This window comes from Streptomyces sp. NPDC002232 (assembly GCF_042890295.1).
In the GTDB taxonomy this organism is placed as follows: Bacteria; Actinomycetota; Actinomycetes; order Streptomycetales; family Streptomycetaceae; genus Streptomyces.
On the sequence record NZ_JBIARV010000002.1, the window covers coordinates 961,014 to 1,075,075 of the forward strand.

Sequence of the window (114,062 nt, forward strand, 5' to 3'; positions counted from 1 at the left end):
GGCGCGCGGCGGCGGGTTCCAGCCGCCGGTGGTGGGGGTGGGGACGGCGGTCGACGGGCTCGCCGAGATCGTGGGCCGGGCGTGGGACGCGGCCGGCGGCGCCGGGCTCTCTCCCGCGTTCGCGCACGTCACGGCCTGTCTCGCCAACGCCGACCTGCCCGTGGAGGAGACCGCGCTCCAGGAGGAGGTGCTCGGCCGGGGCTGGAGCCGGTCCGTACGGGTCCACAACGACACCTTCGCGATCCTCCGGGCCGGGCTCGACGAGCCGCGGGGCGTCGCCGTGGTGTGCGGGGCCGGGATCAACTGCGTCGGGATGACGCCGGACGGGCGGACCGCGCGCTTCCCCGCGATCGGGAAGATCTCCGGGGACTGGGGCGGCGGCGGCGGACTCGCCGACGAGGCCCTGTGGTGCGCGGCGCGGGCGGAGGACGGGCGGGGCCTGCCGACGGCCCTCGCCGACGCGCTGCCCGCACACTTCGGCCTGGGGTCGATGTACGCGCTGATCGAGGCGCTGCACCTGGGCCGGATCGCGGTGGGGCGGCGGCACGAGCTGGCGCCGGTGCTCTTCGCGGTCGCGGCCGGGGGCGACCCGATCGCGCTGTCTCTGGTGCACCGGCTCGCCGAGGAGGTCGTCGTCATGGCGGCGGTCGCGCTGCGCCGGCTGGGGCTGCACGAGGAGGAGGCCCCGGTGATGCTGGGCGGCAGCGTGCTCGCCGCCCGCCACCCGCAGTTGGAGGACCGGATCCGCGAACTCCTGGCGGAGCGGGCGCCGAAGGCCACGATCGGCTTCGTGACCGCGCCGCCGGTCCTCGGGGCGGGACTGCTCGCCCTGGACGAGGCGGCCGCGGGCCCTGCGGCGAAGGCCCGGCTGCGGGAGCGGTACGCGGACTGAGCGTGCGGCGGGTGCGGGGTGTCCGGTCGGAGCGACGGGACGCCCCGCACGCATGTTCACCTGTTCGAGCGAGCTGCGGAGGGGAACCGATTCCGGCCCGAAGGCGTATTCAAGGTGAGGGGGTTCGCCTACTGGGACACGGGAGGCATGGGGCACGATAGGCACAAGATCCAGTCAATCCCGGTGTGCGGACGGCCCCCTGAGGCCATACTGCTGGCCGGGTGCTCCTCCACCGGAACCGGTCCCGCCGGCCGCCGGCCGGACGGGCCGACGTCAGCGACCGAGGGGGAGGTCCAGTGACACACCCGCCGAACGCGCCCGCTCCGGCGGCGCGGGGCACGGCGCCGGCACCCGCGCGCCCGGGATCGGTGCCCGCGCAGCCGTCGCCCGCGCCCGCCGCCGCGCCGCCCGCCGGCCGGGGTGCCTGGGCCGTGGGCCGGGAGCGGCTGCGGGAGGCCGCGACCACCGAGCCCGGCCGGCTGCGGATCCTCGGGGCCGTACTGGCGCTGCTCGTCGTCGCGTTCGGGGCGGTCACCGCCCTGGAGGTCACCGACCGGGCCGCCGCGGCCGACGACGTGGTCGGCCGCAGCCAGCCGCTGAGCGCCGACGCGGCCGCCGTCTACCGCTCGCTCGCCGACGCCGACACCACCGCCGCCAGTGGCTTCCTCGCGGGCACCCTGGAGCCCGCGGAGTCCCGCGCGCGGTACACCCGCGACATCACCACCGCCTCCCGGCTCCTCGTCAAGGCCGCGGCGAACACGGACGGTTCGTCGGCCTCGGCCCGCGAGATCGCCACCCTCAACGAACAGCTCCCGCGCTACACGGGCCTGATCGAGCGCGCCCGGGCCGCCAACCGGCAGGGCCTGCCGCTCGGCGGCGCCTACCTCCGGTACGCCAACCAGCAGATGTCCACCTCGCTGCTGCCGGCCGCCGAGCGGCTGTACGCGGCGGAGACCGAGCGGCTGCGGCGGGACGACGACGCGGCCCGCACCCGGCCCCTCCTGTCGCTCGCGCTCGGACTGCTCGCCCTCGGCGCCCTGCTCTGGGCCCAGCGCCGGACGTACGTCCGCACCCACCGGGTCTTCAACCACGGGCTGCTCGCCGCCACCGCCGCCACCGTGGTCGTCCTGCTGTGGCTCGCCGCCGCGCACACCGTGACGCGGAGCGGGCTCGACAGCGCCCGGGCGCACGGGCAGGAGTCCCTCCAGGTGCTCAACACGGCCCGGATCAGCTCCCTCACCGCCCGCGCCAACGAGAACCTGACCCTGGTCGCCCGGGGCGCCGTCCTCGCCGAGGACGGCAAGAGCGACAAGTACGAGACGGACTACACCGCGAGCATGGGCTCCCTGACGGCGGCGCTCGCCCGGGCCCGCGAGCTCGCCGACGACGACGCCGGGCGCGGCCCGGTCGACGAGTCCTCCGCGCACGCCGCCGAGTGGCGGGAGCGCCACAAGGACGCCCGGGCCAAGGACGAGGCCGGCGACTACGAGGGCGCCCTCGGCCGGGTCGTGGGCGCCAAGGACTCCACGGGCCGTTCCTTCGACGAGGTCGACGCGGCCCTGGAGAAGGCCCTCGCGCACGAGCAGCGGGAGTTCACCCGCTCCGCCGGGGAGGCCCGGGACGCGCTGACCGCGCTCCCGCTGGGCGCGGCGGCCCTCGGGATCCTGGGCGCGGCGGGCGCCGTGCTCGGCATCAACCGCAGACTGTCGGAGTACCGGTGAGAGGGGGCGGGATGCCGAAGGGCACGGACCCGCTGGTGCGGCGGACGGCGAGCGGCACGGCCCCGCACGGACCGGGGGCGGCGCGCGGCGGCGACCCGCACGCGTCGGGGGCGGCGCGCGGCACCGGCTCCCGGGCGCGGCGGGCGGCCGGGCGGCTGCGGGGCTGGGGCGGGGTGGCCGCGATGGCCGTGGCCTGCGGGCTCACCGCCTCGCTCACCCTGCTGCCGCTCGCCCAGGACGGCGGCGCGGCGGCGGCCGCGCCGCGCACGGGCGGCACCGGCGTCGGGACGGGCGTCCAGGTCAAGGCCGACACCTGCGCGCACCCCGAGGCCTCCCTGACGCCCTCGTCGGCGGACGGCCCGTCGGTCCGGGCGATCAAGGAGCGCGGGAAGCTGATCGTCGGCGTCGACCAGTCCAGCTACCGCTGGGGCTACCGGAATCCGGAGAAGGGCGTCCTGGAGGGCTTCGACATCGACCTCGCCAAGGCCATCGCCAAGGACCTCCTCGGCGACCCGGACGCGATCATCTTCCGGACGATCCCCACCAACCAGCGGATCGCCGCCCTGGACAGCGGCAAGGTCGACCTCGTCGTGCGCACCATGACGATCAACTGCAAGCGGATCGAGCAGGTCGCCTTCTCCACCGCCTACTTCCGGGCCGGGCAGCAGGTGCTGGCGCCGAAGCTCGACCGGAGCATCACCGGCTACGACTCCTCGCTGCGCGGCAAGCGGGTCTGCACCGCCGAGGGCTCCACGGCCTACGACGCCCTGGAGGAGAAGTCCTTCGGCGCGGTCTTCAAGGACGAGGGCGACGGCACCAAGGCCGACCCGGACCTGCTGACCGTCCCCAACCAGCTGGACTGTCTGGCCAGGCTCCAGATGGGCGAGGTCGACGCCGTCGTCACGGACAACGCCCTGGCGGCCGGGCAGGCCGCGCAGGACCCGGCGGTCGAGCTCAAGGGCAGGCCGTTCACCGAGGAGTACTACGGGGTGGCGGCCAAGCTGGGGAACGACGACCTGGTCCGCCGGGTGAACCAGGTGCTGGTGGGCTACCGGCAGGGCCCCTGGCAGAAGGCGTACCGGGACTGGCTGGAGAAGGACCTGCCGGGGATACCGGGGCCGCCCGCCCCGCTGTACAAGTGACCGGCACGCGCCCCGAAGGAACCACCCCGAACACGAAGCGGAAGGACGGACCGATGGGCGTCACGGGACCCCCCGGGCCGGTGATGGACCGGGACGAGGCGGACCGTGCGCTGGCGCGGCTCGGCGCCGAGCACAAGGCGGTCGAGGACTCCCTCCTCGCGCTCCAGGACCACGCGGGCCGCAGGCTGCTCGAAGGGGCGGAGCTGACCGGCACGACGCGGGACCGCTGGGCGGCCGCGGAGCGGACCATCACCTTGCTCTGGACCTGCTTCGACGTGTACACCGGCGCCCTGCGGGAGGCACGGGAGGTGCGGGCGCGGCGCCGCTGGCCCGGCCGGGAGGAGCTCGTCGAGCTGACCGACCGGCTGCGCGGCGACACCGTGATCGTCCCGGGCGGGGCCGCCGAAGGTGCCCTGCTCACCGAGCGGTTCAGCCTGGAGGGCCTCGTCCGGCGGATGAACGAGCTGTACGCCTCCTCGCTCGACCTGGTCGTCACCGCGGACGCCGTCTGGTCGGCGCTGCCCGCGCGGATAGACCTGCTCGCCGCCGAGCTGGGCCGGACGCGTTCGCTGGCGCACTCGGTCGGCGTGCGCCCCGGGGAGCACCCGGCGGGGGACGAGCTGGAGGCGATCACGGCCGAGCTGACCGCGCTGCGCTCGCAGGTCGTGACCGATCCGCTGGCGTTCTGGCGTCCGGCGGCGGGGAGTTCGGCGCCCGGCGGCGGGCGGCCCGACACCGAGCGGTACGACCGGGCCGCGCGGGCCCTGGAGGAGATCCGGCGCGAGATCGAGGCGGTCCTCGCGGTCCGGCAGGACTCCGAGGACCGGCTGCTGCGGCTGCGGGACGTGCTCTCGCGGGCGGACCGGACGCTCGCCGAGGCGCGGTCGGCGCGCGGCGAGGTCCTGGCGAAGATCGCCGCCTCCGAGGTGCCGGCGGTCAGCGGGCCGCCGATCGTGCTCCAGGAGCGGCTCGCGGCGGCCGCCGAGTACCGCCGGCACGCCCAGTGGCACCGGCTCTCCCCGCTCCTGGAGTCCCTGGAGCGGGAGGCGGAGGACGAACTGCTGCGGGCCCGCGAGTCGCTGACGGCGGTCACCGCGCCGCTCGCCGTGCGGGCCGAGCTGCGCGGCCGGCTGGACGCGTACAAGGCGAAGGTGGCGCGGCTCGGCGCGGCGGAGGACCCGCTGCTCGTCGAGCGGTACGACGCGGCGCGCCGGATGCTGTGGAGCGCGCCCTGCGACCTGCGGGTCGCGGAGCAGGCGGTGCTGCGCTACCAGCAGGCGGCGGCGGACGTGCTGTCCGGGCCGAGGGACACGCGGGGCGCGGGAGACGCGGGAGGACGACAGTGGTGAGCGGGGAGACGGGCGTGGGGAGCTGTCAGCGTCCTTCGTGCGAGGGCGCGTACGAGGACATGGGGGGCGGCGAGCTGTACTGCGACACCTGCGGGCTCGCGCCGGTCGTCGCGCCCGGGGGCCTGATCGGGTCGACGCCGACCGGGATGGCCGTGCCCGGACGGGGGACGGGAGGCGTCGGGGGGCCGGACTCCGGTTCCTCGCGCAGCGGTTCCCGTGCCTCCTCGCGCGCCTCGTCCCGCTCGTCGACCTCGCGGCGCTCGGTCTCCGGACGGCTGTCGCGCTCGGTCTCCGGCACCTCCACGGGCCGCTCGGTGTCGGTGCGCAGCTCGGGTACGTCGACCGGGCAGTCCGCCCGGAACCGGCTGGGCGCGGGTCTTGTGACGATCCCCGAGGTGCCTCGGCCGGACCCGCGGGGCGCGGTCATGGAGAACGCCGAGGTGCCCGAGCGGAAGCGTTTCTGCTCCCGTTCGGACTGCGGTGCTCCGGTGGGCCGTTCGCGGGGGGACCGGCCGGGCCGCACGGAGGGCTTCTGCACCACGTGCGGGCACCCGTACTCGTTCGTGCCCAAGCTCAGGGCCGGGGACATCGTGCACGGCCAGTACGAGGTCGCGGGCTGCCTCGCGCACGGCGGGCTCGGCTGGGTCTACCTCGCCGTGGACCGTGCCGTCTCCGACCGGTGGGTGGTCCTCAAGGGCCTGCTGGACACCGGCGACCAGGACGCCATGGCCGCCGCGATCTCCGAGCGCCGCTTCCTCGCCGAGATCGAGCACTCGAACATCGTCCGCATCTACAACTTCGTCGAGCACCTCGACCAGCGCACCGGCTCGCTCGACGGCTACATCGTCATGGAGTACGTCGGCGGGAAGTCGCTCAAGGAGATCGCCAACGACCGGCGCACCCCGGACGGCCGGCGCGACCCGCTGCCGGTGGAGCAGGCCTGCGCGTACGGCATCGAGGCCCTGGAGGCGCTGGGACACCTCCACAGCAGGAACCTGCTGTACTGCGACTTCAAGGTCGACAACGCCATCCAGACCGAGGACCAGCTGAAGCTCATCGACATGGGCGCGGTCCGGCGGATGGACGACGACGAGTCCGCGATCTACGGCACGGTGGGCTACCAGGCGCCCGAGGTCGCGGAGGTCGGCCCCTCGGTCGCGAGCGACCTGTACACGGTGGCCCGCACGCTCGCCGTGATGACCTTCGACTTCCAGGGCTACACGAACGTCTTCGTGGACTCGCTGCCCGACCCCGAGCACATCGCGGTCTTCCGGACGTACGAGTCGTACTACCGCTTCCTGGTCCGCGCGACCGACCCGGACCCGGCCCGCAGGTTCGCCTCCGCGCAGGAGATGGCGGAGCAGCTGACGGGGGTGCTGCGCGAGGTCGTGGCCCTCCAGTCGGGGCGTCCGCGTCCGGCCCTTTCGACGCTGTTCGGCACGGAGGTGCGGGTCACGGACACCACGCTGTTCGCCGAGCTGACGGGGGACGTGTCGCTGCTCGGCGCCGCTCGCCGGGGGCGCGGGCGGTCGGGCACGACGCCGGGCGGACCGCCGCCGGGTGGGGTGCCGGGCGCGGTGCCGGGGCAGGTGGCGCCCGGTGGGGTGCCGGGGCAGGCGGCGGTCGGCGCGGTGCCGGGGCAGGTGGGGCCCGGCGTGGCCGCGCTGCCCGGTCCCGGGCTCGGCGGGCTGCTCGCGCCGGTCGACGCGCCCGCCACCGCGCTCGCGCTGCCCGTGCCGCGCGTCGACGCCGCCGACCCCAACGCCGGTTTCCTGGCCGGTCTCGCGGCCGCCGCCCCCGGCGAGCTCCTCGGGGCGCTCCAGGGCGCGCCCGCCCCCTCCGTCGAGCTGCGGCTGCGCACCCTGCGGGCCGAGCTGGAGCTGCGGGACCTGCCCTCGGCCGCGCGGACCCTGGCCGGTCTGGAGGAGCGGGACCCGGACGACTGGCGGGTCGTCTGGTACCGGGGCGTCGCCTCCCTGGTGACCGGGGACCACGAGCACGCCGCGCTCGCGTTCGACGCGGTGTACGACGCCTTCCCGGGCGAGCCGGCGCCGAAGCTGGCCCTCGGGATCTGCGCCGAGGTCCTCGGGCAGCTGGACAACGCCGCCGAGTACTACCGCCTGGTGTGGGCGACGGACCCGAGCTTCGTCAGCGCGGCCTTCGGGCTCGCCCGGGTGCGGCTCGCGGCGGGCGACCGCACCGGAGCCGTGCGGGCCCTGGAGTCCGTGCCGGAGGCGTCGATCCACTACACGGCGGCGCGGGTCGCGGCCGTGCGGGCGCGGCTGCGCAGGCGCCCGGCGCGGGAGCCGCTCGGCGCCGATCTGACGGCGGCCGCCGCGCAGGTCTCCGCGCTCCAGGGCTTCGGTCTGGACGCGGTGCGCCGGGAGAGGTTGTCGACGGAGGTCCTCGGGACGGCCCTCGACTGGGTACTCTCCGGTAGTCCCGGTGCGGCACCGGACGGCGGCGCGCTGCTGCTCGGCAGTGAACTGGACGAGCGCGGACTGCGCTTCGGCCTGGAACGCTCGTACCGGGTGCTGGCCCGGCTCGCCCAGCAGGGCGAGGAGAGGATCGAACTGGTGGAGCGGGCCAACCGCTTCCGCCCCCGGACGTGGGTGTGAGGATGTCCCAGAAGCCGAAGCCGTCGCACGGACTCGCCGCCTGCCCGGGCTGCGCGGAGCCGCTGGATTCGGGTGACCGGTTCTGCGGGGCGTGCGGCTACGACCTGTCGGCCGCACCGGCCGCCGAGTCCGGTGCCGATCGCCCCACGGTGGCGATCGGCACGCCGGTGGCCTGGCCGGCCGCGCCGTCGCGCGACCCCGGTTCGCTCTCGACGGCGACCCAGCACCCGGGCGACCTCCCGGGCACCGACTCCGGCGGCCACGACCTCCCGGCCACGGAGGTCCGCACGGACGTCCCGGTGCCGGCACCGGCGGAGACCGGAGCACCCGGTGCGCCGGGCGCACCGACCGGGACCACGCCCGCACCCGCCGCCACCCCGGGGACTCCCGCGCCCGGGGCTCCCGTGTCGGGGACTCCCGCGCCCGGGGCCCCCGTCGCCGCCCCCGGCGGGGACTTCGAGCTGGCCGCGCCCGATCCGCGTACCGCCGTGCGCGCGGATCCCGCTCCGGCTCCGGTCCCGGTCCCGGCCGCCGCACCGGTCGCGCCCGCCCAGGGCACGCCCGCCGCGGGCGGACCCTCGCTCTGCGTGGCCTGCCGGGCCGGGCGGGTGGACTCCGACGGGTACTGCGAGAACTGCGGGCACGCCCAGCCGCGCGAGCGCGACCACATGGAGCGGGAGGTCACCGGCGTGGCCGCCGTCAGCGACCGCGGGCTGCGCCACCACCGCAACGAGGACGCCTTCGCCGTCTCCTCGACCACCCTGCCCGACGGCTCCCCCGCCGTCGTCGCGATCGTCTGTGACGGCGTCTCCTCCGCGACCCGTCCCGACGAGGCCTCCGCCGCCGCCGCCGAGGCCGCCGGAGCCTCGCTGCTCGCCGCGCTCCCCCGGGGCACGCATCCGCAGCAGGCGATGCACGAGGCGATCGTGGCCGCCGCCGAGGCCGTCAACTCCCTGGCGGAGGAGCCCGGGCAGGAGGGCGCGGAGCACGATCCGCACCGCCACCGCAACGCGCCGGCGTGCACCCTCGTCGGCTCCGTCGCCGCCGCCGGCCTGCTGGTCGTGGGCTGGGTCGGCGACAGCCGCGCCTACTGGGTGCCGGACGACCGCAGCGCCCCGCCCGCCCGGCTCACCGAGGACGACTCGTGGGCCGCGCAGATGGTGGCGGCGGGCCTGATGAACGAGGCCGAGGCGTACGCGGACGAGCGCGCCCACGCGATCACCGGCTGGCTCGGCGCCGACTCCTACGAACTGGACCCGCACACGGCCGCGTTCAAGCCGGACCGGTCCGGTGTGGTGGTGGTCTGCACGGACGGCCTGTGGAACTACGCCGAGGGCGCCGACGACATGGCCCGGATCGTCCCGGCCGACGCGGCCGACCGCCCGCTGCACGGCGCCCAGGTCCTCGTCGGCCACGCCCTGGACGGCGGCGGCCACGACAACATCACGGTCGCGCTGGTCCCGTTCACCGTCACTCCCCGAGGGGCAGGATCCGCCTGAGAGCGGTCGCCGATCCCCGCCCCCTTCACCGTCGTTGCCCGAGGAGCCCGAAACAGATGGCGAACTTCTCCAAGCCGACCGCGCCCCGGTTCTCGGTGGACGTCTACCAGAACGAGTTCCTGCCCGAGGGCGGCCGGGACGTCAGCGCGATCGTCACCGTCACCTCGACCGGGGGCGGCACCACCGGGGGCTTCGCGAGCGGCGGCCCGGCCGCCGCCGGCGTCGTCCTGATGGTCGACTGCTCCGGTTCGATGGACTACCCCGCCACCAAGATGCGCGGCGCGCGCGAAGCGACAGCCGCCGCCGTCGACACCCTGCGCGACGGCACCCGCTTCGCCGTCGTCGCCGGGACGCACCTGGCGAAGGAGGTCTACCCGGGGAACGGCGGCCTCGCCGTCGCCGACGCCCGCACCCGCGCCGAGGCCAAGGAGTCGCTGCGCCGGCTCTCGGCCGGCGGCGGCACCGCGATCGGCACCTGGCTGCGGCTCGCGGACCGGCTGCTCTCCTCCGCCGAGCTCACCATCCGGCACGGCATCCTGCTCACCGACGGCCGCAACGAGCACGAGACGCCGGAGGAGCTGCGCGCCGCGCTCGACGCCTGCGCGGGCCGCTTCACCTGCGACGCGCGCGGGGTCGGCACGGACTGGGAGGTCAAGGAGGTCACCGGGATCGCCTCGGCGCTCCTCGGCACCGCCGACATCGTCGCGGACCCGGCCGGGCTCGCGGCCGACTTCACGGCGATGATGGAGCACGCGATGGGCAAGGGCGTCGCGGACGTCGCCCTGCGGCTGTGGACCCCGGTCGGGGTCGAGATCCTCTTCGTGAAGCAGGTCGCGCCGACCGTCGAGGACCTCACCGGCCGGCGCACCGAGGCCGGGCCGCGCGCCGGGGACTACCCGACCGGCTCGTGGGGCGACGAGTCCCGCGACTACCACGTGAGCGTCCGGGTCCCGCAGGCGGCGGTCGGCCAGGAGATGCTCGCCGCCCGGGTCTCCCTGATCGCCCCGGACCCGGCGGGCGGCGACCCGCGCCCGCTGTCTCAAGGGCTGGTACGGGCGGTGTGGACGGACGACCTCGCGATGTCGACGTCGATCAACCCGCAGGTCGCGCACTACACGGGCCAGGCGGAGCTGGCGGATGTCATCCAGCAGGGTCTCGATGCCCGCAAATCGGGCGATCGTGACGGAGCGACGGCCAAACTGGGCCGTGCCGTGCAGCTCGCGGCGGCCTCGGGCAACGCGGATACGGCGAAACTGCTTTCGAAGGTGGTCGACGTGGTCGACGCGGCGACCGGTACTGTGCGTTTGAAGGCGAAGGTCGCGGAAGCGGACGAGATGACACTCGAGACCCGCTCCACCAAGACCGTTCGTGTGAAGAGGTAGCCCGGTCACCGGGCCGGACGACGAGAGGGGGAAGCACCGACATGCCTACCTGCCCGAACGGACACCAGTCGGTCTCCGACGACTGGTGCGAGGTCTGCGGCCACCGCATGGCCGGGGCGGGTGCGCCGACGGGTGCCGTACCGCCGCCTCCCCCGCCGCCGCCCCCCGCGTACGGATACCCCGGCCCCGACGCGGCCCCGGCCGGCCCGCCCCCGCCGCCCGCGTACGGATACCCCGGCGGTCCCGACCGGAGCCCGGCAGGCCCGCCGCCGCCCCCCGCGTATGGCTACCCCGGCCCCGACAGCCCCGACCGGAGCCCCGCGGGCCCGCCGCCCGCGTATGGCTACCCCGGTCCCGACGGTCCGGACCGGAGCCCGGCCGGACCGCCGCCTCCTGCGTACGGATACCCCGGCCCCGACGGTCCCGGCCGGTCCCCGGCGGGTCCGCCGCCGGGTGCGCCCGGCGGTCCGGGCGGTTACGGCGCGGGTGCTCCCGGCGGCTTCCGCCCCGGTGGCGACCCGAACGCGACGGCCCAGGCGGAGCTCTGCCCGCAGTGCCGCACGCCCCGCGAGCCGATGGCGCCCTTCTGCGAGGAGTGCCGCTGGAACTTCCTCACGAACACGGCGACCTCGTACACGCCGGTGGCTCCGCACAACGCGCCGCCGAGCACCCCGCCGCAGCAGCCCGGGCCGCCGCCCGGCATGAACCTGCCGCCGGGCTTCCAGTCCTCGCCGCCCTCCCCCGGGCAGCAGCCGCCGCAGCAGCCCGATCCGTTCGGCTACCAGGGCTCGCGGCCCTCGCAGGTGAACCGCCCGGCCGAGCCGCTGGGCGCCGAGCCCACGCACCACCAGGCCCCGCCGCAGCGCCCGCAGGCGCAGCAGCCGCAGGGCCCGCCCGCGTACCTCCAGGCCCCGGCCCAGGCTCCGGCACCGCCCGCGCCGCCGCAGCCGCGCGCGGACGACGACTGGGTCCTGTCGCCGCCCTCGCAGCACCCGGCGCCCCAGGCGCCCCCGCAGCATCCGGGCCCGCAGGGACAGCCGCCCCACCAGGCGCCGCAGCCGCCCCCGCACCAGGGGCCCCCGTCGCACATGGGTCCCCCGTCGCATCAGGGGCCTCCGTCGCACCAGGGGCAGCAGCCTCCGCAGCAGTTCCAGCCGCCGCAGCCGCCCCCGCAGCCGCAGCGGCCCCAGAGCTGGACGGCGGTCATCGGTCCCGACCGCGAGTACTTCATGGCGATGATGCAGCGCAGCGGCCCGGAGGCCACGGGCCTCAACCTGCCCGCGTACTCGCCGGACAAGCACCTGCCGCTCCAGGGCAACCAGGTCTCCATCGGCCGCCGCCGGCACTCCACCGGCGAGTCCCCCGACATCGACCTGTCGGTGCCGCCGGAGGACCCGGGCGTCTCGCACCAGCACGCGGTGCTCGTGCAGCAGCCGGACGGCTCGTGGGCGGTGGTGGACCAGAACTCCACCAACGGCACCACGGTCAACGGCGGCGAGGAGCCGATCCAGCCCTACGTCCCCGTCCAGCTCGAGGACGGCGACCGGGTGCACGTCGGCGCCTGGACCACGATCACGATCCGCGCCTCCTGACCGGACGGTCTCAGCCCAGGGGCCAGGCGTACGGCCCCGCCGGGTCGTCCAGCCAGGCCCACTGGCGTCCGCCGTCGACCGTCACCCCGAAGCGCTCCCGCTCCGGCCGCCCCTCGCGCAGCCAGAGCGAGAGCGCTTCGCGCCGGTCGAGGGTCCCGGCGACGAGCCCCCACAGGAAGAGGAAGCGCTCGTCCCCGGCCGGGCCGTGGCGCGGCGGGGGCCGCCCCGGCCCCCGCGCGGCCGTGCCCCGGAGCGCCACGAAGTAGGCGGAGGTCGCGAGGAAGCGCCCCTCCGCGTGTCCGGCGTCGCGCACCCGCAGCAGGATCAGCCCGGTGGACAGCGGGGCAAGGACCAGCGCCCCGGGGCGGCACTGGGCGAGCCAGGGGTACGGCACCGAGGGCACCGCGCAGGTCGCCACGATCCGGTCGTACGGGGCGTGCTCGGGGCAGCCGCGGGCGCCGTCGGCGGCGAGCACCGCGGGCCGGTGGCCGACCGCGGCCAGATGGGTCCGGGCGGTCTCGGCGATCTCCTCGTCCAGGTCGACGGTGGTGACGTGCTCCGCGCCGAGCCGGTGGCAGAGCAGGGCCGCGTGGTAGCCGCTGCCCGCGCCGATCTCCAGGACGTCGTGCCCGTCGCGCACGTCCAGGGCGTCGAGCATCAGCGCCATCAGCGAGGGCTGGCTGGCGGAGGAGACCAGCTCGCCGTCGCGGACCCGGGTGGCGACGGCGGTGTCCGCGTACGCCCCGCGCAGCCAGCGGTCCCGCCGGGCCGGCTCGGGGGCGCCGGACCAGAGCCGCTCGTAACCGCCGGGCGCGGAGACGTAGTAGTAGGGGACGAAGAGGTGCCGGGGCACCTCGGCGAAGGCCGCGCGCCAGGCGGGGTCGGTCAGCAGCCCCTCGGCCTCGATCTCCCGCACGAGCGCGTGCCGCCGCCGCGCGCCGGCCTCCTCGTACTCGTCCCGCAGCGCACCCATGCCCCTACTCTCCCGCCGTCCGGCGCCGCGGGCGAGCCCCCGTACGGGGGTTCCGGGTCTCCGGTCCCCCGGGCGCGGGCCCCGTCCGGAGAGTCCTGAGCCTCCAGTCCTAGGACCGGGCATCTGAGACGATGGAACGGTGAACGAGATTCCCGGGGAAACAGTGCAGGAGCAGACCTTCTACGAGCAGGTCGGCGGCGAGGACACGTTCCGCCGGCTGGTCCACCGCTTCTACGAGGGCGTCGCGGCGGACCCGCTGCTGCGGCCGATGTACCCCGAGGAGGACCTCGGTCCGGCCGAGGAGCGCCTCGCGCTCTTCCTGATGCAGTACTGGGGCGGTCCCCGCACCTACAGCGACCACCGCGGCCACCCCCGGCTGCGCATGCGGCACGCCCCCTTCACCGTGGACCGGGCGGCGCACGACGCCTGGCTCCGGCACATGCGCGACGCCCTGGACTCGCTCGGTCTCGCGCCGGAGCACGAGAGCGAGCTGTGGCGTTATCTGACGTACGCGGCGGCGTCGATGGTGAACACCGCCGGCTAGCCGCCCGGCCCCACAGCGGCAGCGGCAGCACGGACGGAAACGTTCCGGACACGGAACGCCGAATAACGGTCACGATCCCATCAAGGTCCGCCAGGAAGCGGTTTCCAGCGGCGCGTGCCCTCTGAAAGCATCCGAGAAACTTCAGCGGGTCCAGGGGGATGGGTGACGGGGTTCGTATTTCTGCGCGTCAGGGCGCACCGGCTGCTGCTCGCCGCGGCGCTGCTGGCGGTGCTCCTGACGACCTCGGTGCTCGCGACCCTCGCCGCCTTCTCCGGTGCGATCGGGGACGCCGCGCTCCAGGCCGGGCTCCGGGGCCGGTCCGCGGCCGCCGCCTCCCTGCTCGTGAGCGGACAGGTCCCGGCGCAGAAGCGGGACAGCGCCGAGGCGGCCGTCGAGGACGGCATGCGGCGGACCTTCGACGGGCTCCCGGTGACCGTGCGACGGCTCGAACGCTCGGGGCCGTACGCGCTGCCCCGCACCCTCCAGCCACCCGCCGCCCGGAAGGGCGACCCTGACCTGACACAGTTCGCCGCGCTCGACCGCTCCAGGCTGACCCTGGTGAAGGGCGCGTGGCCCTCGTCCGCCAGGACCGGCGGCGTGGTCGAGGCGGCGCTGCCCGAGGAGGCCGCCCGGCGGCTCAAGGTCGCCCCCGGCACCGTGCTCGACCTCACCGACCGGCTGGAGAACCGCGTCCTGAAGGCCCGGATCACCGGCGTCTACCGGCCCGTCGACACCTCCGACCTGTACTGGCAGCTGGACCTCGCGGGCGGCCGGGGCGTGCGGACCGTCGCCTTCACCACGTACGGACCGCTCCACGTCGACCCGGCCGTCCTGGCCGCCGGCGCGCTCAGCTCCGGCGACACCTCCTGGCTCGGGTCCGCCGACTACACCGGCTTCACCACCGACCGGATGGACGCCCTGCGCGCCGCGGCCACCGAGGGCCCGAAGCAGCTGGCCGCGTCCACGGACGCCTTCGGCACGACGATCTCCGCCACGACCGCGCTCCCCACCGTCCTCGACCAGACCCGGCGGGCGCTGCTCGTCTCCCGCTCCACCCTCCTGATCGTCGCCGTCCAGCTGGTGCTGCTGGCCGCGTACGCGCTGCTGCTCGTCGCCCGGCTGCTCAGCACCGAGCGCTCCGGCGAGACGGCCCTGCTGCGGGCCCGCGGCGGCTCCCGGCGCCGCATCGCCGGACTCGCCGCCGTCGAAGCCCTGCTGCTCGCCCTGCCCGCCGCGCTCGCCGCCCCGCTCCTCTCCGGGCCGCTGACCGGGCTCTTCGCCGCGCGGTCGGCGCTCTCCGAGCTGGGGGTCCACCTCGACACCTCGCCCTCGCCCCAGGTGTGGCTGGTCGCCGCCGCCGTCGCCCTGTGCTGCGCGGCGGCCGTCGTCGCCCCCGCGCTGGCCGCCGGGGACGGCTCCGTCGTCTCGCTGCGCAAGGCCCGCGCGGCGGCGCTGCCCGCGCCGGTACGGGCCGGGGCCGACCTCGGCCTCCTGGTCGTCGCGGCCGTCGCCTACTGGCAGCTCCAGCGTCCCGCCGCCGCGGGCGGCACCCTCGGCGCGGACGAGGCGGGCGGCGGCTCCGTCGACCCGGTGCTCGTCGCGGCGCCCGCGCTCGCCCTCCTCGCCGGCACCGTCCTGACGCTGCGCCTGCTGCCCCCCGCCGCCAAGCTGGCCGAGCGGCGCGCGGCCGCCGGACGCGGGCTCTCCGCGGCCCTCGCCGGCTGGCAGTTCAGCCGCCGGCCGCTGCGCGGCGCGGGCCCCGTCCTCCTCCTCGTCCTCGCCGTGGCCATGGGCATGCTCGCGATCGGGCAGAGCGGCTCCTGGCAGCGCTCGCAGCGCGACCAGGCCGACTTCCGGATCGGCACGGACATCCGCGTCCTCGGCGCGGGCCCCGGCGAGCCGACGCAGACCGAGCGGCTCGCCGCCGTGCCGGGCGTCGAGGCCGCCGCCCCGGTCCACCGCACCTCCCTGGACGTCGCCGGAAAGAACGCCACCGTCCTGGCCGTCGACACCCGCAACGCGCGCGGCCTGCGGCTGCGCTCCGACCTCTCCGGCGTCCCGGCCCCGGCCCTGCTCGCCCCGCTGACGCCCGGGGCCGCCGCCCGCCCCGGGCTGCCGCTGCCCGCGGGCACCCGCACGCTCGCCGCCGACCTGCGGCTGTCCCGGGCCGCCGACATGGCCGAGACGCGGGTCACGGCCGTCCTGGAGGACCCGACCGGCATCCCGTACCGGCAGGCCCTGGGCCAGCTGCCCCCGGACGACCGCACCCACCGGCTGACCATCGACCTCGGCGCGCTCACCGCCGCGCCCGGCGCCGACGGCAGCCGCGGCTCGGACGGTCTGCTCACCCTCACCGGCCTGGAGCTCACCGGCACCGTCCCCGACGGCCTCAAGACCACCCAGACCCTCCGCCTGGAGCGGCTCACCACGGTGAGGGCCGACGGCACCGCCACGGACCACGCGCCCGGCCGGATCCTCGGGAGCTGGGCCTCCGGGTTCGAGCAGTCCAACGGTGACGTCGGTGCCTCCGTCGCCCGCACCGGCTCCGCCGGAGCCGTCGGCCGCCCGGCCCCGTACTCCGTCGCGTACCCGCTCGTCGGCATCCCGCCGAACGTCTTCGACAGCCCGCCGGACTTCACCCTGCGGATGGACGCGCCCGCCCCGAAGGCGCCGAAGCGGCTCACGGCCGTCGCCACCGACGCCTTCATGCGGGCGAGCGGCGCCGCGCCCGGCGACCAGGTCGAGGTCGGCGTCGCCGGCCGCCGGCTCGCCGTCACCGTCGAGCGGGTCGTCGAGGAGCTGCCGACCACCGGCCCCGGCGCCGTGACCGACTCCGTCGCCGCAGCCTCCGCCACCCCCGAGGACGGCGGCGCGATCCTCCTCGACCTGGCCGCGGTCAACCAGTTCCTCGCCGCCGACTCCGGCGGGACCGCGACCCTGCCGCCCACCGAGTGGTGGCTCACCACCGCCCCCGGCCGCGCGGACGAGGTCGCCGGCGCGCTGCGCGCCCGCTCCGACACCGACCCGTCCCAGGTCCTCGTACGCGACGAGGTCGCCGACGAACTCCTCGGCGACCCGCTCGGAGCCGGCCCGAACGCCGCCCTGATGGCGGTCGCCGCGGCCGCCGCCGCGCTCGCCGCCGTCGGCTTCGCCGTCGGCTCGGCCGGCGCGATGCGGGAGCGGTCCGCCGAGTTCGGCGTGCTGCGCGCGCTCGGCGCGCCGCGCCGCAGGCTCGCCCGGCTCGTCGCCGCCGAACAGGGCCTCCTCATCGGCATCGGCCTGCTCGTCGGCATCGGCCTCGGCACCGTCCTGGCCCGGGCCGTCGTCCCGCTCGTCGTCCTCACCGGCCAGGCCGCCCGGCCCGTCCCGCCGGTCCTCGTCGAACTGCCCCTCGGCCACGTGGCCCTGCTCGTCGCCGGCGTCGCCGCACTGCCCCTGGTCATCGTCGCCGGGATCGCCCTGCGCCGCACCGATCCCGCCGTGACCCTGCGCCACCAGGGGGACCACTGATGCCGCCGACCGTCCCCGCCGGCGACAGCCACGACGACGGCACCGACCCGCACGCCGTCGCCAGGAAGGCCCCCGACATGCCCCGGTCCGACAAGCCCGCCCGCGCGGTGGCGCCCTGGGTGCGGACCCGGCTGCGGACCGCGCCCTGGGCCGCCGCCGCGCTCGCCCTGCTCGTCCTGGTCACCGCGTACCTCGCGGCCGCGCTGCCCCGCGCCGTCGACCGCTACGAGACGGAGGGGCTCCAGCACGACATCCGCGCCGCCGCCCCGCGCAACGCCGTCCTCGAACTGACCACCCCGATCCCCGTCGGCGAGCGCGGCCACGGACTGGCCCCCGCGGTCCTCCAGGGCCAGGAGGACCGGGCGCGCGAACTGCTGCCCGAGCCGATCCGCACCGACCCCCGGCAGACCGTGCACGGCGTCCGCACGGTCAAGCGCGTCGAGGGCACCGACGCGTGGCTGCCCCGGCCCGACGGGATCTCCCCCGAGTTCGTGCTCTCCTCCCCGTCCCGCCTCACCGAGCACGCCACCCTCCGCGCCGGCCGACTCGCCGCGGGCAGCGCCGCCGCCCCCGAGGCCGTCGTCACCACGCGGACCGCCGCCTCCCTGCACCTGAAGCCCGGCTCCGTCGTGCACGTGCCGAGCAAGTCCAGCGCGACACCGATCGCCGTGACCGTCACCGGCGTCGTGGAGCCCCGCGGCCTCACGACCCCGTACTGGGCGGTCGAACCGCTCCTCGGCACCCCGGCGCTCGCCCCGCTGGTCGGCGACGAGGTCAAGTACTACTGGCAGGGGGCCCTGCTCCTCTCCCCCTCCTCCGCGGCCGCCGTGCTCTCCACCAGCAGCGAGCTGGAGGTCTTCTTCCGCTTCATGCCGACCGCCGGCCACCTCACCGGCCGGGACACCGACCGGCTCGGCGCCGCCCTCGACTCGGCGGCCGGCGGCCCCGACCTGGTCAAGCTCCGCAAGGCCGTGGGCGGCGGCAACGCCGCCCTCACCACCGAGCTCGACTCGATCACCGACGCGTACCTCTCCATGCGCGGGGCGATCGACCCGGTCGTCGCCGTCGCCGTCTTCGGGATCGGCGCGGTCGCCGCCGTCGTCCTCGCCATGACCGGCGGCCTCTTCGTCGCCCGCCGCGACAGCGAACTCGCCCTGATCCGCTCCCGCGGCGCCTCCCTCACCGGCATCGGCCTGCGGCTGCTCGGCGAGACCTCGGCCGTCACCGTGCCGGCCGCCGCCCTCGCCCTCGGCCTCGCGGTGCTGACCGTCCGCCCGCCCGGCGGCTCCGGCGAGATCCCGCTCACCCCCTCCGTGCTCGCCGTCCTGACCGTCGCCCTGCTCGCGACGCTCGTCCTGCCCGCCCGGGCGGTCGTCGCGCACCGGCGGCCGCGCCTGCACGGCGGCCGCGACGACGTGCTCACCGCGCGCCCCTCCCGGCGCCGCACCGTCGTCGAACTCACCCTGCTGGTCCTCGCCGTGGGCGCGGTCGCCTCGCTGCGGCTGCGCGGCACCGGCGACTCCGGCGACCACCTGGTGAGCGCCGCGCCCGTGCTCGTCGGCCTGATCGCCGCCTCCGTGCTCGTACGGATCTACCCGCTGCCGCTGCGCTGGCTCGGCCGCCCGGCCCGCCGGCTGCGCGGGGTCGTCGGACCGCTGGCCCTGGCCCGCGCCGGACGCTCCTCGTCCTCCGGCACCCTCCCGCTGCTCGCCCTGGTGCTCGCGCTGTCCACGGCCGCCTTCGGCGGTTCCGTCCTCGCGGGCGTCGCCGACGCCCGCGACCGCGCGGCGCTCCTGGCGACCGGCGCCGACGCCCGCGTCGGCGGCTCCGTCGAATGGACCCCGCTGCCCGCCGGACTCACCGAGGAGGTGCGCGGCCTGCGCGGGGTGCGGGACGTGGCCCCGGTGCAGATCGAGTACGGCGTCGCCCTGCCGTCCTCCCAGGGGACGTCCGCCCAGCCGATGAGCGCGCCGATCGTGGGCGTCGACCCCGACTCGTACACCCGGCTCGCGGGGCGGACCGGCTTCGGGCCCTTCTCCGCCGGGCTGCTCGCCTCGACCGGGCGCGGCGGCGAGGACGCCGTGGCCGACACCGGGCGGGTGCTGCCCGCGATCGCCTCCCCGTCGGTCGCCGAACGGCTCGGCGACGCGCCGCAGGAGATCGTCTCGGCGGCCGGGGTGTTCAAGGTGAAGGTCGTCGCGGTCCGCTCGACGACCCCGGCCCTGGACGAGGCGGACTTCCTCCTCGTCAACGGCGCCGACCTCACCCACCGGGCGGACACCTCGCTGCTCGTCACCGGGTCCGTGGACGGCGCCGCGCTGCGCGCCGCCGTGCGGGCGAAGGCGGGCGACGCGGGCCCGGGCTCCCTCGTCGTGGCGTTGCGCTCCGAGGCGCGGGCCACGTACGTGGACTCGCCGCTCCAGTCCGGTGCGGAGCGGATCTACCTGGGCGCGATCGGGGCGGGCGCCGCCCTCGCCGTGGTCGCCGTGCTCCTGTCGCTGCTCCAGAGCGCGCCCGAGCGCACCACCTTCCTCGCGCGGCTGCGGACCATGGGGCTCACCCGGAAGCAGTCGCGGCGCCTCCTCGGCCTGGAGGCGCTGCCGCAGGCGGTCCTCGCGGCGCTCGGCGGCATGCTGGTCGGCTGGGCGACGGTGCCCCTGCTCGCCCCAGGCATCGACCTGGTCCGGCTGGCGCTCGCGGCGGCACCCGGCTTCGCTCCGCTGGACAGCGCCCCGCTGCGGGCCGACCCGTGGTCCCTGCTGCTGCCCGCCCTCGCCGTCGTCGTCCTCACCGGACTCGCGGCGGTCGCACAGGCGTGGTGGGCGGCGCGCAGGGGCTCGATCAAGGAACTCAGGGCAGGAGACGCACGATGACGAAGACCGGCACGGCCCCGACCGACACGACCCTGGAGGAGCTGGAGCGGCGGGCCACGGCGCACCGCGACCGCCCCTCGTACGGTCATGACGCGCTCATCGCCTGCGACCGGCTCGTCCGCATCTTCACCACGGACGGCGTCGAGGTGCAGGCGCTCCAGGGGCTCGACCTCCTCGTGAAGGAGGGCGAGCTGATGGCCCTCGTCGGCGCCTCGGGTTCCGGCAAGTCCACGCTGATGAACATCCTGGCGGGCCTGGACGTGCCGACCGCCGGGGCGGCCCGCGTCGCCGGCTGCGACCTGCTCGGCATGGACGGCAAGGCACGGCTGCGCTACCGCCGCGAGGTCGTCGGCTTCGTCTGGCAGCAGACCGCCCGGAACCTCCTGCCGTACCTGACGGCCGCCCAGAACGTGGCGCTGCCCATGCAGTTGCGGGGCCGCTCCCGGCAGAGGGCGCAGCGGGCCGAGGAGCTGCTCGCCATGCTGGGGATCGCGGAGATCCGGGACCGGCGGCCGCACCAGCTCTCCGGCGGCCAGCAGCAGCGCGTGGCCATCGCGGTCGCCCTGGCCAACCACCCCTCGGTGCTCCTCGCCGACGAGCCGACGGGCGAGCTGGACTCGGCCACCGGCGAGCAGGTCTTCGCGGCCTTCCGCCGCGCCAACGAGGAGCTGGGCACGACGATCGTGATCGTCACCCACGACCAGGCGGTCGCGTCCGAGGTGCGCCGCACGGTCGCCATCCGCGACGGCCGCACCTCCTCGGAGGTCCTGCGCCGCACTCAGGTCGACGCGCAGGGCCAGGAGTCGCTGGTGGCGCGGGAGTACGCGATGCTCGACCGCGCGGGCCGGCTCCAGCTCCCGGCGGAGTACACCCAGGCCCTGGGCATGGAGCACCGGGTGGCGCTGGAGCTGGAGCAGGACCACATCGGGGTCTGGCCGGACGACGCGGAGGGCTGAGCGGGGCGGCTTCGGGGGGGCGTGCGGGGCGGGGGTGAGCGTTCGTCGTGCGCCGGGTCAGCGCCTGTGAGGTCGCCGTTCGTCGTCCGCCGGGGCGCTGCCTGCCAGGCCGACGTCCGTCGGGTCGCCGCTCGCCGGTCAGTCGTCCGCCGGGGCGTCGAGCGCCATGAGCCCGGCGGCCGTGGGGCGGAAGCCGCACCGCTCGTGGAAGGCGGTGAGGTGCGGCTCGTGGTCCACGTGCAGCCAGTGCGCGCCGCGCTCCCGGGCGGCCCCGGCGGCGGCCCGTACGAGGGTGACGCCGAGGCCCCGGCGGCGCTCGTCGGGGTGGACGGTGGTGTCGAGCAGGAAGGCGTGCACCCCGCCGTCCCCGGCGACGTTCACGTACCCGACGAGCCGTCCGGCCCTGCGGGCCGTCACCCGGAGCAGGCTGCGGGCCAGGACGGGGCCGAAGTCGGTGTCCCGGTGCCCGGGCCAGGCGGCGTGGAAGAGCGCGTTGAGCTCCTCCCCGGTGAGGGGCCCGTCGACCTCGACGACGACGGTCACCGGGGGGCGACGCCCAGCGCGATCGGCACCGTGCGCAGCGCGATCGAGCCGTAGGGGGTACGCAGCCGCAGCCACGGCCCGGAGGCGAAGAGCGCCACGGGGGCGTCCCCCGGCGGCAGGAAGCCGAGCGACTGGGCGGCGTGCACGGCGCGCAGCGGCAGCCCGGTGGCGCCGAGGGTCCGGGACCAGATCGCGCGGCCGAGGGCCTCGCGCTCGGTCCGGGTCCGCCGCTCCTCCGGGAGCTCCTCGTCGCGCGCGCGGAACTCGGTCACTGCGGCGGCGACGGCGCCCCGCATCCCGGCGGCGTCGGGAAGGCCCGGCACCGGCTCCCAGCCGCCGCGCGGCGGGAGCACCCCGGCCCACGGGGGGCCGGTCACGGCGTCCGGGACGACCGCCTTGCCCGCGGACTCCTCGATGCCGTCGAGGAGTTCACCGGCGGAGACGGTGACGTCGAGGTCCACGGCGTCGACGAGGCGGGCCGTGCGGATCGCGAGCACCTCGAAGGACGGCGGCCGCCCGAAGACGGCCAGCGCCCCGCCGCCCGCCTGGAGGCGGACGGCGGCGGCCCGGTCGTAGTGCACGAGCCGGGTGAGGAAGGCCGCGAGGGCCGCCGCCTCCCGGGCGTCGGCGAAGTGCAGCGGAGCGAGCACGGTCATGCGGCCGACGACATCCCGTCGTCGACGTACTCCTGGAGGAACTCGCGCTCCTCCTCGGTGATCCGCCGCGGCCGCTGCGCCTCCAGGTCGAAGGGCACGACGACCGTGGACGCCCTGACGTACACGACGTCGGCGTCCTTGACCTCGTAGGCGATCGTCAGCGACGCGGCGCCTATCTTCGTGACCCACGACTCGATGGTCACCGGCTCGTGCCGGTGGACCAGCGGCCGCTTGTAGTCGATCTCGTGCCGGGCCACGACGGACCCGCCGGAGAACGAGGGGGAACCGTCCCCCGGCGCCAGCCGGAACATGAAGTCGATCCGCGCCTCTTCCAGGTACCGCAGGAAGACGACGTTGTTGACGTGCCCGAAGGCGTCCATGTCCGACCAGCGCAGGGGACAGCTGTAGATGTGCCTGGTCACTGACCTCAGCCTCGGGTCAGCTTCTTGTAGGTGGCGCGGTGCGGACGGGCGGCGTCCGGGCCGAGGCGCTCGATCTTGTTCTTCTCGTACGACTCGAAGTTGCCCTCGAACCAGAACCACTTCGACTCGCCCTCGTAGGCGAGGATGTGGGTGGCGACCCGGTCCAGGAACCAGCGGTCGTGGGAGATGACCACGGCCGCGCCGGGGAACTCCAGGAGCGCGTTCTCCAGGGAGGACAGGGTCTCGACGTCGAGGTCGTTGGTCGGCTCGTCGAGGAGCAGCAGGTTGCCGCCCTGCTTGAGGGTGAGCGCGAGGTTCAGGCGGTTGCGCTCACCACCGGAGAGCACACCGGCCGGCTTCTGCTGGTCCGGGCCCTTGAAGCCGAACGCGGAGACGTAGGCGCGGGAGGGCATCTCGACGTGGCCGACGTTGATGTAGTCCAGCTCGTCGGAGACGACGGCCCACAGCGTCTTCTTGGGGTCGATGTTGGCGCGGCTCTGGTCGACGTACGAGATCTTGACGGTGTCGCCGACCTTGACGGAGCCGGAGTCCGGGGTCTCCAGACCCTGGAGCATCTTGAAGAGGGTGGTCTTGCCGGCGCCGTTCGGGCCGATGACGCCGACGATGCCGTTGCGCGGCAGCGTGAACGACAGGTCGTCGATGAGGACCTTGTCGCCGAAGGCCTTCGACAGGTTCTCGACCTCGACGACGATGGAGCCCAGACGCGGGCCCGGCGGGATCTGGATCTCCTCGAAGTCCAGCTTCCGCATCTTGTCGGCCTCGGCCGCCATCTCCTCGTAGCGGGCGAGACGGGCCTTGGACTTGGCCTGACGCCCCTTGGCGTTGGACCGCACCCACTCCAGCTCTTCCCTGAGCCGCTTGGCGCGCTTGGCGTCCTTCTGGCCCTCGACCTTGAGCCGCTCGGACTTCTTGGTCAGGTAGGTGGAGTAGTTGCCCTCGTAGGGGTGGGCGCGACCGCGGTCGAGCTCCAGGATCCACTCGGCCACGTTGTCGAGGAAGTACCGGTCGTGGGTGATGGCCACGACGGTGCCCTTGTACTGCGCGAGGTGCTGCTCCAGCCAGTTCACCGACTCGGCGTCGAGGTGGTTGGTGGGCTCGTCGAGGAGCAGCAGGTCGGGGGCCTCGAGGAGGAGCTTGCAGAGCGCCACGCGGCGCTTCTCGCCACCGGAGAGGTTGTTCACCGGCCAGTCGCCGGGCGGGCAGCCGAGGGCGTCCATGGCCTGCTCCAGCTGGGCGTCGAGGTCCCAGGCGTTGGAGTGGTCCAGGTCGTCCTGGAGCTTGCCCATCTCCGCCATGAGCTCGTCGGTGTAGTTGGTCGCCATCTCCTCGGCGATCGCGTTGAACCGGTCGAGCTTGCCCTTGATCTCGGCGACGCCGTCCTCGACGTTCTCCAGGACGGTCTTGGTCTCGTCGAGCTTGGGCTCCTGCATGAGGATGCCGACGGAGAACCCGGGCGACAGGAACGCGTCACCGTTGGACGGCTGCTCCAGGCCCGCCATGATCTTCAGAACGGTGGACTTACCGGCACCGTTCGGGCCGACCACACCGATCTTCGCGCCCGGCAGGAAGCTCAGCGTCACGTCATCGAGGATGACCTTGTCGCCGTGCGCCTTGCGCGCCTTGCGCATCGTGTAGATGTACTCAGCCAAGAGAAACCGTCCGGCAAAGAGTGAGTGGGCAGATACACCCCATCTTGCCTGACCGCCACCCCCGGGAGCCAACCAGTGGGCGGGGCAGCCCCTGACCTGGGCGTTCCCGGGTCAGCCTCGTAGCCGACCTGTCACTGTTGGTCGCCCCCGGTCGTCCTTGGGCCACTCGCACGGCCCGGAGACGGCCTGAGGCCGGCCGCATTCGCCTCGATGTCGGGGACACACACCCTGGAGGGCAGTGCGCCCATGGCTCACACCGGGGGCTGTTGGAGCGCGCTCCTCGTATCCCGCGCTTGCCGTGATTGATTGACGGCGTCAATGACGCGCTCGGGCGGATTGATCTGCCGAAGGAGCTCTTCGTGCTCGGTATTCAAAATATCGAACAGTCGGGAAACGGATTCCCTGGTCACCTCCAGGGCTTTCGACTCCCTGTCGGGTGCGGCAGAGAAATGTAAATCCAGCAGACTCAACTCCCATTCGCTGATCTCTCGCCGAATCGCCACTTTCTGGGCGCGATAGGTCCACCATCCTTCATGCCACCCCCAGAACAGCTTCAGGGAGGTGGACAGGGAGATGGCCACGCTGACGGTCGCCAGGAGCCAAGTCTTCGTCTGAGTCTCTTGGTAGATGAAGAGCAGGGGGAGCACGACACTGAGGCACACCTCTACGGTCCCGAAGAGGCGGAACCAGATCCCGGAAGTCCGAGCCAGGAAGTGAGATCTGCCGTAATGCGTCGTCAACAACCGGTGCACGACATCCGAGCATTCCTTGAATTCATCAGAGACTGTCTGATGCCAGATATAGACAGGCTCACGCTCTCCGAAAATTCTCACTGCTCCCCCTCGTTTCGGCGGGTGAATGACAGCGCCCTTGCCCGCTGCCTGACCGGCCGACCCCGTGTTCTTGGCCCACCCTCACCTGCTGGCTCGAGCAGCATGAGGAGGCCGGTCCCGGCCGCACCCGGAATTCGACTGCGTCACGACGCCCCCTGAGTCCGGCCGGCACCAACCCGCCCGAGCCTGTCAGCACCACCCGTGCCCGGGAAGGCGCAGACCCAGCGGAAGGAAGCACGCCCACGCACACAGCTACCGGAGGGCGCGTGTGGCCCTGCCGCGCCTTCACCCTCTCTGGGCGTTCCCGGACCGCGTGCGGAGTGGGCCGGTCATGTCCGGGCGCGTTGCGCGGCGGGAGGGCTCTCCGCGGGGTCCGCCGCCCCGGTAATGGCCTGGCGGCCCGGCCGCTCACGCGCCTAGCCTGCCCTCATGAGCCACGGCAGAACCTCCTACGTGTGCCTGCCGTGTCGGGCCTCGTACAAGCAGTTCCACGGTCCCGATCGTGAACGGCGCTGTCCGCGCTGCGCGCGGGTGATGATCCACGCCGGTTCGGCGTTCGCGGCGCCCCGGCGTCGCGACAAGGACGCCTGGCGCGTGCTGTCGGTCCTCCTCGGGGCGGGGATCGGCTTCCACAAGAGCTGCTGCGGAGGTCCCGGCTGGCGGCCCACCACGGTGCGCGAGGTCAGGGCCCGCACCGCGTACGCGCGGCGCACCGGCGAGCCCCTCGCGAAGGCCCTGGAGCGCTACGTCGTCTAGCCGCCGCACCAGGCGACAAGACGGACGAGCCGTCCGTCCCGGATCCGCGCCTCGCGGTTCCTGAGAGACGGGGGCGATCCGGGCGCGGACATGCGACGACCCCGGCCGCTGGTGCGGTCCGGGGTCGTGCGGGGTCATGGGGTGGGGCGCGCGTGGCGCGGATCGCTCCGCGGGGTCAGCGGTTCACTCCATGGGCCCGGGTGCCCGGCGCGAGGCCGGCACCCGGGCGTCGGCTCACTGGCCGGCGGCCTTCTTCTTGCGGAGGAAGAACACCGCGCCGCCACCGACCACGACGAGCGCGGCGGCGATGCCGGCGATCATCGGGGTGGCGTTGGAGCTGCCGGTCTCGGCGAGGTCGCCGCCACCGGTCGTAGTGCCGGTGGTGCCGGTCGAGCCGCCCGTGGTGTCACCGGTGGTGCCACCGGTGGTCGCCGGGGTGGAAGGCGTGGTCGAGGGGGTGGTGGAGGGGGTCTCCGACGGCTTCGGGCCGGGAGGGGCCGTCTTGCAGTCCAGGACGCCCTCGAAGGTCTCCTCGAAGCCGTTCGGGCCGGTGATGGTGAACTTGTACGCCTCGTCCTCGGCGACCGGGACCGTGATGGTCTTGGTCTCACCGGCGGCGACCGTGTACGAGGTGCCCTTCAGGTCGAAGGTCCAGGGCTCGTCACCGGCGTTGGAGGCGATGACCTCCAGGCCGCCCTTGGCGCAGTCCTTGGCGACCGTGACGGCCGGGACGGCACCCTTCTTCGCCCAGGAGGCGGAGGCCTTGGCCGTGACGGTGGAGTCGCTGGAGCCGGCCAGGATCAGGGTCTGCGACGGGCCGTCGACGGAGACGAAGGCGCGGCCGAGCGAGACCTTGGTGGTGGCCTCGGCGGTCAGCTCGGCGGTGCCGTCGGGGGTGCCGGCGGGGACGTCGAAGAAGACCTGGTCGCCGTTCTTGGCGTCGGAGACGGGCTTGCCGTCCTTGTCGACGATCTTCACGCCGGCGGGGGCGCCGGCGGCGGGCTGGAGCTTGGCCTTCTCCGCGTTGGTGGTGACGGTGATCGGGCCGAGCTTGTCACCGGCCTTGCCCGCCACGTTGGCCAGCGAGAGGTCGAGGGAGGGCTTGGGCTCCTCGAGCTTCACGGCCTCCTTGAGGAGGTAGTCCGTCAGCTTCGCCGCGTCGGAGCTCTTCGGCTTCGCCTTGACGTCGTCCGAGAGGGTCCAGATCGCGGCCTGGGTGCCGGCGGCGGCCTCCTGCTTGGAGAGGTCCACACCGAGCTTCGCGCCGAGGGACTCGGCCGAGTTCTTCGGGTACGCGTTCTGCAGGATCCAGAGGATCTTGCCAGCGTCGTCGTTGTTGTGCAGGGAGGACTCGGCCCAGCCGACTTCCTTGTAGGTGTAGTCGCGCTTCGCCCCCGTGCGGAGGTCGATGCAGTAGGTCTGCAGCGTGCCGCCGCCGTCGACCTGCATCGTGAAGAGGCCGCCGGAGACCGACCAGCTCTCGCCGTCCTTCTCGCCGTCCTTCTCCGTGATGACGACGCTGTCGGCCTCGGTGAGGCCGCCGAGCTTCGCCGTGACACCGCCACCGCCGGCGCCGTCATCGGCCAGCGCCGGACCGGCGGTGGCTATCGCACCGGCGGCGACCAGGCCGGAGACCAGGATCGTGGCGGCCGCACGGGCAACGCCACGCCCACGAACAGAAAACATTGGATTCCCCTCCGGGCGCGCCGCTCCGCGAACATCGTCGTTTCGCGTGGGGGGAGCGCACGCCAGCAGAACTCACAGACTCGATGGGCTCACGTGCCACATGAGTATCCGGGAATCCTAGGGACGCGAAACCCCCCGGTGCCCTGCCTTCCGGTCAGATAACCATTCCGACTCGGAATCGTTATCGCGTAGGCCAGTTGGTCGACAAATCACCACAACGCAAGGTCAGGGCACGGTTACCAGTTGGGGTGTCACGGCCTCTCCCTCCTCCGCCGCGACCGCCCAGGGGTCCTCCTCGGGCTGCCGCAGAGGATCCGGCCGAGGTGGGGACTCCACCCGCGCCGCGCGCCGGAACGCCGCCGTCCCCCGGCTCAGGTCGTGTCCCGCGGCCACCGCGTCCACGTCGACGAAGGTCCTGCGCTGCCCGTCGCGCTCCTCCTCACGGACCCTCAGCCGACCCTGCACCACCAGCGGTTCCCCGACGGAGACCGAGGCGGCGAGGTTGGCCCCGAGCGAGCGCCAGGCCGACACCGTGTAGAAGCTGGTGTTCCCGTCGGACCAGAGCCCGCTCTCCCGGTCTCGGCGGCGCGCCGTCACCGCGAACCGGAAGCGGGCCACCCCGCCGGACGCGGTGTCCCGGTACTCCACCGCCGTCGCCACGTTGCCGACGAGCGTCACGGTCGTGTCGTTCATGCTTCCGCCCCCTGTGTCCCGGCGCCCCGCGGTGGGGCCGCCCCGTGGGAACCATGCTCCGCTGGTCGGCCGAACCCCGCTCGGGCCTGTGGACAGCTCCGTACCGGTGGACAACTCCCCCACCCACACAGGTGAAACCACCCCGTACCGGGACGCCTCGAAGGTCCCAGCCACCCGCCCAGTCGGCTGTTCTGTTCCGCCCTGCTCTCCCGCCAGCCGCCCCGTCGACTGCCCTGCCCTCCCGCCGGACGGCCAGCCGCCCCGCCGCCCCGTCGCGCCCGCCCTCCCGCTACCTCCCCCGCGCTCCCGCCCTCGTCGCGCCGAGGCGTGCCGAATCGGAGCGGTGACCGCCGCCCACGACCCGGGCCGCCGCCGAGGGCCGCGCGCCCACCACCGTCGCGTACTGCTCGCGCACCTCCCGGTAGCGCATCAGCTCCGCCGCCACCGGGTCGAGGACCCGGGCCCTGCCGCAGGCCGCGGTCGCCTCCCGCAGGCGGCGTTCGGCCTCCTGTCCGTACCGGCGCGCCGGGCCCTTCACGGCGCCCTCGCAGGCCCATTCGACGAGCGGGCCGCCGATGATGCCGCCCAGCATGACGAGGACCGGAGGCAACAGGCCCGGCTGCACGACGCCGACGATCTGCGCCACCAGCCACAGCGCGCCGAAGATCTGCAGGAGCGTCATCACCGCCTGGGCCAGGACGGCGGCGGGCCACCACGCGGGGCGGGGCGGCCGGGCCGCCGGGTCGCCCAGGGAGACCGTCAGCTCGTCCAGGGCCTCCGGCAGGCCCTCCGCACCGCGCGCCGCCGCCTCGCGCACCGCCTGCGCCCAGGGCACCGGGAGCCCCCGCGAGGCCTCGTCGGCGACGATCCGCACCGCCTGCTCGACGCGCTGGCGCGCCGTCAGCTCGTCCTCGACGGGGGGTTCGAGGCGGGGGTCGGTGACGCCGTGCGCGCGGGTCCGCTCGTACCAGCGGTAGAGCCGCAGCCAGGGCGTACCGCAGGCGCGGATGGCGCCCCGGCGCCAGACCCGTTCGGCGGCCTCCCCCGCGGCGTGGGCGCCCACGGCGACGGCGAGGCGGTCCGTGAAGGCGTCCCGGGCGCGCTCGTCGAGGCCGGTCCGGCCTTCGGCGACGTACGCCTGCCGGAGCCGGCCCGCGGCGGCGTCGACGTCGGCGGCGAGGCGGCGTTCGGGAGCGGTGCGTTCCTGGACGAACCGGGCGATGAGTTCGCGCAGTTCGGGGATGCCGTCGCCGGTCAGGGCGGAGACGGCGAGGACGGTCGCGCCGGGCTCGCCGTGCTCGCCGAGGGCGACGCCGTCCTCGTCGAGGAGGCGGCGCAGGTCGTCGAGGACGAGGTCGGCGGCCTCGGTGCCGAGCCGGTCGATCTGGTTGAGGACGACGAAGGTGACCTCGGCGTGTCCGGCGAGGGGCCGCAGGTAGCGCTCGTGGAGGGCGGCGTCCGCGTACTTCTCGGGGTCGACGACCCAGATCACGGCGTCGACGAGGCCGAGGACCCGGTCGACCTGGTCGCGGTGGGCGGTGACCGCCGAGTCGTGGTCGGGCAGGTCGACGAGGACGAGGCCCTGGAGTCCGGTGTCGGCGGCGCCGCCCGCGAGGGGGCGGCGGCGGAGCCTGCTGGGCACCGCGAGCCGGTCGAGCAGCCCGGCGGCGCCCTCGGACCAGCTGAGCGCGATGGGCGCGGAGGTGGTGGGGCGGCGCAGTCCGGTCTCGGAGACGGGGACGCCGGCGAGGGCGTTGAAGAGGGTGGACTTGCCGCTTCCGGTGGCTCCGGCGAGGGCGATCACGGTGTGCCGGGAGGAGAGCCGCTGCCGGGCGGCGGCCTCGTCGAGGACGCGTCCGGCCTCGGCGAGGGCCTCGCTCTCGACGCGGGTGCGGGAGAGCCCGACGAGCTCGTGGAGGGCGTCGAGGCGGCTGCGGAGGGCCCTGCCGTAGGTGCCGCCGAAGGACGGCAGCACGTCCTCCTCCGGTGTCTCCGGGGCTTCGGGGGCCGGCTCGGCCGTCCCGTCCGCGCCGGGGGCGGCCCGGTCGCCCGCCCGCCGTGCGATCAGGCCGTCGTCCCAGCTCTCGCGGGCGTGCTCCCGCTCGTCGTCCAGCACGTCACTTCTCCTTCTGCAGTACGGAGAGCGCGGCGATCAGCTCCGCCTGCGGCTCGGGGGTCACGTCGAGCGCGTCGAGGGGGGCGAGACGCCGGTCGCGCTCGGCGTGCAGGACCCGGTCGACGTACGAGAGGACGAGGTCGCCGCCCTTGTCGCGCAGCCGCAGGGCGGTCTGGGCGCCGAGGAGTTCGGCGAGGCGTTCGCCCGCGGCGCGGGCGCGCCGGCCGCCGAGGAGGGAGGCGGCGAGGAGCGCGGCGACGGTGTCGGGTTCGGGGACGGCGGCGCGGGCCGCGCGCGCGCCCGGGGGCCGCTCGACGTCGCGCACCTCCTCCTCGGCCAGCTCCTCCAGCACGCGGCGCCAGCGGCGCACCTCGACGCCGATCCGTTCCACCGCCTCGCGGTCGCCGCCGGTCCGGGGTGGGCCGACGGCCTCGGAGGCGGGTTCGCGGCGCCAGGCGTCCCGGACGCGCTCCTCTGCGGCGGAGACCGCGCAGTGGAGGAGGGCGGCGAGAGACTCGGCGAGGGCGTCGAGGAGCTCGTCCGCGGTGCTGTCGCGGGGGTAGCCGCGCCAGCGGGTGCGGGCGTCGCCGGCGAGGACGGCGCCCCGGCCGAGCTCCTTGCGGACGCGCTTGCCCTGCTCCTCGTAGGCGGACCGTACGGCGCCGCCGAGGCGGACGGCGGTGGCGTACTGCGCGGCGACGGCGGCGGCGAGTTCGGGCAGTCGGGCGTCGAGCGAGTCGATGACCCCGGAGGCGGTCCGGTCGGCGGCCTGCTGGCGGGCGGCCGGGTCCTGGGCGCGGTGGGCGAGCCAGCCGCGGAGGGCGGCGACGGCGGTGTCGGGCAGGAGTCCGCTGGCGCCGTCGGCGGACTCGGGCAGTTCGGGGATGGTGAAGCGCGGGACGTCGCAGAGGCCGGCCTTGTCGAGGAGGGCCTCGTACTGGCGGGAGACCTCGCCGATGACCTGGTGCGGGACCCGGTCGAGGACGATGACGAGGGTGGCGTCGTACTCCTTGGCGGTACGGAGCAGGTGCCAGGGGACGGCGTCGGCGTACCGGGACGCGGTGGTGACCATCACCCAGATGTCGGCGGCGCAGATCAACTCGGCCGCGAGGAGCCTGTTCTCGACGACGAGGGAGTCGATGTCGGGCGCGTCGAGCAGGGCGAGCCCGCGGGGCAGTGAAGCGGCCGTCTCGACGCGCAGGGCGTTCTCCTCGGGGGCGGGCTCCTCGACGAGGTGGTCCTCGTCCGCCTGCGGCAGCCAGACGCGGGTGAGCTGCGGGAGGACCCGCATGCCGGCGAACCAGTGGTGGTCCTCGGGGTGGCAGACCAGCACGGGGGTGCGGGTCGTGGGTCTGAGCACGCCGGACTCGCTGACGCGGCGCCCGACAAGGGAGTTCACGAGGGTGGACTTCCCGGCCCCGGTGGAGCCGCCGACGACGGCGAGGAGCGGGGCGTCGGGATCCTTCAGTCGCGGCACCAGATAGTCGTCGAGCTGGGCGAGCAGCTCGGCCCGGGTCTGGCGGGCGCGGGGCGTGTCGGGAAGGGGCAGGGGGAGACGCACGGCGGCGACACGGTCGCGCAGGGCGGAGAGTGCGTCGATCAGCTGAGGCCGTTCGTCCAAGGTCACCACATGCGAAGAATGCCCAATTTATGAGTGTTTTTGAAGCCTATTGCTACCCTGCGCGCCGAAGAGAAGGGTGGTGGCCGGACGGTCGGGCATAACGAGTGCACAACACCCGCCCCGAGCAGTGCGAAAAGCGCTGCGCGAATCGCACCTGCCTGCGATTATCGGTTCGCTTCACCGAACCTCCACATCGTGCCACGCAGGTGAAGCAACCAGGCCAAGGCGATCGGAGCCCTATCCTTGTCCCGGCTGGCACACCCCACCCACCAGGGGCTCAAGGCCACACAGCCACCACCCGGCCCCCGTAGCTCAGTGGATAGAGCAGGTGCCTTCTAAGCACTTGGCCGCAGGTTCGAGTCCTGCCGGGGGCGCACAGGCGAAGACCCTCCTTCGGGAGGGTCTTTTTGCTGGTCAGGGGTTTTCTCGGCCGGTACGGCGGGGGCGGGAAGGGTACGTCCGTGGCCGGATCCGTCCCGCCGGCTCCGGCCACGGGCGCAGTCCGGCGGCCGGTCGGCTCGGCGGTGGCCCGAGGGCTCGGAGTGGTCTCCTGGTCAGGTCGAGAGGGGACAAATCGGCATTCGGGTTGAAGACGTGATCGGCCCCGGATCATCCTTACCGTCATGTCTCTCGCCGCCGCGCTCGACGTGTCACACCTGCCGGACTACGCGTACGACTGGGCCCTGGTCGACGTCGAGACATCCGGACTGATCGCACGACGCGACCGGATCCTCTCGATCGCGGTGCTGACCTTCGGGCCCGACGGGGCCCAGACCGGCGAGTACTCCACTCTCCTGAACCCGGGCTGCGACCCCGGCCCCGTGCACGTCCACGGCCTGACCGAGGAACGGCTGAGCGGTGCCCCGACCTTCGAGCAGGTGGCCGGACGGATCGGAGCGCTTCTGCGGGACCGCGTCATGGTGGCCCACAACGCACAGTTCGACTACGACTTCCTGGCCCATGAGTTCGCCCGCGCCCGGCTGCACCTCCCCGTCACCCAGCGCCTGTGCACCCTGGCCCTGAACCGGCGCGTGGAGCCGCCCTCCGTCGGCCTCAGCCTGGCCTCGCTCGCCGCTCACTACGGAGTGCCCCAGACCAGGGCTCATGACGCGCTTGACGACACGCGTGTCCTGGCCGGGATCTTCCGGTCCTCCCTCGCCGAAGCCGCGCGGCTGGACGTCCCGTTGCCGCTGGTGCCGTGTCCTCCCCGGCAGGATCCGCAGTTCGCCCCGAACCCGCCCAAGACCCCCTGCGCCTACCGGAACCCGGGCCGCCTCGCACTCGGCGGTCCGCTCGTCCAGGGCATGAAGGTCGCCATCACGGGCGAGACGGCGACCTCACGGGCCGAGCTGGTGGCCCGGTCCGTCGCCGCCGGCCTGAACATCATGTCGTCGGTGAGTCGGCACACCAGCGCTCTCGTCACCAACGACTCGGCTTCGGGCTCGGCCAAGGCACGGCGCGCGATCACCGAGGGCGTCACGGTCATCGACGAGCAGACGTTCCTGAAGTTGCTGGGAGACGTGCGGTCCGGAACCTCGCACGAGAACCAGGCGCTGAAGAAGACCCCGGAAGCGGTAGCCCCGGCCGCGCCGCCCGTCACGCAGCCCGCCGCGTCGCCCGTCATGCCGACGCCCTCCCCCGCTGCGACCGTGACCGTCGCGGACATCGCGGATGCCGTGGAAATCGCGGATGCCGTGGAAATCGCGGATGTCGCGGATGTCGCGGAGATGGCAGCGGTAGCGGCGGTAGCGGACGTGCCGGCGCCCAGGAGAGCCGAGACCCGCCGGTCCGTCCGGCCGTTCGGGCGTCGGCGGGTCCTCGTGCTGGGCGGCACCCACGAGGAGGCGTCCGCCGCCCGGGTCAGGGTCGTCGAACTCGGTGGGGCCGCCGCCATCAACCTCTCGGCGAGTGTCACCGACGTCGTCCTTCTCCCCGGGGGCGAACACGACCGCCGCATGACCCGCATCACCGCGCTGGAGCTCCCGGTCCACGCGCGCGGATGGCTCGAAGCCCCCGCCACCGAGCCGGGCGACGTCCCCGCCCAGAGCGGTACGGCCACCGACGTCCTGCCGCGCGGCGGAGTCGCCGACCTCCCCACCCCTGTCACCACCGGTCCCTGGCACGTGAGTGCCTCCTGGGCGCAGCAGACACACTGCGAGATCGATGTCGTCACCTTCGTCCTCGACGAGGATGAGCAGGTCTCCTGCGACGGGGACTTCGTCTTCTACGGTGCCCCGGAAAGCCCGGACGGCGCCGTCCGTCTCCTCTGCGACGGCCCCACCGAGCAGAGCGTCGCCGTCGACCTCGCGGCGCTCCCGCCCTCGGTCCGCCGGATCGCGATCGCCGCCGCCATCGACGGTGCCGCGACCTTCGGGGACATCGGCGCCGTCCGGGTGACCCTCGCGCCGGGCATCGACGCACCGGCCACGGTCCAGGCCACGCTCGACGCCGCCACCAGTGAACGCACCCTGCTCCTCGCCGAGATATACCGCCGGGGACCTCGGTGGCGTTTCCGCGCTGTCGGCCAGGGTTACGACCATGGCCTGGAGGCCCTGGTGCGTGGATACGGAGTCGACGTGGAATGACCCTCGCGCCTCGCGCCCTCAGTGGTCGAATGCCTCAAGGTGCCGACGCAGCAGAGCAGTGATGTCGTCGCCACCCCCTTCGGCCGGAAGCGGCGAGGGGGTGTCCTCGCCGTTCGCCATGGCGAGGCTGCTGGTGAAGCGTACGAGGTCGGGGGCCGGAGCGAAGTCGTCGCGCAGCCATACCGCGAAGGGGCCGGCCTCGTCGGCGGTCACGTCGGTGAGGGCGATGGACGCGTAGTCGGGTTCGGTGAGGGCGCGTCGAGCCGGGCGTGCTCCTCATCGCCAGCGTGGCCTGTCAGTGGACGACGTCGCCCTCGCCATCAACCTGTCTCCGGCGGATGTCATCGTCCGGGCGGTGTCAGCCGCGTGGCTCATCGCTGTCCGCGACGAGGCGGAAACCGAGCAGTGGCACCACGTCCGGCTCGACGTCCTCGGGTGCGGGTGTGCCTTCCAGGAGGAAGCCGAAGAAGGCGCGCAGGGCCTCGTTGCCCAGTTCCAAGGGGTGGAAGGGCAGCGCGTAGGGCTCCTCGTTCCACTCCGGGTCGACCTCCACGGGATGGTGACCTGCCCAGTACGCCGTCTCGAAGGGGAGCGGGTCGCCGATGTTCTCGCCGATGCCACCGTCCGGGGAGAGGCTCAGCGAGCGGACCAGACGGCCGTCTTCCCAGACCGCGAAGGCCAGCCAGTCCGAGACGCTGTGCATCGCGTGCACGATCACGCGGCGTCCCGCCGCCGCCTCCAACAGGTGCGTCGGCAGTTCCGACGGTCGGTCGAACATCAGACGCCGGTCGCAGACCAGGTCCACGCCCGTGAAGCGTGCCGCGTACGTGAGTCCGTCCTGCGGGTACGTCGCCTTCCCCAGCACCTCGCCCTCCGTCGGCTCTGCCCGACAGCCCGGAAAGACCCGGGCGATCAGCGCCGCCGTGCCCTCGGCCACCGGATCACCCGCCGCCTTCAGCGCCGAGGCCGCGTCGCCACCTACGTACGCCAGAACCGCCGTCTTCGCTCCCAATGTTCCAGACGCTAGCCCCAGCCACTGACAGAGCCACCGTCCCAAAGCATGCCGAAGCCTTGGACAGCGACCGCCCGCCGGCGCCGACTTCGCCGAGGCCGAGGTCGTCAGGCTGAGCGACGGGCAGAAGGCGTCGGGCGCCCTCGGCTCCTCCCACCACCACCGTCGAGGGCCGAATTTCATTGAACGGGAATCTACTTCGCGGTACGTGGCTACAGTCGTCGCCCTGACATCACCTGCCCCGTGAACTGTGCGACTCGGCTCGCGAACGGTGGCAGGGCGTGCGCGCAGGGGAGCGCGCATCGCTGAGGAGCAAGGGGGAACCCAGACATGACCCACAGCCCGAGACCCCGGCCGAGCGCGGAGGACAGGAAGAACTTCCGCGTCGGGTGCGGCTTCCTCGTGGCTCTGCTTCTCGCCGTCGGCGGTTGCGGTGCCCTGCTCAACGACGACAACGACACATCGTCCGCCCCACCGTCCGACTCACGGCCCGTATCGACCTCGTCGTCCGTCGACGACGGCGCGGCGGCGACCGTGACCGTCGGGGACTTCGTCGGCATGAAGCTCCAGGCGGCTCAGGACGCGGCGCAGGCCGACGGCGTCCACCACCTCGACTCGACCGACGCCACCGGCCAGGGCCGCCAACAGTTCCTGGACAGCAACTGGACCGTCTGCTCCCAGGACCCCGCGGCCGGCGCGACGATGAGCGTCGACGACACGCTCACCTTCGGCACCGTCAAGTCCAGCGCGGGCGAGACCTGCGAGGACCCCACGGGTGCCGAAAGCACCGACGTTCCCGGAACTGATGACACCTCCACCGTCTCGGGCACGGGCGACGACTCCGGTGACGGCGGCTCGTCCGCCGATTCCGGCACCGGGAGTGACGCAGGTGCCGACTCGTCGAGCAGCGCGTCCGGTTCGTCGACCAGTTCGTCGAACGGTTCGTCCTCGGCGGGGAGTGACTCCGGCTCTTCCTCGTCAGGGAGTGACTCCGGTTCGTCCTCGTCCTCGGACGACTCGCCGCAGGCGCCCGCGGGGGCCACCGCCCAGTGCAACGACGGCAGTTTCAGCTACTCCGCGCACCGGCGGGGCACCTGCTCGCACCACGGTGGCGTGGCCGTCTGGCTCGCCGGCGCGCCCTCCTAGAGCGGAAGGCGTCTCACTCGCCCGCGCCCTCGGCCCGCGTGTGGGCGACGAGGGCGTTGGCGTGGCCGTGGCCCAGGCCGTGCTCGGACTTGAGCCAGTTGACGAGCTCCATGTGCCCGGTGAGCGGGGAGGTGCGGATGAGTTCCTTCCACTCCCCGATCGGACGGCCGTACTTCTTCTCGATGGAGGGGAAGTAGCTGGCGGGACCCTTCACCGCGTCCGTCATGGCGATACCTCGTTCTCGTTCCGATGGGTGATCTTGGTGGTGTCGGTGATGTCGGTGATCTTGGTCAGTCGATGATGCGGGTGTCTTCGGCGATCGTCCAGCGGTCGGCCGGTGTGGCCGTCAGCCGCACCGTCACCGCCGTCAGCCACAGCAGCCCGAGGCCCGCACCGGCGGTGAAGGCGAGGACCGAGGCGGCCGAGGCGGCGAACCCGGCGAGGACGGCCACGGGCACGATCCGGGAGGCGACGGCCCAGCCCCGGTGGCCCCGGGCGGCGAGCGGCCCGGCCAGGATCACGAACGCGGCGCACAGGGACAGATAGCCCACCATCCCCGCCAGCACGTGCGCGGAGCCGTGGCCGGTCATCACGGTCGCCTCGGGCGCGCCCACGGGGAAGCCCGCGCCCGCGTCCGCGGGGAAGACCGCCGCCGCCCAGAACGAGGCCCCCAAGACCCCGATCAGGGCCGGGCCCCAGGTCCCGCCCGCGCCTCCGCCCAGGAGGCGGCGCAGCCCGGCCGCACCCGCGAGCAACAGGGCGCCCGCGAGCAGGAAGTTCACGGTCTGCGTCCAGCCCGCCTCGCCGAGCGCGAGCTGACTGAGGGCGTGCCGGCGGAAGTCGAAGCCGTCACGGGTCACCCCCTGGACCACGCCCGCCCCGAGGAACAGCGGCCCCGCGACGACCGCTCCGATCACCGCGCCACGCCCCGCCGACCGCGAAGGGGAGGAGGTGCGGACGCCGTGGGCACGGGCGCTGAGCGTCTGGGTCATGGCGGGCCTTCCTGGTGCGGATCCTGTCGCAGGTTTGACCGGGGCCGGGCGGCGAAGTCATCGGCGGGGTGTGAGTGACCTGCGCCACACGAACGGGCGGATCATCGCTTCGCACCCTCCCCCCTTCTTGCGTTCACCTTCACCCATTGCAATGGAACTTCTCTTGAAGTTGCGTTAGCCGCAGAGTCATTGCAATGAATTTCTTGCCATCACCTGCAAAAATAGCAAATGGACGCAACGAGCTTGTTGCCCCATCCGTGAATGCAACGTAGCTTTTCCTTCATCGGAAACGACGAGCCCAAGGAGAAGCACCATGCAGAAGTTCGCCACCACCACCCCCGTCTCCGCCGTCCTCGACGTCCCCGCCGGGCGCATCCTGTTCATCGCCGCCGACCGGGCCGACACCACCGTCGAGGTCCTGCCCGCCGACGCCTCCAGGAGCCGCGACGTGAAGGCCGCCCAGCAGACCGGGGTCTCCTTCGGGGACGGCGTGCTGCGGATCGAGGCCCCCTCGGGCAGGAACCAGCTCTTCGGCCCGTCCGGGGCCGTGGAGGTCACCGTCCAGCTGCCCGCCGGGTCCCGCGTCGAGGCGAAGACCGCCGCCGCCGAACTCCGTGGCGTGGGGCGCCTCGGCGACGTGACCTTCGAGAGCGCGCAGGCCACCGTCAAGCTCGACGAGGCCGCGAGCGCCCGCCTCACCCTCCAGGCCGGCGACGTCACGGTCGGGCGCCTCGGCGGCGACGCCGAGATCAGGACCCGTCAGGGCGACCTGCGGATCGGCGAGGCCGTGCGCGGCACCGTCGTGCTCCGCACCGATTCCGGCGAGATCAACGTCGCGGCCGCCCGCGGCGTCTCCGCCTCCCTCGACGCCGGCACCGCCTTCGGCCGCGTCACCAACTCCCTCCTGAACACCGAGGGCGCCGGTGCCGGGCTCAGCATCCACGCCACCACCTCGTACGGCGACATCAACGCCCGCAGCCTCTGAGCCCGCGGCCCGACTCCCGGGCACGATCAGGGCCGTCCGTGGGTACGGATGCCGTGTGGTGATCTTCGGAGGGGCGTCCGTGAGCGTCGTCCGGGCGTGCGTACGGGACGGCGATGGGGGCAGCCCCACGGCCGTACTGGAGGACGGGCCGTACGACGACGAGGAGCGGCGGCGGGTGCCGGAGGCCGCCGGGACCTCCCACGCCGTCTTCGTCTCACCGGTCCCCGGACCGGACGGCCCTCCCGTCTTCTCGCTCCGGTTCTTCACCTCCGAGGGGGAGTTGCCGTCCTGCGGGCACGGGACCGTGGCCGCCCTCGGGTATCTCGCCGCGCGGGCCGGCACCACCGGCACGCACCGGGTGGCCCTGCGGGTCGCGGGCCGTACCTTTCCCCGGCCGGGCCGTACGGAAGGGGGCGTACGGCGAGGTCGACTTCGCCTACGGGCCCGTGGAGCTCCGCCGACCGGATCCGGCCGGGTCCGCGCTCGTCCTGCCCGCCCTCGGCCTCGACCGGCCCGCACTCGGGGCCGAGCCCCGGGTCGCCTCCGTCGGACGGCCCCGGCTGCTGGTGCCGGTGGATTCGCAGGCCGCGCTCGCCGGCCTCTCCCCCGACATGGACCGGCTCCGTGCCGCCTGCGACCGCCTCGGACTCCTGGGCTGTTACGTGTACGCGGCGCCGTCGCCCTCCGGGAGGGTTGCCGCCCGGATGTTCGCCCCGTCGATCGGCGTCCCCGAGGACATCGCCAACGCCAACAGCACCGCCTGCCTCGCCGCACACCTCGGGGAGCTGGGCATCCGTGAGATCCGCGTCGACATGGGGGACTCCCTCGGCAGTCCCGCCACCATCAGGGCCTGGTCGTCCGGTCCGGAGGTCCGGCTGGGCGGCGACGTCCTGGTCCCACCTCCCGGCCCGCTCACGTAACCCCATCCGCTCATCCATCCCCCGGCCCGCTCACGTAATTTCGTCCGTCTCCCGGCCCGCTCCTCAGCCTCCGTCCGTCTCCCGGTCCGCGCCACCGCCCCCGTGCGTCTCGCGTGCCCAGCGGTCGCTCCAGGCCTCCAACGGGGCCAGCGCCTTGACCAGTTCGGCGCCCAGCGGGGTGAGCCGGTACTCCTCGTCGACGCGGGCGAGCAGTCCGGCCGCCGTGAGCTCGTCCAGGCGCGTGGTGAGCACACTGGAGGACATCCGCTCGCAGCGCCGCTGGAGCGCGCGGAAACCGGCCGGGGCCAGGCTCAGTTCCCACAGGACGCGCAGGGCCCAACGGCGCCCGAGCAGGTCGAGCGCGGCCATGACCGGGCGTCCGGACTCCGATCCCCGTACGGGCCGCCCGGGCCGTGGCGCCTCCGCGCCCTCCCCCGGGCCTTCGGAGAACCTCCCTCCGGGTCCCTCGATAGGTCCCTCGATGGGTTCCTCGATAGGTCCCTCGATGGGTTCCTCGATGGGTTCGTCGATCCGTTCCTCCACTCGTCCCTCCCGCTCCCCGCTCCTTGTGCTTCGTTTTCAGAAGCAGCATAGTGGTGCTTCTGAAAACGAAGCAGGAGGTGCAGCCGATGCCGCGCATCGAACCGCTCGTCCCCCCGTACGCCCCCGACGTCGACCGGGCCCTGCGCCGCTGGATGCCGCCCGGCGTCCCCCACGAACCGCTCGCGCTCTTCCGCCTCCTCCACCGCAGCCCCGGCCTGGCGTCGCGCATGTTCGCCCTCGGCGCCGGGCTCCTCGGCCACGGGCTCCTGCCCGCCGCCGACCGCGAGCTCGTCATCGCCCGGGTCACCGCGCGCGCCGGCTGCGCCTACGAGTGGGGCGTCCACGCAGCCACCCTCGCCCCGGCGGCCGGGCTCGGTCCCGACCTGCTCCGCGCGACCGCGGACCCCGACCCCTCGGCGACGGTCCCGCTGACCGCGCACCAGACCGCCCTCCTGGCCGCCGTCGACGAGCTCCACGACACCGCCCGGCTCTCGGAGCCCGCCTGGGACGCCCTGCGCGTCCACTACGGGGACGAACAGCTCCTCGAACTCCTCGTCCTGGCCGGCTGGTACCGGACCATCGGCTACCTCGCCGACGGACTGCTCCTGGAGACGGAACCCTGGGCCGCGCCCTTCCCCACGGGGTGACCCACCCAGGACGGCCTCGCCTCACCCGACCGCGCGCAGCGCCCTCAGCAGGTGCCGCAGGGCCGGGCCCGGCGGGCCCGGGCGCACCGCCAGCGAGGTGGTGACCGCGAGGCCCGCGAGCGGGCGCACCGCCACCCTGGGGCCCTCCGGCAGTCCGCGTACCTCGTAGAAGAGGGTCCACGAGGGCTCCCGGTCCGTGCCGATCGCGGTCAGCGTCGCCCGGAGGTCCGTGAACGCCGGGCCCTCCACCGGGCGGACCCCCGCCGCCCGGAACGCCCCCGCGACCAGGGCGTGGAAGGGCGGGTTCCGATCCTGTGGGGCGAGCCGCAGCGGGAGGCGCGCCAGGAGGTCCAGGCGCGGCTCCGGTTCGGCCGCGAGCGGGTGGTCGCCGGGCAGGGCGGCGTACAGCGGATCGTTCCAGAGCGGAAGCGCCTCAAGACCGCGGACCGCCCCCGGCTCGTCCGGCAGCGCCCGCACGAGGGCCGCGTCCAGTTCCCCTTCGCGTACCGCCTCCAGCCGGCGGGTGACGGGCATCCGGTGCAGGCTGACCCGCAGCCCGGGCGCTCCGGAGGAGAGTGCGGCCAGGACCCGGTCGATCCGGTCCCCCGGGCCGTGGATGCCGCCGAGCCGCAGGATCCCGTCGTCGCCCGCCGTGATGTCGGCGGCCACGCGTGCGGTGCGGTCGGCCGCGGAGAGCACGGCGCGCGCCTCGGGCAGCAGCCGCTCACCGGCACCGGTGAGGAGCACGCGCCGGGTGGTGCGCTCGAAGAGCCTTACGCCCCAGGCACGTTCGAGGCGTCCAACCTGCTGGCTGACCGCCGACTGGACGACGCCGAGCCGCTCGGCGGCCCGTCCGAAACCGCCTTCCTCGGCCACCGTCACGAAGTACCGCAGCTGCCGCAGTTCCACCCCGGCCCCTTCCCGCATCCATCACGAACGGTGATCTCCGCCGTCTGCAACCGCCTGTGGTGCGGCCTCTCTTCCCCGGATCGAATGGGGAGCGCGGGGAATCCGAACCCCCCCGGAAGGGACCGTGAACGATGTCCGAGAACCAGCAGGCGCTGATCGTGCGGGCCGAGGAGGCCGAGCGGATCGGCCTCCCCCACGGCGGCGGGTTCCACCTGCTCGCCGACGCCCGGCACACCGGCGGCGCCCTCGGTGCCAACCGGCTCTCCCTCGGCGAGGGCGCGCAGGGGGCCCGGCCGCACTTCCACGCGCGGTCGACCGAGCTCTTCTACGTCCTGGAGGGGGCCATGCGCTTCACCCTGGACGGCGGGACGACGACCGTGGCGGCCGGGGGTCTCGTCTCCGTGCCGCCCGGGACGCCCCACTCCTTCGGCGCGGCCCCCGGCTCCGCCGCGGAGCTGCTCGTGGTGCTGACCCCCGGGGTCGACCGCTTCGGCTACTTCCGGTCGCTCGGCCGCGTCCAGCACGGTCTGGAGACCTTCGACGGGCTCCTCGCCGCACAGGACCGCTACGACGTGCACTTCCTGTGAGGCGAGGCACCGGCCAGGGGGTTGGGCACCGGGATCCACGCGTCGTGGTCCGCGCCCCGCAGCCGCATGAGGGTGAGGGCCTTCACCCTCAGCTCCGGGGCGAGGAGGGCCGCCCGGTCGGCCCGGTTGTCCGGGGTCGCCGGGAGGGCGTCGTAGGCGCGGTGGACCGCGGCGGCGACGAGCCCCCAGAGCCGGTCCCCGGCGGTCCGGTCCCGGTCGGCGAGGGCGGACACCAGGGTGCCGAAGGTGGTGCCGAAGAGGTGGCCGAACAGCATCGTGCGGAGCACCTCCGGGTCGTCGTCGATCACCCGGCCGCCGACCGGAGCGGCGTCGAGGCCGTGCCGGGCGAGGCGGTCCGGGCTCAGCCGGACGTCGGCGAGGTCGCGGTAGACGAGCCGGCGAGGGCGGGCGTGCGCGTCCAGCACGACCAGCAGGTTCTGTCCGTGGGCGGCGGGCGCGACGCCCCGGCCGAGGAGGCGCAGGAGCGGCGGGACCGCGAGGTCCGCGAAGGCGGCCAGCCAGTGGGGGCCGGCGTCCGGGGCGCCCGCGTTGGCGAGGAGCGCGCGGATCAGGGACGGTCCGTCGTCGGCGGGGCGAGCCGCGAGCCCGGCCACCGGAAGGATGGTCTCCCCCTCCCGCAGGCCGGCTGCGGCCGCCGGCGACTCGCGGAGCAGGACGGCGAGGTCGGCGCTGGGCCCGCCCCGCACGAGCGCGGAGGCGCCGGCGAGGTTGCGGGTGATCCGGAAGGTGTCGGCCAGGTCGGCCGCGGCCTGGCCGAGCAGGGCCGAGAGGGGCGCGCTGTTCTCGACGCCGCTCGGCGAGATGTCGCGGACGGCGCTGGTCATGCGCGTGGTCAGCGCCGTCTTCAGGTGCGGTCCGCCGTCGAGCGGGGCGAGGGTCCGCACGCTCATCAGCGGCAGGGCGGGGATCGCCCCGGTGGCGTACGGCCGGTGCCCGAGGTCGGGCAGGACGTGCTCGCTCTGCCAGGGGTGCACGGGCAGCAGCAGCCGGTCGCCGTCCCGCAGCCGCGCGGGCCACTCCCCCGCGACCCGGCACCGGTCGGCCGGGACCGCCACCAGGTCGAGGCGGACGACGGGGCGGTGCTCGGGCGCGTACGCGAGCTGCTCGGCGACGGAGAGACCGGGGCGGCTGCGGCAGCAGGGGTGGTACGGGTGCCCGTCGACGATGCCCTGCTCGACGGAGGCGAGGGGGTCGTCGGGCGCCGCGTGCGCGCGGGGGCGCGCGAGGGGGGCGTGGGGAGCGTGGGGGGCTCCGCCCGGGCGCTGGTGGGGGTCGTCGGGGGCTCCGCCCGTGCGCGGGTGCGTTCGCGCCGCTCCCGCCCTGGACAGCGCCAGGGAGGCGACGCTGTGGGCGAGTTCGGCGGCGAGGGGCGTCGCGCCCGGCAGGTCCAGCGCGGCGAGGAGCACGGCGGGGTGGCCGTACGGGCGGCCGTCGAGCCGTAGGGCCAGGTCCTCGCCGGGGAGCACCAGGTCGTACGGGAGCCGGGGCGGCCCGGTCAGGACCCGGCCGTCGGCGAGCACCACCCGCCCGGCGGCGGCGTCCCGCGCGGCGACCCCGGGCAGGGGTTCGTGGAGCAGGGCCCGCCACAGCCGGGCGAGGACCGCGGCCCGCGCCGGGGGCAGCTCACGGTGGTAGGCGGCGAGGAGCCGGGGGGCCGCAGCGGCCAGCTGGTCGGCGAAGCCCTGCTCCGTACCCGTACCACCGCCGGCGTGCGCCGGGGCGCGGACCGCCGACGAGGGCGCGCAGCCCGTACCACCGGCATCCGCCGACGCACGGTCCGTACCACCGGCGCCCTCCAGGGAGCGGCCCGCCGCCGAGTCAGGGCCACGGCCCGTACCGCCGGGATCCGCCGAGGTGCGGGCCGCCGCCGGGCCCAGGGCGCCGTCCGTACCACCGGCGTGCGCCGGGGCGTGGGCCGTCGCCGGGTCGGGGGCGCGCGGCGTGGGGCGGGCGCTCGTATCGTGATCCGGAGCGGGGTGCATGAAGGTTCACTACCCTGCGCAGGATGTCCCTACCGGCGGACGACCCGCCGGGGCTCCGGTGGAAGGCGCTGTCGTGAGTGAAGCCAGAGGCCGGGCCGACGCCCTGTCGGCCACCGCCCTCCTCAACTGTCTGATCCGGGAGGTGGCCGAGAGCGCACCGCGCCCGGACGCGGACCACGTCGTCCACCGGCTCCCGGCGACCGGCCGGCTGCTGCGGGTGCGGGCCGGGCGCCGGCCCACCGAGCCCTGCGTCCGGACCGACGGCGGGTGGCTCCCGCTGACCTTCGACGCCCTGGTGGCGCTGACCGCCGACGAGCTCACCCGCCGCACCGGCGTCGCCAACAGGACCGTCGTCGGCGAGATGACCGACAGCCGGGACGTCGTCGCGGCCCTCCAGGACGCGCGCGCGTCCGCGAGCCCGCCGGAGGACCCCTACCTGCGGTCGGAGCAGGCGCTGCTCGCCGGGCACCGGTACCACCCGGCGCCCAAGGCGCGCGGGGCGGGCGCGCCGGAGACCTGGCTGCCGTACGCGCCGGAGGCGTACGCCCGGTTCCCGCTGGAGCTCCTCGGGGTCCGGGCCGACGTCGTCGCGGAGGACGGCGACCTCTCCCCGTTCGACGCGCTCGACACCGGCGCCGCGCCCGACGGGTACGTGCTCCTCCCGATCCACCCCTGGGAGCTCGACCTGCTCCGGGCGCGGGAGCTGCCCGCGTTCCGTGACGGGCGGCTGCTGCGGCTCGGCGCCGCCGCGCCGCGCGCGGGTCTCGCGGTGGCGACCTCCTCGGTCCGCACGGTGTACCTGCCGGAGGCCGACGTCTTCTGCAAGTTCAGCCTGGACGTGCGCATCACCAACGACAACCGCCGTCTGGCGCTGCGCGACCTGCGGTGGGTGCGGACGCTCGGCGAGCTCCTCGCCCCGGTGTTCGACGCGCTGCCGACGGCGTCGTTCCTCGCGGACCGGGGCTACCGCACCGCCGACCTCGGCGGGCAGCACGCCTACGAGGGCTTCGCGGTGATCGCGCGCGAGGGCCTGCGGCCGCACCTGCCGCCCGGTGTGACCCCGTTGCTCGCGGCCGGCATCGGCGAGGGCTTCGAGGGGAATCCGATCGACGGGCTGACGCCCGAGCGGGCGCTCGACTGGTGGCGGCGCTACCTCGGCCTCGTGGTGCCGGCGGTGCTGCACGCCTGGCGGGAGCACGGCCTGGTCCTGGAGTGCCACCTGCAGAACGTCCTCGTCGGCGTGGACGCGGACGGCCTGCCGGCGCGGGTGGTCTTCCGCGACCACGAGGGGGCGCGGATGGTCGCCGAGCGGCACCGCGCGCTCCTGGAGCGGCACCGGTCGCGGAAGCCCGCTCCGGCGCTCGACGCGGCGCACGGCTGGGAGCGGCTCGTGTACTGCCTGGTGACGAACAACCTGTCCGAGATCGCCGGGGCCCTCGCCGACCGCCACCCGGAGCTCGCCGGTGAGCTGTGGCCCGTGGCCCGGGCGGTGTTCGCCGGGTACGTGGCGGAGCACGGCGGCCCCGCCGAGGTCACCGAGCTGCTCCGCTCGCCGCACGTGCCGGCGAAGACCAACCTCCTGCTGCGCTGGCTCGACGCGGACGGCGCCGCCGCCCACTACGTACCGATGCCCAATCCGCTGCGCGAGGCCCCGTGAGCCTCACGCGGCGGAACGGGCCGGACGGACGGGCCCGGTGACGGAACGGGTTCAGCGGACGGGACGGTTCAGCCGCACCCGGACGAGGGTGGTCTCCACGTCGCTGTCGACGAGACGGCCGTTCGCGTCGAAGGCGGCCGGGCCGTCCGTCATCCCGAAGTCGTTGTCGTTGAGCAGGACCAGGGTGGACGAGCCCTCGACGGCGACGCCCTCGATCTTCCCGGGGACGCCCGGCACGGTGTTGAGGTCGACGACGAGGCGCTTGTCGAGCACCGGCACCTCGGCCGCCGCCGCGTCGCCGAGCTGCTCCAGGGTGGGGCCCTCGGCGGTGTCCCAGGCGGTGCCGAGGATGTCGGAGCCGCGGCGCAGACGGACCTCGTAGAGGCGGGCGGCCTTGTCGGTGCGCTCCTGCACGAGGAGGCGGTCGTGGCCGACCGCGACGAGCGCGGAGAGCTTCAGCTCGGAGGTCTTGGTCTGGCCGGGCTCGACGGTGCCGACGGCGTCGAAGCGGTAGGCGTACTCCGCGGTGACCCGGTTCTTGCGGGGCGAGAAGCGCAGCAGCCGGGTGTTGCGGGAGTCCTCGCCGGACACCTTGTCGGGGTTGAGCAGCGGGCTCTGAAGGCCGAGGACGAGGTCGCCGTCGGGCAGCAGCGCGAGGCCCTCGAAGCCCCGGTTGATCTTGCGCTGGAGGAAGATCGACGGCAGCGACTCCACGACCGGGTAATCGGTGCCGGTCAGGCCGAGGCCCCGGGGGACGTGGCGGGCGAGGACGCGGCCGCGGGCGGAGACGTGCACGAGCGAGGGCCCGTACTCGTCGACGAGCCAGAAGCTGCCGTCCTCGGCGCGGACGAGGCCTTCGGTGTCCAGGCCGTTCGGGTTGTACCCGAGCGGGGTGGAGGCGTCGTACGAGTACGGGGCCTCGTCACGGCCGGGCTGGTTCGGCAGGCCGGTCACGGGGGCGCCGGAGGCGGTGGTCAGCGGGATGGACTTCAGGACCTGGACGCGGTCGCCGACGGCGCGGATCTTCACGATGGCCGGGTCGAAACCGGGCACGGGGAAGGTGCGCCGCTTGTCCTTGCCGACGGCGATCTGGCCGTTGGGGCCGCGGTCGGTCACGGTCCAGTACTCGCCGGGCCGCTCGGCCGGGTAGAGGTCGCTGCCGATGCCGCCGAGGTCGACGCCCCGGTCGTCGGCGACGCTGCCCGGCAGCAGGGCGTTGCTGAAGGCGGCGAGCGGGAGGTCGGGCAGGGTCGAGGTGGAGACCACCCGGGCGGCGGGGCCGCCGTGGTGCGCCGGGGTGGCGTCGGCCGAGCCCACGACCACCGAGCACGCGAGGGCGGCGGACAGCGGCAGGACGACGAGGGCGGGCCGGCGCAGAAGGCGCGGATTCATCTGAACTCCCTGGAGGACATGGAAAGTCGCCGGTGAGGGCGGCCTCATGGTCCAGTCCCGCGCGCAACGCGGGGCGACGCGTGCGCGACATCGGGGCGAGCCCTGGGTGAACGCGCGGTCCCGCACCGGCCCGCCGGGCGCCCCGGCCCAGAAGGGAGCGCCCGACCAGAAGGGATCGCCCGCCGGATGGGAGCGCCCGCCGGATGGGAGCGCCCGACACGACACGCCCGCCCGACAGGACTTCGCCTAGTACCGGTCGAGGATGAGCTGCGTCTTCAGGATGTCCCCGTGGTACAGCCAGCCGTGGGCCTCGGCGACGGAGATCGCGTCCGCGTGCAGGTCGGCCGCGTCGGCGTACGAGTCGGTCTTGAAGGACAGTTCGACGACGTACTCCGTGCCGGTGCCGTTCGCGCCGACGACGGGGAGCACCTCGATGCTCGCGTCGTCGGAGGGGCCCCAGGCGCCGCCGTACACCTGGGCGGTGACGGGTCCGTGGGCGCGGGAGGCCTGGAGGGTGGTCTTGCCCCAGCCGGTGGAGTTCCAGTCCTGGAGCTTGCCGGGGATGTCGTTGACGAGCCAGGTGCGGCCGGTGGTGCTCGTCGGCAGGGTGGTGCCGGAGTAGCCGCTGGCGCTGTGGGACTTGTCGTTGGAGAAGCTGAGGGTCTGCTTGGCGTAGCCCCAGTCGACCTCGGCGTCGTAGTTGGTGTCGCCGCTGTCGAAGCCGGCCGCGTTGGCCGTGGTGAGGGCGGCATTGATGTCGCCGTTCGTGACGGGGAAGCGCTTCTTGTACGTCTCCTCGAACGACGAGCCGCTCTTGTGGCGGAGGCGGACGCTCCAGCCCTGCGCGTCGAGGGCGAGCGCGTCCGTGTCGTAGTAGCTGTACGAGCGGGCCTTGGCGGAACCGGTGATGCCGAAGGCCGACTTGACGGCCGCGCTCGGAGCGGAGTTCGCGTCGAGGGCCGCCGCGGTGAGGTTGATCTTCACCTCGTACGTGGGGACGGCGTTGCCCGCGGCGTACGCCGGCGAGGACGGGGCGAGCAGGGCGGCGCCGACGGCGAGGGCGAGCGCCGGACCGACGAGGACCGGGCGCGTGACACGGGACAGGAGGCTCATGCCCCGATGCTCACGAGCCCGGGTGAGGACGGGGTGACCCACGGACGAGGCCCGGGTGAACCGGCGGCGTCGGGCACCCCCCGCCTGTCCGGGCCGCCGGCGAGGCAGAATCGCGCCATGGTCATCACCGCGCGCGCCCTCAACCGCACCACCCTGCACCGGCAGTTGCTCCTGGAGCGGGCGCCGGTCGGGGTCGCGGAGGCGGTGCGGCGGGTGGTGGGCCTCCAGGCGCAGCATCCCGGTTCGCCCTACGTGGCGCTGTGGAACCGGGTCGCGGGCTTCGATCCGGGGGATCTGGACGAGGCCCTGAGCGGCTTCGAGTTGGTCAGGTCGACGCTGATGCGGCTCACGCTGCACCTGGTGCACGCCGGGGACTACCGGGCCTTCCGGGAGGCCATGGAGCCGACGCTGCGCGGTTCGCGGCTGCACGACCCCCGGTTCACGAAGGCGGGGTTCACCGCCGCCGACGCCGACGCGCTGCTGCCGGGTCTCCTGGCGTACGCGGAGACCGCCCGGACCGGGGCCGAGCTCCGGGAGCACCTCGTGGAGGGCCGGGGCGGGCCGGTGGAGGCCGTCGTGTGGCGGATGGTGCGGCAGTACGCGCCGCTGTGGCACGCGCCGACCGGCCCGCCCTGGTCCTTCGGCACCGCGCAGTCCTTCGTCACGGCGGCCGAACGGCCGGTGCTCCGCGACCCGGAGGCGTCCGCCGCCGGCCTGGCCGTCCTGCTCCGGCGCTATCTGGAGGGCTTCGGGCCCGCCTCCGTACCGGACATGGCGCAGTTCACGACGGCCCCGCGCGGTCTGGTGCGCGCGGCGGTGAAGAGCCTGGAGGAAGAGGAGGGTGCGGTGGAGCGGCTGGAGGGGCCCGGCGGGGCGGTGCTGTACGACGTCGCCGGGGCGCTCCGGGCCGACGAGGGGCTGGCCGCGCCGCCCCGGCTCCTCGCGATGTGGGACAGCGTCCTGCTGGCGTACGCGGACCGGAGCCGGGTGCTCCCGCCCGAGTACCGCCGGCACGTGATCCGCGTGAACGGGGACACGCTCCCGGCGCTCCTCGTCGACGGGTACGTGGCCGGGGTCTGGCGGCCGGTCGGGGGCGGGATCGAGGTCTCGGCCTTCCGTCCGCTGACCGCCGCCGACTGGGCGGCCGTCGGGGCCGAGGCCGCGTCGCTCGGGCGGCTGCTCGCGGACCGGGACCCGCACGTCTACCGCCGCTACGACCACTGGTGGGCGAAGGGGGTGCCGGCGGTGGAGTCCCGGGTGCTGCCCTCCTGACGGCCGGTCAGGGTCTGAGGGGCGAGACCTCCCCATTGCCAGCCACCGGGAACGGACATATCTTCGAGCCGACACCTACGGACCGGGATGCTCGTCAGTCCCGGGGCGGTCCGCCGTTCACGGGCCGGACGGCGGGGAGCGGACTCCAGGACGACGGGGGGCGCTGGACGCCGGGCGTACGGGATATCCGTATCCACGTACCCGCAGGAGCTGAGCAGCACATGAGCAAGCACGTCCTGGCGCAGAACCAGTACGGCAAGGCCGAGAACCGCATCGTCACGGTCACCCGCAAGGGCAACGACGGTGCGTGGCACGAGATCCGCGACCTGAACGTGTCGGTGGCGCTGCGCGGCGAGTACCGCGAGGTCCATCTCACCGGTGACAACGGCAACTGCCTGCCGACCGACACCACCAAGAACACGGTGTACGCCTTCGCCAAGGAGCACGGCGTCCACTCGCCCGAGGCCTTCGGCATCCAGCTCGCCCGGCACTTCGTGAACTCGCAGGCCGTGATCCACGAGGCGCAGATCCGGATCGAGGAGTACGCCTGGGAGCGGATCTCGGTGCCCTCGCGCAAGGAGCAGCACTCCTTCGCGCGCAAGGGGCAGGAGGTGCGCACCGCGCAGATCACGTACTCGGAGAACACCGGGCTCCAGGTCCTGTCGGGCCTGAAGGAGCTGACCGTCATGAACTCGACCAACTCCGAGTTCCACGGCTTCATCAAGGACCGGTACACGACGCTCCAGGAGGCGTACGACCGCATCCTGGCGACCAAGGTGACCGCCCGCTGGGCGAACGCCGCCCGGGCCGGCGCCGACGAGGGTCACGACTGGGACGCCTCGTACGCGAAGGTGCGGCGCCACCTGCTGGAGGCGTTCGCGGAGACGTACAGCTACTCGCTCCAGCAGACCCTGCACGCGATGGCGGACCGGGTCCTGGACCACGTGTCCACGGTCAACGAGGTCCGGCTCAACCTGCCGAACAAGCACCACTTCCTGGTGGACCTGGAGCCGTTCGGGCTGAAGAACGACAACGAGGTGTACTTCGCGGCCGACCGGATGTACGGCCTGATCGAGGGCACCATCCACCGTGACGGCGTGCAGCCGGTGATCGCGACCAGCGACTGGATCACCGCCTGACCCGGCGGGTCAGCCGAGCCCGGCCGCCGTCTCCACTCCCAGCCACACGGCTGCGAGCCCGGCGGCCAGGCTCCCGGCCACGTTCAGGGCCGCGTAGCCCTTCGCCCCGTTCTCGTACAGCCGGAACGTCTCGTACGAGAAGGTGGAGTACGTCGTGAGCGCCCCGCACAGGCCCGTGCCGAGCAGCAGGTGGGCCTGGGCCGAGGAGACGCCGGTCAGCAGGCCGAGGACGAACGAGCCCACGACGTTGACGGTGAAGGTGCCCCACGGGAAGACCGATCCGTGGCGCGCCTGGACCGCGCGGTCGGTGAGGTAGCGCAGGGGCGCGCCGACGGCGGCCCCCACCACGACGAGCAGCCAGTTCACGCGTGCCTCCCCCGGCTCCGTACGAGCAGCCGGGCGGCGGTGACGCCCGCCACGACGGCGGTGAGGGCGGTGAGCAGCGTCCCGCCCAGATAGAGCAGGCCCCGTGCCGGATCGCCCGCGCTCAGCAGGCGCTGGGTGTCGAGGGCGTACGTCGAGAAGGTGGTGAACCCGCCGCAGATTCCGGTGCCGAGGAAGGGCCGGAGCAGCGGGTGCGGGGCGGTCGTGGTCTCGGTGAGGAGGACCATGAGGACGCCGAGGACCGCGCAGCCCGTCGCGTTGACGGTCAGGACCGTCCAGGGGAAGGCGCCCTCGGGGGTCGGCCAGACGAGCGAGGCGCCGTAGCGCGCGGCCGCGCCGAGGGAGCCGCCGGCGGCGACCACCGCGACGACCGGCAGTTCCTTGCGCAGCCCCATGGGCACAGACTACGAGAGTCCCCCCGGGGGCCCCGACGGCGGCCGGGACGGCGGCCGGGTCGAGGCGAGGCGCACAGGCACGGTCCCCGGCCTGGGGCATTAACCGGGGTCCGGCCCGTGCAGCCTCGCTCTGCGATGGTCCGGCGACGGAGTGCGACGGGTCAAAGCGGGGCCGGCGAGTCTGTCAGATCCCCCCGCGGGGTATGGCCGGGGCACCCCGGGGCTCGTCCGGAAGGCCCCGAAGGGGGTCCGGGAGGGGCCTGCGGCGGAGCGGTGGAAGGTCTCTGACCTGCGGCGACACGAGGGGAGGTGGCCGGACCACCATCAGGCGGCCGATTCGGGTGCCGGGTACACCTCCTCCCGGGGGGCGGGTCCGGGCGACGCTGGTGCGGCAGCGGGAGGGAGCTGCTCAACCTTCGGGCAGGAGTGTCGTGAGTACATCCGTCGCAACAAAGCGCAGGGCCGTCACCGGGGCCGTCTCCCCGGCCGTACCCCTGGGCGTCGTCAGGTCCTCCGGCGGCGCGGCCGACTCGCGCGAGGACGTCTACGCCGAGCTGTGTGCCGCGCTGTTCTCCGGCTTCCCGCGCCGTGACCAGCGCCTGAAGGCCGAGCAGTACCTGCACGGTCTGCTCACGGCGCAGGGCCGCAAGTCGATCCGGAACATCGCCGCGCAGATCGGCGGGCCGGCGGCCGAGCAGAGCCTGCACCACTTCGTGTCCAGCTCGACCTGGGACTGGCAGCCCATGCGGGCGTCGCTCGCCCGCTACCTGGAGCGCAACGGCTGCCCGCAGGCGTGGGTGGTGCGCCCGATGCCGATCCCGAAGGCCGGGGAGCACTCGGTGGGCGTGGACCGGCGTTTCGACCCGGAGCGCGGGCAGGTCTTCCACGGGCAGCAGGCCTTCGGCGTGTGGTTCGCGAGCGACGAGCTGAGCGTGCCGGTCAACTGGCGGCTGTTCCTGCCGGATCCCTGGGTGAACGACCGGACGCGGCGAGACCGCGCGGAGGTTCCCCAGGAGGCCGGCGAGGAGACCCTGGAGGAGTGCGCGGTCGCGGCGGCGCTGGACACGGCCCGCTGGTCCGACGTCACCCGCAAGCCGGTGCTCCTCGACATCCGGGGCGGCGCGGGGCGGGCGGCCCTGACGCGGCTCGCCGGGGCGGGCGTGCCGGTGGTGGCCCGGATCAACCCGGGCTCGCGGCTCGCGATCGCCGACCGGTCGCTGCCGGGCTTCGGGGCGGGCCCGCTGTCCGCCGTGCAGATCCTGGAGTCGCTCAAGGGCCTGCGCAGGCCGGTGAGCTGGGTGGACACGGTGGCGGGGGCGCGGACCTCGCGGACCTCGCTGGCGACGGCCGTGCGGGTGGCGCTGCCCGCGCCGGGCGGGGAGCGGATGCGTCCGCTGGTGCTGCTCGGCGAGTGGGACGACCCGCGCAGGGCGCCGGCCCGGGTGTGGATCAGCGATCTGACGGGCTCTCCGGTGGGTTCGCTGCTGCGGATCACGAAGCTGGCCCGACGGGTGGAGCGGGACTTCACCGAGGTCGGCGAGGGAGCGGGGCTGCGGGACTTCGTGGGCCGTTCGTTCCGCGGCTGGCACCGTCACATCACGCTGGCCTCGGCGGCCCACGCGGCGACGGTCATGGCCGGCGGCTGGGATGCGGCGTACGAGACGGGCTACGTCTCGGGGCGCTCGGCGAGCTGACGTTCGCGCGCGACGGCGGGTCCCGCCGTCGCGCGTGCGCGGGCCAGGACCTCCCGGGTGCGCTGGAGGCGCAGCGCCAGCTGGACCTCCAGGACCTGACCGGGCTTCTGCCATTCGGGGCCGAGGAGTTCACCGATCCGTTCCAGGCGGCGGGAGACCGTGTTGGGGTGGACGTGGAGCGCCTCGGCCGCGTTCGTGGGACTGCCGCCCGAGGCGAAGTACGCCTCCAGGGTGTGGGTGAGGTCGGTGAACCGCTCGGCGTCGTAGTCCAGTACGGGTCCGATCGCGGCCTCGACGAAGCCGTCGACGTCGTTGTCGTCGGAGAGCAGCAGCCCCAGGAAGCCGAGGTCCTGCGCGGAGGCGGCGGAGCCGGTGCCGCCGAGGGCGCTCATCGCGTCCAGGCAGCGGCCGGCCTCCTGGTGGATCCGTCCGACGCCGTCCGGGCTCTGGGCGGGTCCGGCGGCGGCCACGGACACGGGGTGCCCGAGCAGCGGGGACAGCTCGGCGGCGACGGCCTTGGCGGCGGCCGAGGCGTCTATGCCGGGGAGCAGCAGCACGATGCAGCCGCCCTGCACGGTCTTGAGGCCGGAGAGGCGGTACGCGTACGAGGACGCCCAGACGACCGCGCGGCCCTGCTCGCCGCCCTCGGGCCGGGCGAGCACGAGGACGTGGGGCCGCCCCAGGTCGACGCCGAGACGCCGGGCGCGCTGGGCGATCTGCTGCGGGGCGTGCGGCGGGTCGGCGATGAGGTCGTCGAGGAGTTCGTCGCGGACGGGTCCTTCGGCGACGGCGGTGGAGCGGCGCATCAGGAGGAGGAAGGCGACGGACTGCGCGGCGAGTTCGAGGAGGCGTTCGTCCTCGCCGGTGAGGCTTCCGGCGGCGCGGACGACGAGGCCGCCGAGGTCCTCGGAGCCCGCGATGACGGGCGCGACCCAGGTGTCGTCGGCGGCGAGGACCGGGCGGCGGCGGGCGTGCGCGTCGAGGGAGGCCTTGGCGACGGCCTCCTCGTCGAGGCCGGGGAGGTCGCCCGCGGTGGCGAGGGGCCGGCCGCCGGGGTCGCGGATCAGCACGGTCGCGTCCAGGGCGTCGGCGGCGGCCTTGGCCACGTTGCACAGGTCGCCGCCCGCGAGGACGAGGTTCATGATGCGGCCGTGGGCCTCGCTGACGTGCCGCATCCGGGTGAGGCTGGTGCGCACCCGGGAGCTGTCCCGCTCCAGTTCGGAGACCTCGGCGCGGGTGCGGTCGAGGAGGCCGGCCTTCTCGACGGCGAGGGCGGCGAGGTCGGCGAGTCCCGAGAGGAGCGCGATCTCCTCGGAGGTGTGGTGGCGGACGCGCCGGTCGGCGCCGTAGAGGGCGCCGATGACGGTGTCCCCGCTGCGCAGCGGGGCGGCCACGATCGCGTGGAGCCCTTCGGCGCGCAGGGCGGACTCGGCGATCTCGTCGAAGGCGGGGGCGTGGACGCCCGCGTCGAGGGAGCCGGAGGGGGCGAAGCGCTCGTCGGCGAGGTAGTCGGCGGTCCAGACCGCTTCGCCGTGGAGCTGGACGGCGCCGCCGAGTCCGTACCCCTCGGCGATCCGGAGTCCGGGGGTGAGGCGCGGTCCGGGACCGGTCGCGGCGCGGGAGCCCTCGGTGGTGTGGACGTAGCAGGCTCCGTGCGGGCCGCGCAGGGTGACGTAGGCCAGGTCGAGGCCGAGGATCCGCCGGGCGCGCCGGGTGATGACCCGCAGCAGGCTGTCGAGGTCGTAGGAGAGGGTGAGGTCGCGGGTGGTGTCGGTGAGGGCGGTGAGCGCGGCCTCGCGGCGGGCCTCGCGGGCGCGGCCGGTGTGGACCTGGCCGGCGAGGGCCACGGCCCGCTCCAGGCGGTGGAGTTCGGGGCCGCTCAGTCCGCTGCCGCGGGCCTCTTCGACGAGGGCGTCGAGGTGGGCGGGCTGGGCCTGCCGGGCGAGCAGTTCGAGGACCGTGAGCAGCGCGTCACCGCCACCGGCTCCGTCCGCGCCGTCGATCGTCATGGCCCCCACCCCGGTAGTCGAGCGAAATCGGGCACCTCGGAGGAAACCCGTACTGCTCGCCGAAAAGTAATTCGGCTTCGGGAGTCGGTCAACGGTGAGTTGCCCCACTTCATTCCCCGTGCCGGGCGGTCACCCCGTCGGCCGTCCGCCGGACGGCGGCCGGAGGGCCGCCGGAGGTCAGCCGACGGAGCCTGCCGGGACGAGCCGCTCGCGGGCGGAACCGTACCGCGCGGTGCCGTACTGGGCGGGGACGTAGGCGGCCGGAACGTGCTGGGTGGGGAGGTGCTGCGTGGGGATCCGCGGGGCGTACACGGGCCGGCCGGCCGTGTCCCGCACGGCCAGGACCGAGCGCTGGAGGCGGCGCAGGCGCGCCGAGGGCTCCATGCCGCTCTCGCTCTTGAGGCGCACGCGGAGCCGCTCGTACACGACGAGGGCCTCGTCGTGGTGTCCGCAGCGCAGGAGCGCGACCATGAGGTGGGCGTGGAGGGGCTCGTTGGTGCGGTAGCGGGCGACGAGTCCGGTGAGTTCGGAGACGAGTTCGGCGTGCCGTCCGAGGCCGAGCTGGGCCTCCATCCACTGGTCCAGGACGCTGAGCCGGGACGTTTCGAGGCGCTCGATCTCCCTGCGGAGCCGGGGGCCCGCGGCGACGCCCGCGTAGGGTTCGCCGCGCCACAGGGCCAGTGCCTCGCCGAGGCGGAGCGCGGCGCGGGACAGGTCGCCGGCCTCCATGGCCCGGTAGCCGGCGCCGGCCGCGCGCTCGAACTGCCAGACGTCGTTGGCGCCGCCGCCGGTGTCGAGCCGGTAGCCGCCGGGCTGGGAGACGAGTATCGCGTCGGCGCTGCGCCGGTCCGACCAGCCGGGGCGCGGCTCCGCCGGCGCGGCGTCGCGCAGGGCGCCCGCGATGAGGGTCCGCAGCTCGGCTATGTGCGCCTGTAGTTCGGCGCGGGCGCCGCGCGGCGCGCCGGACGGCCACAGCTCCTCGGTCAGGACCGTCACGGGGACGACCTGGTCGGCGCTGGCCGTGAGCAGGGCGAGGAGCTGCCGGGGCGCGGCCGCCGTCGGGGTGATCGACACCCCGTTCTCACGTACCGACAGTCCCCCCAGGATCCGGACGTCCACCTTGCCCCCTCATGCCTGTGCGGTGTCTGTGCGCGGGATGACTCTGGATGATTAGAAAAGACCCCCGTAGGCATGTCAATAAGAAACCGGAGGGTACGGAACGAGGGCCCCGGATATCGTGGTGCTTCACCCCTTTTGTCCGGAAATTTGGACGTCACGTTTCTGTCAATGGCGGAGAACTTGTGTACACGGAAAGCTGTTTCCGGACTCGGGGGTACGCTTTCGAAGCCTTCTTGCGGATGCCGAGAGGGTTCACACCCACGAGATCACGCCAGAAACCGGATGCCCGGTACGGTTCCTCCGCCCGCTAGAGCACGGCGGCGGCCGTGAGCAGCCCGAACGCGAGGGTGATCAGGGCCGTACGGACGCGGTGGAGACCGTTCCACCGCCCCTCGAAGGCGGCCCGCGCCGCGGCGGCGCCGCCCGCCGGGTCACCCTCGGCCGTCCGCTCCGAGGCCGCGAGGGCGTTGTTGAGCGGGACGTTGCCGCCGACGGTCACCAGGTGGTTGAGGACCGCGCAGACGAGCCCCGCGAGGACCAGCCACCGCTGCGTGTCCGTGCGCCCGTCCTGCGGGACGAGGAACGCGGCGACGGGGAAGGCGACGACGCCGAGGAAGACCGCGAGGAACACGGGCCTCGGCACGAACTCGTTGATCCGGCGCATCGCCGTGACGAACTCCGGGTCCGTCAGACGGGCGAGCGCCGGCATGATCCCGGTCTGGAAGATCAGCATGAAACCGGCGTAGAGCCCGGTGCATCCGACGGCGAGGGCGAGCAGCAGGGTGGCCATGCGGTCATTCTGCCCTCGGAGGTCACGCCGCTGCCCCTCATCTCCCGCTCTTTCCGGGGCACTTGCGCGCGTGACGCGCGAGAGGCCCGGGAGGAGCGGGCGGAGGAGTGACGAAGGGGCCCCGATGCGGCGACGGCGACGGGGGTGACGTGCGGTGGCATGGATTCGCCATCCTTCTCAACAGGGGTTGTCACCGTGTGCAGTCACATGCGTACATGGAGTGGACATCGATCGCGCGGGGGTGGTCAGCGGTGGCAGAGAGCGCAGGCTCCGTGATGCTCGCCCGTTCGGCGATGGGCCGGGCCGTGACCGAGGGACAGCGGCCCGCCGGGCGGCCGGTCCGGGGAGCCCGGCGCATCAGTGCCGCGCTCGCCGGACTCGCCGCCTCCACCCGGCACGAGCTGCTGACCTTCGACGACCCGGTCGCCTCCGCCGGCTTCGCGATCCCCGAGCCGTTCCTGGAGCTGGCGGGAGCGTGCATGCGGGCCGCGGTGGAGCGGGCCGAGGAGGTCCGGCGCATCGTCCCGAGGCACGCCCTGCCCCGGATCGAGGGAGGGCTCCGGATCCCCGGCCGGGCCCGCGTCGTCGAGGCCATCCCGTTCAAGATGATCCTCGTCGACCGGACGGTCGCCGCGATCCCGCTCGATCTGGAGCTGCTGTACAACGGGCTGCTGCTGATCCGGGACCCCGTCGTGGTGCAGGCCCTCGTCCGCGCCCACCACATCTGCTGGGCGGCGGCCGAGGATCCCGCGCACGCCGCCCCGTCCGCGCCGCCGCCCCGTGATCTGCCGGCGCAGCTGCGCCCGGTGCTCGACGCCCTCCTGTCGGGGGTCACGGACGAGACGGCAGCCGCCCGTCTCGGCATGTCGGCGCGGACGTACAGCCGCAGGGTGGGCGATCTGATGGCCGCCCTCGGCACGACGAGCCGCTTCCGCGCGGGCGCGGAAGCGGCTCGGAGGGGGTGGGTCTAGGGCGTGTCGTCACACTCCCGTCGTCGCCCGGAGGGCGGCCCCGCGGCGTCTGGTGCGTGCTCTCGGTGCGCCGGGTGGAAGCACGCGTACTGGACGTACTCGGCTTTCGCCCGGTGCGGCGAGAGCGCGTGCCAGGCGTCGCGGGGCAGACGGGAGTGTGACGACACGCCCTAGGACCGGCTACGACACGATGTCCTTGCGGGCGAAGCCCCGGAAGGCCAGGGCGAAGAGGACCAGGGCGTACGTCAGGGAGATCGCCGTTCCCTTGATCATGCCGCCCCATTCCAGCTGGGGCTGGAGCGCGTCGATCCAGGCGAACTGCCAGTGCGCGGGCAGGTAGTCGCGCCAGTCGCCGAGCGCCGTGACGGCGTCCAGCACGTTGCCGACGATCGTGAGGCCGACGGCGCCGCCCACCGCGCCGAGCGGGGCGTCGGTGCGGGTGGACAGCCAGAAGGCCAGCCCCGCGGTGACCAGTTGGGAGGCGAAGACGAAGGCGACGGCGATCCCGATCCTGAGCAGGGCGTCGCCCGCGGGCACCGCGCCGCCCGTCGGCAACCGCAGCGGTCCCCAGCCGTAGGCGACCGTGCCCGCCGCCAGGGCCACGAGCGGAAGGAGGACCATCGCCGCCGCGCTGTAGCCGAGGGCGACCGTCAGCTTGGAGGCGAGCAGCCGGGAGCGCGGGACGGGCGCGGCGAGCAGATAGCGCAGCGAGGACCAGCTCGCCTCGGAGGCGACGGTGTCCCCGCAGAACAGCGCCACCGGGATGACGAGGAGGAAACCGGCGGAGACGAAGAGGCAGGTCGCCGCGAAGTTGGCGCCGGAGGCCGTCGCCGTGTCCATCAGGGTGATGCGGCCGTTGCGGTCGCCGTCCCCGGAGCCGCCGATCGCGAAGGCCGCGATCAGCACGAACGGCAGGGCGACGAGGATGCCGCCCATGATCAGGGTGCGCCGTCGCTTCCACTGGCGCAGGGCTTCGACGCGCAGCGGCAGGGTGCGGCCGGGCCGGTAGCCGGGGGCGCGGGTCGAGGGGCCGGCCGGCGTGGTCGTGGTGGTCACGCGGCTCCTCCGATCAGGGTCAGGAACGCGTCTTCCAGACGCCGGTGGGGACCGACGCCGGTCAGGGGCACGTCCAGCCGGACGAGTTCGCCGATGAGGGTGGTCGGGTCGATGCCGTCGAGGCGGACCAGGACCCCTCCCTCGGTGCGGGTCGCCGCGCCGATGCCCGGCAGGGCGTCGATCTTCTCGACGAGGACGTCGTCGATCTCGGCGCTCAGGCTCACCAGGAGGGTGGAGCCCGAGCCGGTGATCTCGGCGACCGGTCCGGCCTGCACGAGCCGGCCCCGGTCCATGACGACCAGGTGCGTGCAGGACTGCTCGACCTCGGCGAGGAGGTGGCTGGAGACGATGACGGTCCGGCCCCCGGCCGCGTACCGGATCATCACCTCGCGCATCTCGCGGATCTGCGGCGGGTCGAGCCCGTTGGTCGGCTCGTCGAGGATCAGCAGGTCGGGCAGGCCCAGCATGGCCTGGGCGAGGGCGAGGCGCTGCCGCATGCCCTGCGAGTAGGTGCGGACGGCGCGTTCGAGGGCGCCGCCCAGGTTCGCGATCCGCAGGGCCTCGTCGACGTGGGCGTCCTCGGCGGGACGGCCGGTGGCCTTCCAGTACAGGTCCAGGTTCTCCCGGCCCGACAGGTGGGGCAGGAATCCGGCGCCCTCGACGAAGGCGCCGACGCGGGAGAGGACCGGCGCACCGGGCCGGATGGCCTGGCCGAAGACCCGGATCTCGCCCTCGTCGGGGGTGATGAGGCCCATCAGCATGCGCAGGGTGGTGGTCTTGCCCGCGCCGTTCGGCCCGAGGAGACCGAGGACCTGGCCCCGCTCGACGCGGAAGGACAGGTCACGGACGCTGTACCGGTCGCCGCCCTTGTACTTCTTCGACAGGCCGGTGATCTGGAGGGGTACGCCGGTGAGTTCCGGGTCCGGCGCGGGGGCGGCCGTCCGGCGGCGGGCGGTGAGCAGCAGCGCGGCGGCCCCGGCGAGGCCGAGGAGCGGCAGGACCCACACCCAGCGCGGCAGGGCGGCGGCCCGGTTGGAGAGGCCGGGCGCGGTGGGGACGGTGAGCGGGCCCTCGACGGCGACGGTGTACCGGGCGGGGACCACCGGGGAGGCGTAGCCGAGGTCGGTGGCGGCGACGACCAGGCGCAGCCGGTGCCCGGCCTCCACCTCGTGGTCGATCGCGGGCAGGGTCAGCGTGACGTCCTTCCCGGCCTTGGCGCCCTCGACGTGGACGGGGGCGACGAGCTGGGCGGGCAGCACCTGCTGCCGTCCGTCCGGCCCGACGTCGTACACCTTGGCGAAGAGGACGGCGGAGCCGTCGGCGGCGGTCGAGGTGACCTTGACGCGGACGGTCGGCGTGCCGGTGACGCGCAGGGCCTCGGCCTGCGGCTTCGCGTCGAACCGGGCGTGCTGGCCGGGGAAGTCGAGGGAGAGGCCGACGCCGAGGGAGGAGAGGCCGGAGAGTCCGCCACCGAGGCCGGGGACGGCGGAGACGGCCGGGGGCGCGGCGCCCGGCGGGTTGGTGAAGGTCTGCGGCGTCCCGCCGAGGGCGAGGTCCGTGGTGCCGGAGGTGAGGCCGGGGTAGCGGTCGGCGGTCGCGGCGCGCAGGGTGGCCCGTCCGTCGGTGGAGTCGACGCCGCCGGTGCGGCTGACGCGGAAGGCGGGGCCGGTGTCGACCGAGGTGTCGCGCTTGAGCCAGCGGTCGAACCAGGTGCTGACGCGGCGCTCGACGCGGTCGGTCTCGCGGTCGCCGCCGTCGTGGCCGCCGGCGATCCAGTCGACGGCGACGGGGTCGCCGTTGGCCGTCAGGGTGCGGGCCATCGCGTCGGACTGGGCGAGGGTGAAGAGCGAGTCGGACTGTCCCTGGACGAGGAGCGCGGGCACCTTGAGGCGGGCGCCGACGGCGGAGGGGCTGCGGGCTTCGAGGAGGGCGCGGGCCCCGGCGTCGGGCTTCCCGGCGACGGCGACGCGCTGGTAGAGGGAGCAGAGCTCGGCGGTGAACCGGCCGCAGCCGTTCCCGGCGGCGGCGCCGGCGGGGCGGCCGCCCGGGGAGGACGGGTCCGTGTCCCCGGTGGAGAAGAAGATCCCGGCCCAGAGCTTCTTGAAGACGCCCTGTGGGAAGAGGGCGTCGGCGAGGTTCCAGTAGGTGATCTGGGGGGCGATCGCGTCGACGCGCGGGTCGTGGCCCGCGGCGAGGAGGGAGATCGCGCCGCCGTAGGAGGCGCCGGTGACGCCGACGCGCGGGTCGCCGGGCTTGTCGAGGAGGACCTCGGGGCGGGCGGCGAGCCAGTCGATCAGCTTCGAGACGTCCTTGACCTCGTGGTCCGGGTCGTTGAGCCCGATCTCGCCGGTGGAGGCGCCGAAGCCGCGCGCGGACCAGGTGAGGACGGCGTAGCCGTCGCGGGCGAGGCCCTCGGCCTGGGCGCGGACGTCGTCCTTGGAGCCGCCGAAGCCGTGGCCGAGGAGGACGGCGGGGCGCCGGCCGTCGCCCGTGCCGGTGAAGTACGAGGTGTCGAGCCGTACCCCGTCGACGTCGAGCATCCGGTCCGCGCGGTGCACCGGGGGTGGATCGTCCTGGGCGACGGCGGTCCACGTGCCGGCGCCCGCGAGGACGGCGAGCGCTGCGGTGATCGCGGCCCACCGGGGAAGTCGGAGTCGCATGAGGTCGAGCCTAAGCGGCCCGGTCGCGCGCCACGGCTGCCCACGGACGGAAATCGTCCGCCTCCTCAGGTCGTACGCAGTACGGTCCGCGTACAGCGGACGCGGTACGTGAAGACGCGGAGACGCGAAGACCTGAAGACGCGAAGACGGGGAGACGGCGTGGAGATCCGGCGGGCGACGACGGTGGCGGAGCTGCTGGCGGCGGGGCACCTGTTCGACGGGCCGCCCCGGGAGGCGTGGGCGGCCGCGTTCCTGGCGGCGCCGGGGCACCTGATGCTGATCGCGTACGCGGAGGACGGCTTCCCGGCCGGTTTCGTCTCCGGCATCGAGATGCTGCACCCGGACAAGGGCTCGGAGATGTGCCTGTACGAGCTGTCGGTGGACGAGGGGCACCGGCGGCGGGGCCTCGGGCGGGCGCTCACGGAGGCGCTGCTTGACCGGGCCCGGGAACGCGGCTGCTACGGGGCCTGGGTCGGCGTCGACACGGACAACGCCCCCGCCCTGGCCACCTACCGTTCGGCGGGCGCGGTCGACGAGGGCGTCTTCGCGATGCGCGGCTGGCCGCTGGACGAGGAGCCGGGCGCCTGAACGTCCGACGTCCCCGGGGAGCGCGCCCCGGGGACGTCGGACGTGGATCAGGCGTGGAGCGGGTCGATCAGTGGTTGCGCGGGAAGCCCAGGTCGACGCCGGCGGGGGCCTCGGACGGGTCGGGCCAGCGGGTGGTGACGACCTTGCCGCGGGTGTAGAAGTGCACGCCGTCGTTGCCGTAGATGTGGTGGTCGCCGAAGAGCGAGTCCTTCCAGCCGCCGAAGGAGTGGTAGCCCACCGGCACCGGGATCGGCACGTTGACGCCGACCATGCCGGCCTGGACCTCCAGCTGGAAGCGGCGGGCGGCGCCGCCGTCGCGGGTGAAGATCGCGGTGCCGTTGCCGAACGGCGAGGCGTTGATGAGGGCGAGGCCCTCCTCGTACGTCTCGGCGCGGAGCACGCAGAGGACCGGGCCGAAGATCTCGTCCTGGTAGGCCTGGGCGGTGGTCGGCACGTGGTCCAGGAGGGACAGGCCGATCCAGTGGCCGTTCTCGTGGCCCTCCACCGTGTAGCCGGTGCCGTCGAGGACGACCTCGCAGCCCTCGGCGGCGGCGCCGTGGACGTAGGAGGCGACCTTGTCGCGGTGGACGGCCGTGATGAGCGGGCCCATCTCGGAGGTGGGGTCGTTGCCGGGGCCGATCTTGATCTTCTCGGCGCGCTCGCGGATCTTCTGGACGAGCTCGTCGCCGATGGCGCCGACGGCCACGACCGCGGAGATCGCCATGCAGCGCTCGCCGGCGGAGCCGTAGGCCGCCGAGACGGCCGCGTCGGCGGCCGCGTCGAGGTCGGCGTCCGGGAGGACCAGCATGTGGTTCTTCGCGCCGCCGAGCGCCTGGACGCGCTTGCCCTTGGCGGAGGCGGTGGTGTGGATGTACCGGGCGATCGGGGTCGAGCCGACGAAGGAGATCGCGGAGACGTCCGGGTGCTCCAGGAGGCGGTCGACGGCCACCTTGTCGCCGTGCAGGACGTTGAAGACGCCGTCCGGGAGGCCCGCCTCGGCGAGCAGCTCGGCGATCTTCAGGGACGCCGACGGGTCCTTCTCGCTCGGCTTGAGGATGAAGGTGTTGCCGGTCGCGATGGCGATCGGGAACATCCACATCGGCACCATGGCCGGGAAGTTGAAGGGCGTGATGCCGGCGACGACGCCGACGGGCTGGCGGATCGACGCCACGTCCACGCGGTTGGACACCTGGGTGGAGAGCTCGCCCTTGAGCTGGGTGGTGATGCCGCAGGCCAGGTCGACGATCTCCAGGCCGCGGGCGACCTCGCCGAGCGCGTCGGAGTGGACCTTGCCGTGCTCGGCGACGATCAGCTCGGCGATCGCGTCGCGGTTGGCGTCGAGCAGCGCGCGGAACTTGAAGAGGATCGTGGTGCGCTGGGCCAGCGAGGAGGTGCCCCAGGTGGCGAAGGCGTCCTTCGCGGCGGCGACGGCCGCGTCGACCTCCTCCACCGAGGCGAGGGCGACCTGGGTGGTCACGGCGCCGGTGGCCGGGTCGGTGACCGGGCCCCAGTTGCCCGACGTGCCCTCGACGGTCTTGCCACCGATCCAGTGGTGGACGCTCTTCGTCATGACGAGTTACTCCTTCAGAGATGGCGGCGTCGGGCGGTGACGTGCCGGTCGTACTCCTCGCGGGCCTTCGCCGCCGACGGGCGGGTCGACGTCTCGGCCACGGGCACATCCCACCACGCCTGGGCCGGGGGCGGGCCCGACACACTGTCTGCCGTTTCGGTCTCGACGTAGACACATGTGGGATCCGTGGCCGCCCGGGCGTCCGCGAGGGCTTCTCGCAGGTCACGCACGGTGCGGGGGCGCAGGACCCGTAGGCCGAGGGAGGCCGCGTTGGCGCCGAGGTCGACCGGGAGCGGCGGTCCGGTGAAGCTGCCGTCGTCGGCCCGGTGGCGGTAGTCGGTGCCGAACCGCTCGGCGCCGACGGCCTCGGAGAGCCCGCCGATGGAGGCGTAGCCGTGGTTCTGCAGGATCAGCAGCTTCAGGGGCAGTCGCTCCTGGACAGCGGTGACGATTTCGGTCGGATTCATCAGGTACGTACCGTCGCCGACGAGCGCCCAGACGGGCCGGCCGGGCGCGGCGAGGAGCACGCCGATCGCTGCGGGGATCTCGTATCCCATGCAGGAGTAGCCGTACTCGACGTGGTACTGGTCCCGTGAGCGGGTCCGCCAGAGCTGGTGGAGGTCGCCGGGGAGCGAGCCGGCTGCGTTGATCAGGATGTCGCTGCCGTCGACCAGAGTGTCGAGTGCGCCGAGGACCTGGGTCTGGGTGGGGCGGGCGTCCTCGTCGGGGGCGGCGTAGGCCGCGTCGGTCCGTTCCTGCCACGCGGCCTTGGAGCCGGACCAGTCGGCCGTGGTCCGCCGGTGGCCGCCGAGCGCGGCGGCGAGGGCGGTGAGGCCCTCGCGCGCGTCGGCGACGAGGGGCAGCGCGGCCTGCTTGTGGGCGTCGAAGCCGGTGATGTTCAGGTTGAGGACGGGCGTGTCGGGGCGGTAGAGGGTGCCGGACGCGGTGGTGAAGTCGGTGTGTCGGGTGCCGACGCCGATGATCAGGTCGCTGGTGCGCGCGAGGTCGGCGGCGGTGGCGGTCCCGGTGTGGCCGATGCCGCCGACGTCGCAGGGATGGTCGTACGGGAGGACGCCCTTGCCGGCCTGGGTGGTGGCGACGGGCAGGCCGGTGCTCTCGGCCAGCTCGCGCAGCGCGTCCTCGGCGCGGCTGTGCCGGACGCCGCCGCCGGCGATGATCAGCGGTCGCCGCGCGGCCCGGACGGCCCGGACGGCGGCGTCGAGTTCGGCGGCGTCGGGGCGGGGGCGGCGGATCCGCCAGATCCGCTCGGCGAAGAACTCCTCCGGCCAGTCGTACGCCTCGGCCTGGACGTCCTGGGGCAGGGCGAGGGTCACGGCGCCGGTCTCGGCGGGGTCGGCGAGGACGCGGACGGCCGCGAGGGCGGCAGGGATCAGGGCCTCGGGCCGGGTGACCCGGTCGAAGGAGCGGGACACCGGGCGGAGGCAGTCGTTGACGGACACGTCCCCCGCGGACGGGACCTGGAGCTGCTGGAGGACGGGGTCGGCGGGGCGGGTCGCGAAGGTGTCGCCGGGCAGCAGCAGCACCGGGAGGTGGTTGACCGTGGCGAGGGCGGCGCCGGTGACGAGGTTGGTGGCGCCGGGGCCGATGGAAGTGGTGACGGCGTGCGCGGAGAGCCGGTTGCTCTGGCGGGCGTAGCCGACGGCGGCGTGCACCATGGCCTGCTCGTTGCGGCCCTGGTGGAAGGGCATGCCCCGCTCCTCGACCAGCGCCTGTCCGATCCCGGCGACGTTCCCGTGCCCGAAGATGCCCCAGGTGGCGGCGATCAGCCGGTGCCGCTCGCCGTCGCGTTCGGTGTGCTGGGCGGCGAGGAAGCGGACGAGGGCCTGCGCGACGGTGAGCCTCATGCGTATCCCTCCGTGTGGTCGGGGTGGAAGCGGATCCTCCACTCCCGTCCGGGTCCGGGGCCCGCCATCACGTTGAGGTAGTAGAGGTCGTGCCCCGGCTGAGCGATCGAGGGGCCGTGCCAGCCGTCGGGGACGAGGACCGCGTCGCCGTCGCGGACCTCGGCGAGCAGCTCGGCGCCGCCGGGCCGGGAGGGGGAGATCCGCTGGTAGCCGAGGCCGTGCGGGCCGGCGATCTCGTAGTAGTAGATCTCCTCCAGGACAGTCTCGGCGCCCGGGCGGTGCTCGTCATGCTTGTGCGGCGGGTAGGAGGACCAATTCCCGCCGGGCGTGACGACCTCGACGGCGATGAGCCGGTCGCACGCGAAGGCGTCCGCCGAGGCGAAGTTCCGGACGCTGCGGGCACGGTTGCCGCTGCCCCGGGTCTCGACGGGAACCTCCGGCGCGGGGCCGTAGCGGGCGGGGAGTCTTCGCTCGCACTTCGCTCCTGCCAAAGCGAAGCGGCCTCCCGCGCCGGAGGCGATCTGGGCGTGGGCGTCGCGCGGTACGTAGGCGAAGTCGCTCACTCCTTCGAACACGCTCGCGCGGCCCAGGAGTTCGATGATCTCGCCGTCGACGCGCACGCTACAGGCACCGGAGAGGGGAAGCACGGCCCATTCGGAATCCCCGCTCTCGAAGGTGTGGTTCTCCCCCGGTCCGAGGGTGAGGACCCGGAGCGCGGAGTACGTCCATCCGGCCCGCCCGGGGTCGATGTCGACCGCGTACGGGCCGTGCGCGGCGGTCCCGGCGGGCAGGTGCAGGCTCGTGTCCATGCCGGATCCCTACCCCGTCTCCGGGATCGTTCCCGTGCCGGCGGCGAGGGCTTCGGCGATCTCCGCGGCGTCCGGCATGGCGGAGGAGCAGGCGAGGCGGCCCGCGACGATCGCGCCGGCGGCGTTGGCGTGCCGCAGGACGGTGCCGAGGTCGTGTCCGGCGAGCAGCCCGTGGACGAGGGCGCCGCCGAAGGCGTCGCCCGCGCCGAGCCCGTTGACGACCTCGACCGGCAGCGGCGGCACCTCGGCGCGGGTCCCGTCGGCGGCGAGCGCGAGGACGCCCGCGGGGCCCTGCTTCACGACGGCGAGCCGGACGGCGCCGGCCGCGAGGAGGGCGCGGGCCGCGGCCTCGGGCTCCCGCTCCCCGGTGGCGACCTCGCACTCGTCGAGGTTGCCGACGGCGACGGTCGCGTGCCGCAGCGCCTCGGTGTAGTACGGGCGGGCCGCCGCCGGGTCCGTCCAGAACATCGGCCGCCAGTCCAGGTCGAGGACCGTCGTCTCCCGGCCGGACCGGGCCCGCAGCGCGTCCAGAGTCGCGGTGCGGCTGGGTTCGGCGCACAGGCCGGTGCCGGTCGCCCAGAAGACCCGGGCGGCGCGGACGGCGCCGAGGTCCAGCTCCTCGGTCCGGATCTCCAGGTCGGGGGCCCGGGGGCGGCGGTAGAAGTAGAGGGGGAAGTCGTCGGGCGGGAAGAGCGCGCAGAAGGTGACGGGGGTGGGGTGCGCGTCGACCTCGGTCACCCAGTGGGCGTCGACCCCGAAGTCCTTCAGCTCGCGGCGCAGATAGCAGCCGAAGGGGTCGGCGCCGGTGCGGGAGACGAGCGCGGTGCGGCGGCCGAGGCGGGCGGCGGCGACGGCCACGTTGGCCGCCGAGCCGCCGAGGAACTTGCGGAAGGTCTCGACCCGGTCGAGTCCGACGCCGGTCTGGAGCGGGTACAGGTCCACGCCGAGGCGGCCCATGGCGATCAGGTCGTACGGCTCCGTCTCCACGCGCCACCTCTCGGCTCGGCCGCCCTCGGCTCCGCTCCCAGGTCTAGTCGTCCGCCCGGAGGCGTGTCAACGATATGTCCGGACATTCGGACGACGCGGGACGGCCGACGGCTTGACGCTGCTCTCGGGCCGCGACCAAGGTGGCAGTCATGACGAAGCCGTCCCCGCAGCCGTCAGCACCGCCCCCGACCCGCCCGTCGCCACAGCCGTCGGCCCCGCCCTCGGCCCCTCCGGCACCGCAGCCCGCCACCGGTCCGTCGCCGCGGTCGTCGGCGCCGCCCACCACGGGTCCGGCGCCGCAGCCCGCCACCGGCCTCTCGCCGCAGCCCTCGTCGCCGTCCCGGATCCGTGTCGGATCGGCCCCCGACTCGTGGGGGGTGTGGTTCGCCGACGATCCCCGGCAGGTGCCGTGGCAGCGCTTCCTCGACGAGGTGTCGGGCGCCGGCTACCCGTGGATCGAGCTGGGCCCCTACGGCTATCTGCCGACCGATCCGGCCGTCCTCGCGGAGGAGACCGCCCGGCGCGGGCTCCGGGTCTCGGCGGGCACCGTCTTCACCGGGCTGCACCACGGCCCGGACGTCTGGGACCGGACCTGGGCGCACGTCGCCGAGAACGCCGCCCTCGCCCAGGCCGTGGGCGCCGAGCACCTGGTCGTCATCCCGTCCTTCTGGCGGGACGACCGGACGGGCGCGGTCCTGGAGGATCCCGTGCTCACGGCCGGGCAGTGGCGGGACCTGACCCGCCTGACGGAGCGTCTGGGCCGGGAGGTCCGCGAGCGGTACGGGCTGCGGATCGTGGTCCACCCGCACGCCGACACCCACGTCGACGGCGAGGAGAGCGTGCACCGCCTGCTCGACGCCACCGACCCGGACGCGGTCGCGCTCTGCCTGGACACCGGGCACTACGCGTACGCCGGCGGGGACAGCGTCAAGCTGATCGAGACCTACGGGGAGCGGATCGGCTACCTCCACCTCAAGCAGGTCGACCCGGAGGTGCTGGCCGGGGTGGTGGCCGAGGGGGTGCCGTTCGGTCCGGCCGTGGCGCGGGGGGTGATGTGCGAGCCGCCGACGGGCGTGCCCGCTCTCGAACCGGTGCTCGCCGCCGCGTCCGCGCTGGACGTGGACCTGTTCGCGATCGTCGAGCAGGACATGTACCCGTGCGCGCCGGACGTCCCGTACCCGATCGCCCTGCGGACCCGGCGCTTCCTCCGCTCCTGCGGCGTGTGACCGGCGCATACCGCCCTGACCAGGGGGGACGCACGGGGACACTCCGGGGGAGGTGTGTGCCGGTTCCGTCACACGGATTCCCCTTCCGTCACATTTGTCTCGCTTACGCGGGCTGTGCGTCACAGGCTCGCGACAGCCGCTGCCCTCCCGCCGGAAGGGGCGTTGCACCGGGCAGAGGCTGATTGATCGCTTGATCACCGACGCCCGCCCGCAGCGCCCCCGAACGGCACCCCCTGCCGCCGCTGCGCGGCGCGCAGGGAGGTACCGGGCATGACGGACGCAAGGCTCTGGTCGTACAAGGACATCGCCGCACACATCAAGGTGCAGCCCGACACGGTCCGCTCCTACCGGAAGCACGGGCTTCTTCCGCCGCCCGATCACGTGGAGGCGGGCAAGCCCTACTGGTACGCGGACACGATCCGCGCCTGGGTGGCGAGCCGCCCCGGCAACCGGGCCCGCCGCGACTGACCCGGCGGGCCTCGCGCGCCGGGCTCCGGTCCCCCTCCGGAGCCCGGCGCCCGGCCGTGCGGGGCCAGGGGTCAGCGGACGGCGCTGTAGGCCCTCCCGTCGGCGTCGGCATCGGACTCCGCGCCGGTCCCGTCCCCCGTGCCGGGGCCGGCCGGGGCGTCCGTCTCGCTGATGCCGAAGCGGTCGTGGAAGCGGCGCAGCGGGCCCGGCGCCCACCAGGTGAGGCGGCCGGTCAGCTTCATCACGGAGGGGACGAGGAGGCTGCGGACCACCATCGCGTCCATGAGGACGGCGAGCGCGACGCCGAGGCCCAGCATCTTGGTGTTGGTGACGCGGGAGGTGCCGATGGCGACCATGACGACGGCGAGGATCACTGCGGCGGCGGTGATCAGGCCGCCGGTGTGGCGCAGGCCGAAGCGGACGGAGTGCTCGTGGTCGCCGGTGGCGTCGTACTCCTCCTTGATGCGGGAGAGCAGGAACACCCCGTAGTCCATGGAGAGTCCGAAGGCCACGCAGAACATGAGCACGGGCAGCGTGGTCTCGATGTCGCCGGTGGAGGTGAAGCCGAGGAGCCCGGAGAGGTGCCCCTCCTGGAAGACCCAGACGACGGCGCCGAACATCGCGGTGAGGCTGAGCGCGTTGAGGAGGACGGCCTGGACGGGGACGACGACGCTGCCGGTGAGCAGGAAGACGAGGAGCAGGGTGACGAGGACGATGATCCCGGCCGCCCAGGGCAGGCGGTCGGCGATGGCGTCCTTGGAGTCGACGAGGACGGCGGCCGGTCCGGTGACGGTGGTCGTGAACGGGGCCTCGGCCGCGCGCAGTTCCCCGACGACCCGCTGGGCGTCGGCTCCGACGGTCTCGCCCTCGGGCACGACCGTGAAATAGGCGGATCCGCGGCCCGCCGTGACGGGGCCCTCGGCGCGGGCGACGCCGTCGAGGGCGGCGAGGCGCTCCCGGTAGCCGGCGTACTGCGCGGGGGTGGCCTCGCCCTCGGCGAGGACGGTGAGGCCGCCGCCCGGGCTCCCGGGGAAGCCGTCCCGCAGCTGGTCCTGGACGACCCGGGAGGAGGCGGTGACGGGGAGCTGGCGGTCGTCGGCGGTGCCGAACTTCACGCCGAGGAAGGGCAGCCCGAGCAGGACGAGCCCGGTGGTGGTGACGACGGCGAAGACGGGCGCCCGGCGCATCACGAGGGCGGCGGCCCGCCCCCAGCCGGCCCCGTCGTCACCCGGAGAGCCGTAGCGCGGGGAGCCTTCGGCGGCAGAGCCGGCCGTGTCGCCCCGGACCGCCTCCGTCGTGGCGCCGCGCGGTGCCCGGCCGCGGCGCAGGAGCCGTCGCAGGTCCAGGGCGTTGACCCGGTCGCCGAGCAGCACGAGGGCGGCCGGGAGCAGGGTGAGCGCGGCGGTGGCGGCGAGCAGGACGACCGCGATCCCGGCGTACGCGAAGGAGCGCAGGAAGTACTGCGGGAAGACCAGCATCGCGGCGAGCGAGACGGCGACGGTGAGGGCGGAGAAGAGCACGGTCCGCCCGGCGGTGCGCAGGGTGGTGCGGACGGCGGCGTACGTGTCGGCGCCGGCCGCGAGCTCCTCGCGGTAGCGGCGAACGACGAAGAGGGCGTAGTCGATGGCGAGTCCGAGACCGAGGGCGGTCGTCAGGTTCTGCGCGAAGACGGAGACGTCGGTGAACTCGGTGATGCCGCGCAGGACGGCGTTGGTGCCGAGGATGGCGACGATGCCGACGCCGAGCGGCAGCAGGGCGGCGACGGCGCTGCCGAAGACCATGACGAGCAGGACGAGCGTCAGGGGCAGGGCGATGAGCTCGGCCCGCAGCAGGTCCTCCTGGATGACCGTCTGCATCTCGTGCCGGACGGCGAGCTCGCCGCCGAGGGAGACCTCGACGGGGCCGTGGGTGCCCCGGTACGCGGGGGCGATCCGGTCGAGGACGGCGGCTGCGTCCTTCTCCTCGCCGGCGATCCGGGCGGCGATGACGCCCTGGCGGCCGTCCTCGGAGCGGAGGGCGGGCGAGCCGGTGGACCAGTAGGAGCCGACGCCGTCGACGCCCGGCTCGGCGTCGAGCCGCTCGGCGAGCCGGCGGGCCTCGGCGGCGGCGTCCGGGGCGTCGACCCCGGGGGCTCCGGCGTCGACGAGCAGCAGCACGTTCGGCTGGGAGCCGGGGAACCGGCTCTCCAGGGCCTTCGTGGCGTACGTGGACTCGGCGGCCGGGTCCTCCCAGCCGCCGCTGCCCATCCGGTCGGCGACGCCACCGCCCGCGAGGACCGCGAGGGCCGTGAGCACGAGGGCCACCAGGAGGGTGAGGCGCGGCCTGGCGGTCACGAACCGCGTCCATCCCCCGCCGCCCCCGCCTCGCGGGGCCGTTTTCTTGACTTCGGACATGACGCGGTGTCCCCTTCACCGTGGCCCCTGCACGCGCTTCCCGGCAGGTCGCGGGGGCCGCCCATTGCCATAGACCGGCAAACACGAGTGATCGCTCGCGTTTTCTTAGAATGCGAGCGACCTCTCGTGTTTGTCAAACCGCTGAGGAGAGCTGGGGACAGTGATGTCCGAAGAACCGAGGCCGCGCCGCCGCCAGGCGCGCGGTGAGCGCCGTATCGCGCAGCTGCTCCAGGCCGCCGCGGACGTCTTCTGCGCGCACGGGTACACGGCGACCAGCACCAACGCGATCGCCCGCGAGGCGAGCGTCTCGCCCGGCACGCTCTACCAGTACTTCCCGAACAAGGAGGCCATCGCGATAGAGCTCGGCGAGCGCCTCCTGAGCGAGATGCGGGAGGCCCACGGCCAGGCGTTCACCCCGGCGAACCTCACCCTGCCGCTGCCCGAGCTGCTCGACGTGGTCGTCGACCCGATGATCGCGTTCAACTGCGCGAACCCGGTCTTCCTGGCACTCATGCACGGCTCCGAGGTGCCCGGCCGGATCGCCGAGGAGCACGACGCCCTGCACGCGAGCCTGCTCTCCTCGGTGCGGGACGTGATCGCGCACTTCGCCCCCGAGCTGACCCCGGAGGAGCGGGCCCGGATCGCCGACATGACCTTCGCGATCTTCAAGGGGGGCCTGGGTCTCGTCCTGGCCGCGCCCGAGGGGCCGGAGCGGGACGCGACGATCGCCGAGCTGAAGACGGTCCTGCTGCGCTACCTCTCCCCGCTGGTCGACTCCCCGCACTGAGCGGGGCCCGTCACCACGACTCCGAACCCCGACCGTCTCCGTGGGCAGGACCCCCCACCGAGCGGGGGCGGTCACCACGACTCATACCCGCCGACCGTCTCCGTGGGCAGCGCCCCGCACTGAGCGGGGGCCCGTCACCACGACTCCGAACCGCCGGCCGTCTCCGTGGGCAGCGCCTTCCCGCCCGCGCGCGCCCGCAGCCTCAGGGCCAGCAGCGGGAAGATCAGCACGGAGAGCATGCCCGCCCCGACGAGCGCCGCCGCCTCGCCGGCCGTCATCTCCTTGTCGTCCACGCCGATGGTGGTGATCGCGACGACGAGCGGCAGCGCGGTGGAGCCGTAGAGGACGAGGCCGCCCCGGTCCCGGCGGCCGAGGTCGCGCGGCGCGAGGAACCAGACCGGCCCGCCGCGCACGACCAGGAAGAGCAGCAGGAAGACCGGCAGCAGGAGCAGGGTCCGGCCCCCTTCGAGGAGGGAGTGCAGGTCGAACTCGATCCCGGTGACGACGAAGAACACCGGGACGAGGAAGCCGAAGCCGACGCCCTCGACCTTCGCCAGGATCTCCGGCCCGGCCTCGGGCGCGGCGCCGGTCAGCACCAGCCGGGTGATGAGTCCGGCGGCGAAGGCGCCGAGCAGCACGTCCAGGCCGAGCGCGGTCGAGGCCCCGAGCATGAGCGCGAGCAGCAGGAAGACGAAGCGGACGGCGAACTGGCCGCTGCTGTGCAGGGTCCTGGCGATGACCGTCGAGAACCACGGCGGGCGGGGCCGCATCGCCCACAGGACGGCCCCGGCGGTGAGCGCGGCGAAGACGGCGAGGACGGCGGTGGACTCGCCGGCGCCGCGCCCGCTGAGCAGCAGCGACATCGCGATGATCGGGCCGAACTCGCCGACCGCGCCGAAGGCCATGACGACCGAGCCGAACCGCCCGTGGAGCTCGCCCGCGTCGCGCAGCACCGGCAGGACGGTGCCGAGCGCGGTGCTGGTCAGGGCGACGCCGATGAAGACGCCCTTGGTGTAGCCGCCGCCCAGCAGGACGCCGGTGGCGAGCCCGAGGCCGAGGGCGGTCACCCAGGCCCACACGGAGCGCCGCAGCGTGTCGCCCCGGACCTTGCCGAACTCGATCTCGTACCCGGCGAGGAAGATCAGCATGGCCAGGCCGAGCTGGGAGAGCCCGTCGATCAGCGCGTCGGGGCGGGCCCAGTCCAGGACGTCGGGGCCGATGAGGATGCCGAGGAGGATCTCGAAGATGACGAGGGGGACGGGGAGCCTGCGCCCCACCGCGTAGGCCAGCAGCGGCGCCAGGACGGCGATCGCCATGATCAGGATGAGCGTGCTCCCCGGATGCGACATATCGGGTGTTTACCATAGGCATCAGCCCCTGCGGCCGCGTCAGGCGACCCGTCGCCGGGGGGACTTGGGGAGCCCCGGCGCCGGAGGCGCGGATCAAGTGGAATTTATACCCCCTAGGGGTATAGTCTCGCCGGTGTAAGACCCTGAATCCCCAGGAGGAGAGCGCCATGTCCGCAGAGACGAAGACCGAACTCACCACCGTCTACCAGGTCAAGGGCATGACCTGCGGCCACTGCGAGGGCGCCGTCTCCGGCGAGATCTCCGAGATCCCCGGCGTCTCCTCCGTCACGGCCGTCGCCAAGACCGGCGAGGTCACCGTCGTCTCCGACGCCCCGCTCGACCGCGAGGCCGTCGCCGCCGCCGTCGACGAGGCCGGCTACGAGCTGGTCTGACCGCCCCCCGGACACGCTTCGCAGGGCCGTACCGTTGTCGGGTACGGCCCTGCTCCCGTTGGGAATCACGCATGCCAAGCACCACCGTCACCGAGCTGACGATCGGCGGGATGACCTGCGCCTCCTGCGCGGCCCGCATCGAGAAGAAGCTCAACCGGATGGACGGCGTCACCGCCACCGTCAACTACGCCACGGAGAAGGCGCACGTCGAGCACGCGCCGGACGTGGACGTCGACGCGCTGATCGCCACCGTCGTGAAGACCGGCTACACCGCCGACGTGCCCCTCCCGCCGGCGGAGGAGCGGGAGGAGCAGGGGAAGGAGGAGGCGGACCCCGAGCTCGCCTCCCTCCGGCAGCGGCTCACGGTCTCCGCGCTCCTCTCGGCGCCCGTGATCCTGCTCGCGATGGTCCCGTCGCTCCAGTTCGACAACTGGCAGTGGCTCTCGCTCACCCTCGCCTCCCCCGTCGTCGTCTGGGGCGGGCTGCCCTTCCACCGGGCCACCTGGACCAACCTGCGGCACGGCGCCGCCACCATGGACACCCTGGTCTCGGTCGGCACCCTCGCCGCCTACGGCTGGTCCCTGTGGGCGCTCTTCCTCGGCGACGCCGGGACGCCCGGCATGCGCCACGGCTTCGACCTCACCGCCGACCGCGCGCACGCCTCCTCCTCGATCTACCTGGAGGTCGCCGCCGGCGTCGTCACCTTCCTCCTCCTCGGCCGCTACCTGGAGGCCCGTGCCAAGCGGAAGGCGGGCGCCGCGCTGCGGTCCCTGATGGAGCTCGGCGCCAAGGACGTCGCCGTCCTGCGCGAGGGCCGGGAGGCCCGGATCCCGGTCACCGACCTGCGGGCCGGAGACCTCTTCGTCGTACGCCCCGGGGAGAAGATCGCCACCGACGGCACCGTCACCGAGGGTGCCTCCGCCGTCGACGCCTCCCTCCTCACCGGCGAGTCGCTGCCGCTGGACGTCACCCCCGGCTCCGCCGTCACCGGCGGCTGCGTCAACGTCTCGGGACGGCTCGTCGTCGAGGCCTCCCGGGTCGGCGCCGACACCCGGCTCGCCCGGATCGCGCGGCTCGTCGAGGACGCTCAGAACGGCAAGGCCGAGGTGCAGCGGCTCGCCGACCGGATCTCCGCCGTCTTCGTCCCCGTGGTGCTCCTGATCGCCCTCGGCACCCTCGTCACCTGGCTCCTGGCCACCGACGACGTCACCGCGGCCTTCACCGCGGCCGTCGCCGTCCTGATCATCGCCTGCCCCTGCGCCCTCGGCCTCGCCACCCCGACCGCCCTCATGGTCGGCACCGGCCGCGGCGCCCAGCTCGGCATCCTCATCAAGGGCCCCGAGGTGCTGGAGTCGACCCGCAAGGTCGACACAGTCGTCCTGGACAAGACCGGCACCGTCACCACCGGCCGCATGAAGCTGACCGGCGTCCACGTGCACGGCGGCCGGTACGGCACGGACCCGGCCGACGAGACCGAACTGCTGCGGCTCGCCGGCGCCCTGGAGCACTCCTCCGAGCACCCGGTCGCCCGCGCGATCGCGGCCGGCGCCGCCGAGCGCTGCGGGGAGCTCCCCACCCCGAAGACCTTCGAGAACGTGCCCGGACTCGGCGTGCGCGGCTCCGTCGAGGGACGGCTGGTGCTGGTCGGACGCGCCGCCCTGCTGGAGGCCGAGGGCGTCGAGGCGCCCGCGACGACCGCGCCCGGCGCCGTCCACGTCGCCTGGGACGGGGTCGCCCGGGGCACCCTGACCGTCGCCGACACCGTCAAGGACACCAGCGCCGAGGCGGTCGCCCGGCTGCGCACCCTGGGCTTGCGGCCGGTGCTGCTCACCGGGGACCACCGGGCGGTGGCCGAGGCCGTGGCGGCCGAGGTGGGCATCGACGAGGTGATCGCGGAGGTGCTGCCCGAGGAGAAGGCCGAGGTGGTCCGGCGGCTGCGGGCCGAGGGCCGCACGGTCGCGATGGTGGGCGACGGGGTCAACGACGCCGCCGCGCTCGCCGGCGCCGACCTCGGGCTCGCGATGGGCACCGGCACCGACGCGGCGATCGAAGCGAGCGACCTGACCCTGGTCCGGGGCGACCTGCGGGTCGCGGCGGACGCCATCCGGCTGGCCCGCCGGACCCTGGCGACGATCCGGGGGAACCTCGGCTGGGCCTTCGGCTACAACGTCGCCGCGCTGCCCCTCGCGGCGGCCGGACTCCTCAACCCGATGATCGCCGGCCTGGCCATGGCCTTTTCGTCCGTCTTCGTCGTATCCAACAGCCTTCGGCTCCGCCGGTTCACGTGAATTCACTCACGCGTGACGCACAGGACCTTCACAAAGAGATCTAGATCACAGATATTGGGGGGTAACCATCTGGGCTGTTCGCGAGTCTAAGTGGGCGATGCCAAGAACGTCTTGGGGGACGTTCATGGGATGTCTTGGGGGACGTCCCTGGGCAAGCGCGGCCGGGGCACGTGCACGGGGAGCTTTGAGCGGCCCTCCCGTACGTACCCCGGCAGACCGCGCACCGGACGCCCGGCCCGGATCCCGTGGGGGGAATCCGCACCGGGATATGGAAAGCGCCCCGCTCGCCGACCCGTGGGGGGATCGGTGGCGGGGCGCTTTTCGCTCGTGTGACCCGTGAGGCCGGTGGTGTCAGCGGCCCTCGACCGGGACGAAGTCGCGGAGGACCTCACCGGTGTAGATCTGGCGCGGACGGCCGATGCGGGAACCGGGCTCCTTGATCATCTCGTGCCACTGGGCGATCCAGCCCGGGAGGCGGCCGAGGGCGAAGAGGACCGTGAACATCTCGGTCGGGAAGCCCATGGCGCGGTAGATCAGACCCGTGTAGAAGTCCACGTTCGGGTAGAGGTTGCGCGAGACGAAGTAGTCGTCGGAGAGCGCGTGCTCCTCCAGCTTGAGCGCGATGTCGAGCAGCTCGTCGGACTTGCCGAGGGCCGAGAGGACATCGTGCGCCGCGGCCTTGATGATCTTGGCGCGCGGGTCGAAGGACTTGTACACCCGGTGGCCGAAGCCCATCAGGCGGACGCCGTCCTCCTTGTTCTTCACCTTGCGGATGAAGGAGTCGACATCGCCGCCGTTGGCCTTGATGCCTTCCAGCATCTCCAGCACCGACTGGTTGGCGCCGCCGTGCAGGGGGCCCCACAGCGCCGAGATGCCGGCGGAGATCGAGGCGAACATGTTCGCCTGCGAGGAGCCGACCAGACGCACGGTGGAGGTCGAGCAGTTCTGCTCGTGGTCCGCGTGCAGGATCAGCAGCTTGTCGAGCGCGGAGACGACGACCGGGTCCAGGTCGTACTCCTGCGCCGGGACCGAGAAGGTCATGCGCAGGAAGTTCTCGACGTACCCGAGGTCGTTGCGCGGGTAGACGAACGGGTGGCCGATCGACTTCTTGTACGCGTACGCCGCGATCGTCGGCAGCTTGGCGAGCAGCCGGATCGTGGAGAGGTGGCGCTGCTCCTCGTCGAACGGGTTGTGGCTGTCCTGGTAGAAGGTGGACAGCGCGGAGACCACCGAGGACAGCATCGCCATCGGGTGGGCGTCCCGCGGGAAGCCGCGGAAGAAGTTCTTGACGTCCTCGTGGACCAGCGTGTGCTGCGTGATCTCGTTCTTGAAGGTCGACAGCTCGTCGACCTTGGGCAGCTCACCGTTGATCAGCAGGTACGCCACCTCAAGGAAGGTGGAGCGCTCGGCCAGCTGCTCGATGGGGTAGCCGCGGTACCGCAGAATTCCCTGCTCACCGTCGAGGTAGGTGATGGCGGATTTATAGGCGGCTGTGTTGCCGTATCCGCTGTCCAGGGTGACCAGACCGGTCTGGGCTCGGAGTTTGCCGATGTCGAAGCCCTGGTCGCCGACGGTGCTCTCGACCACCGGGTAGGTGTATTCACCGTCCGCGTACCGCAGTACTACAGAGTTGTCGCTCACGTCATCCCTCACCGACGTAGTGCCTCTTCTTCGAGGTGCCCTGACTGTCTCTACCATCCCCCATTTGGCTCAGGAGAGTGCACTCGGGGTCGCTCATTGGGCCATTCGGCGGCACTCAGTGCCGCCAACCTTCATATCCTGCCCCCTTCGCCCCGGTTCCGGTAGCCCCTCGTGATCTTTCACACGAGGGCCTCCCCTGTGAGCCGGTGGGCGAGTGCGGTAAAGCGCCGGCCCGCCGAGACCGTACGGACCGCCTGCGCGATCGCCCGCCGGGAACCGACCAGGACGACCAGCTTCCGGGCCCGGGTCACGGCCGTGTAGAGCAGGTTCCGCTGGAGCATCATCCAGGCGCTCATGGTGACCGGGATCACCACCGCCGGGTACTCGCTGCCCTGCGAGCGGTGGATGGTGACCGCGTACGCGTGGGCGAGCTCGTCCAGCTCGTCGAAGTCGTAGGGCACTTCCTCGTCCTCGTCCGTCCGCACGGTGAGCCGCTGTTCGACGGCGTCCAGCGCCGTGACGACGCCGACCGTGCCGTTGAAGACCCCGTTGGCGCCCTTCTCGTAGTTGTTCCGGATCTGGGTCACCTTGTCGCCCACGCGGAAGACCCGGCCGCCGAACCGCTTTTCCGGCAGGTCCGGCCGGGCCGGGGTGATGGCCTGCTGGAGCAGGCCGTTCAGCGAGCCGGCGCCCGCCGGACCCCGGTGCATCGGGGCGAGCACCTGGACGTCCCGGCGCGGGTCGAGACCGAACTTGGCCGGAATCCGCCGGGCCGCGACCTCCACGGCGACCCGGGCCGCGTCCTCCGTCTCCTCCTCGACGAAGAGGAAGAAGTCCGGCAGGCCCTGGGTGAGGGGCGGGGTGCCGGCGTTGATCCGGTGCGCGTTCGTGACCACCCCGGACTGCTGCGCCTGCCGGAAGATCCGGGTCAGCCGCACGGACGGTACGGGGCTGCCGGGGGCCAGCAGATCACCGAGGACCTCACCCGCGCCGACCGACGGCAGCTGGTCCACGTCCCCCACGAGCAGCAGATGGGCGCCCGGCGCCACCGCCTTGACCAGCTTGTTCGCCAGGAGCAGGTCGAGCATGGAGGCCTCGTCGACGACGATCAGGTCCGCGTCGAGCGGCCGGTCCCGGTCGTAGGCCGCGTCGCCGCCCGGCTTCAGCTCTAGGAGCCGGTGCACCGTGGAGGCCTCGGCCCCGGTCAGCTCGGCGAGCCGCTTGGCGGCCCGCCCGGTGGGGGCGGCGAGCACCACCCTGGCCTTCTTGGCGCGGGCCAGCTCCACGATCGAGCGGACCGTGAAGGACTTGCCGCAGCCGGGACCGCCGGTCAGCACGGCGACCTTGCGGGTGAGGGCGAGCCGTACGGCCTCCTCCTGCTCGGGCGCGAGCGAGGCCCCCGTACGGTCCGCGAGCCAGGCCAGCGCCTTGTCCCAGGCCACGTCCCGGAAGGCCGGCATCCGGTCCTCCTCGGTCCGCAGGAGCCGCCGGAGCTGCCCGGCGAGGGACAGCTCGGCCCGGTGGAAGGGGATGAGGTAGACGGCGGTGACGGGCGTCCCCTCGGGTCCGGGGACGACCTCCCGCACGACACCCTCCGGGTCCTCGGCGAGCTCGCCGAGGCACTCGATGACGAGCCCCGTGTCGACCTGGAGCAGCTTCACGCCGTCCGCGATCAGCCGCTCCTCCGGCAGGAAGCAGTGCCCCTGGTCGCTGGACTGCGACAGCGCGTACTGGAGACCGGCCTTCACCCGGTCGGGACTGTCGTGCGGGATGCCGACGGCCTGCGCGATGCGGTCCGCGGTGAGGAACCCGATGCCCCACACGTCGGAGGCGAGCCGGTAGGGCTGGTTCCGCACGACGGAGATCGACGCGTCCCCGTACTTCTTGTAGATCCGCACGGCGATCGAGGTCGACACCCCCACGCCCTGGAGGAAGACCATCACCTCCTTGATCGCCTTCTGCTCCTCCCAGGCCGCCGTGATGTTCTTCGTGCGCTTCGGCCCGAGCCCGGGGACCTCGATCAGGCGCGCGGGGGATTCTTCGAGGATGTCGAGGGTGTCGAGCCCGAAGTGCCGCGTGATGCGGTCGGCGAAGACCGGCCCGATGCCCTTGACCAGGCCGGACCCGAGATAGCGCCGGATGCCCTGGATCGTGGCGGGGAGGATCGTCGTGTAGTTGTCCACGTGGAACTGCTTGCCGTACGTCGGGTGGGAGCCCCAGCGGCCCTCCATCCGCACCGACTCCCCCGGCTGCGCGCCGAGCAGCGCCCCGACGACCGTGAGGAGGTCCCCGGCGCCCCGCCCGGTGTCGACCCGGGCGACGGTGTAGCCGCTCTCCTCGTTCGCGTAGGTGATCCTCTCCAGCACCCCTTCGAGCACTGCGGGACCGCGACCCTCGTTGGACATGGACCGACCGTAGCGAAGGGCTCGGACATCGTGGGAGGCGCTGGGGGTAACGGTCAGTGCTCCTGGCGCCGGAGCTGCCCTCCCCGGCTGTCGGCCACACGCTTCACGTCCCTCAGGGCCCCGACCAGGCAGCGCGCGAGGTAGCGCAGCTCACCGCTGGACGCCCGACGGTCCGCGAGGAGCTCGGCGGCGTGCGCGAGAAGGTCGCCCGCCATCCCGAGCTGGAGGCTCTCGATGTCGTCGGCGAGCCGAGCCACCCGACCCGACCCGTCCGACAGGAGGTAGCAGGGGTGGCCGTCCTCCCCCGTCCAAGGCAGCAGCCGTCCGGCGCTCACCGCGTCTCCCCTCCTCGGAGCGCCGGCAGCGCCCCGATGTCCGCTCCGGGCCCGACGACGCGCAGCGCGCGCCGGGCAACCGTCCGCCGCTCGTGGGCGAGGAGGTACGGCCTCACCAGCGGGCTGTCCTCGCCTCGCGGTGGCAGGCCCCCGGTGCGGTGCGCGGTCGGCCCCTGGACGTACGCGCAGGAGTACGGATACGAGGGGTGGGACGGGACCGGCCGGGAGCGGGCGTCCCGCCGTCGGAGGGAACCGAGGCACCGGGCGAGCACCTCCCTGAGCCGTACGAGGGGAAAGGACATGGGGACCCACTTTCGTTGCTCTGTGTTTCGATTCCCTCACAGCGTGGGGTCGCCGCTGGCTACGCTGCCAGGAGTGGAGCCTTGACAGCGCCTCGGTCAGGTCGGGGAGTCGAGCACATGGATCAGCGCCGCAAGCCGCGTACGCCACGGGAGAAGTACGGGGAGGAGTTGAGACTCCGGCGCGGGGCCGCCGGATTCACGCAGGAGACGCTGGGCGACCTGGTGGTGTGCTCGCCCACGCTGATCAGCCACTTCGAGGCCGGGAGACGGTTGCCGAAACTCGATGACGCGCGGCGGATCGACCGGGCGCTGAGGACGGACGGGTTCTTCGAGCGCTGGCTGGAGGACCTGGAGTCCAAGTACGCCGACCACTTCGCCGCCGCGGCCGAGCTGGAACCGCAGGCGGCGACGATCGAACAGTTCGCGCTGTCGCTGGTTCCCGGCGTGCTCCAGACCCCCGAGTACGCCCGCGCCCTGTTCCGGGCGTACCGGCCGAACCATACGGCCGAGGAACTTGACGAGGCCGTTGTCATCCGAACGAAGCGTGCTTGCCTCCTCGACGGACCGACGCGTCCTGTCGTCTGGACGCTGCTCGACGAGGCCGTGCTGCGGCGCGAGGTCGGGGGACGGGAGGTGATGGCCGAACAGCTCCACCGGATCGCGGACGTGGCCGAGGCCGGTCGGATCCGGCTGCACGTACTGCCGAACAGCGCCGGGGCTCACGCGCTCATGGAGAGTCTGCTGACCCTCATGAGCTTCGAGGACTCCGCCCCCGTGGCCTACGTGGAAGGCTTCCTCACGGGCAACCTGATGGATGATCCGTCCCTGGTGAACGCCAGTCGCACGTCCTACGCTCTGGCTCTGAGCGACGCGCTGTCGCGACAGGAGTCACTGGCCCTCGTGAGGGCGGCAGCAGAGGAATACGCGCATGGTCCGCAGTGAGCACACCGTCTCCGACTCGTCCTGCCTCACCGGGTGGTTCAAGTCCAGCTACAGCGGAGGCGGGCAAGGTGAATGCCTTGAGGCCGCCCGTGGCCACGTCGGGGTGCCCGTCCGTGACAGCAAGGCCGTCACCGGCCCCGCCGTCGTCTTCTCCAGCGACGGCTGGTCGGCCTTCGTCGCCGCCGTGAAGGAAGGCTTCGCCGCCTGACCCCGATCGGATTCCCTGCCGGGATCCCGCCCCGAGCCGTGCCCGGACGAGGGGCGCACCCGCGACCTCCCTGCCCGTCACGACGAGGGGAAGGGCCGGGCCCTTCCCCGACGGGTCTGTCAGCATGCCGAAGAACAGCGCAGATCGTAGCGTTTCGGGCATGACTGACTCTTCATTCCAGGACGAGGTCCTGACCGAACTCGGCGACGACCGGCTCCAGGAGATCGCCGGGCTCGCCGGCACGGACGCCGCCGGGGCCCGGGAGCTCGTGGGCGGATCGGTGACGGAGCTGTCGGGCGAACTGCGCCGGGCCGCGGCCGAGCCGGGCAGCGCGGACGAGGTCCGCGCCGCCGTCGACGAGGTGGCCTCGCCCGAGCCCCGGCTCCAGGGCGTCGCCACGTTCGGCGGCCTGGCGGCCGGCGGGCTGATGGCCGGGGTCCTGACCAAGCTCGCGAAACCCGCCGCGAACGCGGTCGCGAAGCGCACCGGCATCCCGCCGGCGACGGCGAACCGCGCGGTGGAGATGCTGATCCCGGTGGTCCTGGCCGTCCTCACGAAGCGCGCCACGTCGAAGAAGGGTGGCGGGCTGGGGGACCTGCTGGGCGGGGGCCCCGGAAAGTAGCCCCGCCGTCCCGGCGATCACACCGCCAGGAACGCCTCCAGCGTCTCCTCCAGGACCTCCGCGCCGTCCCTCGCCCACAGGGCGTCGTTGAAGAGCTCGACCTCGACCGGGCCCGTGTAGCCGGCCCTCTCCAGCAGGTCCGACCAGGCGCGGAGGTCGATGGCCCCGGTGCCCAGCTGGCCCCGGCCGTTCAGGACGCCCGCCGGGAGCGGGGTCGTCCAGTCGGCGAGCTGGAAGGAGTGGACGCGGCCCGCCGCGCCCGCGCGCTCCACCGCCGCCGGGGCCCGGTCGTCCCACCACAGGTGGTACGTGTCGACCGTGACGCCGACCTGCGCGGCGGGGAACCGCTCCGCGATCTCCAGGGCCTGGTCCAGGGTGGAGACCGCGCACCGGTCGGAGGCGTACATCGGGTGCAGGGGCTCGATGGCCAGCCGGACGCCGCGCTCGCCCGCGTAGGGCGCCAGGGTGCCGATGGCCTCCGTGATCCGGGCCCGCGCGGACGGCAGGTCCGGGCAGGCCGGGGTGAGGCCGCCGGAGACCAGGACGAGGGTGTCGGTGCCGAGCGTCACCGCCTCGTCGACCGCCGCGCGGTTCTCCTCCTCCCAGCCGTCCGAGGTGAAGAAGCCGCCCCGGCAGAGGGTGGTGACGGTGAGGCCCGCGTCCCGGACGAGGGCGGCGGCCGCCTCCGTCCCGTACTCGCGGACCGGTTCGCGCCACAGGCCGATGCCCGGGATGCCCAGGCGGACGCAGTGCCGGACCAGTTCGGGCAGGCCGAGCTGCTTCACCGTCATCTGGTTGATGCTGAAGCGGTCTGCGTTCACTGCGTGACTCCGTGGACGGTGAGCAGGGCGCGCATCCGGGACTCCGCCAGGGCCGGGTCCGGGAACAGGCCCAGGCCGTCGGCGAGTTCGTAGGCGCGGGCCAGGTGCGGGAGCGAGCGGGCGGACTGAAGGCCGCCGACCATCGTGAAGTGGTCCTGGTGCCCGGCGAGCCAGGCGAGGAGGACCACCCCGGTCTTGTAGAAGCGGGTGGGGGGCCGGAAGAGGTGCCGGGAGAGCGCGACCGTGGGGTCGAGCGTCCTGCGGAAGCCCTCGACGTCCCCCGTGTCGAGGATCCGCACCGCCTCGGCCGCCAGCGGTCCCAGCGGGTCGAAGATCCCCAGCAGGGCGTGGCTGAAGCCCTGTTCGTCGCCCGCGATCAGCTCCGGGTAGTGGAAGTCGTCGCCCGTGTAGCAACGGACCCCCTCCGGGAGGCGGCGGCGCAGCTCGACCTCGCGCCGGGCGTCGAGCAGCGAGACCTTGATGCCGTCGACCTTGTCGGGGTGGGCCGCGATCACGTCGAGGAACGCCCCGGTGGCCGTGTCGAGGTCCGCCGAGCCCCAGTAGCCGTCGAGCGCCGGGTCGAACATCGGGCCGAGCCAGTGCAGGACGACGGGCTCGCTCGCCTGCCGGAGCAGGTGGCCGTAGAGGTCGAGGTAGTCCTCGGGTCCGCGCGCGGCGGCGGCGAGGGCGCGGGAGGCCATGAGGACGGCCCGCGCGCCCGCCTCCTCGACGACGGCCAGCTGTTCCTCGTAGGCCGCGCGGATCTCCGGCAGGCCGGCCGGGCCGGTGAGCTGGTCGGTGCCGACGCCGCAGACGACGCTGCCGCCCACGGCCCTGGCCTCGGCGGAGGAGCGGCGGATCAGTTCGGCCGCCCCCGCCCAGTCCAGGCCCATCCCGCGCTGGGCGGTGTCCATGGCCTCGGCGACCCCGAGACCGTGGGACCACAGGTGGCGGCGGAAGGCGAGCGTGGCGTCCCAGTCGACGGCGGCCGGGGCGTCGGGGGTGGTGTCGGCGTACGGGTCGGCGACGACGTGCGCGGCGGAGAAGACCGTACGGGAGGCCGGCGGGCCCGCCGGGAGGAGCGCGAGCGGCGTGGTGCGGGGCGCGTACGCGCGCGTGGAGCCGTCCGGGGAGGGCAGCCGGACCGTCACAGCGTCACCTCGGGGACGTCGAGGCGGCGGCCCTCGGCGGCGGACCGCAGGCCCAGTTCGGCGAGCTGGACGCCGCGGGCCCCGGCGAGGAGGTCCCAGTGGTAGGGCTCGTCGAGCGCGACGTGCCGGAGGAAGAGCTCCCACTGGGCCTTGAAGCCGTTGTCGAAGGCGGTGTTGTCGGGGACCTCCTGCCACTGGTCGCGGAAGGCCTCGGTCGCCGGGACGTCCGGGTCCCAGACCGGCTTGGGGGTGGCCGAGCGGTGCTGGACGCGGCAGTCGCGCAGTCCGGCGACGGCGGAGCCGTGGGTGCCGTCGACCTGGAACTCGACGAGTTCGTCGCGGTGCACGCGGACCGCCCAGGAGGAGTTGATCTGGGCGACGGCGCCGCCCTCCAGCTGGAAGATGCCGTACGCGGCGTCGTCGGCGGTGGCCTCGTACGGCTTGCCCCGCTCGTCCCAGCGCCGGGGGACGTGCGTGGCGACGTGCGCCGTGACGCTCGTGACCCGGCCGAAGAGCTCGTGGAGCACGTACTCCCAGTGCGGGAACATGTCGACGACGATGCCGCCGCCGTCCTCCGCGCGGTAGTTCCAGCTGGGGCGCTGGGCGTCCTGCCAGTCCCCCTCGAAGACCCAGTAGCCGAACTCGCCGCGTACGGACAGGATCTCGCCGAAGAAGCCGCCGTCGATCAGGCGCTTGAGCTTGAGCAGGCCGGGGAGGAAGAGCTTGTCCTGGACCACGCCGTGCTTGACGCCCTTCTCGCGCGCGAGGCGGGCGAGCGCGAGGGCTCCGGCGAGGTCGGCGGCGGTGGGCTTCTCGGTGTAGACGTGCTTGCCCGCCGTGATCGCCCGGGTGAGGGCGTCGACACGGGCCGAGGTGACCTGGGCGTCGAAGTAGACGTCGATGCCGTCGTCGGCGAGGACGGCGTCGAGATCCGTGGACCACTCGGTGAGGCCGTGGCGCTCGGCGAGGGCGCGCAGGGCGTGCTCGCGGCGGCCGACGAGGACGGGCTCGGGCCACAGGACCCGGCCGTCGCCGAGGTCGAGGCCGCCCTGCTCGCGCAGGGCGAGGATCGAGCGGACGAGGTGCTGGCGGTGTCCCATGCGCCCGGTGACGCCGTTCATGGCGATGCGGACTGTCGTGCGTGTCACGAAACGTTCCTCTCCCCGATGCTCCGCGCCTTCGGAGAGAAAGCGCTTTCTATCGAGGGGGACGCTAGCCTGCCGACATCGCCGCCGACAAGGCCCTGGAGGTACGCACGCGATGACCGTCACCCTGGCGGACGTGGCCGCCCGCGCACGGGTCTCCCCCGCCACCGTCTCCCGCGTCCTGAACGGCAACTACCCCGTCGCCGCGTCGACCCGCGAGCGGGTGCTGCGGGCCGTGGACGAGCTGGACTACGTCCTCAACGGCCCCGCGAGCTCCCTCGCCGCCGCCACCTCCGACCTGGTCGGCGTCCTCGTCAACGACATCGCCGACCCCTTCTTCGGCATCATGGCGAGCGCGGCGCAGAGCGCCATCGGGGAGCGCGCCACGGGGCGCGGCGGGGGCGAGAAGCTGGCCGTCGTCTGCAACACCGGCGGCTCCCCCGAGCGTGAACTGACCTACCTCACGCTGCTCCAGCGGCAGCGGGCCGCGGCCGTGATCCTCATGGGCGGCTCCCTGGAGGACCCGGAGCACCTCGCGGCGACGGCCGGCAAGCTGACCCGGCTGGCGGAGGCGGGCACGCGGGTCGTGCTGTGCGGACGGCCGCCGGTGCCGGGCGACGCGAGCACGGCGGCGCTGGTCTTCGACAACCGGTCCGGCGGGCGGCTGCTCACCGAGCACCTCCTGGCCCTCGGCCACCGGCGGATCGGTTACGTCGCGGGCCCGGCCGACCGCACCACCACCCGGCACCGCCTGGAGGGCCACCGGGACGCGCTCGCGGCGGCGGGGGTGGCCGAGGGGCCGACGGTCCACGGGCCGTACGACCGCGCCTCGGGCCGCACGGCGACGGCCGAGCTGCTCGCCCGCGACCCGCACCTCACGGCGGTCGTCGCGGCCAACGACACGGTGGCGCTGGGCGTCTGCGCCGCCCTGCGGGAACGGGGCCTGTCCGTCCCGGACGACCTGTCGGTCGCGGGCTTCGACGACCTCCCGTTCTCGGTGGACGCGGTCCCGGCCCTCACCACGGTCCGGCTCCCGCTCCACGACGCGGGCGTACGGGCGGGCCGGCTGGCCATGGGCGCGGAGGAGCCTCCGGCGGGCGGCCGGGAGACGGTCCCGGGGGAGCTGGTGGTGCGGGGGTCCACGGGGCGGGCGCGGGGCTGAGGGGCGGGGCGCCGTGTCGGTGCGGGGGTCCACGGGGCGGGCGCGGGGGTCCACGAGGGGGGCGGGGGTGAGGGGCGGGGGCGCCGTGTCGGTGCTCGGCGCGCGTGTCGGGCGCCCTCGGCCGATTCGGGGCCCGCGCGTCGGGCGCGTTCAGCCGGTTCGGGGCCTCGGCCCCGGCGCGGCCCGGCGGTTCGGCGCTCGCCCCGGTCGCCGCCGCGGTCACCGCTCCGGTCACTTCTCCGGCGTCAGGCCCGTCGCCGTCAGGACCGCGTCGACCGTCTCCTCGACCGTCTGGTCCGCGTTGTCGATCCAGACGCCCTCGCCCGTGAGTTCCTCGCGCATGGCCTCGTCCAGGAAGGCCCAGTTCGTCGTGAGCTTCTTGTCGCGGGCGTTGTTGCGCTCCCAGGCCTTGTCCGGGCCCGGGGCCAGGATCACCACGTGGAGCGGCCCCGCCGCGTGCGCGCGGTAGAAGTCCAGGTGGGAGCGGCGTACGACCACGTCGTCGAGGACCGGCAGGAAGCCCGCCGCGGCGAGGCTGCCGGCCAGCAGGCAGCCGTTGCGGGCGCGCAGCAGGATCTGGCGGTCCGCCTCCTGGTCTCCGGTCGGGCTCGGCCAGTGGCCGCCCCGGACGATCAGCTCCTGGAGGTGGTCGACCTCGATGTGCGCCGCGCGGGCGAAGCGCGCCGCGAGGGCCGCCGCGACCGTGGACTTGCCGCTGCCCGGGATGCCGGCCAACAGCACGGTGCCGGGGGCCGGTTCGGGGGCGTCGACGGTGATGTGCTCGAAGGTCATGCGCGCCTCTCCTCGCCGGTGGGACGGGGGAACGATACGGTCGCGGGCTCGGCGCGCGCCACGGGATTCCGTTCCGGGACGGGTCCCGAGGACTCTCGCTGGGCATGTACCGGGGCACGCCCTGAGGACTCTCCCGGGGCGTGCCCCGGTCCCAGTGACGTCAGGGCCACTCCCCCGACGAGCAGCGCCGCCGCGCACCAGCGCAGCGGGGTCACCGGCTCCCCCAGGAACAGCGCCGCCGAGGACATGCCGAAGACCGGGACCAGGAGGGAGAAGGGCGCGACGGAGGAGGCGGGGTGGCGGCGGAGCAGCCATCCCCAGGCGCCGAACCCGAAGACGGTCGTGATCCAGGCGACGTAGACGATGACGCCGGCGCCCGTCCAGTCGAGCCCGCGCAGGGCCGCGAGATCGCGGTCGGGCCCCTCCAGGAGCAGGGAGAGCGCCAGCAGCGGCAGGACCGGGACCGTGCTCACCCAGACCATGAAGTTGAGCGCGTCGGGCGGGGCGGCCCTTCGGGTGAGGACGTTGGAGACGCCCCAGCAGGCCGCCGCCGCGATCACCAGGGCGAAGCCCGTCGCCGAGCCCGATCCGCCCGCTCCGGCGGCGGCGACGCCGATGCCCGCGAGGGCGACCGCCATCCCCAGCATCCGCACCCGGCCGGGCCGTTCGCCGAGGACGGCGAAGGCGAAGAGGGCGGTGAAGACGGCCTGGACCTGGAGGACGAGGGAGGAGAGGCCGGCCGGGGCACCGAGGTCCATACCGGTGAAGAGCAGGCCGAACTTGGCCACGCCGAGAACGAGTCCGACGCCCACGATCCACTTCCAGGCGACCTTCGGGCGGCCGACGAGGAACACCGCCGGCAGCGCGGCGACGAGGAAGCGGAGGGCGGAGAACAGCAGCGGCGGGAAGTGCCCGAGGCCGATCTCGATGACGACGAAGTTGACGCCCCAGACGGCCGCGACGAGGGCGGCGAGGGCGACATGGGCGGGAGCGAGGCGTGCGGACGGCATGCGGTCGAGCATCTCCGGCACCGACCGTTCAGCACCAGCACGGGTTCCTTCATGGTGGGATGAAGCATCCCTACATCCAGGAGGTGCCCGTGCTGGACCTCGGCCGTCTGCGCGCCCTGCACGCCGTCGCCGTCCACGGCAGTGTCGGTGCCGCCGCCACCGCCCTCGGCTACACCCCGTCCGCGGTCTCGCAGCAGATCGCGAAGCTGGAGCGGGAGACCCGTACGACCCTGCTCGAACGCAGCGGGCGCGGCATCCGGCTCACCGACGACGCCCACCAGCTGGCCGCCACGGCCCGGCGGCTGCTGGCCCTCGTCGAGGAGGCGGAGGTACGCCTGGAGGAGCGGCGCGGGCGGCCGGCGGGGCGGCTGGCGATCGGCTGCTTCGCCAGCGCGGCGCGCGGTCTGATGCCCCGGGCGCTCGCCGAGCTGGCCCGGCTCCACCCGGAGCTCGACGCCCGCCTCTCCGAGCTGGACCCGCACCTCTCGGTCGATCTGGTGGCGCGGGGGGTGATCGACCTGGCGGTGGCGCACGACTGGGACATCGCGCCGCTGCCGACGCCGCCGGGGGTCGAACGGGTGGTCATCGGCGACGACCTGTGCGACATCCTCGTCCACCGCGGCCATCCGCTGGCGGCGCGGGAGTCGGTGCGGCGGGAGGAGCTGGCCGAGGAGCCGTGGATCTCGCAGCCGCCGGGGACGGTCTGCCACGACTGGCTGACGCGGACCCTGCGGGCGACGGGGTACGAGCCGCTGATCGTCCATCAGGCGGAGGAGAACCACACGCAGGTGGCCCTGGTGGCGGCCGGCCTGGGCATCGCCCTGGTCCCGCGCCTGGGGCGCGGGGTGCTGCCGCCGGAGGTGGTGCCGGTGCGGCTGGACCCGGTGCCGACGCGCCGGCTGCACGCCATGTGGCGGACCGGGGCGGCGCGGCGCCCGGCGATCCGCGAGACGGTCCGTACGCTCCAGGAGCTCTGGCCCTCGATCGCCTCGGCCGGGTGAGGTGCGCGGAAACGATTCCTGCGCGGATCCTTGACCTGGCAGTTACTTTCGGGCTATCCGTGACTCCTTGGAAGTTTCCTTCAAACCCGCACGGCCGGAAGGAGCATCAGTGCACCACCGCGCCCCCGCCCCCTCCCGACGCACCCTCCTCACGGTGACCGCCGCAGCCGCCGCGGCGGCCGTCACCGGCGTCACCTCCCCCGTGGCCCACGCCGAGACGAACGACCGCGGACTCCGCCGGATCATCGACCGGATGTCCCTGGAGGAGAAGGTCGGCCAGCTCTTCGTGACGCGGGTCCACGGCCACTCCGCCACCGACCCCGACCAGGCCGACATCGACGCCAACCTCGCGGCGTTCGGGGTCCGCACGGCCGCCGAGCTCGTCGCGCGCTACCACGTCGGCGGGATCATCTACTTCTCCTGGGCCCACAACACCCGCGACCCGCAGCAGATCGCCGCGCTCTCCAACGGCATCCAGCAGGCCGCGCTCGGGCAGCCCACCTCGGTCCCGGTGCTCCTCTCCACCGACCAGGAGCACGGCATCGTGTGCCGGGTCGGCGAGCCCGCCACCCTGCTGCCCGGGGCGATGGCCCTCGGCGCCGGCGGCTCGCACGCGGACGCCCGCCGGGCCGCGCAGATCGCGGGCGAGGAGCTCGTCGCCCTCGGCATCCGGCAGAACTACGCGCCGGTCGCCGACGTCAACGTCAACCCCGCCAACCCGGTCATCGGGGTCCGCTCCTTCGGCTCCGACCCGCGGGCCGTGGCGGGCCTGGTCGCCGCCCAGGTGCAGGGGTACCAGCGGGCCGGGGTCGCGGCCACCTCCAAGCACTTCCCGGGCCACGGCGACACGGCCGTCGACAGCCACTACGGGCTGCCGACGATCACCCACACCCGGGAGCAGTGGGCGGAGCTGGACGCGCCGCCCTTCCGGGCCGCGATCGCCGCCGGGATCGACTCGATCATGACCGCGCACCTCGTGGTCCCGGCGCTCGACCCCAGCGAGGACCCGGCGACGCTCTCTCACCCCATCCTCACCGGGATCCTCCGCGAGCAGCTCGGCTACGACGGCGTGGTGGTCACGGACGCCCTCGGGATGGAGGGCGTCCGCACCAAGTACGGGGACGAGCGCGTCCCGGTGCTCGCCCTGAAGGCGGGGGTGGACCAGCTCCTCGACCCGCCCCGGCTCGACGTGGCCTGGAACGCCGTCCTGAAGGCCGTCCGGGACGGCGAACTGACGGAGGCCCGGCTCGACGCGTCGATCCTGCGGATCCTGCGGCTCAAGGCGAAGCTCGGTCTCTTCCGGCGGGCCTACACCAGCCGGGCGGCCGTCGAGCGGATCGTCGGCAGGAAGGCGCACCTCGCCGAGGCCGACCGGATCGCCGAGGCGACCACGACGCTGCTGGTCAACGAGGGCGGCTTCCTGCCCTTGAGCCCGGCCTCCCACGGCTCGGTCCTGGTCGTCGGCGCCGACCCGGCCTCGCCGTCCGGGACGACGGGACCGCCGACGACGACGCTCGCGACCGCCCTGCGGGAGCTGGGCTTCACCGCGACGGCGCTGTCCACCGGGACCGCGCCGACGGCCGCGCGGATCGAGGAGGCGGTGGCGGCGGCGGCCGGCAAGGACGTGGTGCTCGTGGGCACGTACAACGTGACCGCGACCAGCTCGCAGCGCACCCTCGTCGCGCGGCTGGTGGCCACCGGGGTGCCGGTCGTGACCATCGCGATCCGCAATCCGTACGACGTCGCCCGGCTCGACGGGCAGCGCGCGGTGCTCGCCGCGTACTCCTGGACCGACGTCGAACTCCGGGCCGCGGTCCGCGTCCTGACCGGCCGCGCCCGGCCCCGGGGCCGGCTGCCGGTCCCGGTCCAGAGCGCCGAGGACCCGACGAAGGTCCTGTATCCGGTGGGTTACGGGCTGACGTACGGCCACTGACGGTCCCTGCGGGGTGGCGCCCGCCGGTCCGTTGTGGGCGGCGCCCCTGCCGGGCCCCGTTGTGGGCAGGCGTTCCGCAAGGGGCGGAACGGGTGGGCACAACGGGAACGGCGCCCTTGCCGGCGCCAGAGGCTGCTGCGCCTGAACCCGCACCGACAGGTGCCCGTCGCCAGCGGTGCGGGTCAGGGCGCGGAACGCGGAGGCGCCGCGAAAGGGCGCCGTCCCGTGTGCCCACCCGTCCCGCCCCAGCGGGACGATTGCCCACACGGGCGTGGGCGAGGGCCCTCACCAGGGCGGGGCGCGGCCCACCCGGGCGTGGGTGCACGGGCGCGGGGCGAAGGCCCGCACGGGCGGCGGGCCAGACGGGCGACGGCCCAGACAGGCGCGGGCCTCGGCGCGGGCGCGCGCGGGCGCGGGCGCGCGTGGGCGTGGGCGCGCGTGGGCGTGGGCGCGCGTGGGCGTGGGCGGCGGGGCGTGGCGCGCCGCCCACGACCGGGCTACGGCCTCAGGCCGTGTTCGCGGGTGGTGTCCTCGTCCGCTCCCTTGTCCAGACGCGCGTCGAAGCGGGCCAGCGGCTTCGCCGCCCCCGTCGCCGGCGCCGGGACGCCCGCCCAGGCCAGGATGCGCGCCGTGGCGTTGGTGCGCTCCGCGTCGACGAGCCCCTCGACGGTCGCGCCGTGGTTGGCGCCCGGCGCGACGTACACGTAGCTGTCCCGCGCGCCCTTGCCGAGGTGGAACTTCTCCGAGCCCCACGGGTCGTTGCCGCCGTAGACGAAGAGCATGTGGTTCGCGTTCTTGCGCACCCAGTTGTCGACGTCCCGCATCGCGTGCGGCTTAAACTTCATCGGGATGTCGCGCGGCACGAAGCTGCTGGCCGGCTGGTAGCCGTAGCGGCTCAGGCCCTTGAGGTGCGGCTGCTTGATGCTGGGCGAGCCGAGCTCGGTCGCCGCCTGGTAGTAGTACGGCGTGTAGTACTCCAGGCCCTGGTCGGTGTAGGCGGACCAGCCGGAGTACGCGTCGATCGTCTCGTAGACGGCGTCGTCGCTGGCGGTCGCCGCGACCGGGATCTGGTCGCAGACGTCCTGGCCGTAGTACTGCCAGAAGCCCCACACGAAGTCGAGGACGACGGCCTCGTACGCCTTGTCGAGCGAGCCGACGGTGTTGAAGGTGGCGCCCTCGGACTCGGCCCAGGCCTTGTACTTCTTCTCCAGCGGCACGCGCCGGACGAGCGCCTCGCGCTGGAGGTTGTTCAGGCGGTCGCGGCAGTCCTTGGTGCCGACGGTCTCGAAGAACCGGTCGTAGGCCGAGTCCTCCTTGTTGACCACGTCGTTCGGGGCCACGTACGCGACGACGCCGTCCATGTCGCGCGGGTAGAAGCGCTCGTAGTACGTGGCGGTCATGCCGCCCTTCGAGGCTCCGGTGGACAGCCACTTCTGGCCGTAGATGCCCTTCAGCGCCGTGAAGATCCGGTGCTGGTCGCTGGCCGCCTGCCAGATGTCCAGCTTCGACCAGTCGGCGGGCTGCGGACGGGACGGCGTGAAGAAGCGGTACTCCATGGAGACCTGGTTGCCGTCGATGATCCGCGTCGGCTCGGTCCGGCTCGGCGTCGTGGACAGTCCGTAGCCGCTGGTGCGGAAGACGGTGGGGCGGCTCGTGTCCTTGTGCAGGATCGAGATCCGCTGCTTGAACGTGCCCGCCCACGGGCGGTGGTGGTCGATCGGCTGCACGTACTCCAGGACGAAGTAGCGGTAGCCGGCGTACGGCTTCTCCTCGATCAGGCTCATCCCGGGGATCGCCAGGATGCGGTCCTTGATGTCGGTGCTCGTGCTCTGCGAGTCGACGACGGTCGCGCTGCCGGTCTCCGTGTCCGCGGCGGTGGCCACACCGGACGACCCGACGGTGCCTATGAGCACCGAAAGCGACAGCGCCCATCTCAGCGACTTGCGCATACACCCTCCCCTTGGTTCACAACGGTCACGCGAACCTAGCGGGCGCAACGTGGGGACCGCCAGACCCAGTTGATCCTTACCCTTAGACTTTCCCGCACATCAGCACAGGATCCAGCCCGTCACCGTCCCCCGGCCCGCCACCGAACCGCCCGCCCGGACGCAGCGGTGGAGCGCGTGGACCGTCACGGGGCCCACCTGCCGGTCGAAGCGTCCCGACCGGACCACGGGACGGGCGCCGCGCGGCTGGAGCGAGACGGCCATCGCGCGCCGGGGTCCGGGCCGGGTGGCGACGGTGACGGCGCAGACGTACTGGCGGGTCCGGTAGAGGCGCAGCTCACCGGTGGGGAACGTGACCGTGCGGGTGGGCCGGCCGTGGCAGACGGAGACGGCGTCGGCGGTCCCGCCGCCGGGCCCGGGCCCGGGGAGGAGGAGCAGCGCGAGGGCGGCGAGGAGCGGGACGAGGACGCGGGCGAGGGTCCGGGCCGGGCCGGTGTCCGTGGTCATGCGTTCCCCTCCCCGGGCGAGTCGTCGTACGGCCGTACGACGCACACGGCGCCGGAACGGTTGCCTCCGCATGTACGTGTCACCCGAAGGCCGTCATGACCAGCGTCGTGAAGACGAGCTCCGCGCCGAGCTGGATCCCGAGCGCGGTCCGGCCCACGACGGTCCGGTCCGCGCCCTGGACGACGGCGAAGGAGACGGCGGCCGCGGCCAGGCTCAGCAGGTACGGGTGCCCCGGCGTCGAGCCGCAACCCTCCCCGTAGGCGAGGCAGCGGCCCGCGTTCTCCGAGGCGAGGGCGACGACCCCGGCGCACACGGTCGCCGGGACGAGGAGAGCGGCCCCGATCAGGGACAGCTTCCGCAGGCGCCGCCCGTCGGCGGCGGACGGGGCGGCAGCGGCGGGAGCGCCGGCGGGACGGAGGTCGTGGCTCATGCACCGATCCAAGCCCCGGGGAGGGGGGCGGGGGATCCGCCGGGGTACTCACCCCGGCGGATCCCCCGTACTCAGATCCCCGGTACTCAGATCCTCCGTGATCGGGTCTCTCTCAGACCCGCCCCGGCTCAGACCCGCTCCGGCTCCGCCTCCCCTATGAAGGTGTTCCACAGCGTCGCGTACCGGCCGCCCAGGGCGAGGAGCTCGTCGTGGGTGCCGTCCTCCGCGACCCGGCCGTGGTCCATGACGACCACGCGGTCGGCGCGCGCGGCCGTCGTCAGGCGGTGGGCGACGACCAGGGTCGTGCGGCGGCCCGCGAGCCGGTCGGTCGCCGCGTTGACCTGGGCCTCGGTGGCCAGGTCGAGGGCGGCCGTGGCCTCGTCGAGCAGCAGCACGTCCGGGTCGACCAGCTCGGCGCGGGCCAGCGCGATCAGCTGGCGCTGCCCGGCGGAGAGGTTCCGGCCGCGCTCGGCGACCTCGTGGAGGTAGCCGCCGTCGAGCGTGGCGATCATGTCGTGCGCGCCGACCGCGCGGGCCGCCGCCTCGACCTCGGCGTCGGTCGCGTCCGGACGGCCGTACGCGATGGCGTCCCGGATCGTCCCGGCGAAGAGGTACGCCTCCTGCGGGACGACGCCGAGCCGGTGGCGGTACGCGGTGAGGTCGAGGTCCCGCAGGTCGGTGCCGTCGGCGGTGACCCGGCCGCCCGTCGGGTCGTAGAAGCGGGCGACCAGCTTGACCAGCGTGGACTTCCCGGCGCCGGTCTCGCCGACGAAGGCGACGGTCTGGCCGGCGGGGATCCGCAGGTCGATCCCGGTGAGCGCGGTCTCCTCCCCCTCGCCGACGGCGGTGCCGTACGCGAAGGACACGTCCTCGAAGGCGATCTCGCCGCGCAGCGAGAGGACGTCCAGGGGCGCGTCGGCGGTGGCCGTCGACGTCGGCTCCTGGAGCAGTTCCTGCATGCGCTTGAGCGAGACGGCGGCCTGCTGGTAGCCGTCGAAGACCTGCGAGAGCTGCTGCACGGGCGCGAAGAAGAGGTCGATGTAGAGCAGGTAGGCGACGAGCGCGCCGGTGGTGAGGGTGCCGGCCTCGATGCGGTTCGCGCCGACGACCATGACGGCGGCGGCCGCGGCGGAGGACAGCAGGGTCACGAACGGGAAGTAGATCGAGATCAGCCACTGGCCCCGGACGCGCGCCTCCCGGTAGGCGTCGCTGCGCTCCGCGAACCGGGCCTCGCCCGCGGCCTCGCGGCGGAAGGCCTGCACGATCCGGAGCCCGGAGACCGACTCCTGGAGGTCGGCGTTGACGACGCTGATCCGCTCGCGCGCCAGCTCGTACGCCTTCACGCTGGAGCGGCGGAAGTAGTACGTGGCGACCGCGAGGACCGGCAGCGTCGCGAAGACGACCAGGGCGAGCTGGAGGTCGAGCACCAGCAGCGCGACCATGATCCCGAAGAAGGTGACGACCGAGACGAAGGCGGTGACCAGGCCCGTCTGGAGGAAGGTCGACAGGGCGTCCACGTCCGTGGTCATCCGGGTCATGATCCGGCCGGTCAGCTCGCGCTCGTAGTAGTCGAGGCCGAGCCGCTGGAGCTGGGAGAAGATCTTCAGCCGCAGCGCGTACAGGACCCGCTCGCCGGTGCGGCCGGTCATGCGGATCTCGGCGGTCTGCGCGACCCACTGCACGAGGACGGTGACCAGGGCGAGCGCCGAGGCCGCCCAGACGGCGCCGATCGCGAGGCGGTTCACGCCCTCGTCGATGCCGTGCCGGATCAGGACCGGGAGCAGCAGGCCGGCGCCCGCGTCGAGGGCGACCAGGCCGAGGCTGATGAGCAGCGGGACGCCGAAGCCGCGGAGCAGCCGGCGCAGGCCGTAGGAGTCCTCGGGCGACACGGCCCGGGCCTCGTCGATGTCGGGGGTGTCGGTGGCCGGGGGCAGGGCCTCGACGGCGGCGAGCAGCTCGGGGGTCGCGCCGGGCGCGGGGACGTCGCGGCCGGTGGTCTCGTCGCGTACCCACAGGGTGGGGGTGATGCCCCGCTCGGCGTCGAACTCGGCGTCCAGTTCGGCCCGCAGCGTGCGGTCCTCGGGGAGCTCCGCCGGGGTGACGTGGCCGGGCGAGACGGCGCCGAGCTCCTCGGGGTCGGTGAGGAGCTGGCGGAAGAGCGGGGAGCGCCGCTCCAGCTCGGCGTGGGTGCCGAGGTCGGCGAGGCGGCCGTCCTCCAGGACGGCGATGCGGTCGGCGAGGCCGAGGGTGGAGCGGCGGTGCGCGATGAGCAGGGTGGTGCGGCCGGCCATCACCGACTTCAGGGCCTCGTGGATCTCGTGCTCGACCTTGGCGTCGACGGCGGAGGTGGCGTCGTCGAGGAGGAGGAGCCGGGGGTCGGTGAGGATCGCCCGTGCGAGGGCGACGCGCTGGCGCTGGCCGCCGGAGAGCGTGAGGCCGTGCTCGCCGACCGTGGTGTCGTAGCCGTCAGGGAGCTCGGTGATGAATCGGTCCGCCTGGGCGGCGCGGGCGGCGGTCTCGATCTGCTCGCGGGTGGCGTCGGGGACGCCGTACGCGATGTTGGCGGCGATCGTGTCGGAGAAGAGGAAGGAGTCCTCGGGGACGAGGCCGACGGCGGCGCGCAGGGAGTCGAGGGTGAGCTCGCGGACGTCGTGCCCGCCGACGAGGACGGCGCCGTGGCTGACGTCGTAGAAGCGCGGCAGGAGGAGGGAGACGGTGGACTTGCCGGAGCCGGAGGCGCCGACGACGGCGACGGTCTCGCCGGGCCGGATCTCCAGGGAGAAGCCGTCGAGCACCGGCCGCCCGTCCTGGTACGCGAAGGACACGTCGTCGAACTCGACGGTCGCGGGCGCGTCGGCGGGCAGCACCTTGGTGCCGTCCTCGATGACCGGCTCGGTGTCGATCAGGTCGAAGACCCGCTCGACGCCGGCGCGGGCCTGCTGGCCGACGGTGAGGACCATGGCGAGCATGCGGACCGGGCCCACGAGGGAGGCCAGGTAGGAGGAGAAGGCGACGAAGGTGCCGAGGGTGATCTGGCCCCGGTAGGCGAGCCAGCCGCCGAGCGCGAGGACGCCGACCTGGCCGAGGGCGGGGACGGCCTGGAGGGCGGGGGTGTACTTGGAGTTCAGCCGGATCGTGCGCAGGCGGCCGGCGAAGAGCGTGCGGCCGGCCTCGCGGATCTTGCCGGTCTCCTGGTCCTCCTGGCCGAAGCCCTTGACGACCCGGACGCCGGTGACGGCCCCGTCGACGACGCCGGCGACGACGGCGGCCTGCTGCTGGGCGTGCCAGGTGGCGGGGTGGAGCCGGGTGCGGCTGCGCCGGGCGATCCACCAGAGGGCGGGGGCGACGGCGAGCGCGACGAGGGTGAGCGGGATCGACAGCCAGGCCATGACGGCCAGCGAGATCAGGAACAGCAGGACGTTCCCGATGGTCATCGGGAGCATGAACAGCAGGCCCTGGATCAGCTGGAGGTCGCTGGTGGCCCGCCCGACGACCTGGCCGGTGGACAGTTCGTCCTGCCGCCGCCCGTCGAGCCGGGTGATGGTGCCGAACATGTCGATGCGCAGGTCGTGCTGGACGTCGAGGGCGAGGCGGCCGCCGTAGTAGCGGCGGACGTAGGTGAGGGCGTAGACGAGGACGGCCGCGCCGATGAGCAGGCCGGTCCAGACGCCGAGGCCCCGGGTCCTGGTCCCGATGACGTCGTCGATGATCACCTTGGTGACGAGCGGTACGAGGGCGAGCACGGCCATGCCGACCAGCGAGGACCCGAGGGCGAGCAGGGTGTTCGCCCTGTACCGCCACGCGTACCCGGCCAGCCTGCGCGCCCAGCCCTGCTGTTTCTCCCCGACCGCCACGAGGGCCTCCCATCCGTCCTGCTCTACCGGAAGGCCCAACACGGCCGACGTGCGATTTCATCCCGCCGCAACAAAGACGGGCCTTCGGTCCTAGGACCGGAGGCCCGCCGCGACGAGGACGAGTTTCCGGTCCCGGGGCCGGAAGGCCCGCCGCGACGAAGACGAGTTTCCGGTCCCGGGGCCGGAAGGCCCGCCGCGACGAGGACGAGTTTCCGGGTCCCGGGGCCGGAAGGCCCGTCGCGACAAGGACGAGTCTCCGGAGCCGGGACCGGAAGGCCGAGGGAGCGGCTGGTCGAGCGACCGGGCCCGCCCCTCCCCGCCCGTCACAGGTGGGTCGGCTCGAACATCCTCAGGAGGGCCGGGAGGACCACGACCGACGGGCCCGGGGTGGCGAGGGCCTTCGCCAGGTCCGTCGCCAGGGTCTCCGGGGTGGTCAGGGCGGCCGGGACGCCGAAGGACTCGGCGAGGGCGACGAAGTCGGGGCGGGTGAGCTCGGTGCCCGTGGCCTCGCCGAACGCGCCCGTCATGTACTCCCGCAGGATCCCGTAGCCCCCGTCGTCGACGATCAGCCACGTCACGTCGAGGCCGTACTGCTTCGCCGTCGCCAGCTCCGCGATCGAGTACATCGCGCCGCCGTCGCCGGAGACCGCGAGGACCGGCTGCGACGGGTCGGCGGCGGCCGCGCCGAGGGCGGCGGGGAAGCCGTAGCCCAGGCCGCCGGCGCCCTGCGCGGAGTGCATCGTGTTCGGGTGCCGGGCGTCGAAGGCCGACCACGCCCAGTACGCCAGGATCGTCATGTCCCAGAAGCTCGGCGCCCGGTCCGGGAGCGCCTCCCGGACCGCGGCGACGATCCGCTGCTCAAGGCCGAGGTCCTGGGCGGCGATCCGCTCGCGGACCCGGGTGAGGACGGCGGAGACCCGCTCCGGCGCCGTCGGGTCCGTCCGCTCCCCGGCCGTCTCCAGGAGCGCCTGGAGCGCGAGCCGGGCGTCCGCGTGGATGCCGAGCGCCGGGTGGTTGGACTCCAGCTTGCCCGCGTCGGCCTCGATCTGGATCACCCGGCCGCGCGGGGCGAACGTGTGGTAGTTCGAGGACAGCTCGCCGAGGCCCGAGCCGACGACCAGGAGGACGTCGGCGTCCTCCAGGAAGTCGGTGGTGTGCCGGTCCTCCAGCCAGGACTGGAGCGACAGCGGGTGCTCCCAGGGGAAGGCGCCCTTGCCGCCGAAGGTGGTGACGACGGGGATGTCCAGGCGCTCGGCGAGCGCCAGGAGCTTGCCGGAGGCGTCGGAGCGGACGACCCCGCCGCCGGCGATGATCGCGGGCCGCTCGGCGTGCGTGAGGAGGTGCGCGGCGACCGCCGTGAGCTCCGGGCGCGGGACGACCTCCTCGGGCGTGGCGTCCATGGCGGTGACCACGGGCAGGGTGGTCTCGGCGAGGAGCACGTCCTGCGGGATCTCCACCCAGACCGGTCCGTGCGGGGCGGTGAGCGCAGACTCCCAGGCCGCGGCGATCGCGGAGGGGATCTGGGACTGCGTACGGACCGTGTGGACGGACTTCACGACGTCGCGGAAGGAGGCCTGCTGGTCGCGGAGCTCGTGGAGGTAGCCGTGGCGTCCGCCGCCGAGCCCGGCGGCGGGGATCTGGCTGCCGATCGCGAGGACGGGGGCGGAGGCGGCGGCCGCCTCCTGGAGCGCGGCGAGCGACATGAGGGCGCCGGGGCCGGTGGAGAGCAGCAGCGGGGCGGCCTCGCCGGTGATCCGGCCGTACGCGTCGGCGGCGAAGCCCGCGTTGTTCTCGACCCGGAGGCCGACGTACGTCAGCGTCGAGCGGCGCAGGGCGTCGAACATGCCGAGGGCGTGCTGGCCGGGGAGGCCGAAGACGGTGGTGGCGCCGAGGCCGGTGAGGGTCTCGACGACGAGGTCGCCGCCGTTGCGCCCCGGGGGCGGGTTGAGGGCCGCATCCGTCTGGGCCGCGGTGGGCCGGAGCACGAGGTCGTGGTCGTGGGTCATGAGATCCCTTGGCTGGCTGGTCGGTCGGGTGCGGCCCGGTGGCCGGGTGGCGGGCCCGGTGGCCCGCCACCCGACAGGGTGCTACTTCGCGTCGCGCGCCGCTGCGATCTGGCGGGACATGATCGTCGTCAGCTCGTACGCGGTGTGCGAGGCGGCGACCGCGGTGATCTCGGCGTGGTCGTAGGCCGGGGCGACCTCGACGACGTCGGCGGAGACCAGGTTGCAGGAGGAGAGCCCGCGGAGGATCTCCAGGAGCTCGCGGGAGGTCATGCCGCCGGCCTCGGGGGTGCCGGTGCCGGGGGCGTGGGCCGGGTCGAGGCAGTCGATGTCGATGGAGATGTACAGCGGGCGGTCGCCGATGCGCTGGCGCAGCTGGTCGGCGACCTCGTCGGCGCCGCGGCGGTAGACGTCGGCGGAGGTGACGATGCCGAAGCCGAGCTTCTCGTCGTCGGTGAGGTCCTGCTTGCCGTAGAGCGGGCCGCGGGTGCCGACGTGGGAGAGGGCGGAGGTGTCGAGGATGCCTTCCTCGACGGCGCGGCGGAACGGCGTGCCGTGGGTGTACTCGGCGCCGAAGTAGGTGTCCCACGTGTCGAGGTGCGCGTCGAAGTGGAGCAGGGCGACGGGGCCGTGCTTCTTGGCGACGGAGCGCAGCAGCGGCAGGGCGATGGTGTGGTCGCCGCCGAGGGTCATCATGCGGGCGCCGGTGCCGAGGAGGTCGTCGGCGGCGGCCTCGATGGTCTCGACGGCCTCGTTGATGTTGAAGGGGTTGGCGGCGATGTCACCGGCGTCCGCGACCTGCGCGAGGGCGAACGGGGAGGCGTCCTGCGCGGGGTTGTACGGGCGGAGCAGGCGGGAGGCCTCGCGGATGGCGTTGCCGCCGAAGCGGGCGCCGGGACGGTAGGAGACGCCGGTGTCGAAGGGGACGCCGACCACCGCGACGTCGGCGGTGCCGACCTCGTCGAGGCGCGGCAGCCGGGCGAACGTCGCGGGACCGGCGTACCGCGGGATGCGGGACGAGTCGATCGGGCCGCGGAAGGCGTTCTGGTCGCTGCTGCTCATGGTCGGGTCCTCCTGGTGGTCGGGGTGTCGTCCGGACGGGTCTGGTCCGGTGGTGCGGGGGGTCAGCCGGTCAGGGTCGCCGGGGTGGCCCCGGTGCCCTCGGTGGCGGTGCCTTCGGCCGGGGCCTGGTCGGTGTCCTGGCCCGCGAGCCGGGCGCGCCAGTTCGCGAGGACGGCGGCGTCGGTCGGGCGGGTCGCCAGGGAAACGATCACATAGGCGGCAAGCGAGGCCAACAAACCATAGTAAACAGGCTCATTTGCCAGGATTCCGTAAGTCCACATCAGGCCAATCACGGTCACGCCGCCGACGGCGACCGCGGCGAGCGCGCCCTGGACGGTGCCCCGGCGCCAGAGCAGGCCGCCGAGGATGGGCACGAGGAGCCCGCCGACCAGCAGGTTGTAGGCGACGGTGAGCGCCTGGACGACGTCGTTGAGGGCGATGGCGATGAGGATGACGGCGACGCCCATGATGAGGATGAAGAGGCGGTTGCCCTTCACCTCGTCGTGGTCGTCCTCGTCCCTCCGCGCGACGGAGCCGCGCAGGCGGGACCAGATGTCGTTGTTGGCGACGGTGGCGCAGGCGATGAGGGCGCCGGAGGAGGTGGACATGACGGCGGCGAGCGCGGCGGCGAGGACGAGGCCCCGGACGCCCATGGGCAGCTCGTCCTTGACGATGGTCGCGAAGGCGTCGTCGGCGCTGGGCAGCGTCGGGTACATGACCTTGGCGGCGGTGCCGATGACGGCTCCGGCGAGCGCGTAGGCCAGACAGTAGGTGCCGGCGACGGTGCCGCCCCACTTGGCGACCTTGTCGGTGCGAGCGGTGAAGACCCGCTGCCAGATGTCCTGGCCGATGAGCATGCCGAAGGTGTAGATCAGCACGTAGGTGAAGATCGTCTCGCCGCCGATGCCGAGCGGCTCGAAGTACGAGGTGGGCAGCGCGTCGCGCATCCCCTCGAAGCCGCCGGCCTTGACCACGGCGATCGGCAGCAGCAGGAGCAGCACGCCGATGGTCTTCACCACGAACTGCACCATGTCGGTGATGGTGATGGACCACATGCCGCCGAGCGTCGAGTAGGCGACGACGATGGTGCCGCCGAGGACGATCGCGAGGGTCCGGGGCAGGTCGAAGAGGACGTCGAAGATCGTGGCGTACGCGATGGTCGAGGTGACGGCGAGCATCAGCGTGTACGCCCACATCACGACGCCCGAGATGACGCCGGCCCTGCCGCCGTAGCGCAGGTCGAGCATCTCGGAGACGGTGTAGACCTTCAGCCGGGCGATGCGGGCGGAGAAGAACACCGAGAGGGCGAGCAGGCCGAGGCCGATGGCGAAGACCATCCAGGCGCCGGAGAGTCCGTACTTGTAGCCGAGGCCGACGCCGCCGATGGTGGATGCGCCACCGAGGACGATGGCGGCCATCGTCCCGGAGTACATCCAGGGCCCGAGGCGGCGGCCGGCCACCAGGAACTCGCTCTTGGACTTGGCGCGGCGCATGCCCCACCAGCCCATCGCGAGCATGCCGGCCAGATACAGGACGATCACTGTGTAGTCGACGGCCATGGGGCCCTCCTTCTCACCTCGGTGGCGTGTCGTGCGGGGGAGTGCCCAGGTGCTGATCGCGGGGACATCCGCCCGTACCCGCGGCCCTGGGATGTCACGACAGTAGGTGGCCGGAAAGCGACGTTGAAGTGTACGTTTCCTCCACTGTCCGGGCGGGGGATGTACGAAGGGCCCATGCCGATGACCCCGACGCCCCCCGCGGAGGCCGGAGCCACGCCCCCGGCTCCGCCGGTGCCGCTCGCCGCGCTGCTCGCCCGCCCCGACCTGGGCCTCCGGCTGCTCGCCGGCCCCGAGGACGTGCCCCTGCACTGGGTGCACACCTCGGAGATGGCCGACCCCTATCCGTATCTGCTCGGCGGCGAGCTGCTGATGACGGCGGGCGTCCAGCTGACCGATCCGGCGCACTACGTCGAGCGGGTCGTGGAGGCGGGGGCGGCGGCGCTCGCCTTCGGGGTGACGCCGGTGTACGACACGGTGCCCCCGGAACTCGTCGCGGCCTGCGCGCGGCACGGCCTGCCGCTCGTGGAGGTCCCGCCCCGGACCCCCTTCACGGCGGTGGCCCGGGCGCTGTGGCGGCTCATGGCGGAGGCCCGGCTGCACGAGCTGCGCCGGGTGACGGAGGCCCAGCAGTCGCTGGCGGCGGCCGCGGCCCGGCCGGCCCCGGTCCCGGCGGTGCTGGGCGCCCTCGCCTCGCGGGTCGGCGGACGGGCGGTGCTCTTCGGGGCGGACGGCGCCGAGTCCGCGGCGGCGGGCCGGGAGGTCCCGGCGGAGGCGGCACGGGCCCTGCGGGACCTCGCCGGGGTGCTCGGGCCGCGCCCGGGCGGGCCGGCCTCGGCGAGCGGGGACGGCGGGGGGCTGCGGCTCGCCGCATACGCGCTCGGCGGCGGGGACGGACTGACGCTCGGGGTGGCGGCGGAGCGGCGCGGCCCCGGCGACCACACCATCGCGGGCGTGGCGGTGGTCCTGCTCTCGCTGCTCACGGCCCCGCACCGGGGCGCCGACGTGACGGTGCGGGACGGCGCCCTGGTCCGGCTGCTGCTCGGCGCGGCCCCGGAGGAGGTCGCGGACACGCTCGGCCCGGGCCCCTGGACGGTGGTGCACGCGCGGGGCGGCGACGGCACCCCGTTCGCCGCCACGAGCCTGGCGGCGGCGCTGGGGACCCCGCTCCTGGCCCAGGACGGAGGAACCGTACGGCTCCTGCTCCCCTCCTCCGCCGCCCCCGTGACGGCGCAGGAGGGGTGGACCCTCGGGGCGAGCGCGCCCGTGCCGCCCGCCGAGCTCCCGGCCGGGGACGCCCAGGCGGCGCGGGCGCTGCGCCGGGCGGAAGCCGGGCGGGCCGCCCTGGTCCGGCACCGGGCCGGCGGCCTCGCCGCGCTGGTGGACCGCGACGAGGCCGCCGCCCACGCCCGGGGCCTGCTGGGCCCGCTCACCGAGCCGCTCGCCGAGACCTTGCGGGTCTGGCTGTCGCTGCACGGCAGCTGGGACCGGACGGCGGTGGCCCTGGACATCCACCGGAACACGGTCCGGCAGCGGATCACCCGCTGCGCGGCCCTGCTCGACCGGGACCTGGACGACCCGGACGTCCGGATGGAGCTGTGGTTCGCGCTGCGCGCCCGGTGACCCGGGCGCGCACGGTCACCAGAGCTTGTTGACGGCGGTCTTCGTCGTCGTCTTGAAGGCGGTCAGCGGGGCGTCCTTCAGGTCGCCCATCTGGCCCCAGCGGACGAAGGTGACGGTCTTGCCGTCCCGGCCCACCGCGAAGAGGTGGATGTCGGTGCTGCCGATCTGCGGGTCGGCGGTGTCCAGGCTGTAGACCCAGGCGCCCTCCTCGACGGCGACCTTGCCGTGGGCGGCGCTGACGGCCTTCAGGCCCGGGTTCTGCCGCTCCAGGAGGGGGCCGCAGCCGGCGAGGGACGTGCGGAGGGTGTCGACCAGCTTCACCGCGTCGGCCTCGGTGCGGGCCACGGTGGTGATCTGGACGCCGTTGGTGTCGAGCTCGGTGCTGAACTCGCGGTAGCGGGAGTTCTGCGCCGGGATCTTGTACGGGGCGCAGAGGGCGCCGCCGTTCTCCGGGACGCCGGTGAAGACCTGGGTGGCGGTCCACGGCGTCGACGACGCCGGCATCTGGGAGGCGGCGAGGAAGGCGGGCTGGGCGGCGGCCTGCGCCGGGGCGGCGGCGAGGGCGGCGAGGCCCAGGGCGGCAGCGGCGGTGGCGGCGAGTGCGGTACGGAACCTGGTCATGGTGGTGGATCCCCCGTCGGGTGGTTCGGTCGTTGCTCCACCAGCGTCGGGCCCCGCCCTCCCCCGGACAACGGCCCCGCGCCCTCCCCCCGTCCCGGAACCATTCCACCCCCTCTGACGTGGGAGGACGCAAGAGGGGTGGAATGAGCGGGGAGGGGTCGATGGCCGAGGTCGAGGTGTTCGCGGCGCGGGTGCGCGGGCTGAAGGAACGGGACGGGCGGAGTTACGAGGCGCTGGGCCGGCGCCTCGGCGTCAGCGCCTCCACGCTGCACCGGTACGGCTCCGGAGCGGCGGTCCCGGAGTCCTTCGCCGTCGTCGGGCGGCTGGCCCGGCTGTGCGGGGCGGACGCGGACGAGGTGCGGGAGCTGGAGGAGCTCTGGCGGCGCGCGGACCACGTCCGCAGGCCCCCGGCGGCCCCGGCGGCCGGACCGGTCACGGCCGGGGGGACCGGGGCGGGGCCGGGGCGCGCCACCGCGAACCCGCCGGGACCGGAGCCCGCCGGCGATCCGGCACCCGCCCCCGTGGCCGCGCCCGACCCCGGAGCCGCCCCGGGTCCGGCACCCGCCCCCGTGGCCGCGCCGGGGCCTGCCTCCGGCACCGCCCCCGCCGCCGAAGCACCCGTCCCCGCCCCGCCCCGGCGCCCCCGGAAGGTGTGGCTCGTCCTCGGGGCCGTGGCCGGTGTCGTGGCGCTCGCCCTCGGGGCCGTGCTGCTGCCCGGGCGCGGACCGGAGCCGCGGCAGCCCGCGGAGCCGCCGGCGGCGCCCCCGTTCACGTACACCGTCGCCTCCCTCTGGGAGAACGGCTGCGGGCACACCTATCTCGCCGACCGGCCCCCGGCGCGGGTCACCGCTCCCCCGCTGCCCGCCGACGCCGCCCGCTGGGCCGGGGCGCTCGGCGCGGTGGACGGCGGGCAGACGCTCGTACGGGTCACGGTGCAGGGGAAGGGGCCGTCCGCCGTCGTCCTGCACGGGCTGCACGTGCGCGTGGTGGGCCGGGCGCGGCCGCTGCCCTGGGAGGCCTACCGGATGGACGAGGGGTGCGGCGGTGCCGTCACGCCGCGCCGCTTCACCGTGGACCTCGACGCGCCGCGCCCGCTCGCACGGTCGCGCTCCGGGTACGACGCCTCGGGCCAGGAGGGGCGGACGATCCCGGCCGTGTCGTTCCCGTACGCCGTCACCGCGGCCGAGCCCGAGGAGCTGCTGGTCTCGGCCCGCGCGGCCGGCTGCGACTGCCGCTGGTTCCTGGAGCTGGAGTGGAGCGCCCAGGGCCGGAGCGGCGTGGTGCGGATCGGTGGCCCGGGCGGGGAGGCTTTCCGGACCAGCGGACGGGCGAAGGGGAGCGCCCCGGTCCGTGCGTACGACACCGCGAAGGGGCGCTGGATCACAGGCTCGGAGTCTGGACAGGGCGGGTGACCGCTGGGTAACTTCGAACGGAACACCCTGAGCAAGCGCTTAGACAACCGGCAGCGACAAGGAGGCGGCTCGTGCGCCGTACCGTATTCAACGAGGACCACGAGGCGTTCCGGGAGACCATCCGCGCCTTCGTCGAGGCCGAGGTCGTCCCCGTCTACGACGAGTGGTTCGCCGCCGGCCAGGCGCCGCGCGAGTTCTACGACAAGCTCGGCGAGCTGGGCATCTTCGGCATCAACGTCCCCGAGGAGTTCGGCGGCGCGGGCCTGGACACCCACAAGTTCGAGGCCGTCCTGTACGAGGAGACCTCCCGCGCCGGCGTCCAGTTCGGCGGCTCCGGCGTCCACGTGCTGCTCGCCCTGCCGTACATCAAGATGCTCTCCACCGACGAGCAGAAGAAGCGCTACCTGCCGAAGTTCGTCACCGGCGAGGAGATGTGGGCGCTCGCCATGACCGAGCCGGGCACCGGCTCCGACGTCGCGGGCATGAAGACCACCGCCAAGCTCTCCGAGGACGGCACCCACTACGTCCTCAACGGCGCCAAGACCTTCATCACCGGCGGCGTCCACGCCGACCGCGTGATCGTCTGCGCCCGCACCTCCGCCCCGTCGGCCGAGGACCGCCGCTTCGGCATCTCCCTCTTCGCCGTCGACACCAAGTCCGAGGGCTACTCCATCGGCCGCAAGCTGGACAAGCTCGGCCTGCGCACCTCCGACACGGCCGAGCTGGCCTTCGTCGACGTCAAGGTGCCCGTCGACGACCTGCTCGGCGAGGAGGGCAAGGGCTTCTCCTACCTCGGCCACAACCTGGCCTCCGAGCGCTGGGGCATCGCCTTCGGCGCCTACGCCCAGGCCAAGGCCGCCGTCCGCTTCGCCCAGCAGTACGTCACGGACCGCACGGTCTTCGGCAAGCCGGTCGCCTCCTTCCAGAACACCAAGTTCGAGCTGGCCGCCTGCCAGGCCGAGGTGGACGCCGCCGAGGCCGTCGCCGACCGCGCCCTGGAGGCCCTGGACGCGGGCGAGCTCTCCCCGGCCGAGGCCGCGAGCGCCAAGCTGTTCTGCACCGAGGTCGCGCACCGCGTCATCGACCGCTGCCTCCAGCTGCACGGCGGCTACGGCTACATGAACGAGTACCCGATCGCCCGCCTGTACGCCGACAACCGCGTCAACCGGATCTACGGCGGCACCAGCGAGATCATGAAGACGATCATCGCCAAGTCGATGGGCCTGTAGGTGCCCGACGCCCCCACGGCCCTGGACGACCTGCTCGACCTGCTCGACCTGGAGCGGATCGAGCAGGACATCTTCCGCGGGCAGTCCCGCTCCGCGCTCGTCCCCCGCGTCTTCGGCGGCCAGGTGGCCGCCCAGGCGCTGGTGGCGGCGGGGCGGACCGTCCCGGAGGACCGGCTCGCGCACTCCCTGCACGCGTACTTCCTGCGGGCCGGCGACCCGGGCGCGCCGATCGTGTACACGGTCGACCGCATCCGCGACGGCCGCTCCTTCACCACCCGCCGGGTCGTCGCCGTCCAGCACGGGCAGCCGATCTTCCACCTCTCCGCCTCCTTCCAGACGTACGAGGAGGGGCTCGACCACCAGGTCGGCATGCCGGCCGCGCCGGACCCCGAGTCGCTGCCGACGCCCGCCGAGATGCTGCCCCGCCATCTCCCCCGCGACGTCGCGGACCGGCTGATCGAGGCACGCGCCGCGGTCGACCTGCGCTACGCCGACGTCCCGCCCTGGGGCTCGGTCGGACAGCCCCGGGAGCCCCGCTCCCAGGTCTGGTTCCGCACCAACGGCAAGCTGGCGGACGACCCGCTGCTGCACGTCGTCCTCGCCACGTACGTCTCCGACATGACGCTGCTCGACTCGGTCCTCCTCGCCCACGGGCGGGGCGGCTGGGCGGTCGGCGACGTGGTCGGGGCGTCCCTGGACCACGCGATGTGGTTCCACCGGCCCTTCCGGGCCGACGAATGGCTGCTGTACGACCAGGAGTCCCCGACCGCGTCCGGCGGGCGCGGCCTCGGCCAGGCGCGGATCTTCACGCAGGACGGGCGGCTCGCGATCTCCGTCATCCAGGAGGGTGTCGTTCGCGTGCCGCGCTGACGGCCGAACATACCGTCCGATTCATGACGGAAAACGGTGAGAGCACCTTCACAGTGATCGTGGCGGCGGCGGCGAACCTCGGGATCGCCGTCGCCAAGGCCGTCGCGGGCATCGTCAGCGGCTCCAGCGCGATGCTCTCCGAGGCCGCCCACTCGGTCGCCGACACCGTCACCGAGGTCATGCTGCTCACCGCGCTCAAGCGGAGCGAGAAGCCCGCCGACGAGGACCACCCCGTCGGCTACGCGGGCGAGCGCTACGTCTGGGCGCTGCTGGCCGCGGTCGCCACCTTCGTCGGCGGCGCGGTCTTCTCCGTCTACGACGGCATCCACACCCTCACCCACGGCGAGGAGCTCGGCGACCCGACGATCTCGTACGTCGTCCTCGGCGTCGCCTTCGTCCTGGAAGGCTTCTCGCTGCGCACCGGGATCCGGCAGGTCAAGGCCGAGGCCGAGCGGATGAAGGCCCCCTTCGCCCACTACCTGCGGCTCACCGCCGACACCACGGTCAAGGCCGTCGTCATGGAGGACTCGGCCGCCCTCGCCGGCCTGATGCTCGCGGCGGGCGGCCTGCTCGGCGTCCAGATCACCGGCTCCACCGTCTGGGACGGCGTCGCCTCCCTGCTGATCGGCCTGCTGCTCGTCTACGTGGCCTGGGTCCTGGGCCGGTCCAACGCCGAGCTCCTCATCGGCCGCCCGGCCCCGCGCCGCATGCGGGACGGCATCCGCGAGGAACTCCTCTCGGTCCCGCACGTCGTCGGCGTCCTCGACCTGATCACCCTGATCCAGGGCCCCGGGGAGGTCATGGTCGCGGCGAAGGTCGACTTCCGGGACGTGTCCTCGGCGGAGCAGGTGGAGTGGGCGTGCGAGGACGCGGAGTCCCAGCTCCGCGAGCGCTACCCGTCGATCCGGCGCGTCTACCTGGACCCGACACCGGGGGTGGGGCAGCGGCGGACGGGGCCCTGACGCCCCGCCGCCCCGGTCGGGTCCCGGGCCCGGCGCCCGGATCAGGCCGGGATGCGGGCCCCCGCGCCGCCGACCCGGATCCGCCGGTCGCCCGCCCGGAGTTCCACCGTGAGGACACCGGGACGCCCCATGTCCTCGCCCTGGTGGAGGGTGAGGACCGAGGCCTCGGGCACGAGGCCGAGCTCACGGGCGTACGCGCCGAAGGCGGCGGCCGCCGCCCCGGTCGCCGGGTCCTCGACCACACCGCCCACCGGGAACGGGGCGCGGACGTGGAAGACCTCCGCCGAGGCGCGCCAGACCAGCTCCAGGGTCACCAGGTCGAGCCGGTGCATGAGGGCTTCCAGGCGGGCGAAGTCGTACTCCAGGTCCGCGAGCCGCTCCCGGCTCGCGGCGGCGAGGACCAGGTGGCGGGCGCCCGCGAAGGCGATGCGGGGAGGCAGAGCGGGATCCAGGTCGCCGGCCGGCCAGTCGAGCGCGGCGAGCGCCTCCGCCAGGTCGTCCGCCGCGATCTCCTCGACGTGCGGCTCGACGCTCGTGAGCGTGGCCCGCAGCGCCCCGCCCTCGCGCGTCACGGTGACCGGCACGGTCCCGGCCGCCGTGGTGAACACCAGCTCGCCGGGGCCCAGGCGCTCACCGAGGGCCACGGCCGTCGCGACGGTGGCGTGCCCGCAGAAGGGCACCTCGACCTTGGGGCTGAAGTAGCGGATGGTGAAGGCGCGCCCGGTGTCCCACGCGCCGGAGCCGGTCTCCCCGGGCGGGGCAGTCAGGAACGCGCTCTCGCTGTAGCCGAGTCCTGCGGCGATCGCCAGCATCTCCTCGTCGCCGAGGCCGGTGGCGTCGAGCACGACGCCGGCGGGATTGCCTCCCTCGGGATCGTCGGAGAAGGCGGTGTAGCGCAGGACGTCGGGGGTGGCCCGGTGCGAGTTCATGCCGGGGCAACGACCAAGATCACCGCGGTGTTCCCCGGGACGGGGCCGTCCCGGGGAAGCCGCCCGCGATCAGTCCAGGCCCGCCGCGTGCAGCGTGTACGCCGTCATCGGCTCGTAGAAGCGCGGGTCCACGACGTGGTCGTCCAGGGGGATCGTGACCTGCATCGTGCCCTCCGCCTCGCCGATGAACAGCGCGGGGTCGTTGCAGTCGGCGTAGCCCACGGAGTCGACGCCCCGCTGGCCCGCCCGGCCGGCCCAGCCGTGGTCCGCGACCACCAGGTCCGGCCGGCCGTCCTCGCCGAGCGCGTCGAGGATGGCGTTCATCGGCTCCGGGGAGTGGGTGTGCCACAGGCTCGCGCCGCGCTCGAAGACGGCGACGTCGGCGAACTGCACGACGTACCCCTCGTCGGCGACGAGCCCGCCGGGGATCTTCACGATGTCGCAGCCCTGGGCGCGCAGCGCGGCGGCGATCCGGCTGTGGACGTCGATGAGCGCGCCCGGGTGCCCGGTCGCGAAGAGGACCCGCTCCCGGCCGGCGGCGGCCTTGCGCAGGCGGGCGGCCATCCGGTCGAGGCCGTCGACGGTCAGCTCCGGGTCGATGGTGTCCTGCCCGGTCCGGTGCGCCGGGTCGTCGACCACGCCGCACCGCTCGGCCATGACGGCGAGCACGTCCTGCTCGTCGGTCCAGCGGTCACCGAGCTCGAGGCCGAGCCAGTAGTGCCGGTCTCCGTTGGCGAGCTTGCGGTAGTGGGAGAGGTTGTTGTCGCGCGGGGTGGCGACGTCTCCCGCGATCCGGGTGCGGACGAGGTGCTCGACGAGGGCGGGGCGGCTGAGTATCGGCATGGGCTCATTCTGTCCGAGCGCCGGAGGCGATGGGCAACCCGTTCCGCCCCGTGGACCCCGCGGCTATCCGGCCAGCGCCCCGAAGGCCCCGTGCGCCAGCTTCCGCAGCAGGTCCTCCATGGGGCGGCGGCCGAGCGCGGCCAGGTGCGGGGTCGAGTTGAGCAGGCCGAAGACGGCGTGGACGGCGGTACGGGCCTCCGACTCGCCCGCGTCGGGGTACAGCTCGCGCACGACAGCGACCCAGAGCTCGACGTACTGCCGCTGGAGCTGCCGGACCCGCTTGCGGTCCTCGTCCTTGAGCCGGTCGAGCTCGCGGTCGTGGAGGGTGATCAGCGGCCGGTCGTCGAGGGCGAAGTCGATGTGCCCGTCGATGAGGGACCCGAGGAGGACGTCCGGATCCCCGCCGGCCTCGGCCACGCGCAGCTGCCCGCCGGACAGCAGCCGTGCGCTGATGCCCACCAGGAGCTCGGCGAGCATCGCGTCCTTCCCCGGGAAGTGGCGGTAGAGGCCAGGACCGCTGATGCCGACGGCGGCCCCTATCTCGTCCACACCGACGCCGTGGAAGCCGCGCTCGGCGAAGAGGCGGGCGGCCTCCTTGAGGATCTGCTCGCGGCGGGTCGGCGCGTCGACCCGCGCCGGGGCCGTCGGGGACGCGGAGGTGGTGGGGCTCGTGGGGGTCGCCGGCGTGGTGGTCATGGATTCGATTCTAGACAACCCGGTTAGCGGTCGTTAACCTGGGCGCCATACGTTAACGCTCATTAACCGAGCAAGGGAGCTCGAGGGATGCAGCAGGCACCTGTGCTGACGAGCGCGGCGGATCCCGCGTCCGCGGCCTGGCAGGCCAACGAGGCGGCCCATCACGAGCTGGCGGCGACCCTGCGCGCCAAGCTCGCGGCGGCCGCCCTGGGCGGCGGTGAGAAGTCCAGGGCCCGGCACACCGCGCGCGGCAAGCTGCTGCCGCGGGACCGGGTGGACACGCTCCTCGACCCGGGCTCGCCCTTCCTGGAGCTGGCCCCGCTCGCGGCGCACGGCATGTACGGCGACCAGGCCCCGGCGGCCGGCGTCATCGCGGGCATCGGCCGGGTCAGCGGCCGCGAGTGCGTGATCGTCGCCAACGACGCGACCGTCAAGGGCGGCACGTACTACCCGATGACCGTGAAGAAGCACCTGCGGGCCCAGGAGGTGGCGCTGGAGAATCGTCTCCCCTGCCTCTACCTGGTCGACTCGGGTGGCGCCTTCCTGCCGATGCAGGACGAGGTCTTCCCGGACCGGGAGCACTTCGGCCGGATCTTCTACAACCAGGCCCGGATGTCCGGCGCCGGGATCCCGCAGATCGCCGCGGTCATGGGCTCCTGCACGGCCGGCGGCGCGTACGTCCCGGCGATGAGCGACGAGGCCGTGATCGTGCGGAACCAGGGCACGATCTTCCTCGGCGGTCCGCCGCTGGTGAAGGCGGCCACCGGTGAGGTCGTCACGGCCGAGGAGCTCGGCGGCGGCGAGGTCCACTCCCGGATCTCCGGCGTCACCGACCACCTCGCCGAGGACGACGCGCACGCCCTGCGGATCGTCCGGAACATCGTGGCGACCCTCCCCGAGCGGGGCCCGCTGCCCTGGTCGGTCGAGCCGGTGGAGGAGCCGAAGGCCGACCCGTACGGCCTGTACGGCGCGGTGCCGGTGGACTCCCGCACCCCGTACGACGTGCGCGAGGTGATCGCCCGGGTGGTGGACGGCTCCCGCTTCCAGGAGTTCAAGTCCGAGTACGGGCAGACGCTCGTCACCGGATTCGCCCGGATCCACGGCCACCCGGTCGGCATCGTCGCCAACAACGGCATCCTGTTCGCCGAGTCCGCCCAGAAGGGCGCGCACTTCATCGAGCTGTGCGACCAGCGCGGGATCCCGCTCGTCTTCCTCCAGAACATCACCGGCTTCATGGTCGGCAAGGCGTACGAGCACGGCGGCATCGCGAAGCACGGCGCCAAGATGGTGACGGCCGTGG

Annotated in this window: 94 protein-coding genes, 1 tRNA gene and 1 pseudogene (2 of these 96 cut by a window edge); 44 read left to right on the forward strand and 52 right to left on the reverse strand. The window is 73.9% G+C overall.

Annotated features, from left to right (window positions below; genetic code table 11):
- The 8 genes from ACFYXU_RS11115 to ACFYXU_RS11150 all read left to right on the forward strand — a co-directional run.
- A protein-coding gene (locus ACFYXU_RS11115; protein ID WP_389457587.1) for an N-acetylglucosamine kinase crosses the window boundary here: on the forward strand, positions 1–892 show its 3' portion. It extends 92 nt beyond the left edge of the window; 892 of the gene's 984 nt are visible here — the last part of the coding sequence; the start codon falls outside the window, past its left edge; the stop codon is at positions 890–892.
- 296 nt (positions 893–1,188) lie between these two features.
- Complete coding sequence (locus ACFYXU_RS11120; RefSeq protein ID WP_389457381.1) at positions 1,189–2,613, forward strand: hypothetical protein; 1,425 nt, start codon at positions 1,189–1,191, stop codon at positions 2,611–2,613.
- A gap of 11 nt (positions 2,614–2,624) precedes the next feature.
- Positions 2,625–3,755 (forward strand): glutamate ABC transporter substrate-binding protein, encoded by a 1,131-nt coding sequence (locus ACFYXU_RS11125; protein ID WP_389457383.1) that lies wholly within the window; start codon positions 2,625–2,627, stop codon positions 3,753–3,755.
- A 53-nt stretch (positions 3,756–3,808) separates the two neighbouring features.
- Positions 3,809–5,104, forward strand: coding sequence for a hypothetical protein (locus tag ACFYXU_RS11130; RefSeq protein ID WP_389457385.1), 1,296 nt, complete (start codon positions 3,809–3,811; stop codon positions 5,102–5,104).
- A gap of 59 nt (positions 5,105–5,163) precedes the next feature.
- Positions 5,164–7,722: a tetratricopeptide repeat protein gene (locus tag ACFYXU_RS11135; RefSeq protein ID WP_376508176.1), complete on the forward strand. Its 2,559-nt coding sequence runs from the start codon at positions 5,164–5,166 to the stop codon at positions 7,720–7,722.
- 2 nt (positions 7,723–7,724) lie between these two features.
- Entirely contained in the window at positions 7,725–9,221 is a 1,497-nt protein-coding gene (locus tag ACFYXU_RS11140) for a protein phosphatase 2C domain-containing protein (protein ID WP_389457387.1), read from the forward strand.
- 56 nt (positions 9,222–9,277) lie between these two features.
- On the forward strand, positions 9,278–10,603 hold the full coding sequence (locus tag ACFYXU_RS11145) for a VWA domain-containing protein (RefSeq protein WP_361393536.1): 1,326 nt from the start codon (positions 9,278–9,280) through the stop codon (positions 10,601–10,603).
- Positions 10,604–10,644: 41 nt separating this feature from the next.
- Positions 10,645–12,195 (forward strand): FHA domain-containing protein, encoded by a 1,551-nt coding sequence (locus tag ACFYXU_RS11150; RefSeq protein WP_389457389.1) that lies wholly within the window; start codon positions 10,645–10,647, stop codon positions 12,193–12,195.
- Positions 12,196–12,205: 10 nt separating this feature from the next.
- Here ACFYXU_RS11150 and ACFYXU_RS11155 read toward each other — a convergent pair whose 3' ends face one another.
- Positions 12,206–13,168 carry a methyltransferase domain-containing protein gene (locus ACFYXU_RS11155; protein WP_389457391.1) on the reverse strand — a complete coding sequence of 321 codons (963 nt, stop codon included), beginning with the start codon at positions 13,166–13,168 and terminating at the stop codon, positions 12,206–12,208.
- Between the two features lie 139 nt (positions 13,169–13,307).
- On the opposite strand from ACFYXU_RS11155, the gene ACFYXU_RS11160 reads away from it, so the two are divergent.
- The 4 genes from ACFYXU_RS11160 to ACFYXU_RS11175 all read left to right on the forward strand — a co-directional run bounded on the left by ACFYXU_RS11160 (position 13,308) and on the right by ACFYXU_RS11175 (position 21,051).
- Complete coding sequence (locus ACFYXU_RS11160) at positions 13,308–13,712, forward strand: globin (protein ID WP_329855104.1); 405 nt, start codon at positions 13,308–13,310, stop codon at positions 13,710–13,712.
- A gap of 162 nt (positions 13,713–13,874) precedes the next feature.
- Entirely contained in the window at positions 13,875–17,222 is a 3,348-nt protein-coding gene (locus tag ACFYXU_RS11165; RefSeq protein ID WP_389457393.1) for an FtsX-like permease family protein, read from the forward strand.
- A 77-nt stretch (positions 17,223–17,299) separates the two neighbouring features.
- Positions 17,300–20,095, forward strand: a complete 2,796-nt coding sequence (locus ACFYXU_RS11170; protein WP_389457590.1) for an FtsX-like permease family protein — start codon at positions 17,300–17,302, stop codon at positions 20,093–20,095.
- The gene (locus tag ACFYXU_RS11175) at positions 20,092–21,051 is read left to right on the forward strand and encodes an ABC transporter ATP-binding protein (RefSeq protein ID WP_389457395.1); all 960 of its coding nucleotides are present in this window, start codon (positions 20,092–20,094) and stop codon (positions 21,049–21,051) included. Before ACFYXU_RS11170 ends, ACFYXU_RS11175 begins: the two co-directional genes overlap by 4 nt.
- Positions 21,052–21,189: 138 nt before the next feature.
- Here ACFYXU_RS11175 and ACFYXU_RS11180 read toward each other — a convergent pair whose 3' ends face one another.
- The 5 genes from ACFYXU_RS11180 to ACFYXU_RS11200 form a co-directional block, all read right to left on the reverse strand.
- On the reverse strand, positions 21,190–21,594 hold the full coding sequence (locus tag ACFYXU_RS11180; RefSeq protein WP_376508123.1) for a GNAT family N-acetyltransferase: 405 nt from the start codon (positions 21,592–21,594) through the stop codon (positions 21,190–21,192).
- Positions 21,591–22,250, reverse strand: a complete 660-nt coding sequence (locus ACFYXU_RS11185; protein WP_389457398.1) for a hypothetical protein — start codon at positions 22,248–22,250, stop codon at positions 21,591–21,593. The genes ACFYXU_RS11180 and ACFYXU_RS11185 overlap by 4 nt, the downstream gene beginning before the upstream one ends.
- Entirely contained in the window at positions 22,247–22,672 is a 426-nt protein-coding gene (locus tag ACFYXU_RS11190) for a thioesterase family protein (RefSeq protein WP_329855099.1), read from the reverse strand. The genes ACFYXU_RS11185 and ACFYXU_RS11190 overlap by 4 nt, the downstream gene beginning before the upstream one ends.
- A 5-nt stretch (positions 22,673–22,677) precedes the next feature.
- Positions 22,678–24,342 carry an energy-dependent translational throttle protein EttA gene (ettA, locus tag ACFYXU_RS11195; RefSeq protein ID WP_329855098.1) on the reverse strand — a complete coding sequence of 555 codons (1,665 nt, stop codon included), beginning with the start codon at positions 24,340–24,342 and terminating at the stop codon, positions 22,678–22,680.
- Between the two features lie 251 nt (positions 24,343–24,593).
- The gene (locus ACFYXU_RS11200) at positions 24,594–24,989 is read right to left on the reverse strand and encodes a hypothetical protein (RefSeq protein ID WP_376508125.1); all 396 of its coding nucleotides are present in this window, start codon (positions 24,987–24,989) and stop codon (positions 24,594–24,596) included.
- A 615-nt stretch (positions 24,990–25,604) separates the two neighbouring features.
- Between ACFYXU_RS11200 and ACFYXU_RS11205 the strand changes: the two genes are divergently transcribed.
- Positions 25,605–25,931, forward strand: a complete 327-nt coding sequence (locus tag ACFYXU_RS11205; RefSeq protein WP_389457400.1) for a deoxyxylulose-5-phosphate synthase — start codon at positions 25,605–25,607, stop codon at positions 25,929–25,931.
- Between the two features lie 234 nt (positions 25,932–26,165).
- On the opposite strand, the gene ACFYXU_RS11210 is transcribed toward ACFYXU_RS11205, so the two are convergent.
- The 4 genes from ACFYXU_RS11210 to ACFYXU_RS11225 form a co-directional block, all read right to left on the reverse strand.
- A complete protein-coding gene (locus ACFYXU_RS11210) occupies positions 26,166–27,617 on the reverse strand; it encodes an LAETG motif-containing sortase-dependent surface protein (RefSeq protein WP_389457402.1) in 1,452 nt (483 codons plus the stop codon).
- Between the two features lie 225 nt (positions 27,618–27,842).
- On the reverse strand, positions 27,843–28,310 hold the full coding sequence (locus ACFYXU_RS11215) for a single-stranded DNA-binding protein (protein WP_361393525.1): 468 nt from the start codon (positions 28,308–28,310) through the stop codon (positions 27,843–27,845).
- Positions 28,311–28,599: 289 nt separating this feature from the next.
- Complete coding sequence (locus ACFYXU_RS11220) at positions 28,600–30,426, reverse strand: GTPase (RefSeq protein WP_389457404.1); 1,827 nt, start codon at positions 30,424–30,426, stop codon at positions 28,600–28,602.
- A 1-nt stretch (position 30,427) separates the two neighbouring features.
- Positions 30,428–32,056 carry a dynamin family protein gene (locus ACFYXU_RS11225; protein WP_389407170.1) on the reverse strand — a complete coding sequence of 543 codons (1,629 nt, stop codon included), beginning with the start codon at positions 32,054–32,056 and terminating at the stop codon, positions 30,428–30,430.
- 292 nt (positions 32,057–32,348) lie between these two features.
- On the opposite strand from ACFYXU_RS11225, the gene ACFYXU_RS11230 reads away from it, so the two are divergent.
- Positions 32,349–32,421 (forward strand) — tRNA-Arg (locus tag ACFYXU_RS11230).
- Positions 32,422–32,670: 249 nt separating this feature from the next.
- On the forward strand, positions 32,671–34,632 hold the full coding sequence (locus ACFYXU_RS11235; protein ID WP_389457406.1) for a TerD family protein: 1,962 nt from the start codon (positions 32,671–32,673) through the stop codon (positions 34,630–34,632).
- A gap of 18 nt (positions 34,633–34,650) precedes the next feature.
- Here the strand turns inward: ACFYXU_RS11235 and ACFYXU_RS11240 are convergent, their stop codons facing one another.
- Together ACFYXU_RS11240 and ACFYXU_RS11245 are read right to left on the reverse strand one after the other, a co-directional pair.
- Positions 34,651–34,845, reverse strand: a complete 195-nt coding sequence (locus ACFYXU_RS11240) for a hypothetical protein (RefSeq protein ID WP_389407168.1) — start codon at positions 34,843–34,845, stop codon at positions 34,651–34,653.
- A gap of 145 nt (positions 34,846–34,990) precedes the next feature.
- Positions 34,991–35,644 carry a DUF6928 family protein gene (locus ACFYXU_RS11245; protein WP_389457408.1) on the reverse strand — a complete coding sequence of 218 codons (654 nt, stop codon included), beginning with the start codon at positions 35,642–35,644 and terminating at the stop codon, positions 34,991–34,993.
- 330 nt (positions 35,645–35,974) lie between these two features.
- On the opposite strand from ACFYXU_RS11245, the gene ACFYXU_RS11250 reads away from it, so the two are divergent.
- Positions 35,975–36,790 carry a DUF3761 domain-containing protein gene (locus ACFYXU_RS11250; protein WP_389407166.1) on the forward strand — a complete coding sequence of 272 codons (816 nt, stop codon included), beginning with the start codon at positions 35,975–35,977 and terminating at the stop codon, positions 36,788–36,790.
- Positions 36,791–36,803: 13 nt separating this feature from the next.
- Here the strand turns inward: ACFYXU_RS11250 and ACFYXU_RS11255 are convergent, their stop codons facing one another.
- Both ACFYXU_RS11255 and ACFYXU_RS11260 read right to left on the reverse strand, forming a co-directional pair.
- Positions 36,804–37,016 (reverse strand): DUF4287 domain-containing protein, encoded by a 213-nt coding sequence (locus ACFYXU_RS11255; RefSeq protein ID WP_389407165.1) that lies wholly within the window; start codon positions 37,014–37,016, stop codon positions 36,804–36,806.
- 64 nt (positions 37,017–37,080) lie between these two features.
- Positions 37,081–37,782: a DUF998 domain-containing protein gene (locus tag ACFYXU_RS11260; RefSeq protein WP_389407164.1), complete on the reverse strand. Its 702-nt coding sequence runs from the start codon at positions 37,780–37,782 to the stop codon at positions 37,081–37,083.
- Positions 37,783–38,095: 313 nt separating this feature from the next.
- Between ACFYXU_RS11260 and ACFYXU_RS11265 the strand changes: the two genes are divergently transcribed.
- From ACFYXU_RS11265 to ACFYXU_RS11275, 3 genes and pseudogenes are all read left to right on the forward strand, one after another.
- Positions 38,096–38,767 carry a DUF4097 family beta strand repeat-containing protein gene (locus ACFYXU_RS11265; protein WP_389407163.1) on the forward strand — a complete coding sequence of 224 codons (672 nt, stop codon included), beginning with the start codon at positions 38,096–38,098 and terminating at the stop codon, positions 38,765–38,767.
- Between the two features lie 175 nt (positions 38,768–38,942).
- Positions 38,943–39,065 (forward strand): annotated as a pseudogene (locus ACFYXU_RS11270) (PhzF family phenazine biosynthesis protein); the annotation flags it as partial.
- A 148-nt stretch (positions 39,066–39,213) separates the two neighbouring features.
- Positions 39,214–39,687, forward strand: coding sequence for a PhzF family phenazine biosynthesis protein (locus ACFYXU_RS11275; RefSeq protein WP_389457410.1), 474 nt, complete (start codon positions 39,214–39,216; stop codon positions 39,685–39,687).
- A 63-nt stretch (positions 39,688–39,750) separates the two neighbouring features.
- Here the strand turns inward: ACFYXU_RS11275 and ACFYXU_RS11280 are convergent, their stop codons facing one another.
- Positions 39,751–40,056: a winged helix-turn-helix transcriptional regulator gene (locus tag ACFYXU_RS11280; protein WP_389407161.1), complete on the reverse strand. Its 306-nt coding sequence runs from the start codon at positions 40,054–40,056 to the stop codon at positions 39,751–39,753.
- Positions 40,057–40,316: 260 nt separating this feature from the next.
- On the opposite strand from ACFYXU_RS11280, the gene ACFYXU_RS11285 reads away from it, so the two are divergent.
- A complete protein-coding gene (locus ACFYXU_RS11285) occupies positions 40,317–40,877 on the forward strand; it encodes a carboxymuconolactone decarboxylase family protein (protein ID WP_389407160.1) in 561 nt (186 codons plus the stop codon).
- A gap of 21 nt (positions 40,878–40,898) precedes the next feature.
- Here the strand turns inward: ACFYXU_RS11285 and ACFYXU_RS11290 are convergent, their stop codons facing one another.
- Positions 40,899–41,786 (reverse strand): LysR family transcriptional regulator, encoded by an 888-nt coding sequence (locus ACFYXU_RS11290; RefSeq protein WP_376508161.1) that lies wholly within the window; start codon positions 41,784–41,786, stop codon positions 40,899–40,901.
- Positions 41,787–41,917: 131 nt separating this feature from the next.
- Here ACFYXU_RS11290 and ACFYXU_RS11295 point away from each other — a divergent pair, with 131 nt between their 5' ends.
- On the forward strand, positions 41,918–42,373 hold the full coding sequence (locus ACFYXU_RS11295) for a cupin domain-containing protein (RefSeq protein ID WP_389407159.1): 456 nt from the start codon (positions 41,918–41,920) through the stop codon (positions 42,371–42,373).
- On the opposite strand, the gene ACFYXU_RS11300 is transcribed toward ACFYXU_RS11295, so the two are convergent.
- Positions 42,352–44,376, reverse strand: coding sequence for an IucA/IucC family protein (locus tag ACFYXU_RS11300; RefSeq protein WP_389407158.1), 2,025 nt, complete (start codon positions 44,374–44,376; stop codon positions 42,352–42,354). The genes ACFYXU_RS11295 and ACFYXU_RS11300 overlap by 22 nt on opposite strands.
- A 73-nt stretch (positions 44,377–44,449) precedes the next feature.
- Here ACFYXU_RS11300 and ACFYXU_RS11305 point away from each other — a divergent pair, with 73 nt between their 5' ends.
- A complete protein-coding gene (locus ACFYXU_RS11305) occupies positions 44,450–46,033 on the forward strand; it encodes an IucA/IucC family protein (RefSeq protein WP_376508164.1) in 1,584 nt (527 codons plus the stop codon).
- Between the two features lie 51 nt (positions 46,034–46,084).
- Here ACFYXU_RS11305 and ACFYXU_RS11310 read toward each other — a convergent pair whose 3' ends face one another.
- Both ACFYXU_RS11310 and ACFYXU_RS11315 read right to left on the reverse strand, forming a co-directional pair.
- On the reverse strand, positions 46,085–47,425 hold the full coding sequence (locus tag ACFYXU_RS11310; protein WP_376508165.1) for an esterase-like activity of phytase family protein: 1,341 nt from the start codon (positions 47,423–47,425) through the stop codon (positions 46,085–46,087).
- Between the two features lie 246 nt (positions 47,426–47,671).
- Complete coding sequence (locus tag ACFYXU_RS11315) at positions 47,672–48,538, reverse strand: hypothetical protein (RefSeq protein WP_389407157.1); 867 nt, start codon at positions 48,536–48,538, stop codon at positions 47,672–47,674.
- A 117-nt stretch (positions 48,539–48,655) separates the two neighbouring features.
- On the opposite strand from ACFYXU_RS11315, the gene ACFYXU_RS11320 reads away from it, so the two are divergent.
- Positions 48,656–49,810: a winged helix DNA-binding domain-containing protein gene (locus tag ACFYXU_RS11320; protein WP_389407156.1), complete on the forward strand. Its 1,155-nt coding sequence runs from the start codon at positions 48,656–48,658 to the stop codon at positions 49,808–49,810.
- A gap of 221 nt (positions 49,811–50,031) precedes the next feature.
- Positions 50,032–50,949, forward strand: a complete 918-nt coding sequence (pucL, locus tag ACFYXU_RS11325) for a factor-independent urate hydroxylase (protein WP_389407155.1) — start codon at positions 50,032–50,034, stop codon at positions 50,947–50,949.
- 9 nt (positions 50,950–50,958) lie between these two features.
- On the opposite strand, the gene crcB (ACFYXU_RS11330) is transcribed toward pucL, so the two are convergent.
- Positions 50,959–51,315, reverse strand: coding sequence for a fluoride efflux transporter CrcB (gene crcB, locus ACFYXU_RS11330; protein ID WP_361393505.1), 357 nt, complete (start codon positions 51,313–51,315; stop codon positions 50,959–50,961).
- Positions 51,312–51,728, reverse strand: a complete 417-nt coding sequence (gene crcB, locus ACFYXU_RS11335; protein ID WP_376508169.1) for a fluoride efflux transporter CrcB — start codon at positions 51,726–51,728, stop codon at positions 51,312–51,314. Before crcB (ACFYXU_RS11335) ends, crcB (ACFYXU_RS11330) begins: the two co-directional genes overlap by 4 nt.
- Before the next feature lie 431 nt (positions 51,729–52,159).
- Here crcB (ACFYXU_RS11335) and ACFYXU_RS11340 point away from each other — a divergent pair, with 431 nt between their 5' ends.
- Positions 52,160–53,422, forward strand: a complete 1,263-nt coding sequence (locus tag ACFYXU_RS11340) for an IS701 family transposase (RefSeq protein ID WP_376508170.1) — start codon at positions 52,160–52,162, stop codon at positions 53,420–53,422.
- Here the strand turns inward: ACFYXU_RS11340 and ACFYXU_RS11345 are convergent.
- The 3 genes from ACFYXU_RS11345 to ACFYXU_RS11355 form a co-directional block, all read right to left on the reverse strand.
- Positions 53,395–55,431 carry a helix-turn-helix domain-containing protein gene (locus ACFYXU_RS11345; RefSeq protein ID WP_389457412.1) on the reverse strand — a complete coding sequence of 679 codons (2,037 nt, stop codon included), beginning with the start codon at positions 55,429–55,431 and terminating at the stop codon, positions 53,395–53,397. The two genes, ACFYXU_RS11340 and ACFYXU_RS11345, sit on opposite strands and share 28 nt — an antisense overlap.
- A gap of 177 nt (positions 55,432–55,608) precedes the next feature.
- Positions 55,609–56,550, reverse strand: a complete 942-nt coding sequence (locus tag ACFYXU_RS11350; RefSeq protein ID WP_376508172.1) for a BTAD domain-containing putative transcriptional regulator — start codon at positions 56,548–56,550, stop codon at positions 55,609–55,611.
- Between the two features lie 307 nt (positions 56,551–56,857).
- The gene (locus ACFYXU_RS11355; protein ID WP_361393501.1) at positions 56,858–57,340 is read right to left on the reverse strand and encodes a DUF1772 domain-containing protein; all 483 of its coding nucleotides are present in this window, start codon (positions 57,338–57,340) and stop codon (positions 56,858–56,860) included.
- 251 nt (positions 57,341–57,591) lie between these two features.
- Between ACFYXU_RS11355 and ACFYXU_RS11360 the strand changes: the two genes are divergently transcribed.
- Positions 57,592–58,311 (forward strand): DNA-binding response regulator, encoded by a 720-nt coding sequence (locus ACFYXU_RS11360; RefSeq protein ID WP_361393500.1) that lies wholly within the window; start codon positions 57,592–57,594, stop codon positions 58,309–58,311.
- Between the two features lie 180 nt (positions 58,312–58,491).
- Here ACFYXU_RS11360 and ACFYXU_RS11365 read toward each other — a convergent pair whose 3' ends face one another.
- The gene (locus tag ACFYXU_RS11365; RefSeq protein WP_376514529.1) at positions 58,492–59,367 is read right to left on the reverse strand and encodes an ABC transporter permease; all 876 of its coding nucleotides are present in this window, start codon (positions 59,365–59,367) and stop codon (positions 58,492–58,494) included.
- Positions 59,364–62,027 (reverse strand): alpha/beta fold hydrolase, encoded by a 2,664-nt coding sequence (locus ACFYXU_RS11370; RefSeq protein WP_389407154.1) that lies wholly within the window; start codon positions 62,025–62,027, stop codon positions 59,364–59,366. Before ACFYXU_RS11370 ends, ACFYXU_RS11365 begins: the two co-directional genes overlap by 4 nt.
- A 159-nt stretch (positions 62,028–62,186) precedes the next feature.
- Between ACFYXU_RS11370 and ACFYXU_RS11375 the strand changes: the two genes are divergently transcribed.
- Positions 62,187–62,615 (forward strand): GNAT family N-acetyltransferase, encoded by a 429-nt coding sequence (locus ACFYXU_RS11375; RefSeq protein ID WP_376514534.1) that lies wholly within the window; start codon positions 62,187–62,189, stop codon positions 62,613–62,615.
- Positions 62,616–62,682: 67 nt separating this feature from the next.
- On the opposite strand, the gene mmsA is transcribed toward ACFYXU_RS11375, so the two are convergent.
- The 4 genes from mmsA to iolC are packed head-to-tail and all read right to left on the reverse strand — an operon-like array spanning position 62,683 to position 67,816.
- The gene (gene mmsA / locus ACFYXU_RS11380) at positions 62,683–64,185 is read right to left on the reverse strand and encodes a CoA-acylating methylmalonate-semialdehyde dehydrogenase (protein ID WP_389407153.1); all 1,503 of its coding nucleotides are present in this window, start codon (positions 64,183–64,185) and stop codon (positions 62,683–62,685) included.
- 14 nt (positions 64,186–64,199) lie between these two features.
- Entirely contained in the window at positions 64,200–66,050 is a 1,851-nt protein-coding gene (iolD, locus tag ACFYXU_RS11385) for a 3D-(3,5/4)-trihydroxycyclohexane-1,2-dione acylhydrolase (decyclizing) (RefSeq protein WP_376514537.1), read from the reverse strand.
- Positions 66,047–66,859: a 5-deoxy-glucuronate isomerase gene (iolB, locus tag ACFYXU_RS11390; protein WP_376514539.1), complete on the reverse strand. Its 813-nt coding sequence runs from the start codon at positions 66,857–66,859 to the stop codon at positions 66,047–66,049. The genes iolD and iolB overlap by 4 nt, the downstream gene beginning before the upstream one ends.
- A gap of 9 nt (positions 66,860–66,868) precedes the next feature.
- Positions 66,869–67,816: a 5-dehydro-2-deoxygluconokinase gene (gene iolC, locus ACFYXU_RS11395; protein WP_376514582.1), complete on the reverse strand. Its 948-nt coding sequence runs from the start codon at positions 67,814–67,816 to the stop codon at positions 66,869–66,871.
- Positions 67,817–67,995: 179 nt separating this feature from the next.
- Between iolC and ACFYXU_RS11400 the strand changes: the two genes are divergently transcribed.
- Both ACFYXU_RS11400 and ACFYXU_RS11405 read left to right on the forward strand, forming a co-directional pair.
- Positions 67,996–69,072, forward strand: a complete 1,077-nt coding sequence (locus ACFYXU_RS11400) for a sugar phosphate isomerase/epimerase family protein (protein ID WP_389457414.1) — start codon at positions 67,996–67,998, stop codon at positions 69,070–69,072.
- Positions 69,073–69,342: 270 nt separating this feature from the next.
- The gene (locus tag ACFYXU_RS11405) at positions 69,343–69,540 is read left to right on the forward strand and encodes a MerR family transcriptional regulator (protein WP_329849934.1); all 198 of its coding nucleotides are present in this window, start codon (positions 69,343–69,345) and stop codon (positions 69,538–69,540) included.
- Between the two features lie 71 nt (positions 69,541–69,611).
- On the opposite strand, the gene ACFYXU_RS11410 is transcribed toward ACFYXU_RS11405, so the two are convergent.
- Positions 69,612–71,933 (reverse strand): MMPL family transporter, encoded by a 2,322-nt coding sequence (locus ACFYXU_RS11410; RefSeq protein ID WP_389457416.1) that lies wholly within the window; start codon positions 71,931–71,933, stop codon positions 69,612–69,614.
- 163 nt (positions 71,934–72,096) lie between these two features.
- Here ACFYXU_RS11410 and ACFYXU_RS11415 point away from each other — a divergent pair, with 163 nt between their 5' ends.
- Positions 72,097–72,720: a TetR/AcrR family transcriptional regulator gene (locus ACFYXU_RS11415; protein WP_329849930.1), complete on the forward strand. Its 624-nt coding sequence runs from the start codon at positions 72,097–72,099 to the stop codon at positions 72,718–72,720.
- 134 nt (positions 72,721–72,854) lie between these two features.
- On the opposite strand, the gene ACFYXU_RS11420 is transcribed toward ACFYXU_RS11415, so the two are convergent.
- Positions 72,855–74,069 (reverse strand): cation:proton antiporter, encoded by a 1,215-nt coding sequence (locus ACFYXU_RS11420; RefSeq protein WP_376514544.1) that lies wholly within the window; start codon positions 74,067–74,069, stop codon positions 72,855–72,857.
- Between the two features lie 167 nt (positions 74,070–74,236).
- Here ACFYXU_RS11420 and ACFYXU_RS11425 point away from each other — a divergent pair, with 167 nt between their 5' ends.
- Both ACFYXU_RS11425 and ACFYXU_RS11430 read left to right on the forward strand, forming a co-directional pair.
- Positions 74,237–74,461: a heavy-metal-associated domain-containing protein gene (locus ACFYXU_RS11425; RefSeq protein WP_189801693.1), complete on the forward strand. Its 225-nt coding sequence runs from the start codon at positions 74,237–74,239 to the stop codon at positions 74,459–74,461.
- Positions 74,462–74,532: 71 nt separating this feature from the next.
- On the forward strand, positions 74,533–76,749 hold the full coding sequence (locus ACFYXU_RS11430; protein ID WP_389457418.1) for a heavy metal translocating P-type ATPase: 2,217 nt from the start codon (positions 74,533–74,535) through the stop codon (positions 76,747–76,749).
- A gap of 351 nt (positions 76,750–77,100) precedes the next feature.
- Here the strand turns inward: ACFYXU_RS11430 and ACFYXU_RS11435 are convergent, their stop codons facing one another.
- From ACFYXU_RS11435 to ACFYXU_RS11450, 4 genes are all read right to left on the reverse strand, one after another.
- Positions 77,101–78,390: a citrate synthase gene (locus ACFYXU_RS11435; RefSeq protein ID WP_329849923.1), complete on the reverse strand. Its 1,290-nt coding sequence runs from the start codon at positions 78,388–78,390 to the stop codon at positions 77,101–77,103.
- A 179-nt stretch (positions 78,391–78,569) separates the two neighbouring features.
- A complete protein-coding gene (locus tag ACFYXU_RS11440; protein ID WP_361393488.1) occupies positions 78,570–80,795 on the reverse strand; it encodes an ATP-dependent RecD-like DNA helicase in 2,226 nt (741 codons plus the stop codon).
- A gap of 53 nt (positions 80,796–80,848) precedes the next feature.
- Entirely contained in the window at positions 80,849–81,130 is a 282-nt protein-coding gene (locus ACFYXU_RS11445) for a hypothetical protein (protein WP_376514550.1), read from the reverse strand.
- Positions 81,127–81,432, reverse strand: a complete 306-nt coding sequence (locus ACFYXU_RS11450; protein WP_376514553.1) for a hypothetical protein — start codon at positions 81,430–81,432, stop codon at positions 81,127–81,129. The genes ACFYXU_RS11445 and ACFYXU_RS11450 overlap by 4 nt, the downstream gene beginning before the upstream one ends.
- Positions 81,433–81,549: 117 nt before the next feature.
- On the opposite strand from ACFYXU_RS11450, the gene ACFYXU_RS11455 reads away from it, so the two are divergent.
- From ACFYXU_RS11455 to ACFYXU_RS11465, 3 genes are all read left to right on the forward strand, one after another.
- Positions 81,550–82,374 (forward strand): Scr1 family TA system antitoxin-like transcriptional regulator, encoded by an 825-nt coding sequence (locus tag ACFYXU_RS11455; protein WP_376514555.1) that lies wholly within the window; start codon positions 81,550–81,552, stop codon positions 82,372–82,374.
- Positions 82,361–82,582: a DUF397 domain-containing protein gene (locus ACFYXU_RS11460; RefSeq protein WP_376514558.1), complete on the forward strand. Its 222-nt coding sequence runs from the start codon at positions 82,361–82,363 to the stop codon at positions 82,580–82,582. Before ACFYXU_RS11455 ends, ACFYXU_RS11460 begins: the two co-directional genes overlap by 14 nt.
- Before the next feature lie 160 nt (positions 82,583–82,742).
- Positions 82,743–83,204, forward strand: a complete 462-nt coding sequence (locus tag ACFYXU_RS11465) for a DUF937 domain-containing protein (RefSeq protein ID WP_376514560.1) — start codon at positions 82,743–82,745, stop codon at positions 83,202–83,204.
- A gap of 17 nt (positions 83,205–83,221) precedes the next feature.
- On the opposite strand, the gene ACFYXU_RS11470 is transcribed toward ACFYXU_RS11465, so the two are convergent.
- The 3 genes from ACFYXU_RS11470 to ACFYXU_RS11480 are packed head-to-tail and all read right to left on the reverse strand — an operon-like array spanning position 83,222 to position 86,324.
- On the reverse strand, positions 83,222–83,995 hold the full coding sequence (locus tag ACFYXU_RS11470; protein WP_389457592.1) for a sugar phosphate isomerase/epimerase family protein: 774 nt from the start codon (positions 83,993–83,995) through the stop codon (positions 83,222–83,224).
- 26 nt (positions 83,996–84,021) lie between these two features.
- The gene (locus ACFYXU_RS11475; protein WP_389457421.1) at positions 84,022–85,176 is read right to left on the reverse strand and encodes a dihydrodipicolinate synthase family protein; all 1,155 of its coding nucleotides are present in this window, start codon (positions 85,174–85,176) and stop codon (positions 84,022–84,024) included.
- On the reverse strand, positions 85,173–86,324 hold the full coding sequence (locus tag ACFYXU_RS11480) for a Gfo/Idh/MocA family protein (protein ID WP_389407147.1): 1,152 nt from the start codon (positions 86,322–86,324) through the stop codon (positions 85,173–85,175). The genes ACFYXU_RS11475 and ACFYXU_RS11480 overlap by 4 nt, the downstream gene beginning before the upstream one ends.
- 112 nt (positions 86,325–86,436) lie before the next feature.
- Here ACFYXU_RS11480 and ACFYXU_RS11485 point away from each other — a divergent pair, with 112 nt between their 5' ends.
- A complete protein-coding gene (locus tag ACFYXU_RS11485; protein ID WP_389407146.1) occupies positions 86,437–87,483 on the forward strand; it encodes a LacI family DNA-binding transcriptional regulator in 1,047 nt (348 codons plus the stop codon).
- A gap of 231 nt (positions 87,484–87,714) precedes the next feature.
- Here ACFYXU_RS11485 and ACFYXU_RS11490 read toward each other — a convergent pair whose 3' ends face one another.
- Both ACFYXU_RS11490 and ACFYXU_RS11495 read right to left on the reverse strand, forming a co-directional pair.
- The gene (locus tag ACFYXU_RS11490; RefSeq protein WP_389407145.1) at positions 87,715–88,275 is read right to left on the reverse strand and encodes an AAA family ATPase; all 561 of its coding nucleotides are present in this window, start codon (positions 88,273–88,275) and stop codon (positions 87,715–87,717) included.
- Positions 88,272–89,285 (reverse strand): EamA family transporter, encoded by a 1,014-nt coding sequence (locus tag ACFYXU_RS11495; protein ID WP_389457423.1) that lies wholly within the window; start codon positions 89,283–89,285, stop codon positions 88,272–88,274. The genes ACFYXU_RS11490 and ACFYXU_RS11495 overlap by 4 nt, the downstream gene beginning before the upstream one ends.
- Before the next feature lie 89 nt (positions 89,286–89,374).
- Here ACFYXU_RS11495 and ACFYXU_RS11500 point away from each other — a divergent pair, with 89 nt between their 5' ends.
- The gene (locus ACFYXU_RS11500) at positions 89,375–90,286 is read left to right on the forward strand and encodes a LysR family transcriptional regulator (RefSeq protein WP_376514584.1); all 912 of its coding nucleotides are present in this window, start codon (positions 89,375–89,377) and stop codon (positions 90,284–90,286) included.
- Between the two features lie 109 nt (positions 90,287–90,395).
- Positions 90,396–92,219, forward strand: coding sequence for a glycoside hydrolase family 3 protein (locus ACFYXU_RS11505; protein WP_389457425.1), 1,824 nt, complete (start codon positions 90,396–90,398; stop codon positions 92,217–92,219).
- A gap of 497 nt (positions 92,220–92,716) precedes the next feature.
- Here ACFYXU_RS11505 and ACFYXU_RS11510 read toward each other — a convergent pair whose 3' ends face one another.
- The 7 genes from ACFYXU_RS11510 to ACFYXU_RS11540 form a co-directional block, all read right to left on the reverse strand.
- A complete protein-coding gene (locus ACFYXU_RS11510) occupies positions 92,717–94,168 on the reverse strand; it encodes an aminopeptidase (protein WP_361393479.1) in 1,452 nt (483 codons plus the stop codon).
- A gap of 99 nt (positions 94,169–94,267) precedes the next feature.
- The gene (locus ACFYXU_RS11515; RefSeq protein ID WP_329849908.1) at positions 94,268–94,672 is read right to left on the reverse strand and encodes a hypothetical protein; all 405 of its coding nucleotides are present in this window, start codon (positions 94,670–94,672) and stop codon (positions 94,268–94,270) included.
- Positions 94,673–94,751: 79 nt separating this feature from the next.
- Positions 94,752–95,102, reverse strand: a complete 351-nt coding sequence (locus tag ACFYXU_RS11520; RefSeq protein WP_389457428.1) for a hypothetical protein — start codon at positions 95,100–95,102, stop codon at positions 94,752–94,754.
- Between the two features lie 128 nt (positions 95,103–95,230).
- On the reverse strand, positions 95,231–98,956 hold the full coding sequence (locus ACFYXU_RS11525) for an ABC transporter ATP-binding protein (protein ID WP_389457430.1): 3,726 nt from the start codon (positions 98,954–98,956) through the stop codon (positions 95,231–95,233).
- 323 nt (positions 98,957–99,279) lie between these two features.
- The gene (locus ACFYXU_RS11530; RefSeq protein WP_389407140.1) at positions 99,280–100,962 is read right to left on the reverse strand and encodes a thiamine pyrophosphate-binding protein; all 1,683 of its coding nucleotides are present in this window, start codon (positions 100,960–100,962) and stop codon (positions 99,280–99,282) included.
- 81 nt (positions 100,963–101,043) lie between these two features.
- Positions 101,044–102,021 (reverse strand): agmatinase, encoded by a 978-nt coding sequence (gene speB / locus ACFYXU_RS11535; protein WP_329849903.1) that lies wholly within the window; start codon positions 102,019–102,021, stop codon positions 101,044–101,046.
- Between the two features lie 62 nt (positions 102,022–102,083).
- Positions 102,084–103,580: a sodium:solute symporter gene (locus ACFYXU_RS11540; protein WP_376508069.1), complete on the reverse strand. Its 1,497-nt coding sequence runs from the start codon at positions 103,578–103,580 to the stop codon at positions 102,084–102,086.
- Positions 103,581–103,754: 174 nt separating this feature from the next.
- Here ACFYXU_RS11540 and ACFYXU_RS11545 point away from each other — a divergent pair, with 174 nt between their 5' ends.
- Positions 103,755–105,200: a PucR family transcriptional regulator ligand-binding domain-containing protein gene (locus ACFYXU_RS11545; protein ID WP_376508068.1), complete on the forward strand. Its 1,446-nt coding sequence runs from the start codon at positions 103,755–103,757 to the stop codon at positions 105,198–105,200.
- 15 nt (positions 105,201–105,215) lie between these two features.
- On the opposite strand, the gene ACFYXU_RS11550 is transcribed toward ACFYXU_RS11545, so the two are convergent.
- The gene (locus tag ACFYXU_RS11550; RefSeq protein ID WP_389457433.1) at positions 105,216–105,821 is read right to left on the reverse strand and encodes a hypothetical protein; all 606 of its coding nucleotides are present in this window, start codon (positions 105,819–105,821) and stop codon (positions 105,216–105,218) included.
- A 161-nt stretch (positions 105,822–105,982) separates the two neighbouring features.
- Here ACFYXU_RS11550 and ACFYXU_RS11555 point away from each other — a divergent pair, with 161 nt between their 5' ends.
- The 4 genes from ACFYXU_RS11555 (at position 105,983) to ACFYXU_RS11570 (ending at position 110,294) form a co-directional block, all read left to right on the forward strand.
- Positions 105,983–107,233, forward strand: a complete 1,251-nt coding sequence (locus ACFYXU_RS11555) for a helix-turn-helix domain-containing protein (protein ID WP_389457435.1) — start codon at positions 105,983–105,985, stop codon at positions 107,231–107,233.
- 71 nt (positions 107,234–107,304) lie between these two features.
- Positions 107,305–108,462: an acyl-CoA dehydrogenase family protein gene (locus tag ACFYXU_RS11560; RefSeq protein WP_329850938.1), complete on the forward strand. Its 1,158-nt coding sequence runs from the start codon at positions 107,305–107,307 to the stop codon at positions 108,460–108,462.
- Positions 108,463–109,332 (forward strand): acyl-CoA thioesterase, encoded by an 870-nt coding sequence (locus ACFYXU_RS11565; RefSeq protein WP_376508065.1) that lies wholly within the window; start codon positions 108,463–108,465, stop codon positions 109,330–109,332. It abuts the gene before it with no gap.
- 23 nt (positions 109,333–109,355) lie between these two features.
- The gene (locus ACFYXU_RS11570; RefSeq protein ID WP_329850941.1) at positions 109,356–110,294 is read left to right on the forward strand and encodes a cation diffusion facilitator family transporter; all 939 of its coding nucleotides are present in this window, start codon (positions 109,356–109,358) and stop codon (positions 110,292–110,294) included.
- A gap of 41 nt (positions 110,295–110,335) precedes the next feature.
- On the opposite strand, the gene ACFYXU_RS11575 is transcribed toward ACFYXU_RS11570, so the two are convergent.
- From ACFYXU_RS11575 to ACFYXU_RS11585, 3 genes are all read right to left on the reverse strand, one after another.
- Positions 110,336–111,223 carry a PhzF family phenazine biosynthesis protein gene (locus ACFYXU_RS11575; RefSeq protein ID WP_389457439.1) on the reverse strand — a complete coding sequence of 296 codons (888 nt, stop codon included), beginning with the start codon at positions 111,221–111,223 and terminating at the stop codon, positions 110,336–110,338.
- Positions 111,224–111,292: 69 nt separating this feature from the next.
- The gene (locus ACFYXU_RS11580; protein WP_329850944.1) at positions 111,293–112,066 is read right to left on the reverse strand and encodes a phosphatase; all 774 of its coding nucleotides are present in this window, start codon (positions 112,064–112,066) and stop codon (positions 111,293–111,295) included.
- A gap of 63 nt (positions 112,067–112,129) precedes the next feature.
- On the reverse strand, positions 112,130–112,762 hold the full coding sequence (locus tag ACFYXU_RS11585; protein ID WP_376508062.1) for a TetR/AcrR family transcriptional regulator: 633 nt from the start codon (positions 112,760–112,762) through the stop codon (positions 112,130–112,132).
- Between the two features lie 87 nt (positions 112,763–112,849).
- On the opposite strand from ACFYXU_RS11585, the gene ACFYXU_RS11590 reads away from it, so the two are divergent.
- Positions 112,850–114,062, forward strand: the 5' portion of a protein-coding gene (locus tag ACFYXU_RS11590; RefSeq protein WP_376508061.1) for a carboxyl transferase domain-containing protein. The gene runs 395 nt beyond the window's last position; only the first 1,213 of its 1,608 coding nucleotides appear in the window; the start codon lies at positions 112,850–112,852; its stop codon lies beyond the right edge, outside the window.

Bases quoted from the DNA above. Each gene is read 5' to 3' on its own strand.
- ACFYXU_RS11125 (WP_389457383.1), top strand. From the start codon at position 2,625: ATGCCGAAGGGCACGGACCCGCTGGTGCGGCGGACGGCGAGCGGCACG.
- ACFYXU_RS11130 (WP_389457385.1), top strand. From the start codon at position 3,809: ATGGGCGTCACGGGACCCCCCGGGCCGGTGATGGACCGGGACGAGGCG.
- ACFYXU_RS11135 (WP_376508176.1), top strand. From the start codon at position 5,164: ATGGGGGGCGGCGAGCTGTACTGCGACACCTGCGGGCTCGCGCCGGTC.
- ACFYXU_RS11140 (WP_389457387.1), top strand. From the start codon at position 7,725: ATGTCCCAGAAGCCGAAGCCGTCGCACGGACTCGCCGCCTGCCCGGGC.
- ACFYXU_RS11145 (WP_361393536.1), top strand. From the start codon at position 9,278: ATGGCGAACTTCTCCAAGCCGACCGCGCCCCGGTTCTCGGTGGACGTC.
- ACFYXU_RS11150 (WP_389457389.1), top strand. From the start codon at position 10,645: ATGCCTACCTGCCCGAACGGACACCAGTCGGTCTCCGACGACTGGTGC.
- ACFYXU_RS11155 (WP_389457391.1), bottom strand. From the start codon at position 13,168: ATGGGTGCGCTGCGGGACGAGTACGAGGAGGCCGGCGCGCGGCGGCGG.
- ACFYXU_RS11170 (WP_389457590.1), top strand. From the start codon at position 17,300: ATGCCCCGGTCCGACAAGCCCGCCCGCGCGGTGGCGCCCTGGGTGCGG.
- ACFYXU_RS11175 (WP_389457395.1), top strand. From the start codon at position 20,092: ATGACGAAGACCGGCACGGCCCCGACCGACACGACCCTGGAGGAGCTG.
- ACFYXU_RS11185 (WP_389457398.1), bottom strand. From the start codon at position 22,250: ATGACCGTGCTCGCTCCGCTGCACTTCGCCGACGCCCGGGAGGCGGCG.
- ACFYXU_RS11205 (WP_389457400.1), top strand. From the start codon at position 25,605: ATGAGCCACGGCAGAACCTCCTACGTGTGCCTGCCGTGTCGGGCCTCG.
- ACFYXU_RS11210 (WP_389457402.1), bottom strand. From the start codon at position 27,617: ATGTTTTCTGTTCGTGGGCGTGGCGTTGCCCGTGCGGCCGCCACGATC.
- ACFYXU_RS11215 (WP_361393525.1), bottom strand. From the start codon at position 28,310: ATGAACGACACGACCGTGACGCTCGTCGGCAACGTGGCGACGGCGGTG.
- ACFYXU_RS11235 (WP_389457406.1), top strand. From the start codon at position 32,671: ATGTCTCTCGCCGCCGCGCTCGACGTGTCACACCTGCCGGACTACGCG.
- ACFYXU_RS11250 (WP_389407166.1), top strand. From the start codon at position 35,975: ATGACCCACAGCCCGAGACCCCGGCCGAGCGCGGAGGACAGGAAGAAC.
- ACFYXU_RS11255 (WP_389407165.1), bottom strand. From the start codon at position 37,016: ATGACGGACGCGGTGAAGGGTCCCGCCAGCTACTTCCCCTCCATCGAG.
- ACFYXU_RS11260 (WP_389407164.1), bottom strand. From the start codon at position 37,782: ATGACCCAGACGCTCAGCGCCCGTGCCCACGGCGTCCGCACCTCCTCC.
- ACFYXU_RS11265 (WP_389407163.1), top strand. From the start codon at position 38,096: ATGCAGAAGTTCGCCACCACCACCCCCGTCTCCGCCGTCCTCGACGTC.
- ACFYXU_RS11280 (WP_389407161.1), bottom strand. From the start codon at position 40,056: ATGGCCGCGCTCGACCTGCTCGGGCGCCGTTGGGCCCTGCGCGTCCTG.
- ACFYXU_RS11285 (WP_389407160.1), top strand. From the start codon at position 40,317: ATGCCGCGCATCGAACCGCTCGTCCCCCCGTACGCCCCCGACGTCGAC.
- ACFYXU_RS11295 (WP_389407159.1), top strand. From the start codon at position 41,918: ATGTCCGAGAACCAGCAGGCGCTGATCGTGCGGGCCGAGGAGGCCGAG.
- ACFYXU_RS11300 (WP_389407158.1), bottom strand. From the start codon at position 44,376: ATGCACCCCGCTCCGGATCACGATACGAGCGCCCGCCCCACGCCGCGC.
- ACFYXU_RS11310 (WP_376508165.1), bottom strand. From the start codon at position 47,425: ATGAATCCGCGCCTTCTGCGCCGGCCCGCCCTCGTCGTCCTGCCGCTG.
- ACFYXU_RS11315 (WP_389407157.1), bottom strand. From the start codon at position 48,538: ATGAGCCTCCTGTCCCGTGTCACGCGCCCGGTCCTCGTCGGTCCGGCG.
- ACFYXU_RS11320 (WP_389407156.1), top strand. From the start codon at position 48,656: ATGGTCATCACCGCGCGCGCCCTCAACCGCACCACCCTGCACCGGCAG.
- pucL (WP_389407155.1), top strand. From the start codon at position 50,032: ATGAGCAAGCACGTCCTGGCGCAGAACCAGTACGGCAAGGCCGAGAAC.
- crcB (WP_376508169.1), bottom strand. From the start codon at position 51,728: ATGGGGCTGCGCAAGGAACTGCCGGTCGTCGCGGTGGTCGCCGCCGGC.
- ACFYXU_RS11345 (WP_389457412.1), bottom strand. From the start codon at position 55,431: ATGACGATCGACGGCGCGGACGGAGCCGGTGGCGGTGACGCGCTGCTC.
- ACFYXU_RS11355 (WP_361393501.1), bottom strand. From the start codon at position 57,340: ATGGCCACCCTGCTGCTCGCCCTCGCCGTCGGATGCACCGGGCTCTAC.
- ACFYXU_RS11370 (WP_389407154.1), bottom strand. From the start codon at position 62,027: ATGCGACTCCGACTTCCCCGGTGGGCCGCGATCACCGCAGCGCTCGCC.
- mmsA (WP_389407153.1), bottom strand. From the start codon at position 64,185: ATGACGAAGAGCGTCCACCACTGGATCGGTGGCAAGACCGTCGAGGGC.
- iolD (WP_376514537.1), bottom strand. From the start codon at position 66,050: ATGAGGCTCACCGTCGCGCAGGCCCTCGTCCGCTTCCTCGCCGCCCAG.
- iolB (WP_376514539.1), bottom strand. From the start codon at position 66,859: ATGGACACGAGCCTGCACCTGCCCGCCGGGACCGCCGCGCACGGCCCG.
- iolC (WP_376514582.1), bottom strand. From the start codon at position 67,816: ATGGGCCGCCTCGGCGTGGACCTGTACCCGCTCCAGACCGGCGTCGGA.
- ACFYXU_RS11400 (WP_389457414.1), top strand. From the start codon at position 67,996: ATGACGAAGCCGTCCCCGCAGCCGTCAGCACCGCCCCCGACCCGCCCG.
- ACFYXU_RS11405 (WP_329849934.1), top strand. From the start codon at position 69,343: ATGACGGACGCAAGGCTCTGGTCGTACAAGGACATCGCCGCACACATC.
- ACFYXU_RS11410 (WP_389457416.1), bottom strand. From the start codon at position 71,933: ATGTCCGAAGTCAAGAAAACGGCCCCGCGAGGCGGGGGCGGCGGGGGA.
- ACFYXU_RS11415 (WP_329849930.1), top strand. From the start codon at position 72,097: ATGTCCGAAGAACCGAGGCCGCGCCGCCGCCAGGCGCGCGGTGAGCGC.
- ACFYXU_RS11420 (WP_376514544.1), bottom strand. From the start codon at position 74,069: ATGTCGCATCCGGGGAGCACGCTCATCCTGATCATGGCGATCGCCGTC.
- ACFYXU_RS11425 (WP_189801693.1), top strand. From the start codon at position 74,237: ATGTCCGCAGAGACGAAGACCGAACTCACCACCGTCTACCAGGTCAAG.
- ACFYXU_RS11430 (WP_389457418.1), top strand. From the start codon at position 74,533: ATGCCAAGCACCACCGTCACCGAGCTGACGATCGGCGGGATGACCTGC.
- ACFYXU_RS11440 (WP_361393488.1), bottom strand. From the start codon at position 80,795: ATGTCCAACGAGGGTCGCGGTCCCGCAGTGCTCGAAGGGGTGCTGGAG.
- ACFYXU_RS11450 (WP_376514553.1), bottom strand. From the start codon at position 81,432: ATGTCCTTTCCCCTCGTACGGCTCAGGGAGGTGCTCGCCCGGTGCCTC.
- ACFYXU_RS11455 (WP_376514555.1), top strand. From the start codon at position 81,550: ATGGATCAGCGCCGCAAGCCGCGTACGCCACGGGAGAAGTACGGGGAG.
- ACFYXU_RS11460 (WP_376514558.1), top strand. From the start codon at position 82,361: ATGGTCCGCAGTGAGCACACCGTCTCCGACTCGTCCTGCCTCACCGGG.
- ACFYXU_RS11465 (WP_376514560.1), top strand. From the start codon at position 82,743: ATGACTGACTCTTCATTCCAGGACGAGGTCCTGACCGAACTCGGCGAC.
- ACFYXU_RS11470 (WP_389457592.1), bottom strand. From the start codon at position 83,995: ATGACGGTGAAGCAGCTCGGCCTGCCCGAACTGGTCCGGCACTGCGTC.
- ACFYXU_RS11485 (WP_389407146.1), top strand. From the start codon at position 86,437: ATGACCGTCACCCTGGCGGACGTGGCCGCCCGCGCACGGGTCTCCCCC.
- ACFYXU_RS11490 (WP_389407145.1), bottom strand. From the start codon at position 88,275: ATGACCTTCGAGCACATCACCGTCGACGCCCCCGAACCGGCCCCCGGC.
- ACFYXU_RS11495 (WP_389457423.1), bottom strand. From the start codon at position 89,285: ATGCCGTCCGCACGCCTCGCTCCCGCCCATGTCGCCCTCGCCGCCCTC.
- ACFYXU_RS11510 (WP_361393479.1), bottom strand. From the start codon at position 94,168: ATGCGCAAGTCGCTGAGATGGGCGCTGTCGCTTTCGGTGCTCATAGGC.
- ACFYXU_RS11515 (WP_329849908.1), bottom strand. From the start codon at position 94,672: ATGACCACGGACACCGGCCCGGCCCGGACCCTCGCCCGCGTCCTCGTC.
- ACFYXU_RS11520 (WP_389457428.1), bottom strand. From the start codon at position 95,102: ATGAGCCACGACCTCCGTCCCGCCGGCGCTCCCGCCGCTGCCGCCCCG.
- ACFYXU_RS11530 (WP_389407140.1), bottom strand. From the start codon at position 100,962: ATGACCCACGACCACGACCTCGTGCTCCGGCCCACCGCGGCCCAGACG.
- speB (WP_329849903.1), bottom strand. From the start codon at position 102,021: ATGAGCAGCAGCGACCAGAACGCCTTCCGCGGCCCGATCGACTCGTCC.
- ACFYXU_RS11540 (WP_376508069.1), bottom strand. From the start codon at position 103,580: ATGGCCGTCGACTACACAGTGATCGTCCTGTATCTGGCCGGCATGCTC.
- ACFYXU_RS11545 (WP_376508068.1), top strand. From the start codon at position 103,755: ATGCCGATGACCCCGACGCCCCCCGCGGAGGCCGGAGCCACGCCCCCG.
- ACFYXU_RS11550 (WP_389457433.1), bottom strand. From the start codon at position 105,821: ATGACCAGGTTCCGTACCGCACTCGCCGCCACCGCCGCTGCCGCCCTG.
- ACFYXU_RS11555 (WP_389457435.1), top strand. From the start codon at position 105,983: ATGGCCGAGGTCGAGGTGTTCGCGGCGCGGGTGCGCGGGCTGAAGGAA.
- ACFYXU_RS11570 (WP_329850941.1), top strand. From the start codon at position 109,356: ATGACGGAAAACGGTGAGAGCACCTTCACAGTGATCGTGGCGGCGGCG.
- ACFYXU_RS11575 (WP_389457439.1), bottom strand. From the start codon at position 111,223: ATGAACTCGCACCGGGCCACCCCCGACGTCCTGCGCTACACCGCCTTC.
- ACFYXU_RS11580 (WP_329850944.1), bottom strand. From the start codon at position 112,066: ATGCCGATACTCAGCCGCCCCGCCCTCGTCGAGCACCTCGTCCGCACC.
- ACFYXU_RS11585 (WP_376508062.1), bottom strand. From the start codon at position 112,762: ATGACCACCACGCCGGCGACCCCCACGAGCCCCACCACCTCCGCGTCC.